A 115,343-nucleotide genomic window follows, 5' to 3' on the forward strand; every position below is an offset into this window, starting at 1 on the left:
GAGGCCATTCGTCAGGTGCTGGAGCCTTTGCCGGCCAATTGTCCGGCCATCATGATTACCCAACATATGCCAGCCGGTTTCACACGCTCGTTCGTGAACCGTCTGGATGGTCTGTGTTCCATGCAGGTGCACGAGGCCGAAGATGGTCAGCGCGTGTTGCCCGGCCATGTGTATCTGGCTCCCGGTGGCGTGGCGCACATGAAGCTGGCCCGCTCGGGTGCCAACTATGTGGTCAAGCTGGTGGACAGTGAACCTGTCAACCGCCACCGGCCCTCGGTTGATGTGCTGTTTCACTCTGCCGCCGAGCTGGCCGGACGCAATGCCGTGGGTGTCATTCTGACCGGCATGGGCAAGGACGGCGCGCAAGGTTTGCTGGCCATGAAACAGGCCGGTGCCATGACTTTTGCCCAGGACGAAGCCACCAGCGTGGTCTTTGGCATGCCGCGTGAAGCCCTGCAAATTGGCGCGGCGGACATCGCCTTGCCCCTGGGGCAGATCAGCGAACGAATTCTGGCCAGTGTGGGGGCCTTTGGGCACCGTGTATAAACGGTCCTGAACGCACTGGCATGCTACTCATTTGGAGAATGTAAATGGTACAAAAAAATATAAAAATTCTCGTCGTCGATGACTTTCCCACCATGCGCCGGATCATCAAGAACCTGCTCAAGGATCTGGGATACGAGAATGTAGACGAAGCAGAAGATGGTCAGATGGGCCTGGAAAAACTACGCAACGGCAATTTCGAGTTTGTGGTCTCTGACTGGAATATGCCGAATCTGGATGGGCTGGAAATGCTCAAGCAGATTCGTGCCGATGCCAACCTGTCCTCTTTGCCGGTGCTGATGGTGACCGCCGAAGCCAAGAAAGAGAACATTATTGCCGCCGCCCAGGCGGGCGCCAATGGCTACGTCGTCAAACCCTTTACCGCCGCAACTCTGGAAGAGAAGCTGAACAAGATCTTCGAGAAAATGGCCGGTTAATACGGAGTACGTCATGGATCCACAGCAAACCCCGAATCATCCCGACCCCCAAAGCGTACCGGTTGATCTGGTCTACCGCATCGCCAATCTGACCCGCCTGCTGCGGGAAAGCATGCGCGAACTGGGTCTGGATCAGGCCATTAAAGATGCCGCGCACGCGATTCCGGATGCCCGTGATCGTCTGCACTATGTGGCTCGCATGACTGAGCAGGCCGCCAACCGGGTACTGAACGCAGCCGAGCAGGTGCGTCCTTTGCAGGAGTCCTTGCAAGAGGACGCCCAGGCCCTGGATGCCGAATGGGAGCAGTGGTTTGAACAGCCTCTGGACCAGGACCAGGCCCGCGAACTGGTCAAGCGTACCCGCGGCTTCTTGCGCGATGTGCCCGTCAAGGCCCAGCAGACGCAGGACAATCTGCTGGAAATCATCATGGCCCAGGACTTTCAGGATCTGACCGGGCAGGTGATCACGCGCATGCTGGGTGTGGTTGGCACCATCGAGACCGAACTGGTCCAGGTGCTGGTCGATAATGTCCCCACAGAAAAACGCGAAGAAACTCAAAGCCTTATCAACGGCCCAGTGGTCTCGCCGGTAGCCTCGGAAGTGGTCACCAGCCAGGACCAGGTAGACGACTTGCTGGCGAATCTGGGCTTTTAAGCCCCGCCCAAATTCGATCATCGCGTTCGCTTCAGAAAGGCGCTGCACCTTGCAGCGCCTTTTTGCTTGTGGGGAACAGCCTGCTTTTATCGGGCTTTCTCCGCGCTATCAGAGCCGCGGTGCTCTTTTAGAATGACCCCGCGGCCTGCAGTGCGAACGCGACATTCGTGCTGGGCGCGTGATTCATTCTTTCAATTCCTGCGTCTTGGCAGTCCATGGCAGAAGACAGCGATCTCGAAAAAACAGAACCGGCCTCACCCCGGCGCCTGGAAAAGGCGCGGGAAGAAGGGCAGGTGGCGCGTTCCAGAGAGCTGACGACATTCCTGATGCTGCTGGCCGGGATTGGCGGAATCTGGGCCGGTGCCAGCTATTTGTACGAGACTTTTGGCGGCATTGTGCGTCGCAGCGTCTGGTTTGATCCGCGCGTAGCGCACGATCCCAGCGCCATGGTGGTACAGGCGGCCGGTCTGGCAGGCGAAGCATTAAAAGGTCTGGCACCGCTGTTCCTGCTGCTGGTTGTGGTCGCGATCTTTGCCTCGATCGCGCTGGGCGGCATGAGCTTTAGCGGCAAGGCCTTGCAGCCCAAGTTCGAGCGCATGAATCCGGCCAAGGGCATCAAGCGCATGTTTTCCATGCAGACCGTGATCGAGCTGATCAAGACCCTGGCCAAAGCCGGTCTGGTGGGTTCGGTGGCGGTGTATGTGATCTGGACCGAGCGCGAGCAGATGACGGCCCTGATGTATGTGCATCCCACGGCGGCTATAGCCACGGGGATGACACTGATTATCAAGTGCTGTGCCCTGATCGCCGCCAGCTTGCTGGTGATTGTCTTGATTGATGCGCCCTGGCAGTTGTGGAGCTTTTACAAGAAGCTGCGCATGTCGCGCCAGGATGTGAAAGAAGAACATAAGGAAAGCGAGGGTGATCCGCATGTGAAAGGGCGCATTCGGCAGCAGCAACGGTCCATGGCCCGTTCGCGCATGATGTCCCAGGTGCCGGGGGCCGATGTGGTGGTTACCAACCCTACGCATTATGCGGTGGCCTTGAAGTATCAGGACGGCAAGGGCGGTGCCCCCCGTGTGGTTGCCAAAGGCACGGGGCTGATTGCTGCCAAGATTCGCGGTCTGGCCGCCGAGCACAAGGTGGCCATGCTGGAGGCGCCAGCGCTGGCACGGGCCTTGTACTTCAACGTGGAGCTGGAGCGCGAGATTCCTGTGGACTTGTACTCGGCCGTGGCCGAAGTGCTGGCCTGGGTTTATCAGCTTCGTAACTGGAACAAGGGGCAGGGCGAGCGCCCGATCATGCCCACCCGATTGAAAGTGCCGACAGGCATGGATGAAGGTCCACTGCGTTCGCGCAAACATTAAAAGCAATGAACAATTTTTTTGCCTTACTGAAACAAAACGGTGGTCAACACGCCCGGCTTTTAGCTGGTCCGGTGCTGATCCTCATGGTGATGGCCATGATGATTCTGCCCTTGCCACCGTTTCTGCTGGACCTGCTGTTTACCTTTAACATCGCCCTGGCCGTCATGATTCTGCTGGTGGCCATGTTCACCAAAAAGCCGCTGGACTTTGCCGCTTTCCCGGCAGTGCTGCTGTTTGCGACCTTGTTGCGCCTGGCTTTGAACGTGGCCTCGACGCGAGTGGTACTGATGAACGGCCACAAAGGCCCGGACGCTGCCGGTCAGGTGATTGAGGCTTTTGGTCACTTTCTGGTGGGCGGTAACTTTGCCGTTGGTCTGATCGTGTTCGTGATTCTGGTCATCATCAACTTTGTGGTGATTACCAAGGGTGCGGGTCGTATTGCGGAAGTGGGGGCACGCTTTACCCTGGACGCCTTGCCGGGCAAGCAGATGGCGATTGACGCCGACTTGAACGCCGGCCTGATTGGCGAAGACGATGCCCGTCGTCGCCGTACCGAGGTTTCGCAGGAAGCCGAGTTCTACGGCTCCATGGACGGTGCCAGCAAGTTCGTGCGCGGGGACGCGGTGGCGGGCTTGTTGATCATGGTCATCAACGTGATTGGTGGTCTGATTATTGGTGTCCTGCAGCATGACTTGTCTTTCTCGGAAGCCGGTCGCGTTTACACCTTGTTGACCATTGGTGACGGCCTGGTCGCCCAGATTCCAGCCCTGATCATTTCTACTGCCGCCGGTGTGGTGGTGTCGCGTGTGGCGACGGATGAAGACGTGGGCCAGCAAATGGTCAGCCAGCTTTTCCGTAATCCCATGGTGCTGTACATCACCGCCGGTATTCTGGGTTTGATGGGTTTGATTCCCGGCATGCCCAATCTGGTGTTCCTGCTGCTGGCCGCGATATTGGGTGCTGGAGCCTGGATGATGCAAAAGCATCAGCTCGAACAGCAGCAGCAAGCCAGCGAACCTAATGATGAAGTGCTGGCCGCAGCCGATTCTGCCGCCAGTGAAGCCAGCTGGAATGATGTGTCCATGGTGGACCCGCTGGGTCTGGAAGTGGGTTATCGCCTGATCTCTTTGGTGGACCATGCGCAAAACGGCGAGCTGCTGCATCGTATCCGCAGCTTGCGTAAAAAGTTCGCACAGGAAGTGGGCTTTTTGCCGCCTGTGGTTCATATTCGGGACAATCTGGAGCTCAAGCCCAACGACTATCGCATCCTGTTGGCCGGGGTGGAAATTGGCCGGGGTACCGCCACGCCAGGGCAGTGGCTGGCCATTGATCCCGGTGGCGTCACCATGAAGCTGCCCGGCACACCTACTACGGACCCAGCCTTTGGCCTGCCCGCCGTCTGGGTGGATGTCAGCATGCGCGAGCAGGCCCAGATTGCGGGCTACACCGTGGTGGATGCCAGCACGGTAATTGCCACGCATATCAACCACTTGCTGCATCGCCACGGGGCCGATTTGCTGGGCCGTCAGGAGGTGCAGCAATTGCTGGATCACGTGGGCCGCGAAGCGCCCAAGCTGGTCGAAGATTTTGTACCGCAAACCTTGTCCCTCAGCCTCTTGCTCAAGGTCTTGCGTGGTCTGTTGGCTGAAGATGTGCCGATTCGCGATATGCGCAGCATTGTGGAAACGCTGGCTGAACATGCGCCGCGCATTCTGGCTCCCGGTGCGGTTCAGCCCGGCCAGGAGGCAGGCGAATTGCTTGCGGTTCTGCGCGTGGCCTTGGGGCGCGCTATTGTGCAGCAGTGGTTCCCTGGCGAGGGCGAGTTGCGTGTGATTGGTCTGGATGCCCGTCTGGAGCGGGTCATGACGCAGGCGCTGACCAGCAGTGGTGCACTGGAACCAGGTCTGGCCGAGTCGGTACTGACTGATGCCATGCGTGCGGCCCAGTTCCAGGAGGAACATGGGGATCTGCCCGTGCTGGTTGTGCCGCCTGTTTTGCGGGCCACCTTGTCGCGTTTCTTGCGTCACCACATCCCACAACTGGGTGTCTTGTCCAACGCTGAAATTCCTGAAGAACGCATCCTTCGGGTCACCACCATTATTGGTCAGTCTGAATGAATATAAGTCGCTTTTTTGGTAGTACCAGCCGGGAGGCCATGCGTCAGGTGCGCATCGCTTTGGGCCCCGATGCCTTGATTGTGTCCAACCGCCGTGTCAATGGCGGCGTTGAGATTCTGGCTACCGACTCCAGCTCGGTACCGGGTGGCGCTACCGAACGTGCGCCCATGCCCAGCAGTGCACCGCATCAAGCCGCGGGGATACGTCAGCAGGAAATGGCGCCACCGCCCGCTGCCGACAATGTGATGGGTGCGATTGGGGCATTGCGTGGTGCCCTGGAAGGCCGCATGGACGATCTGGTCTGGAGTCACCAGATGCGGCGCTCGCCTGTAGCGGTAAATCTGTTTCAGAGTCTTTTATCGCAAGGCTTCAGTACTGCCTTGTTGCGTGCCATGCTCAAGCGCCTGCCTGAAGAGCTGGGCGCGCGGGCGGCCTTGCAATGGGTGCGGACCGAGCTGGAAACCCATTTGCCGGTACTGCGTTCCGAGGACTCCTTGTGGCAGCCCGGCTTGGCCTTGGCTCTGGTGGGCCCCACGGGTGTGGGCAAGACCACCACGCTGGCCAAACTGGCTGCGCGTGCTGTGCGCCGTTTTGGTCCCGATAAGGTCGTTTTGCTGACGACTGACACCTATCGGATCGGTGCGCACGAGCAACTGAAAATTTATGGCGACCTGATGCGGGTAGCCGTGCATATTGTTCAGGACGTGGCGCAACTGCGTAGCGTGATGCTGGGTGTGCGGCCCGATCAGGTGATCCTGATCGATAATATGGGCATCAGTCAGCGCGACCGTTATGTGCGAGAACAAGCTGCATTGCTGGCCAGTGCCGGACGCCGGGTGCAACGCTTGCTGGTCCTGAACGCCGCCAGCCAGGGCGATACCTTGGATGAGGTCGCCCGCAGCTACACGCAAGATGGTGGCACACCGCTAAGCGGTTGCATCATCTCCAAAGTGGACGAGGCGATCAAGCTGGGTGGGCCGCTGGATACGGCCATTCGCTTCAAGCTGCCTATTCATTACGTGTCCAACGGCCAGAAAGTGCCCGAAGATTTGCGTTTCATGAGTGCCGCCGAACTGGTCGACTCTGCTTTGCAGGTGCGCGAGAACCAGCGCCCCTTGTATGCGCCCAGTTCCGGCGATCTGGCTGCCTTGCTGGAAAGCGGTGGACAGTCCGCCCAGGAGCAACAGGCTGAAGAAGAACGCCGTGCGCGTGTCTTGCCGCGTCTGTTGTCGGCTGCCTCTGCGGGTGGCCCTATCGCCCTGGAGCAGGCCCGTCGTGCAGCCGCCGATCTGGATGAACGTCTGGCCTGCGCGGAAGCCTACGATTTCTGGCGCGATCTGCATGCTCACAATGCCCCTGTTCAGGATGGGGCGGCGGCACAGCGTGCCGAAGGCCTGATGCGTGCCGCGTGTCAGGAAGTCAGTGAGGGCAATGTGTCCCGCTTGCTGGTGATCCATGCCGATCATCAGCTTGCCGGTAGCCAGGAGCAATGCTCGTTCAGTTTCCTGTTCAGTCCTAAAGGTCAGGCCTTGAGCGTGCCGTATTATCAACGCCAAACGCCCTCCCAATGGTCGGATGTACGGGGCGTGCGCAGCATGGAACGGCCGGGCCCGACACAGGCACTGAACCAGGCCATGCAGGTCTTGAATGCCCAGGCCCAACCGGTAAACTTGCTGCATATTTTTGAAGGTGGTTCGCCCACCATGTGGCGTCAATGGGCCGATATGGAAGCCGACTGGCTGGCCCTGATTCCGGGTGCGACTTCCTTGTGGCACAAGGACGGCAAGACCACGCCTAATGCCCTTGGCAAACAGCTGGCATTCCACGCGATTCCCGATCTGGCAGCACGCTTGCATCTGGAAACGTTGGGCCGCGCCAAGCAGGGTGAAATCGCCCTGTGGTACGCCGTCGAGCCGGTGCAGTTGCGACAACGCAATGCCGAGCCTGTGCATCTGGACCTGATCATCCTGCGCACCGTGCGTCGTCACGACGGCAAAGTGTTGAAAACCCGTTTTGCCTTGATGCACCAACGCGCAGGCTCCGAGGCCATCGCCCCGGTCAGTCTGGCCTGCTACATGATGCTGCGTAGCGAAGTGCAGGAAATGGCGCGCTTGCTAAGCACTGTGCGTGGCATTTTGCCTACCAGCAATTCCGAGTTTGAAGAAGAACTCAACTTGCTGGCCGCCGCCCAATTGACGCTGGCCGCCTGGGATTTGCTGCAGGCACCGGACAATCTGGGTGTGCGACAACTCAGCGCACGCTTGCTGGGCAAACCGGGGCTGAAGTCCAGCCACGCGGTTGATGCGCTGGTGAAGATGCTGGTGTTGAAGGAAGCGATGAGCTAAATCCAGCAAGATTGAAAAAGCCTGCCGTGTGGCAGGCTTTTTTATGTCTGTCAGAGCGCAGCTTTGGCTTGGCTCTAAGCCTTCAAGCTCAAGGAAGACTGCGTATTCCGTGTTTTGCCGGACGCGTCGTAAAAGGTATTGCGACCCGTGAAGGCTTCCAGGGCGTCCAGGTTTTGCTGGGTGTCGACCAAAAAGGTATCCACCAAAATGCGGTTGTTGTCGCTGGCGTTGCGCACCTTCTCGCTCAGCTCGATCAACTGTTCTAGTTCTTCTTCCAGTTCGTCTTCTTCAGCCGCGTAGCGCAGGCCCTGGATGTTGTTTTCCAGTTCACGTGCTTGCAGGAGCTGGGCGCGAGCCTGGTCCTGTTGCTCGATACGTTCAACCAGCTGATATTTGCGCAGGGTGATCTGGGCCAGTTCTTGTGGCTCGAAGCTGCGCAGCAGCAGGGTGTTTTCTTCTGCCAGTAGCTGCTCGAAGTCCAGCAGGGTTTGGCGTTGATCGGCAAGACAGGTTTGCAAAGACATGGCCGTTTCAGGTGAGTTACTTGAGAAGATCGCGCACAGAGGCAATCAGGGAGTCGGCGATCCGACTGGTGTCAATTTTGAGCTCGCCGGCTGCAATGGCCTCGCGCAAGGCCTCGACTTTTTTCATGTCGACATCGGCACTGCTGTCTTGCAGGGAATTGAGCTGGCGGGCTGCAGCGCTGAAGTCCACTTCGTTGGTGCTGCTGCTGTTGTTGTACGCGTGGCGCGCACGAGGGGATGCCGTGCTGCGCTCTGCGGCAGACGTTTCAGCAAGGGGTGTCTTGAGGGAGGAGGGGCTGATCTTCACGTGTTTCTCCGTGCGGCCTGTTCTTTGCGTTGATCTTGTAACGGCGCTCTGGACGCAAACTTTAGCATGCTCATCCGATTTAGTTTAGAGAACGACCTGAACCGTGGATGCATCCAGTACCGTGGCTGAAATCACTTGCCCCGAACTGGCCTTGATCTGAATCTGGGTGCCTGGTGAGCCGCTTTGCAGCGCCTGGCCCTCGCCGGTCGCTACAAAACCCATACCGCGCGCAATGGTGCGCACCATCTGGCCGCGTGTTACCGACTGCGGGTCGCGTAGAGCCGAAGCCCGTATCGCATTGCCCAAAGGAATACGCTGGCTGGCGACATACCCGATGATCTGGTTGGGATCAATGACCACGCCATTGGCCAGAGCCAGCAAATCCCCCTCGCGCTCAAGCAGATCGTCCTGATTGATGGTCTCGCCCGGATTGATGCGGCGGTTGGTGACGTAATAGTGTCCCTGAATAGACAAGGTGGCGCTGATGGAGGTGCTCCAGCTTTGTGGGCTCAGGCAGCGCACGCCAACACTCATGCGCGATCGCAGGCGTTGACCGCTGGGCAGAAATATCTGGTTCTGGGTGCAGGCAGGCATGGCGTTCAGGCGCGCGCTGTCCAGGGTGATCGTGGCGATACCGGGATACATCTGCGCCAGCTTGAGCAGATAGTCCTGCGCCTGGTCCTGCATGGCTTGCACGCTCAGCGCCTGAACGCTCTCTTGAGCGCGCACGTTCGCTGTTGCACCCAGGGCGAACAGGCATACGCAGATCAGGAGTCTATATAAGGTCATGACTGAATTTTACGGACTCAGTCGCCAGGTCAAGAGCTGAACTGGCCGATAAATTGCGTTTTGTTCCCTGATTTGTGAAGCAGTGCCTCTGGCTACCATTCTGTTATGGCGGTGAAAAGGCGTGCGCGCGTTCACCTGGATCTCAAACTTGAACACAGAATATTGGCTTGACTCCATGATTGATCGCATCGGTGAGCACCTGAAGTTTTACCAGACGGCCCTGGCTGTGCGCCAGGAGCGCCAGGAGGTGCTGGCCTCCAATATTGCCAATGCCGACACGCCTAACTACAAGGCCAGGGATATGGACTTTACGGCCACCTTGAAGGCCGCTTTAGGGGGGCAGGGCCAGATGGCATTGCCCAATACCAGTTTGTCCTTGACCTCGGCCCGTCATATTCCCGCCCAGGCAACCCGTCCGCCCAGCACGGACGAGTTGCTCTATCGCGTTCCTGTACAACCTTCTCTGGACGGCAACACGGTCGAGATGGATGTGGAGCGCATGCAATTTGCCGATAACACCTTGCACTATCAAAGCACGATCAACCTGGCTTCCCAGCGCTTGAAAGGCTTGATGGCGGCCTTGCAACAGTAATAGCGAGTCTTCATGTCCAGTTTCAGTATTTTCCAGATTGCCGGTTCTGCTCTGACGGCACAATCGCAGCGCTTGAACGTGTCGGCCAGCAACCTGGCTAACGCCGATAGCGTGGTTGGACCCGATGGCCAGCCCTACAAGGCCCGCCAAGTGGTGTTTCAAATGACTCCTCTGGGCAACAGCCCCGTGGGTGGCGTGCAAGTGGTGGGCGTGCAGGAAAGTGATGCGCCCGGCCGTTTGCAATATGACCCCGGCAATCCCTACGCTGACGAACAAGGCTATGTGACTCTGCCCAATGTGGATGTGGTGGCCGAGACCGTCAATATGCTGGCCGCGTCGCGCTCTTATCAGGCCAATGTGGAAGTGGTGAACACCTCCAAGAACCTGATGTTGCGCACCTTGACCATTGGCCAGTAAGCCGGTTTACGGAAGATAGAACATGAGCACAGTCAATAACGATCGCACCGCCCTGGACCCCACTGCAGGGACCATGGCTGGTGTGGATGCCCGCAACAAAAGCGCCATGGCGGAAACGGAAGACCGCTTTCTGACCATGCTGATTACGCAGCTGCGTAATCAGGACCCGCTCAACCCCATGGATAACGCCCAGGTCACGACCCAGATGGCGCAAATGTCCACGGTGGCGGGGATTCAGCAATTGAATAACACCTTGCTGGCTGTGGCCGGGCAAATGGACGTCAGCCAGTCCATGCAGGCCGCCAATCTGATCGGCAAGCAAGTGCTGGTGCCGGGCTCGAAAGTGTCTCTGGGGACCAGCCAGGATGGCGAAAAAGTGGCCATGCCCTACGGCATTGATCTGGTCAGCGGAGCGACTTCGACCGTGGTTCAGATCAAGGACAGCAGCGGCAAAGTGGTTCGTGAATACGATCTGGGCGCCAAAGACGCGGGCGTGTACTCGCTGGAGTGGGACGGCCTGGATAACGATGGTTCACCGCTGGCCGACGGTTCGTACACCGTCAGTGTCTTGGCCAGTAATGACGGCACGGCCGTCACAGCCAGCCCATTGACGCATGGCAAGGTCGATAGCGTGGCTTACACCTCCAGCGGTTTGATGCTGGACCTTGGCCTGGCGGGTTCGTTCTCCCTGCTGGATATACGCAAAATCATGTAAGCGCCGCTTGCCCCAACAGCGGGCTGGGCCAACACGACATTAAAAGGAAAGTTCATGAGCTTCGGACAAGGATTGAGTGGCTTGAACGCCGCCTCCCAAAACCTGGATTCTATTGGTAATAACATCGCCAACTCGGGCACGGTGGGCTACAAGGCCTCGACCGTGCAGTTTGCGGACGTGTATGCCAACTCGCGCATCGGTCTGGGTGTGCAGGTATCGCGGGTCAGCCAGCGTTTCTCGGTAGGTAACGTCAGCAACTCGGGTAACCAGTTCGACATGGCGATTGACGGTGCAAACGGTTTGTTCCGCCTGGAGCAAAGTAACGGCGCTGTCCTGTTCTCGCGCAATGGCCAGTTCTATCCGGACAAGGCGGGCTATCTGGTTAACGCCCAAGGTCATTACCTGACCGGTTACGGCCCAGGTGGTAGCCAGCTGGAGCGCTTGCAAGTGCCTTCGGCCAACGTGCCTCCCAAAGCCACGACAGCCCTGGATTTCAAGCCCAACCTGCCCGGCGGTGCCGAAGCAATTCCAACGACCAAAACACAGCAAAAAGTGGATGCCAACGGTGATCTGGTATTCAAGCCCAAACTGGATGCCAACGGTAATCCTGAAATGACTCCCAAGCTGGACGGTAATGGTGATCCCGTTCTGGATGGCAGCGGTAACCCCGTCATGGAGCCCGTGATGGAACCAGACATGGAAACCGTTGCGGTTAATGTGTTTGATCCCAAAGACCCCACCACTTACAGCAACGCATTCAGCTACTCCGTCTACGATTCACTGGGTAACAGCCACGAGGTTTCCCAATACTTCGTCAAGCGCCCCGCCAATGCGGCCGGTGAGAGTGTGTGGGACGTGTATTACATGGAAGGCAGCACGCCCTTGTCGCCTGCCAGCGCGACCCTGACCTTTAACGGTTCAGGCGTGATGACCAGCCCCAATCCGGCTACCGTCAATCTGACACTGGCCAATCCCGGTGGCAATGCGTCGCCAGCGGATGATCTGGTGTTTGATGTGCGTTACACCGGCACCACCCAGTTCGGTGGCGAGTTTGCCAAGGGCAAGCCTTACCAGGATGGTTACGCCACGGGTGAGTACGCTGGCATGAGCATCGACAAGGACGGCACCATGGTGGCTTCCTACACCAACGGTGTAACGCAGCGTCTGGGTTCCCTTGTTCTGGCTGATTTCAGCAACCTGCAAGGTCTGAGCCCTGTAGGTGGTAATGCCTGGGCTGAAACCGGCGCATCGGGCCAGCCTATCCTGGGTCGCCCCGGCGAGAACGGCTTGGCCACGATCAAGGGTCAGGCGGTGGAAGATTCCAACGTGGATATGGGTCAGGAACTGGTCAATATGATTATTGCCCAGCGTACCTACCAGGCGAATGCCCAGACCATCAAGACGCAGGATCAGGTTCTGCAAACCCTGGTCAACCTGCGTTAAGAGCTGTCATGGATCGCCTGATTTACACCGCCATGAATGGCGCCCAGCGCACGCTGGAGCAACAAGACGTCATTACCAACAACCTGGCCAACGTGAACACGTCCGGTTTTCGCCAGCAGTTGGCGTATTACCGTTCCGTGCCCGTCACAAGCGATGTGGGTTCGCAAACCCGCGTAGGCACGGCCACAGTGACGCCTGGCAGCCGTTTTCAACCTGGCGCCATGGCCGAGACCGGCAATGCGCTGGATGTGGCCATTGCGGGCGAGGGCTGGTTTGCCGTCCGTGCGCTGGATGGTCAGGAAGCCTATACGCGGGCAGGCGATCTGGTGGTCAATGCCCAGAACCAGCTGGTGACACAAGGTGGCTTGCCCGTGCTCAGCGCCGATGGGCAGGTCATTGAAATCCCGGATCGCGGATCGATCACGTTCTCCAGCGACGGTCAGTTGACCGCGCTGGGTGCGGGTGACAACCCACGCGATATCCAGGTGATGGGGCAATTGAAGATGGTCAATCCCCCTTCTGCTGATTTGTTGCGGGGGCAGGATGGTTTGTTTCGCATGAGCAATGGCGCGCCGGCCCCGGTTGATCCGTCGGTACGCATGGTTTCGGGCTTTATCGAGAAAAGCAATGTGAACCCGGCTGAAGCGATGGTGGCCATGATTGCCAATGCGCGCCGCTTTGAAACCCAGATGAAGGTCATCCAGGACGCCAGCGCACGCGAAGATCGGGCCAACTCCCTACTTTCTTTTAATGGCTAAGCCGCGCTGATTGCGCAGGCGCTAGCTGCAAGGATTACACACACATGATTCGCTCTCTGTGGATTGCCAAGACCGGTCTGGAAGCCCAGCAGACCAATATGGACGTTATCTCCAATAACTTGGCCAACGTGAATACCACTGGCTTCAAACGTACCCGTGCGGTGTTTGAGGACTTGATGTACCAAACCATTCGTCAGCCTGGCGCTCAAGTCGGTGCTGCCAACCAGTTGCCTACCGGCTTGCAGGTTGGCACCGGTGTGCGCACCGTAGCCACCGAGCGTATTCATACCCAAGGTGACATGAAGCACACGGGCCACAATATGGATATCGCGATTCAGGGTAGCGGTTTCCTGCAGGTGGAAATGCCCGACGGCACGTTTGCCTACACACGTGACGGTAGCTTGCAGCGCGACCAGAATGGTCAGTTGGTGACTGCTGGCGGTTATCCCATTCAGCCCCCCATCAATATTCCTGATAACGCGCTGGAACTGACGATTGGCCGTGATGGCACCGTGTCGGTCACTCAGCCTGGTGCCGCCGGTACGAGTGTGGAAGTGGGCCAATTGCAATTGAGCACCTTCGTGAATCCGGCCGGTCTGCAAAGTATGGGCGAGAACTTGTACATCGAAACCGATGCCTCGGGTGCCGCCAACTTCCTGCAACCTGGCATGGACGGTGCTGGTCTGGTCATGCACAAGTACAACGAAACCTCCAACGTCAATGTGGCCGAGGAACTGGTCAATATGATCAGCACCCAGCGCGCCTACGAAATCAACAGCAAGGCCGTTTCCACGGCTGACCAGATGCTGGCTCGCCTGACACAGCTGTAAATCTAAAGAGATCGTGACAATGTTCCAAGCTCTGATGAGCCGTCTTGCCTTGTGTGCGCTTGTAGCCCTGTCCGGTTGTGCGCTGGTGCCCCCTGAAGATGTGGTAACCGGCCCCCTGACGGCCGCCCCGCCACCGGCGGTGCCTGCCGCCGTGGTGGCCAATGGCTCTATCTACCAGCCCTCGGCTTACGGTAACTATCCGCTGTTTGAAGACAGACGACCACGTAATGTGGGCGACATTGTCACGATCATGATCCAGGAGCGGACCAACGCGGCCAAGAATGTCTCGACCAATACGGATCGGACCGGAAGCGGTGGTCTGGACTTTACCGGCGTTCCAGCTTTCCTGCCTAACGAAGTGGGTAGCAAGCAGAACTTTGAAGTCAGTGGCTCGAACAAGGCTCAGGGCAAGGGTTCCAGCCGTGCCGACAATACTTTTAGCGGCACCTTGACGACCACCGTGGTCGGCGTTTTGCCTAACGGCAATTTGCAGGTGGCCGGTGAGAAGCAGATCGCCATTAACCGTGGCAGCGAGCACATCCGCTTTTCTGGTGTGGTGGACCCACGCTCCATTACTGGCAGCAATACGGTGTCTTCCACCCAGGTGGCTGATGCCCGTATCGAGTTTCGTAGCAAAGGGGTTATGGACGAAGTCCAGACCATGGGTTGGCTACAGCGTTTTTTCCTGAATATTTCTCCGTTCTGAGCCTTTTGCTTGCTATGGCGTTTTCCATGAGTCGTACTCGTTTTTCTTCTTGTCGCCATGTGCTGCAAGCCGCCATGTTGGCGGCGGGCCTGTTGCTGGCTCCGGTCAGCCAGGCCGAGCGTATCAAGGATCTGGCATCCATTCAGGGCGTGCGAGACAACCCGCTGATCGGCTACGGTCTGGTCGTGGGTCTGGATGGCAGCGGTGACCAGGTGCGTCAGGCTCCCTTCACTCAGCAAAGCTTGACCAATATGCTGTCCCAGTTGGGGGTGACCATTCCCCAGGGCAGCAATATGCAGCTCAAGAACGTGGCGGCTGTCATGGTGACGGCTCGTCTGCCAGCCTTTGCCCGTCCTGGTCAGGCCGTGGATGTGGTCGTGTCCTCCATGGGTAATGCCAAGAGTTTGCGTGGCGGGACCTTGTTGATGACGCCCTTGAAAGGTGCGAACGGTCAGGTCTATGCCATTGCCCAAGGCAACTTGCTGGTTGGTGGGGCAGGGGCCGAAGCAGGTGGTTCCAGCGTACAGGTCAACCAGCTCAATGGCGGCACCATTCCAGGCGGCGCAACGGTCGAGCAAAGCGTACCCACGACTTACGCTCGGGATGGCGTGATCAATCTGGAAATGAATTCCTCGGATTTCGGTACAGCCCAGAACGTGGTGGCGGCCTTGAACAAGCAGTTCGGCCCTTCAACTGCAACAGCGCTGGATGGTCGCTTGATTCAGGTGCGCGGTCCCTTGGATCCCCAGGCTCAAACCGCCTTTATTTCGCATGTTGAAAACCTGCAAGTGAATCTGCCACCGGCACGTGCCCGCGTGGTGATCAATGCTCGTACGGGTTCGGTGGTCATGAACCGCACGGTCACGATTGATGAAGCCGCCATTGCCTACGGCAATCTGTCCGTGGTCATCAGCCGTCAACCGCAGGTCAGCCAGCCGGATACTCCTTTTGGTGGTGGTCAGACCGTAGTGGCTGACAGCACCCAGATTGAAATGCGCAGTGATAGCGGCTCCCTGCAACGCGTAAAGACCAGTGCCAATCTGGCCGATGTGGTGCGCGCTTTGAACGCTTTGGGTGCCACCCCTCAAGACTTGTTGTCCATCTTGCAGAACCTGAAAAGCGCGGGCGCTTTGCGGGCCGATTTGGAGATCATCTAATGACGGTGCAGTACTTCCCACGTCCGGGCACGGGAACGCAGGTTTCGATGTTTGACCCCCAGCAACTGGCCCAACTGCGTCGGCAAGCCGGGCAGGACGGTCAGAATCAGGCCACCCAGCTGCAAGTGGCGCGTCAGTTCGAGTCCCTGTTCATTCAAAATATTTTGAAGCAGGCACGGGCTGCCAATCCCGAAGGCGGCCTGTTTGATACGCAGTCGGTGCGCATGGCGCAAAGTCTGGGTGATGAGCAATTGGCCATGCAGTTGGCTGACCCCGGCATTGGTTTGGCCAAAGCCTTGCAGGCCCAGATGAGCGGGCAGAACAGCGAGCCATTTGGTGTCGCGTCCTATGATCCGGAAGCGGCCCCTTCGCGTCGGGCGGATTTGCGTTCGCGCATGCCTAATGACCGTTCCATTGATGCAGCATCGATTGCCGAGCTGATCGACAAGCTCAGCAATAACAGTACGGTGCAGCGTGTGTACTCGTCGATTCAGGGCGCGCCCAATCATATTCGCCAGTTTGTGGACCGCATGAACACGGCCGCCAAATTGGCTGCCGAGGACAGTGGCGTTCCGGCCCAACTGATCTTGAGCCAGGCGGCGCTGGAGTCGGGCTGGGGCAAGCGTGAAATCATGCACGCAGATGGCTCCACCAGCCATAACCTGTTTGGTATCAAGGCTACGCCGTCCTGGAAGGGCAAAACGGTGGACGTCATGACGACGGAGTATCAGAACGGCGTGGCGCGCAAAATGACGCAGACCTTCCGTGCTTATGACTCCTATGCCGAGTCGTTTGCGGACTACGCGCGCCTGATCGGTAATAACAAACGCTATGAAGGCGTAAAACAAGCGGCTTCGCCTCAAGAAGCGGCGCAACGCATTCAGGAAGCGGGCTACGCCACCGACCCCTCCTACGCCAAAAAGCTGATCTCCATCATGGCCTACTTTGATGGCGGCAAGTCTTAATTATTGATACAGGTCTAAATATTGCACCAAGGTGGTCGTTAAAAAGCAGCATGTTCATTTTTCGCCTTGGACACTACGGGCCGGGCAGGACAGAAAGGATTTGATATGAATCTCGCCAACCTTGGTATTACCGGCTTGTTTGCCGCTCAAAAGCGCATGCAGGTGACGGGCCACAATATTAATAATATCGATACCGCTGGCTATAACCGCCAATCGGTCCTGGTTGAGACGGCTGGCTCGGTAGGAAGCGGCAATGGCTATTACGGCCGTGGCGTGCAGGTGGTTACCGTTCAGCGCTCCTACGACAACTTTCTGTATCAGCAGTTGGTGCGCTCGCAAACTACCGGTGCGGCTCTGGTTAGCTACGGTACGGAAATTGCCCAGCTGGACAATCTGTTCTCGGACCGCACGGTCGGCGTCAGTCCCGCCTTGCAAAACTTTTTCAATGGTCTGGAAGCCGTGGCATCGCAACCTGCGGATCCTTCGGCTCGCCAGGAACTGCTGGGCCGTGCAGAAAGCCTGGCTACCCAGATTCGTGACGCGACATCCTACATGAACCGCGTCAACGAGAACATCAATACCCAGGTGGGTACCACCGTTACCCAGATCAACAGCTATCTGGAACGGATTGATAACGTCAACAAACAGATCGTGGCTGCCAAAGGCACCACGCCCGGTCACGAACCCAATGATTTGCTGGACCAGCGCGAACAACTGGTGTCCGAGCTGGGGCAACTGATTGATGTGCGTACCGTCGAGCAGGATGGACGGATGAGCATCACCACCGCTGGCGGCCAGATGCTGCTGGGTGGCGAAAGTATTTACCCCTTGCACGCCGTGCGTTCGGCTGAAAACCCTGAGCGTATGGTGGTCGGCTTTACCTCCGCACTGAATGTGGACGGCAAGATGGTGGTGTCCGAGTTCCGCGAGGGCACCATTAAAGGCGGCACCTTGGGGGGCTTGTTGCAGTTCCGTCAGGAAAGCCTGGAGCCGGCTATCAATGCGCTGGGGCGCTTGGCTGTGGGTCTGGCTCACACGGTGAACGATATTCACCGTCAAGGTGTGGACCTGAAGGGTGAGGCGGGCAAAGACATGTTCAGCGTCAGCGGCCCGAAAGTGATTGCCAATGGCAATAACCCGGTCAGCAGCGGTGTGCCTGGTGTGTCTTTCTACAAAGACCCTGTTGATCCGGCTGATCCCAGCAAGGGCTACACCCAGCCAGTCGACAAGCTGACGGGCGACAACTACCGCATCGAGCGCGTGGATGGTCGTTTCCAGCTGCGTAACTTGAGCAGCAACGACGTTACCCCCTTGAACGGTCCGGACAAGAACGGTGGCATTACCCGGGTGGATGGTCTGGAAATTGATGTCTCTGGCTTGAAGACCCAATCTCAGGATGGCGACTCCTGGTTGCTGCAGCCCACCGTCAATGCAGGCAGCAGCTTGCAGGTGGAGATCAAGCGTCCACAGGATATTGCTGCAGCCGACAAAGACACCGGTTCGGCTAACGGTGCCATCGCCCAGAAACTGGCGGACTTGCGCAATAGCAAGGTGCTGGCCGACGGCTCCTTGAGCCTGAACGATTCTTTTGGTCAGATCGTGAACCGTATTGCGGTGCAAACGCAGCAAAACGGCACGGCGGCCAAGGCCCAGTTAAAGCTGATCGAGCAAAACTATGCCGCTCAGCAAACCTTGTCCGGCGTGAACAAGGACGAGGAATACATCATGCTCCAGCGTTATCAGGAGCAGTATCAGGCCGCTGCCCGTCTGATTGACGTCAGCTCCCAGATGTTTGACACCCTTTTAGGCCTGCGTAGTTGAGTACGGCTCTTTAGTCTTGAAATTGGAACCTTGCTATGCGTATCAGTTCTTCTCTTTTCTTTCAGACGGGCCTGACTTCGATCAACAAGCAGCAGTCCGATCTGATGCGGGTTTTTCAGCAAATGGGCTCGCAAAAGCGCATGATCACCCCATCGGATGATCCGCTGGCCTCGGCCCAGACCATTAATCTGGCCCAGTCCCAGGCCATGGACAAGCGTTACGGTGAAAACCGTGAAGTGGCCATGCGTGCCCTGGGTGAGGAAGAAAACCTGCTCAATGCCGTCAACCTGCAGTTGCAAGGCGTGCAGACCCGTCTGGTGGAAGCCTCTACCGGCACCATGTCCGACGCGGATCGCAGCACCTTGGCCACGGTGGTGGAAAGTGCGCTGGATACTCTGTTTGGCTTTGCCAATACCAAGGATGGTTCGGGGCAATACCTGTTCTCCGGTGCCAAGGGCACGACACAGGCCTTCGAGCGTACGGGCAATACCTTCAGCTACACGGGCGACACCAACAGCCGCAATATTCAGGTTGAGCAGACTCGTCAAATGGATTCGGCCGATCATGGCCGCACCATTTTCGAGCGCGCCAATCCCGGCTCGACCGCCTATTTCACCCAGGCCAATGCCAATACGGGCTCGGCTGTAGTCAGTGCGCCTAATGGCAACTCCTCGCTGGCCGGTGCTGAAGACCATTACACCATCCGCTTTACTTCGGAAACCGAGTACGACATCGAAGTGAATGGCGCGGTTGTCAGCCAGGGCGTACTGGACGAAAACGAGCGTCAACGCATTAATTTGCCCGGTGGAGTCAGCGTCCAGATCGAAGGCAAGCCTGCCGTCGGTGACAGTTTCGAGGTCAGCTCGGTAGACAGCACCAGCTCGGCAGACATGAACATGTTCAACACCTTGCAATCGGTGGTTGAGGCCCTGCGTAAACCTGTCAGTGGCGATCCCGCTGGGCAGGCAGAGTTCCGCAACGCGATGAACTCGGCCATGCAACGTATCGGGGAAAACTTCGATAACGTGCAGACCGTGATTTCCTCGGTGGGTACGCGCATGAACGAGATTGATGCCTTGAGCGCCAACGGCGCGGCTCGTGCTTTGAACTACACCAATGAACTCTCGCGTCTGGAGGATCTGAATATTTTTCAGGCTTCCACCGATCTGGAGTTGCGCAAGGCTGCGCTGGAAATGTCGGCCATGGCGTTCCAGACGATTCAGAGCATGAGCTTGTTCAATATGAATCGCTAAGCCTGCGTTCCTTTTTTGGGTGGTTTTTCCTTAAACCGGCAGTCAAGCACCACGTGCGGGAATCTTCTATGCTTTTTAAGAATTTGAGTCTAAAGGTCGGCATGACCTTTTGTATTGCTGCTCTGATGGCATTGACAGTGGCCATGGCAGGTTGGGCGCTGTATTACTTTCATGGCCTGCTGGCCCTGGGTTCGGGCGACAAAGTCTTGCGTACCCTGCAAGAGCAGCAGAGCACGTTCAATATCGTCCTGACCGTTGTGCTGGTGCTGGCCGTGCTGCTGGGCCTGGCCGCGATCAGCTACTTCTTCCGCCGTGTGGTGCGTCCCTTGGGCGACTTTGCGGCGTACTTTGATGCAATTGCCAAAGGCGATCTGACTCAACGTATTCGCGTGCTGACCGCCAATGAAATCGGTGATCTGTTCGAGTCGCTGGGCCGCATGCAGGAATCCCTGGTCAAGACCACCACGACGGTACGTCTGGGCCTGGAAGAGATCCATGCCGGTGCGCAGGAAATTGCCCAGGGCAATACCAATATCAGCAGCCGTACCGAAGAGCAGGCCGCTTCCTTGCAGCAGACCGCTGCCAGCATGGAGCAGTTGGCCGGCACTGTTCGCCAGAACGCGGACAACGCCCAGCAAGCCAACCAGTTGGCCGCCACTGCATCGGATGTGGCTCATCGTGGTGGTAGTGCCGTCAATGAAGTGGTTGCAACCATGCAAGGCATTTCGGCCAGCTCCAACAAGATTTCCGACATTGTGGGCGTGATCGACAGCATTGCGTTCCAGACCAATATTCTGGCTTTGAACGCGGCTGTGGAAGCCGCTCGCGCAGGGGAACAGGGCAAGGGTTTTGCGGTGGTGGCCGCTGAGGTGCGAGCCCTGGCTCAGCGCAGTGCCCAGGCCGCGCGTGAAATTACCGCCTTGATCGAAGACTCGGTGCGCAAAGTGACGGAAGGTTCCTCGCAAGTGGAACGTGCCGGCGCCACCATGCAGGAAATTGTGGATTCCGTGCGTCGCGTGACCGACATCATGGGTGAGATTACCGCTGCCACGATTGAACAGTCCTCCGGGATTGATCAGGTGAATCGCGCAGTCTCGCAAATGGATGAAACAACGCAGTACAACGCCCGTCTGGTGGAGCAGGCCGCTCTGGCATCCTCTGGCCTGAGCGAGCAGGTGACCAAGGTCAACCAGGCCATCGCGTTCTTCCGTTCGCCCGGTACGGAAGTCATTGACGTCAGCGCGCGCCGTGTGGCCAACCGCCGCAGTGCGGCCGCTGCCTCCTCTGAAACAGAACACCGTCGCAGCTCCGCCTTGAATGGCAGTGCCGCGGCCACCAAAGCCAGCCCCGCCACCAAAGGCTTGTCGGCGCCTGCCAAGGCTGCACCGGCCGCCAAGGCTACCGCTGCCCAGGACGATAGCCAGCGCCTGCTGCGCCCGGACCTGAGCAAAAGCAGCAGCGCTGCTTCGGATGATGATTGGGAGGAGTTTTAATGTCTCGCACCCGACTGAGTACCTGGGTCGGGCTGGGACGTAAGACGCTGATAGGCTTGTGCTTGCTTACCCTGGCTGCGTGTGCCACCCAGGGTTCCTCCTTCAAGGCCTCGGGGTTGAATGATCTGATCCTGGGCCAAAGTACTCGTGCCGATGCCGAGCTGTCCTTGCAAGGTCGTCCTCATCAGGTCTACCGACAGCTCGATGGCAGTGAAATGGCCGTGTGGTTCCAGGGCACAACCCTGGCAACGGATGCGGTCTATTTTCGACAGGAACTGTGGCTTCAATTTGATGCCCAGGGGCGTTTCCAGCAAGTGGTCAAACGCAGTCATATTCCTTCCATGTATCGCGAGCAAGCGCGTAGTACCACGACAGGCTCGGTCACGATTGAGCACCCTGGCACGGACATGATCACCATCTTGCCGGTCAGCCACTAGAGTTTTCTTTGGATTTAGCAAATGCTGGGTATTGAAAGCAGTCTTCCGTCCGCGTCCCGCGCTTCTAAACGTCGTTCCTCAAAATCATTTCGCCCCAGTCTGAAGTCCGCTTCGGGCCTGAAGATCAGCACCATGCTGATGATCTGCATGGGCTTGTTCATGGTCCTGATTGTGGCCGTGGGCGGCCTGGCGGCTTACTACCTGCAGCAAAGCGGCGATGCGCTGCGTACCATCAATCGTCAGGCAGATCGTTCCGTACAGATTCTGCAGCTCAATAACAATATGATGGAAGCGCGCCTTAGCTTGATGAGCGCAGCGCGCTTTTATCAGGAAGCTGGCATCGATAACGACGCCAATATGCTGCAAAGTGCAGACAATCTGGTGATTATGGCCAACCAGAAGCTGGATGAGGTACGCAAGGCCTTTGCGGATATCCGTGCCAATATGCCTACCGAACCGGAGCTGCGCCGACTGGCCATGGGTTTGGTGGCTTCCTACCAGGCGTATCTGGACGATGGCATTGAGCCTATGGTTCAGGCCCTGGAGACACGCGATTACAGCACTTTTTACTTCGTCAGCGAAGGTTTTGGTGTGCTGCGTGCGGCCACTTTCCAGTTCCGTATTGAAGAGTTGAGCAAGTTCTACAACGATCAGACGGATTTGCTGCTGGAACAAGCTCAATTGCAAACCCGCGTTGCCAATAGCGCGATTGGTTTGGGCTTGCTGATTGGCTTGGCCATTATTGTGGCGCTGCGCCTGGTGCTGGGTCGTACCGCTTTGGCTCCCCTGCGTGAAGCCGGTGTGCATTTTGACCATATTGCCAATGGCGATCTGACCAAGAAGATTACCTATCGTTCGGCCAATGAAGTCGGTGTTTTGTATGATGCCATGCGCCGCATGCAGCAAAGCTTGCAAGGCATTGTGCTGACTGTTCGCCAAGGTGTGGACGAAATTGCTTCAGGTTCCTCGCAGATTTTTGCAGGCAATACCGACTTGAGTTCCCGTACCGAACAACAAGCCGCCGCCTTGCAGGAAACGGCGGCCAGTCTGGAAGAATTGGCCAGCACGGTGCGCCAGAACGCAGACAATGCTCATCAGGCAGACCAGCTGGCTCATAACGCCGCCAAGGTTGCTCGCCAGGGTGGGGAGTCGGTCGGTGCCGTGGTCAATACCATGAACCAGATCTCTGCGCGTTCCGGCCAAGTGGCAGACATCGTTAACGTGATTGACGGTATTGCTTTCCAAACCAATATTCTGGCTTTGAACGCCGCCGTGGAAGCCGCCCGTGCCGGTGAGCAGGGCAAGGGCTTTGCGGTGGTAGCGGGCGAAGTACGCAGCCTGGCGCAGCGCAGCGCGCAAGCGGCCAAGGAAATCAAGGGCCTGATTGAAGCCTCGCAAAATGAAGTCCAGACCGGTACACAGCAAGTGGCCAGCGCGGGCGACATTATTCAGGAAGTGGTGCGCGCGGTAAATAGCGTGACCACCTTGATGAGCGAGATTTCCTCGGCCTCTCAAGAGCAAACGGCGGGTATCGAACAGATCAATACTGCCGTGGCACAAATGGATGCTGTGGTGCAGCAAAATGCCTCGCTGGTGGAAGAGGCGGCTGCGGCAGCAGGCTCTTTGCAGTCTCAATCCGAGACCCTGGCCGAGGCGGTTTCCCAATTCAAGGTTCAGGAAGGCGATGTCATCGATATGGCCGAGCGCGACTACGATCGTTTGCGTTAAGCGCTTTGAGGGGAAAAAAAGGCGCATGCCTATAGTTGAAATCCCCTAGAAAAACAGGGTCCGCGAGGGACATGCTGCATGGCACAATAATTCTTTGCCTATAGCCAGCAGAGACGCCCATGTCCTTCGCGATTCCCGGTGAATCCGTGGCCAAGACGGCGGTGCGCCAAAAGGCGCCCGGCATCTTGGCCTGGTTGATTGCTTACCCGCCTTTCGATCAGATGCAGGCGCAGCACTGCGATTACCTGATCGAGCATAGCGAGCTACGGTTTTTTTCAGCCGGACAGGTGCTGTTGGAAGAAGGCGCGCGTGTTGATCAGCTCTACCTTGTTCGCCAAGGTCAGATATCCAGCCAGGAACACGGTGAAACTCACGAGTATGTGGAAGGGGATCTTCTGCCCGTGCGTGAACTGGTTTCGGGTCAGGCCCTGGACAGTGATTACCTGGTGCAGGAAGACTGCTTTACCTTGTGCGTGGCTGGTGAAGCCGTTGCCCATCTGCTGACCATCAGCGAACCTTTTCGGGATTACTGCTTGCGTGGTGCCAGCAGCCTGCTGGCCTCGGTCTGGCGCAGTGCCCAGAAAAGTGCCAGCGCCGACCTGGGTGCCAGCTACACGCTGGACATGAGTCTGCAAGCCCTGACAGAACGCGGTTTGCTCAGCTGTTTGCCGGATTGTCCGGTCGAGCAGGCGGTCAAGGACATGCACGAGCGTCAGGTCAGCAGCATGGTGGTGGTCAATCCGGACCAGCATTTGTTGGGCATCTTCACCTTGCGAGACTTGCGCCGTTTGGTAGCTGGTGGTCAATACGATCCGACCCAGGCCATGTCTCAAGTCATGACACCGGACCCGGTCTGGCTGGCTCCCCAATCCTCGGCCTTTGATGCGGCTTTGCTGATGGTAGAGCATCAGATCGGCCATATCTGCCTGGTTCAAGACCATAAAGTCGTGGGCATGGTGTCCGAGCGCGATGTGTTCTCCTTGCAGCGCGTGGATCTGGTGCATTTGTCGCGTGCCTTGCGCTGTGCCCAGGACGTGTCCGTGCTGGTACGTCTGCAGTCTGATATTGGTCGGCTGGTGGACGCCATGCTGGCTCACGGTGCGCGTTCTGAACAGCTGACTGCGGTGATTACGCGTTTGAATGATCACACGGTTCAGCGCACGATTGAATTGAGCTTGCCCGGCTCCGGGCTGGATGGCATCGAGTTCTGCTGGCTGGCTTTTGGTAGTCAGGCCCGTGGCGAGCAAACCCGTCATACCGATCAGGACAATGGCATTTTATTTGCCGCCCATTCGCCCGAACAGGCCCAAGCCCATCGCGCCTTGCTCCTGCCTTTTGCGCGTCGGGTGAACGAGGCCCTGGACCGCTGCGGGATGGCCTGGTGCACTGGCAATATCATGGCCAGCAATCCTGACCTCTGCCTGTCTGAAGCCGAATGGCTGCATCGTTTCCAGATCATGATTGAACGGCCTGCGCCCGAGCAATTGCTGGAGTCCACGATTTACTTTGACTGCCGCGCCATCTGGGGCCAGAGCAGTATGCTGCAACGCATGCAGCGCCGGGTACTGGGCATGGTGAACGATAACCCTGTGTTCCAGCGCATGCTGGCTCAAAGTACCTGTCAGACCCGTATTCCCAGCGGTAAAAAGCGCAGTCGTCTGGAAGCGCTGATGGGGCAGGGCGATGACAAGCTGGACATCAAGAAACAGGCCTTGGCACCGATGGTGGATGTGCTGCGGGTGCTGGCCCTGGCGCATGGTTGCGAACTGGCCTCGTCCATGGACAGGCTGGCCGTGCTGACTCAGCGCGGTGTCTTCACAGACGAGGAGTCGGAGGGCCTGTGCGAGGCCTACCGCTATTTGCAATTGCTGCGCTTGCAACATCATCAAACCCAGTTGCAGCAGGGGCAGGAGCCCAACAATCTGGTGCGTTTGAGTACTTTAGGTGCACTGGATGCACGTGTCTTGCGTGAAGCCTTGTCGCAAGTGCGCCGTGCCCAACGTATTCTGGCTTTCCGGTATCGCTTATGAAACTGCTTTCCTGGCTACCTTGGCGTAAATCCTCTTTTGCCGCACGCAGTCCCTCCTTGTCCTGGAGTGGGGTGGACGAACTGGCTTTGGACGAAGCGGCCTTTACGGTGCTGGATCTGGAAACCAGTGGTCTGGAGCCCAAGCGCCACCATATCGTTCAGATGGGTGCGGTCCGCCTGGAAAACGGTTCGATTGCCTTGGGCAATATCTGGTCCGGTCTGGTTCGGTCCCAGGGTGAGCGCAGTCATGAAAGTCTGCTGATTCATGAGATTAGCCCGCAACAACAGGAAGAAGGCGAGCCACTACCCCAGTTGATGCGGGACTTTGCCCGCTATTCCGAAAACACGGTATGGGTCGCCTGGGATGCCGACTTTGATCTGGCGTTTCTGGATCGTGCCTGGCCGAAGGCGGGCCTGGAACAGGCCCGGCCTTTGGCTCTGGATTTGGCTGAACTGGCTGCCTGTGTATTGCCCGACTGGCGTGGACGTCGTCTGGGCCTGGACGATTGCCTGAAATATTGTGGCCTGCCGGTAAGTGACCGCCATGATGCCTTGGGAGATGCCCTGGTCAGTGCACAGTTGATGCAATTACTGATTGGGCGCGCCAAGCAAAAAGGCATCCTGACCATAGGCCAGGCTCGGCGCTTGATGCAATCGCACAAGCAGCGGCAGGCGCACGCGTTTTAAGAGCCTGCCAGCCCCAGCGCGACCCGCATCATGGCTTCGTAGCCGGAGTTGAATAGCTGGGTCAGAAAGGGCGTAGTCTGAGGAATGACCACGGTCAGCAAGGTCAGGCCGATTGTCAGCGTAATTGGGAAACCCACAGCAAAAATCGTCAATTGCTGGGCGGTACGGTTCAAGATCCCAAAGGCCAGGTTAATGGTCAGCAGCACGATAATCAGCGGCAAGGCCAGCAACATGCCCGACACCCACAATTCGCTGCTCCAATCGAGCAAGGCACCCCAGCCATTGATGTTCAGGTCCGCGCCGATGGGCAGCACATGGAAGGTGCGCACCAGCACACCCAGCAAGAGCAGGTGGCCGTTCAGGGCCAGAAAGGTCAGCACCGCAATCACGTTCAGCAGCCGCGACAGCACGGCGGTATTCGCGCCGGTAGCGGGGTCAAAGAATGAGGCAAAAGACAGGCCCATTTGCAGGCCGATAAACTCGCCCGCTGTCTGTACCGCTGCAAACACGATGCGCATGGTCAAACCTAGCGCGACACCGATGAACACTTGCTGCGCGGCAATCAGCAGGGCCTCGTAAGAGGCTGTGGGCAGATCGGGTAGGGGCGGTAGCGAGGGCGCGACAATCAGGGTCAGGATAAAGCCCAGGCCTATTTTGGCCCGCTTGGGGATGGCGGATTCGCTAAAAAAGGGAACGGTAGCCAGGGTGGCCAGAATACGGATGAAGGGCCACAGAAAGGCGTTGAGCCAGGCATAGAGCTGGGCGGAGTTCAGGTCGAGCACGGCACGCCTAGGGCCTGTTCAGTGGGCAAGGCATGGCACTTTGCCCGTCACGGATTTGCGTACTCACGGAAGGCTCCTTGTCGCGCTGGCCGGTCTTAGTTGACCAGCCCGGGAATGCCACGCAACAGGCCCTGCATGTAGTCGACCATATTGTTGATCAACCAGGGGCCCAGCAGCACCACCGTAATGCCCATGGCCAGCAGCTTGGGGATGAAAGACAGCGTCATCTCGTTGATCTGGGTGGCTGCCTGGAAAATACTGATGCCCAGACCGACCACCAGCACCACGATCAACATGGGACCGGCCATGGACAGGGCCAGTTTCAGGGCGGTATAGGTCATGGACATGACGGTTTCGGGAGTCATGACAGTCCTTTATTGGTAGAAGCTGCGAGCCAGGGAACCCAGCAGCAGATGCCAGCCATCGGCCAGCACAAACAGCATGAGCTTGAAGGGCAGCGAGATGGTCACGGGTGGGACCATCATCATCCCCAGGGACATCAGGACGCTGGCAATCACCAGGTCAATGATCAGAAAGGGGATAAAAATCGTAAAGCCGATCTGGAAGGCGGTTTTCAGCTCGCTGGTTACAAAAGCCGGAACCAGTACGCGCAAGGGGACATCTTCGGGGGATTCCAGTTCTGCCACGCCCGCCATATCGCCAAACAGCTTCAAGTCTGCTTCGCGGGTCTGGTGCAGCATGAAGGTTTTCAGGGGCTGGGCGCCTTGCTCCAGCGCGGTTTCAAAGCTGATCTTGTTTTCCGACAAGGGCTTGTAGGCGTCCTGATACACCTGATCAAACACCGGTGACATCACAAAGAAAGTCAGAAACAGGGCCAGGCCCACCAGCACGGTGTTGGGCGGCGCCGTACCTGTCCCCATGGCATTGCGCAGCAGCCCCAGCACAATGATGACGCGGGTAAAGCCGGTCATCATCAGCAAGGCCGCAGGCAGGAAGGACATCATGGTCAGCATGGCCAGCGTCTGGATGCTGAGTGACCAGGTTTGCGAGCCGTTCGGGCCTGCTGTGCTGGTAATGGCCGGAACAGCCTGGGCCCAGGCCTCGGAAGGCAGGAGCAGGCTGATCAGGGCCAGAAGCAGCATCAGGCTGATGCGCTGGGCGGGAGAGAGGAGTGCGGTCATGATGCGGTCAGCGGGGCGCACGGTGCTGGTCCAGATGGGCCTGGAAGTCCGGCTCGGAGCCAGCGGGCGTTGTGGTGTGCAGCAGGCTGATCTGCTGAGGGGTGATGCCAATCAGAATTTCGCGGTCATCAATCTGGACCAAGGCCACGCTGCTGCGCGGCCCCAGGCGGTGATTGTCCAGAATCTTGATGCGTTGCTGGTTTTTGTTTTTCAGCAGCCCGCCTCGGCGGGCAACCCAGGCTGCCGCCAGAATCAGGCCTACAACCAGCAGCAGGCTGAGCATGATTCTGACGAGCTGGGCTTGTTCCATGTTCTAGCGGCGGCCGTTCAGGCGTTGGATACGATCCGATGGAGTCACGATGTCGGTGACGCGAATACCGTATTTATCGTCCACCACGACCACTTCGCCTTGGGCGATCAGGTAGCCGTTCACGTAAATATCCAGCGGTTCGCCCGCCAGACCGTCCAGCTCCACCACGGAGCCCTGGCCCAGTTGCAGAATATTCTTGATGGTCAGACGTGTGCGACCCAGCTCCACCGACAGCTGGACCGGGATGTCCATAATCATGTCGATATCGGTGGTGGCGTTCGCTTCGGCGTGCTCCATGGGCGGGAACAGATTGCTGGCCGGGCTGGGTTCGTGCACAGGCGTGGCTGCGCTTTGCTCGGCCAGTGCCGAGGCCCAGTCATCCTCCAGGGGCTGTTCCAGTCCTTGGGCTTGGGTGCTGCTTTGGCTGCCAGCCTGTTGCTCAGCCATCGCGGCTGCCCAGTCGTCCTCGGGCGCAGACCGGTCGTTAGGGTTGTGAGGGTCGCTCATAGGGACTTACCTTTAGTCAAATCGCTGTCGTTGGTGGCCAAGATGTTTTCTACCCGCAATGAGTAGCGGCCACCGGAGGTGCCGTAGCGGCATTCCAGAACCGGCACGCCATCCACGTGGGCTTCAATAAGAGTGGGGATTTCAATCGGCAAGACATCATTGGCCTTTAACTGGGTCAGCTCGGCAATGGTCATGTCTATATTGACGAAGTTGGCAATTAGTTCAACTTCGGCGCTGCGCACTTGTCGTGACAATTGCTGGGTCCAGCGCTGGTCAATATCGTTGGTGCCTTTGTCCTGCAAGGGGCGGGTCAGCAGATCGCGCAGCGGCTCGATCATGGAGTAGGGCAGGCAGATATTCAGATTGCCACCCTGGGCACCAAATTCAATATTGAAAGAGGTCACCACCACGATGTCATTGCTGCTGCTGATGCTGGCAAACTTGGTATGCATCTCCGAGCGCATGTACTCCGCTTCCAGCGGGTAGATGGACTCCCAGGCACCGCAGTAGCTCTCCAGCGTCAGGGTCAGCAAACGCTGGATGATGCGCTGCTCGGTCGTGGTGAAATCCCGGCCTTCGACGCGGGTGTTGTAGCGGCCATGGCCACCAAACAGGCTGTCGATAATCAGAAAGACCAGGTTCGGGTCGAAGGTAAACAGCGATACGCCCCGCAAGGGCTTTAAGGCAACCATGTTCAGGTTGCTGGGCACGGGCAGGTTGCGCTCGAAATCCGAGTACTTCTGAATACGAATGGAACCGACGGTGATGTCTGCGTTGCGGCGCATGAAGCTGAGCATGGTCGAGCGCAAACGACGGGCAAAGCGCTCGTTGATCAGCTCCAGGGTCTGCATGCGGTGACGCACTACCCGGTCTGGCGAGGTCAGGTCATAGGCCCGTACGCCAGTCAGGTTTTCGTTCAAGGGCTTGGTGTCAGCGCCTTCGCCGGTAACACCGGCCAGCAGTGCATCGACTTCGTCTTGGGATAGGAAGCTCTGATACGACATTTATTGGATGACAAAGGCGGTGAACAGGACATCATTGATGTTCGGTACAGCGGTGTTGGGCGCGTAGGGCTCTTTCAGGCCGGCGCTCAGCTGTGCAACCAGGGCTTGACGCCCTTCGGAGGTCTGGATGTAGGTGGGGCGCTGTTCAGCCAGAATCTTGAGCACGCGATCACGCACCATGGGCATGTACTCCACCAGCATGGAGCGCGAACCATCGTCCTGGACACGCAGGGTGATGCCTACGTACAAGATGCGCGAGCGGCCATTCTCGTTCAGGGTGACGGTAAAGGGGTCCAGCGGCGCAAAAATGGGTTTGGCATTGACCTTGACCACCGGCGGTTCATCCGGGGCAGGGGCCGCTTCAACCGATTGGCCTTTTTCCGCCCAGGCTAACCAGGCAGGCGTGCTGCTTTGTTGCAGGGAGTAGTACAGCGTTGCGCCCACGCTAGCGGCGATAATAAACAGAACCAGCAGACCGGTTTTCATCAGGCGTGCAAGTTTGGTGGGTGCTTTTCGGGCCATGTGATGTGAGCGATGTATTTTCTAGCGTATTACAAACAGACAAACGCATGTCGGGCCTGAGCCTGACTGCATGCCTGAGCTATTGTGCCGGAGGTCAGACAGGACAGGCCCGGCGAATAGACGCTGCTTTTCGAGCTTAATCATGCTTTTTGCCGGGCTGTCTGTGGGACTGTGAATCAGGCGAAGGTATCAACCAGCGCGTCGGGGTTCAGCGAGCGGGTGGCGCTGCTGTTCACCAAGGGGCTGCTTTCGTCAGCGGAAGCCACGCCGTTCAGGCTGAAGGCGGGTTGATCGCCTTGATTGCCCTTGGCGGCCAGTTGCTCGTGAAAGGCCTGGTGCGAGGCGTGCTGGTCGCCTACGTCAGCCTGTCCCAAGGTCAGCCCGTTTTCTGCAAACTGCTGTTGCAGCTGCTGCAAGGATTGTTCCAGGGCGTGGCGGACTTGAGCATGGGGCGAGGTGATCATGGCGTGGGCCATGCCATCCTGCATTTGCAAGGTAATGCGCAAGGGGCCCAGTTCGGGTGGGTCCAGACGAATGTCGGCGCTTTGAACGCCGCCTTGAGCCTGTTGGGCCAAGGTAATCATTTGACGACCCATGGCCGCCCCCCATTCGGGGGACTGGACCGGCGTGGCAATGGCCAGCGTCAGGGGGCTGGGCAAGGCGGCCGGGCTGTTGGCCTGGACTGCGCTGGGTGCGGCGCCAAGTTGCGCTAGCAGGGAAGCATCCAGAGCGGGCAGGTTCAGATTCACGCCGGCACGGGCATCGTCAGCAATTTGTCGACCAAAGTTAGCCAAGGAAGCCGACGCTTCATCCATCAAACGTGTCTGGGATGAGGGCACATTAGCGGCGATGCCAGTGCCTGGCGGGTTGTTGTTCAGCACTTGTGCTGTGTTCACCGCTGGTTTGCGAGCAGTGGTGGCAGCCAGCGGATTGCTGGTTTCAACGGCTTTAGGCAAGACCAGTTCGGCGCTCAGATCAAGCTCGGCTTCTGCTTCAACAGCGTTCAATGGCGCGGTCTGAGCTTGACGGCTACTTGGCTCGGCGGCCAGATTCTGGCGTGTGTTGATGGCGCTCAGTGGCAGTTTGCTATCGGTTTGGGCACTTTTGGGGTCGACCTTGCTGCTCTTGATGGCCTGTACTTGCGAAAGAATCGACAAGGCCATGGCAGGCAGGCCGCTATCGGCCGGGGCATCAGTGTCAAGTTCCAGATCGCTCTGATCGGCAATCAGCAGGGCCGGGTCTTTGATCAAGGGGTCCAGCTCGCTGGCACCAGCCTGTTCGGCCACGGCGTCAGCCAGCTTGGGGCTGTCGGCGGGAACCTGGGTTTTGGTGCTGTCCTGCTTGGCGGCTGCCGGTGTCTTGCCAGCCCCTTTGTGTTGCACCTGCTGCTGTTGGGTTTGCAGATGCTGGGCAAAGCCTTCGTCTTTGGGCGCATGCGCAGCCGCAGGCCCGGCCGTGTTGGTGACGGGGGCCGAGGGTGCGGCAGGGGCCGCAGGTAAAACCGAAAGAGTGGGCGAAGTCATGGCGGCGCTTGTTTAATAGGCGGTCTGGCTACGGGTAAAGAGACGAGCAGCGATTTCATCGCTGTTACGTTGTTCCATTCTTTGTTGCTGGACTTGCTGGGTCTGGAGACGGCGGTCGATCAAGGTTTCATACGCTTTCAGGCGCTGCTGATGGCCATACCAGACCTGGCGTCCCTGTTCCATTTTCTCTTCCAGCGCTTGGATGACACTATTTTGCTGGGAAATGGCCTGGTCCAATGTCACGATAAAGCGCCGGAAATTGTGGTAGTTCGCCATGGTTACCCCAGTTTGGCCCACATCCAGCAGGCGCTGGGCGTAGTCCTGGCGATAGGTCTGCAACATTTCCAGCTGCGACTGGGCCGCATCGCGTTCTGTTCGCAGCTCCTGCAGATGGCGGGCCGCTTCGTCCACATTGTTCTGACTGAGATCGACCAGCGTATGTAAAGAAGCGTTGGCTTTCATGGCTATTGCTCGCTATTGAGAACGGCGTTCAATTCATCGAAGGCGCGTGGCACGTCCACACGTTGCTGCATGCCCTGGCGCAGATAGGCCTCCAGCCAGGGGAAACGATCAATGGCCTGATCAATGGCAGGATCATTGCCACGGGTATAGGCGCCCACGGCAATCAGGTCGCGGTTGCGTTGATAGCTGGAGAGCAGGCCCTTGAAGCGGTGCACCATCTTGATCTGTTCTGGCTCCACAATGCTGGGCATGACCCGCGAGATGGACGCTTCGATATCAATGGCCGGGTAATGGCCGGTTTCCGCCAGACTGCGCGACAGCACAATGTGGCCGTCCAGAATCGCTCGGGCCGAGTCGGCAATCGGGTCTTGCTGGTCGTCGCCCTCGGTCAGCACGGTGTAGAACGCGGTGATCGAGCCGCAACGGCCTTGTGCATTGGGTTCGCCATTGCCGGCGCGCTCCACCAGGGCCGGTAGCTTGGCAAAAACGGAAGGAGGGTAGCCCTTGGTGGCAGGCGGCTCGCCAATTGCCAAGGCGATTTCGCGCTGAGCCATGGCATAACGCGTCAGCGAATCCATGATCAGCAAGACGTTCTTGCCTTCATCACGGAAAAACTCGGCCAGACGGGTGGCGTACACTGCGCCTTGTAGACGCAGCAAGGGCGAGACATCAGCCGGAGCAGCGACAACAACCGAGCGTTGCAGGCCCTCTTCGCCCAGGTTGTGCTCAATAAATTCTTTAACTTCCCGGCCCCGTTCACCGATCAGGCCCACGACAATGATGTCGGCCTGGGTGTAGCGGGCCATCATGCCCAGCAGCACACTTTTACCCACACCGGAACCGGCAAACAGGCCCATGCGCTGACCACGGCCTACGGTCAGCAAACCGTTGATGGCACGTACTCCTACGTCCAGAACCGTGTCGATGGGACTGCGCTTCAGTGGGTTGGGTGTGGTGTGGCTGAGCGAGACGCACGCTTGCGCGTCGATCGGGCCCAAACCGTCCAGTGGATTGCCGCTGCCATCGACCACGCGACCCAGCAGGCCGGGGCCGACCGGAACATGGCGCGAACGCGCCTGGGCGGGCAGGCTGTCCGGTTGATCGGAGTCGGGCAGCGGAACCGGCGGCTGCAATTGAGCTTCAACTGGTACAACACGTGCACCGGGAGGCAGGCCGGAAATTTCGCTCAAGGGCATCAAATACAAGGATCTGCCTTCAAAACCTACAACCTCGGCTTCGGCCCAGATGTTTTGCGCGGCAGACAGCTCCACTTTGCAAGCGGCCCCTACCGCCAGCTTCAAGCCTGTAGCTTCCAGCACCAAACCCGTGGCGCGGACCACGCGGCCGCTGCGCAAGCTGGGCTCAATGGCCTGGACCCGTTGCTGTGCCGACAGCATCTGGGCGCGCCAGCGTTCGGGGGAGGAGGCCAAAAGGGGAGTTGCCATCAGGGCTCCGATGAGACGGGCAAGCCCAGGCTGGCCAGGGCGCGTTTCCAGCGGGTGGCAAAGGTGGCGTCAATATCGCCGTAACTGGAGCGCACACGACATTCACCGCGTTGCAGCTGGGGGTCTTCTTGCAGACGCCAGGCGCGGGGCTCGCCTTGTTCAATCAGAAACTCACGCACCAGGCTGATGTCGTCCGGGTGCAAGCTCAGTTCCAGGGCGCTGGTATCGCCTGGATCACTACGCAGTACTTCGGCAACCAGATCGCGGATGCGGCTGGGTTCGGCCTTGATGGTGCTTTGCAATACATGCTCGGCAATACGTGTCGCCAGCTGAATCAGGGATTGGCCCATTTCCTGATCCATCAGTTCAATGGACTGGGCGCAGTTCTGGTTCAGGGCGACAAATTCCTTGATGTACTGGTCAATCTGTTCTTGTGCCTTGGCCATTCCAGCCGCCATTCCGGCTTCATAGCCCTGGGCATGACCACTTTCCTGGCCTGCTGCCAGACCAGCAGCGTGGCCTTGGTTGTAACCGGCCTGATAGCCCTGGGTATGGCCTTCTTCCTGCGCCTGGCTGCGCTGGTTTTCCAGATCGCGCTGCAGTTCTTCCGGGGTAGGAGGGACGAACTCGGGCTCTTCCGGTTCCGGGGCGACGACAGGATCATCCAGCCCCTGCATTTGCCAGCGGCTCCAGCTTTCCTGAAGTTCCGAGTAGGCCGAGGCTTTACGGTGGCTGGACATTTACAGGCTCCCGCGCAGGCGGTTCGTGCCTGGGCACAAGCGAATAACGGCTTGGACGGGCAGGAGCTGCCCAAACGAGGCCGTCTTAGACATATTCGTCCCCACTCAGGCCACCCAGCGTAATCTGACCGGCTTCGGCCAGGCGACGGGCCACCTGCACAATGGCTTTTTGTTCCTGTTCCACCTTGGACATGCGGATCGGGCCTTGGGCGTCGATGTCTTCGCGCAGCATCTCGGCAGCACGGTTGGACATATTGCGGAAGAACTTGTCGCGCAACTCTTCGGGCGCGCCTTTCAGGGCAATCGTCAATGCAGAGGTCTCGATTTCCTTGAGCAGCAGCTGAATGGCAATGTCTTCCACATCGGCCAGGTTCTCGAACACGAACATCTCGTCCACGATGCGCTGGGTCAGGTCGGCGTCCATGCCGCGCAGACTGGTCAGGACGGACTCTTCCAGGCTGGCGTTCATGTAGTTCAGCATCTCGGCTGCCGTGCGTGGACCACCCATCTTGCTGCGTTTGGCACCCTGGCCCGATAGCATGCCGTTCAACACTTCGGTCAGCTCGTTCAGGGCCGTGGGCTGCACGCCGCCAAAAGTAGCAATACGCAGGACCACATCATCGCGCAAACGATCCGGAATGTAGCCCAGAATGTCGGCAGCGCGATCACGCTCCAGATGCACCAGAATGGTGGCGATAATTTGGGGGTGTTCGTCGGCAATCAGCTCGGCCACGCTGGAGGCATCCAGCCAGTTCAGGGCATCAATACCGCTGCTGGAGCCTTCGCTGTTTTCCAGCAAGTCTTCGATCAGGCCAGCGGCTCGGTCCGAGCCCAGCGCCTTGTTCAGGACGGAGCGGATATAGGCGTTGGAGTCCAGTGCCACCGCCATGAACTGGTCGGCCTCCTGGCGAAAGCTCTCCAGAGCCTCGTCCATATCGGCACGGGTCAGTTGCTTCAGGGACGCCATGGCGGTACTGAGCTGCTGCACCTCACGAGGCGAGAGGTGGCGAAACACCTCGGCGGCGGCATCTTCCCCCAAGGACATCATCAAAATCGCACTGCGTTCGATGGAATCGTCCGGTTTAGCCGTTTTCATTTTTTTCATCTTTGTTCAACCAGGAGCGCAACACCATAGCCACGGCACGTGGGTCATCGTGAGCCATCGTGCGGGCGGTGTTCAGATTCTCTTCGTAGCGGCTCATTTCGGCGGCACGTTGTTCAGCAGCCTGTTCGCGAGCAGATTCTTCTTTCTGGCGCTCGACGCGGGCGTCAGCCACCGCCTTGGCCTGGATCAGGCCCTGGATGATGGGGTTGATGACGATGCGCCATGCCATGAACAGAATGAATGCAAAGACCAGATACTTGACCAGTTCCATAGCGAGCTCGCGGTACTCCGGATTTTTCCAGAAGGGGGTATCAATATCGCCTTGCTCGTTGAACTGTCCGTTCACCACGCTCAGGCTATCGCCTCGATCAGCCGAGTAACCCACGGCTTGTTTGACCAGATCGCGGATCTTGTCCAGTTCTTCCTGCTCCAGCGGCTGTTGCTCCTTGTCCGTATTGCGGTAGTTCACCACCACGGCCACCGACAGGCGGCTGAGCTGACCCAAAGGACCTTTGACATGGCTGATGGTGCGATCCACTTCGTAGTTCACGGTGGAGTCATTACGCGCATTGCCGGTGTTTTGCAGCAAGCGGGCCTGTTCGGCCAGGGACACCAGTGAAGGGTCTGTACCGGCCGCTGCAGCGTTCGTGGCATTGGCGGTTTGTGCGGCGGCATTGGCTGGCTCAGTTGCCGGGGCGGCAGGTGTCTGGGGCTGATTCGGTGCAGCAGGCGGGTTCACCAGATTGGCGGTGGCATTGTTGGGAGCCTGATTGCTCAAGGCACCGGGCACGCCCTGGGGCTGCTGCGGGTTGCGCTGCAAGGAAGAACTGGTCTGCTGGCTGCGTACTGCGGCCTGACCGGGTTGCTGATTGGGCTTGTAGACCTCGGACGTCTGCTCGCGGCGCGAGAAGTCCACCTCCGCCGTCACCTGGGCGCGGACGTTGCCAGCACCGACCAAGGGGTTCAGCAAGGTCAGGATGCGCTGGACGGCTCGGTATTCAATATCGTTTACAAAATTGCGCTGCTGATTATCAGCACCCATCTCGCCAGTGGGCGCGGTCAGCAAGCGGCCATTCTGGTCAATGATGGACACCTTGTCGGCATGCAGATTGGGCACGCTGGAGGAGATCAGCCAGCTGATGGCGGAAACCTGGCCTTCGCTCAGGTCGCGGCCCGGATACAGCGACAGCACTACCGAAGCGGTCGGAGACTGGCGGTCACGTACAAACAAGGTTTCACGCGGCATGGCCAGGTGAACGCGCGCTTCCTTGACGGCATGCACGGCCTTGATGGAATTGGCCAGCTCGCCCTCCAGAGCGCGCTGATAGGTGACTTGCTCGGTGAACTGGCTGGCGCCAAAGCGACTTTGATCCAGCAGCTCGAAACCGGCATTGCCACTGCGCGGCAAGCCTTGCGAGGCCATTTGCATGCGCACATCATGCACACGATCTTGCGGCACCAGAATGGCGGTACCGTTGCTGTTGAACTGGTAGGGCACGTTCATCTGGCCCAGGGCCGAGACAATCGCACCGCCATCGCGGTCGTCCAGATTGGAGAACAGTACCTGGTAGGTAGGGCCGCGGCTCCACAGCAAGAGGGCGACAATCAGAGCAATCAGTGCGGCACCCAGCCCGATCAGCGCTACCTTGGGCAAGGCGCGCAGTGTGTCGTAGCCAGGAAGTTTGTTCAGCAACTGTGCTGTCTGACTCATGGGTGAGGCAGAGGCAGGGTTCTGCATGGAATCAGGGGAGTTCAAATCAGGACGTGCTCAGGCAGCATTAAGGAAAGGGCGGCGGGCATGAAAGAATCAGGCGCTTATACCGGCATACTGGCAATTTCTTGGTAGGCGGCCACTAAGCGGTTGCGTACCTGGACGGTGGCCTGAAAGCCAACGCTGGCTTTTTGCAGGTCAATCATCACGTCGTTCAAGGAAATTCCGGGCTCGCCCATTTCAAAGGCCTGAGCCTGGGCATTGGCCTCGTTCTGTGCCTGGGAAACCCGGTTCAAAGAGCGGGCCAGCTCGGCGGCAAAACCACCGGGAGCGGCGCTGCTGGCCGAGGAGGACACAGAACTGGAAGCCCCGGCCGCTTGCGCAACTGCGCGCATCTGGGCCAAAAGGTTTTCAATGCTGGAGAGATTGGAAATCGACATATTCGCTTGCCAGAAAGTCAGGATGGGCCACGCGCACAGGTGCGGGCAGCTTGCCGTGCTTAATGTAACGTTTAGAACGCGAGGCTAAGCAGGGTATCTAAGCCCAAAAACAGGGGCTTTTCAGCCCTTATAAATAGCAGGCTCAAGTTTTTGGGGCGTCGTGCAAAGCCTGCAAGGCTTGTGTGGCCTGGGGATGGCCTTGTTCCAGGGCGTAGAGCCAGGCCAGCAATTCAGCCACGGCTTGATAGAGCTGAGGGGGGATATGACGGTCCAGATCCACCTGCATCAGCAGGCCGACCAGTTCGGGGGACTCGTGTACGTACAGACCGTGCTCGCGGGCGGTCTCGACAATTTTTTCGGCCAAGGTGCCGTAGCCTTTGGCAACGACACGCGGGGCTCCGTCTTTGGGCTCGTAGCGCAAGGCCAGGGCCTGCGGGCGATGGGAGGGGGAATCATGACTCATCGGGCAGGTCCTGCGGCAGGGTCGGGTCGGCTTCAATCTGCAATTGGCTCAGGATCAGGCCCTGGTCTTGCAGACGTTCGCGCAAGGGCAGGCTGTTTTCGTCCAGATAAGGGGCGGATTGATCGGCCTGAATATGGACCAGCAATTGCTGGTTCAGGAGGTTGAGCCGTAGGGTGATCGGCCCCAACGTGGGCAGGTCCAGTTGCAGGGTGCTGGACCAGTGTTCGGTTTCGTCCTCTGACTGGGCCTGGTGACGTTGCACGCTCCAGTTCATGTCGGCCTCCGGCCAGGCCTGACCTTGCCATTGCAGGTTCTGATGGGCCAGCGTATCCAGTTGCTGACGCACCAGCAGGCTATTGGCCGGGTCCTGGGCGCTGGCCTGAGTCTGAGGATTCTGGCTCGTGCTGGTATGTGTTTCGGCAGCGGGGCGATTCAGGTTTTGCGGCTCTTGCTGTAATTCGCCAACGCTGCGTTGCCCAAAGTGCAGATCACTAAGATGAGACTCGTAGAATAGCCCGCTTTGTTGCAAGGCCTGGGGCAAAGCCTGGCTGAAATGCTGGGCCAGAGCAGCCGTGCTGCCTGTAGGCAGGGGGCTTGGGGTTGCGGCGCCGGTGGTCGTAGTGCCCGTGCTGGGCGTGCCTGCGGCAGTGCCTGTTCCCACAGCACTGCTGCCTGTTGTCATTGCATTGGCAGAGCCCGCGTTTGCGCTGCCCGTTGCTGTGCTACCGGGCAAGGGCAGCCGCTGCTGAGCCACGGTGGCGATTGTGCTGGCGGTACTCTGTGCTGTGTTTGCGCGTCCCGCCGTCTGGGTATCACTGCCGGGGCGCGTGGGTTCCTTGCCGTCTGCCTGCATCGTGGGGCGGCCAGGTAACAAGGCCTGTCGTCCCTGGATCGCAGGGGCACGATCCGGAAAGCGCTCCAGCAAGGACAGGATCAATTGGGCAGTGCGCCCCAGGGTTGTGGGGGCCGAGCTCGTGGTGGCCGTATTGGGGCCACGTGCATTCAGAGCCGGGTCGGTCGAGGTTTGACCGCTTTGTGTGCGGATATTCCGGCTATCGCGACCCTGGGTGTGGGCGCGGGCTTGATCTACGCTCTGGCGTTGATCACGAGCCGTTTGGTTTTCGGCGCGCTCGGGGCGTTGGCTGCCCGGTGTCTGGCTGATGGCGTCCGGCCGGGCGCCCGTGGCGATATTGCTTTGCTGTCCAGTGCTGATACCCAGAACGGCATCGAGCCGTTGAATAAGCAGCGTCCCCAAAGGGGAGGGGCCGCCTATGCTCATGGATGAACGCTAGGGCTGTAATACGCTTGCAACACGGTTTGCTGGCGCTTCATATTGCCCAGCAGTGCACCCAGACGCCCCAGTTCGGGGGTGGCCAGATGGCGGATCTGGGCGTCGTCTTCCAGAATTTGGGTCAGCAACTGACGGCGTGCCTGTTTTTCAGTAATAGACAGGTCTTCCATGTTCTTGAGCTTTTCCACGGCGAGTTGATAGTGTTCGGATTGTTCAAACACATCCTCCCAGCGAGCCGTTTGGGCAAGCTCCAGCATGTGACGGGTGATGTTGGCGATAATTTGATATTGATCGACGATCGGGTTAGAGGTATCGCTCATGTTCGTACCAGGCGCTAAAGGCGCAAAGGAGGTTGGAGGTGCAGGTCAGGAACAGAACCTGTCCCGCGAGCCCCGGAGTCAAGCTGGCTGCTTGGCACGTTGGGTATCAACATTGCTGCGCCAGGCATCGGCAATATCGGTCAGCAAACGCTCGGCCAGCGTCAGCTTTTCCGCGTCATTGCGAAGGTTGGCCAGCATCAGATTGTGCAAAATCAGGTCATAGGTAGCGACCAGATTGCGGGCCAGCTCTCCGCCCTTTTCGGTATCGACCGCCATTTTCAGGCCGCTATCGACAATATCAATAGCTTTCGATAATGACTGCCCCCGCCCGGCAATATTGCCCTGTTCCATATGCAAGCGCGCTTGCAGCATGGCGGTGCGAGCACCGTTAAATAACAGGGTAATCAGATGTTCGGGGCTCGCGCTCAGGACCTCGGTTTCCAGACCTACTTGAGCGTAGGCGCGAACCGATTGTTGGCCAAAGCGACGGGAAGGGGCAGGATAGCTCATAGGGGTTTATTTATTGCTGTTCATATTGCCCAGCATGGACAGTTGCTGGCTTAGGTAATTGCTGGTGCCTTGCATGCGGTTGATCATGACGTCCAGTTGGACAAACTGCTTGCGATAGGCTTCCATCTTGTTCTCGATGCGCTGGTCAGCGGCTTCGAACTGATCTTGCAGTTTTTTGCCGACTTTCTCAGCGCCTTCCTGGGCATTATCAATACGGCCACCCTTCTTGATAAATTCCTCTGCTGCGGCCTCAACGCGACCGGCAACGCTGTGTTCGCCCACAAACATGTTCTTGACGTCGACCATATTGGTCTTCAAGACTTCGTTCAGTTTTTTCTCGTCCAGCTGCAGATCACCTGTCTTGGGATCGATATTGATGCCCAGACCTACCATGGAGCGGATCTCGCCTTCGCTGGGAACGTGCCCCAGGGTGGCGTCACGCATGGCATTTTGAGCCTCACGTGCCATGGAGTCGCCCGTCAGGGCGGCGCCTTTTTTCAGCTCGACGTTATAGGCTGTCAAGGAACGAATCGACTTGTTGAACTTGTTGTACGCCTCGACATAGTCCTTGATTGCCTTGGCGGCCACGCTGTCGTCTTTGGCAACTTCTACATTGACCGGGTCACCGCCAGCCTTGTTCAGCGTGATCTCCAGACCCTCAATAGTGTCTTTGAGGGTGTTGCTCTGGCTTGTGATGGCAATGCCGTTCACTGTCAACTTGGCGTTGAGTGCCTTGGTTTGCTCAAAGCCGCTGGCAGCCGGGTCGGCAGCATCAAAGGTAAGTACCTCGGCCAGTTCATCATTGCCACTGACGCTGATGGAGCTGATCGACGCTGCTTCACCCGTTGCACCGGCTGACAGTTGCAGGCGGTATGGCTCGTCCGGATCGCCAGTGTTGATAATGGTCGCTTTCATGCCCAACTCAGTGTCGGCATTGATCGCGTTCATCACGCCTTGCAAGGACGTGTCCTTGCCTTTCATGTTCAGGACGTGTTCTGTGCCATTGGCCAGGCGAACGGTAATTTCCCCGCCTTCGCCCATGGCCTCATCACGCGAGCTTTGAGAGGCCGCCGTCAAGGTCTGGCGGGTAGCCAGATTATCAACCTTGATCACGTACTGACCGGGCGCTGCTTTGGAATTGCCGGTCACCTTGATGTTTTCGCTATTAGCGGTGACTTTGACCGCGCCAAACGAGTCTTCCGAGTTCAGGGCCTTGGCGGCGGTTTGCAGCTCTGCCAGACTGCTTTTGAGCTGACCGTAGGCCGAGATCTTGTTGGTATTGGCCACCTGGCGGTTCTGGATGACAGCAAGACTCTTCTTTTCCGTCTTGCGCAAATCTTCCAGCAGCTCGTCCAGCTTCAGACCTGAGCCCACGCCAATTGAAGAAATAGCCATATCAAATACTCCTGTAGTGTCCTATTTTGTCGCGAATGTGTCGCGCGCAAAGCCCATGTCAATGGGAAGTTTCGATGCCAGTTTGGTTTTTAAACCTTTACGCTGACCGCGTTGCCCTGCAATTGCACGATCATCTTGGCAATCTGGATCACCGCGTCAGATGGGACGGTGCGCAGAACCTCGCCGGTCGAGTTGTCCACAATCGAGACCACCAGACGCTGGGCCTCGTCGTCCATATTGAAGCGAATGCCGGTGGACCAGGCCTGCAAGGAGTTGTTGATCTGGTCCAGGGTGTCGTCCAGCGTGTTGACCATGCCGGGCACGGGTTCGCGTTTGTCGGGCCAGCGTTGCTGCAACTGGGTATCGGTACTGCTTTCCTTGATGGGGGTCACCGTGGTGGCCGCCGAAGGCGTAGGGGTGCCGGGATTTTGCTCCACTGGGGAGGCTAGGGGCACCAAGGCCGTCGTTTGAGATGAAACTGAGTTGATCATGACATCACTCCAGAAGGGGCTTGGTGGCAGGCCTGCTCAATGGGGGGGGCTTGGCACCTATAACGATCCAATTCTTTAGGAGATATTTTGGTTTTTGGCCGCGTCAGACCCGTTTAAAGCCTGAATAAGATGGCGAAAGACTGTTTGATTTGGGGACTGTCGGGCAGGGCGGGCAGGCAAAATAGCTCAATCTTTATTGTCCGGATTCTTGCCTGTCCATGCCTCGTTCAGAAGACGTCCTGGTTGAGCAGTACGCCCCATTGGTGCGCCGCCAAGCGCTCCAGCTTGTGTCGCGCCTGCCTCCCAGCGTTGAACTGGATGATCTGATGCAGGCGGGCATGATGGGCCTGCTGGACGCCGTGCGTCGTTACCAGGTGGTGGCCGAGGCCCAGTTTGACACCTACGCGGTCACCCGAATTCGTGGCGCCATGCTGGATGAGTTGCGCAGCCAGGATTGGCTGCCGCGTAGTGTGCGCAGCAAAGCGCGCCAGATCGAAGTGGCCGTCAGTACCTTGCGTCAGGAACTGCTGCGCGAGCCCACCGAGCCGGAAATCGCTGAAGCCTTGTCCATGAGCATGGACGATTACTACGAACTGCTGGATGAGGCGGTCGGCGTGCAGGTGATTCATTACGAAGACCTGAAACGTCATGCCGATCCTTCCGCTGATGCGCTGGAGTTTCTGGAAGACAGCACGCGCGAGCAGGCGTACTTCGATAATCCCTTGAACCTGCTGACTTCCCAGGGGCTTCGGCAAGCCTTGATTACCGCCATCGACCAACTGCCTGAACGTGAGAAGTTGCTGTTCGCCTTGCAGTTTGAGCAAGATTTGAATCAGAAAGAAATTGCTCTGGTGCTGGGTGTGACAGAAGGGCGCGTATCCCAACTGCGTAGCCAGGCCGTGGCCCGTATCCGCGCCAGTCTTGCCAAAGACCAATGGGATGCCATTTCCGATAGCGCGGAATTTCAGGTTCTTTTGTAGCTTTTTGAGCTCGCGGTTTATCTTCTCTGGGCTGAGTTCACTCGGCCTATGTTTGTGGAATATTCTTTAGGAAGTAAAAAGCCAGCCCTAGGGCTGGCTTTTTTATTGCAGAGGATGCTGCTTACTTCTTGCGCTGCAAAATCCAGAACTCCCGGTAGTTAATGCCGTCATCGCACAGGCTGCCTTTGCGAATGACGGTAAATCCGGCACTGGCCATGGTGGTGGCTTTGGCCTCGAAATCCACTTCCGTACGTGTGGTCTCGCGTGTGCCCTGACTTTCCAGCAGGACCAGGCCGCCGGGTTTGCAGAAGTTGAACAGCTTGGTGCCGAATTCTGACAAAGGCACGCCAATCCAGTGATGCACCGCGCAGGCAATGACCAGGTCAAAGCGCTGTTTGGATTTGAAGTCATCAAAGGGCTGGCTGCTCAGTTCAATGTGCTTGTGCCCCAAATGTTCTGCCACCGCCTTGCCAACGTCAATGCAGCTTTGGCTGATATCAAATCCCAAGCCATGGGAGAGATGTGGAGCCAGGCCCATCAGCAAGAAGCCATGGTTGCAGCCAATATCCAGGGCGCTGGCATTGGCGGGCAGCAGTTCTTGCAGGCCGTAGGTTTCAAGTCGCTGCATGGCCGGTCGTGAGCCCGCCAGTTTTAGCGGCTCAAAGCCTTGATAGGGCAGGCCGAAGTCGCCGAAGGCGTACTGCAGATTATCTTGCTTGTAACCTGCCCAGATTTGCTCGATTTTCTGGTGCAGGGCGGCAATGCTCTGCAGATCTGCCTGCGTGCTTTCGGGCAGGCGCGCATTGAGCTTGCGGTAGGCGTGGACGGTGTAGGGCGAATAGCGGTAGGTCGCGCAGGCTTGCCACAGGTGCTCGCAGCTTTCATTGATCTGGCCTGCTTCGTACAGGCTATCGGCCTTGGCAATCAAGGGGCGGGCCAGTTCGGGACCCTGGCTGTTCTGCGCCAGAAGCAAGGCTTGTTCGTGCTCTTGCCAAGCCTGCTCCCATTGCTGGCTGTGCGCGAGCAAGCGGCCACGGGTGGCATGGTGCTGTATCTGCTCCGCTGTTGTCATGTGTGGCTTGGCAGACTGGCTGCGGGACAGGGCCTCGTTCAGTTCTGCCGTGTCGGGCTTGACCTGTGCAGCCAGTGTGTCCCACCACTGAGCCTGAACGTCTTGTTGATCCGGGTAGCGAGCATACAGCGCGCGGGCGAGGTCTGTGGCCTCCCACCACATGCCGGCGCGATTCATGATGTCTATATAGGTTTGGCGCAGGATCAGTTCGTCTGGAGCTTTGGAGATGGCTTCCTGAATCGTCACAATGGCTGAACGATGATGCCCTGACCAGGACAGGCATTCGGCGTACAGACTCTGAACGAGTGGGTCGGCTGGATATTGCTCGATCCACTTGCGTGTCTGATGGCGGGGGACAGGCAAGTCACTAGTGTGCAGCATTTGACGGATATGCTGAATTTCGCGCAGATCCGGCCCATTACGTTTGAGCTCAAAGTAGCCTCGGGCTTTCAGGTAGCCTTCGGCTAGTGTCGGGTCGATTTGCAGCAGTAGCTCGTAACTGAAATCATGGATGTCGTGCACCGTATCCAGCAGGAAAGCCTGCTTGAGGATTTGTGTGGGGCTCAATTGGGCCTGGCGTTGATAGCTGGGGACCAGCAAGGCAGAGGCTCGGCGCAGTTGGTTGCCGGCAGGTTGCACAGCCAGATCCTGGCGTGCGGGCATGTGTTGTTCGAACTGCTCATCGATCAGACGCAAAAGACGGAAACCATGTTGCTCGGCCCATTGCAGCAAGGCGGCCAGATCCGTTTGTCCCTCTTGTGTTGTGACCAGGGCGACGCTGACCTGGATCAGCAAGGCATTGGCAAGGCGCTCAGTGCCATGTTCCAGGATCTTGGCATGGTCGTAGACGCCGTCCAGGATCAGATAGTCCAGCCAGTCCAATCCCTCAATGGCGTCCAGCGCATAGGTGGTGACGGGCAACTGAGCCAGCGTCATGGTTTTTTGGGCCAGATAGGCCGGGCCTTGTTGCTTGGCGACAGGAGGCAGGGTGCTGTTATAGGCCGCGTCCAGCGCCAAATGCAAGGTGCCGGGCTGACCATCTCCCAGCAGCGCCTGGGAAATGTAATGCAGGGATGGCTTGCTCAGTGCTTGCGCCAATGGGGCAAGTTCGCCGGAGGGATCGAAGCTGAGCAAGGTGCAGGCACCAGACTCGACCAGGTCCTGCGCCTTTTGCTGACGCAGCAGATACGAGGTGTTGTCCGCTACGGTGATCACCTGTGACAGCTGCCAGCTGAAGTCGGCTTCTGCCGGGCTGTTGTCGGGCTTGGTGTTGCGGACCTTCAGTTGGGCGGGCAAGTCGGCCATGTTGGCCTGCTGCTCCTGGGCCAGTTCCTGACAGGTGGACTGATAGCGCTGAACCATAGGTGCCAATTGTTCGCGGAAGCGCTCGCCAAAGCCGATGAAGCGGTCGGTCATGGGCATGGCAACGTCAAAGGAGCTGATCGGGCCAATCTCGGCAGCCATGCTGGCGTTGGCTGCAACGGCATCTGTATAGGACTGCTGGCGCTCCAGGCCCAGCTGCTCAAACAGATTGTCCATGACAGTCTGGGGATCACGGACCAGGGCTTCATAATCAACCAGAAAGACGGGGTTGGGCAGGACCTGTGCCCAATGCGCCATCATGTGCTCGTAAAGTGCGATATGTTCGCCCAGGGTTGGCAGGTCGTAGCTGTAGTGGTTGCCCTCGAAGGATTTGTATTGCTGGCAGTACACCGTGGCACCCAGATCCAGCAGGCCGCGTACACAAAAAACAATAGGGGCTTTGGGTAACCACAGGCCGATAAAACCCAGGTTCCACAAGTCTGAGGGCAGGGTGGAGATGCTGACCTCTTCTTCATTTCCCAAGCTGCTCAGGTAGGTGTGCGCATCGTGCTGAATAGAACTGGGAGTCTGAGCGGTCAGATAGTTTTCAAGATTGTTTTGAAAGCGGGCCAGGACGTTTTGTCTATATTGGTCCAGTTGCAGGCTCTCGCCTGTCAGGCGCACCTTGGCGGCACTGCGGAACAGGGATTCGACCAGGCTTTTTCCTGAGCGGGAAAAGCCCGTGATGAAAATCTGTGGGGCGGACTGCACGCCAAACGGGGACAGAGCGTTGAACAGCTCCGCCGTAAAGTTCACTCGCAGCCCGTTAACTTGAGGGATCAAGCTTTTGTGAGGGCTGGCAAATGCCCCTTTTATGAGATTATTCGCTTTTTGATAATACGCGAATGCCTTGTCGGTCTCTTGCGCATCCAGCCAGATCTTGCCCAGGGTGGCCAGTACATTGGCACGGTCATTAATGGGCTGCTCTGCATCGTTCGTAAACGCTTCCAGGGCTTGCAGAATGCCGGGTTCGGGCGCCAGTTGAGTGAAAGGGGCCAGCTTGACATAGAGCAGCGCATCCAAGGGAGCGACGGCGTGCTTGAGAGCTTCCAGATAGGCATCGCGGGCCTGTGCCAGCAGCTCCTTATCTTTATAGATATCCCCTTGCAAAGCCCAGGCGCCTGCGTAGTCGGGGCGCACCTGAAGAACCTGACTGGACAAGTGCAAGGCCTCATCCAGTTGGCCCTCTTTGCGCAAACACATGGCCAGGCTCAATGTCAGGCTTTCATTGTTCTGTGGCTCCAGCGCCAGTGCCTGGCGATAAAGCCCAATTGCTTCTGGGAAACGCTCCAGGCCTCGCAGCGCATCGCCATGCCAGACCAGCAAGCGAAAATCGTCACCGTGTTTTTGGCGCAGTTTGATCAGCAGGGGCTCGACCTGGTCCCATTGATTGCGATCAAGCAGATTCAGGATGGTTTGTGCCGTCTGGGGAGAAATACCGCTTGCGGAGCGGTGCTGCTTGGGGCGCGTCATGGGGCTGAGTTCCTGCGGGATAAAAAGGCTCATTACATCAAAAAAAAACGCTCCCTTATCCGTGGATAAAGGAGCGTAATACCTGCTTGATCAAGCAGGACTAGCCAAGGCTAGACTATCGAGCGGCTTAGCGCAGCAGCGACAGAACAGTTTGTGGAACCTGGTTGGCTTGAGCCAGAACCGAGGTGCCAGCCTGTTGCAGGATCTGAGCACGAGTCATGTTGGAGACTTCGACTGCGTAGTCGGCGTCTTCAATACGCGAACGCGAAGCGGACAGGTTGGTCACCGTGTTGTTCAGGTTGGCGATGGTGGACTCGAAACGGTTTTGCACCGCACCCAGGTCGGAACGCAGGTTGTCCACGTCCTGGATAGCCTTGTCGATGGCTGCCAGTGGGGTGACTTTGGCCAGAACAGCTTCGTCGGTGATGGCGTCGCCGTTAACAGCGGCAGTCACGGTGTTGGTTGCAGCGTCACCGGTAACGGTGGCAGCGTAAGCTTTGCCGTCTTTAACGATGTAGTGGGTATCAGCACCAGCGGTACCGCCGGCAGTTGGCTGACCCTTGATGGTCATCAAGGAGCCGCCGCCAGTGACGGTTACGGCAGTTTTGGAGTCGCCCATTTGAGCTGGAGTGGCAGCGGTGCCAGTACCCGTAGCAGCAGCCAGTTCGAACGAAGATGCGTCGAATTTCTTGGCCAGGCTGGCCACGTCCAGACCGTCCAGGTCCAGGGTGCCGGAATCGATCTGCTTCAGGTTAACCGAGATGGTTTCACCGTCGTTAGCGCCAACTTGAATGGCCAAGGACTGGTCTTTGGCCAGAACTTTCACGCCGTTGAACTGAGTTTGCTCGGAAACGCGGTTGATTTCGGCCAGACGCTGGTTGATTTCAGCCTGGATCGAATCCAAGTCGGTTTCGGAGTTGGTGCCGGTGGTCGCTTGCACGCTCAGAGTACGGATGCGCTGCAAGTTGTTGTTGATTTCGTTCAGCGAACCTTCGGTTGTCTGAGCGATAGAGATACCGTCGTTGGCGTTGCGGGCAGCTTGGGTCAGACCGTTCACGTTGGCGGTGAAGCGGTTGGCAATAGCCTGGCCGGCGGCGTCGTCTTTGGCGCTGTTGATGCGCAGGCCGGAGGACAGACGCTCAATGGCTTGACCCAGTGCGCCTTGCGATTTGCTCAGATTGCCTTGGGCAACGAGGGAAAGCGAGTTCGTATTGATAACAGACATGGTAACTCCCAATGTTGAGTAGAACGGCGAAACGGTTTCGCCCTTTGCCCAGGAAAGCGTTGGCGTTCTGCTAGGCCCCAGGGGGCTGATCGCGCATTCGACACACTGCGTTCTTCCTGTACAGCACCATTAACGGATGGGGCAAAAAACTCTTTAGGGGCCTGTTGAGAAAATTTTCTCTACTTTGTCTTGAAGCCTTGAATTACGCGGCTTCAAACATGACGACCCAGTGTGCCCAGCGGCCTGTTTGCTTTCGTTTTCCGACTCTGAATTCTGATTTTTCCATTTCGCTGCCTGGAAATGGAACAGATTGCGCTGTGCCGCAGCAGACAATCCAGAGGTCTTGTTTGAATTGCGTAGTCAAAAAAAGCAGCGGGGCCATCTATTGACGGCCCCGCATTGCAAAAACTTAAGAAAAAACTGGCTTGGGCGGAATCAAATAGCGAACCCGCCCTTGCGCTTACACGGCAATAGGCTTGCCATCCGCACGTTGGATGACGACGGTCGAAGAGCGCGGGCGTACCGTGTTCATGCTGACTACCGTGGCGTCATGGGTGTCGTAGGCCGGCCAGTTCACGGGGTGCTGAATGTTCAGGAACAGACTGGTGTGGTCCGGCGTCATGGAAAAGCCCGTAATTTCGGCTTCGTTCGGGCCTACAAAGAAGCGACGCAGATCGGACTGGTTGCTGGCGTTGATGGCCGGGCCGGTGCCCGAGCTGTCCGCCAAGGCACCTGGAATCACGGCCAGCATCTGGTCGTTGGTGGCGCGCGCAACATTGTTCTTGCGTCCGCCGTCGATGCCGTTGTCGGTCTGAATCCACAGAATGCCGCGGCTGTCGAAGCCCAGGCCGTCGGGGCTGGCCAACTGGTTCAGGTCGGTCAGGCCGGAGCGGTTGGTATCTGCGTCCGCACCCGAGTCCGAGCCGAATACGAAGATATCCCACTTGAACTTGTTCGAACCGGGTTCGTCGTGCCAGCGGATGATGTGACCGTTGACGTTGTTCAGGCGCGGGTTCGCGGGGTTGGTGCCAGTGGACGCGTTGCGGCTGGTGTTATTGGTCAGCGTCAGGTAGATGTCGCCATTGCTGGGGTGGGTGGCCGTCCACTCGGGGCGATCCATCGGGGTGGCACCGACAAAGTCAGCGGCGCCACGGGTATTGATCAGGATTTCTTCCAAGGTTTTGAACTTGTCAGCCAAGGTGCCGCCATCCTTGCCTTTGGTAGAGCCCGTCAGTGCCAGCCATTCGCCCGAACCGTCTTCGTTGAAGCGGGCGACATACAAGGTGCCTTTGTCCAGATACTTGGCGCCCACGGCCAGGCGATCCGTGCGCTGGGCGTCTTTCGGGTCCCAGTTGGCTTCGGACACGAAGCGGTACACGTATTCAAAGCGCGAATCGTCGCCACTATAGAAAGCCAGGGGTTTGCCGGCTTCGGGCTTGCTGTAGGCACAGCCTTCGTGAGCGAAGCGACCCATGGACGTGCGTTTGGTGGCAATGCTGCTGGGGTCGTAAGGGTCGATCTCGACCAGGTAACCAAAACCGTTGACTTCGTTGCGCCAGTCCTCGGTGGCGCTGGCGCCTGTTTCGGTCACGTTAAAGCGGGCGAATTCGCCCAGGACTTCCGAAGGATCCTTGGCAGCCGTTTCCCACTGGTAGCGGCCAACGGGGCCAGCCGATACGCCCACACGCTGCTGGTGAGGCGGGCGGATACCGGTGTTGACAAAGCAGGCTGCCCAGTTCTCTTCAGCGGTGATGTAGGTGCCCCAGGGCGTGGTGCCGTTACCGCAGTTATTGTTGGTGCCGCGCACTTGCGTGCCGTTGGGCGAGAAGGGGGTCTTGACCCAGTCCGTGCCACCCACAGGGCCAGCCAGTTTCATGGCCGTGGCCGAGGTGAAGCGGCGGTTGTAGCGCGAGTTCTGAACGATGTCCCAGCGGCCATTGGTGCGACGAATATGGATGATGGCCACGCCGTGGGCGTTGATTTCCTTGCGTACTTCTTCTGCCGGGCGCTTGCCATTGACCAGGGTCGGCCCATTGGGGTGCAGGGCTTTTTCATCAATGTATTCGTGGTTGACGGCCAGCAAGCCCTCGGTAGAGCTTCCTTCCAGAGGGAAGAAGTGCATGCCGTCATGGTGCATGCCCATGGAGTTGAGCAAGTCGTTGGAGCTGTTATTGCCGTTCTTGTCCCAGGGCAGGGCATTGTCATTGATTGGCGTACCCCACGGGGCCAGTACATGGGCAATGTAGCCGGGAGGTACGACACAGCCGTCGGTCATGGAGGTGGGCAGGGATTCAAAACCCAGTTTGACGCTTGCTGGTGGTTCCGGATCAGGGCCGGGACCGGGGTTCGGGCTCTCGCCGCCGTTATCAGTGGAATTGCCTCCTGTGCTGCTGCTATCGCAACCAGCCAGCCCAAAGCTGCTCATGGTGGCCAAGGCGGCTGCCAGGCCACCGCGCATCACGGCGCGGCGAGTCATGCTTCGTTCCAGGATTTCACTAAAAGGGGTGTTCTGACTAGCGTTACGAACAGTCTTGTCGGAGATATGTTTGCTCATAGTGATAAATAGCGCCAAGGCTGAGTTGTGGGGGTAGCGCTCATGCTAGTGGCCCAAGGTGAAAGGACTATGACAACAAGCTGAATAACCGGGATGGTGGTTTTTTGGCGGCTTACCCGTATCTGGTGAGGCTCGTTGGCAAGCGGGCAGGGTCAGGCGTCGTTTTCGCGATGCAGGTTTGGACGCCGGATCAGGCCGGAATTGGACTTTTGTTTTAATTAAAAAAATCAGTGCCTTGGCTATTTGGCCAATAACAATTTTGTTTTATGTACAGAGTCGTACATTTTTTATATTTTTTGCCGTAACCCTGTTTGCTTATTTATCTATCTATTTAGAACACAAGGACTAAAGCGACCTTGAGTTCTTTTTGGTGTTCAGCAATCTTTAAGGTTCAAAGCTCGTTTTTTCCCTTGTGTACGCCCTATGAATGGGCATTTCCCACAGGCTTTGATGCTTCCTATTTGTTGTACTATGTTTCTTTTTTTTCTTCGGGAACTCAATGAAGCAAGGGGTTTTACTGCGCAGTGGCCGTGCCGATGCTTTCATGGCTTTAGGTGAGGGCGGCCGACCGGTATTTCGCTCCGCTTTACAGTTGCGAGAAGCCTTGCGCCGTCGGGCAGGCAACTTTGCCGACCATCTGGCAATTCCGCAAAGCAATGAAACGGGTTCCACGCTGGATTGGTACAGCCCGGTCTCCGGTCAGGTCGTGCCCTGGACTGCAGCCACCGAGCAAGAACGCGAAGAAGGCTTGAAGCAATTAAGTGCTTTTCAGGCCCGGCTGAACGAGATGGCCCCAACGATGGATGCCCAAGAGCAAGAGGCTTTGGGCGACAAGGCTCTGTTTTCCAGCTTGCTGCGCCGCGTGCTTTATTTCCCGGACGACAACTTTGTTTATCTGGTCAACGGCAAGCCCGTGTTGACCTTCTGGGGATTTCTGCACCATGGTGCGGATCAGAACCAGGACCCCTTATTGCCGTTGAGGCCCACGCCTAAGCCCGCAGCCGTGGTGGCCCCGCCGGTAGTGCCGCCTGTCGAGCCTGTGGTAGCCCCTGTTGTGGCCCCGGTGGCCGCCAGTTGGTGGTCCCGTTGGTGGTGGCGTTTGCTGGCTTTGCTCTTGTTGCTGGCCTTGCTCTTGTTTGGTTTGCGCTGGTGCACCACGCCGGTCGTGCCTGACACACCGTTGGGTTCTTTCACCTCCAGCGTAGGGAGCTATTTACCCGAGAAAGTCCGTAATTGGCTGGGCTGGTCCTTGCCCAAACTGGATGCTGGCGCCTTGCTACCGAATGGTCGTGTGGATGCGACAGGCCTTGCTCCCACGGGCACCGTTCCAGTGGTTCCAGGCGCTACAGGTGCTGGCACTGCTCCCGGTGTTGAAGCACCAGGGGTTGCTGCTCCGGGGGCGGATGCTCCTGCCGCGCCGGGTGCTCCGGATGCGGGGCAAGCTCCCGATACCACGCCGCCTGCACCGCCAGCCGAGCCCGGCACGGACGCCAATCCTCAGCCGCCTGAATTGCCTCAAGACCCGGCAAGCCCGCCTGCTGATCCTGCCGCGCCCCCAACACCGGATGCCAACCCAGCTGCTCCGGCCACGCCTGCTGCCCCTGCCGGTTCCTTGGTGGTGCCGCCTGATGCCTTGCAGTCCGGCAAGATGGATTTCCTGAATGGCCAATGGGCCGCCCGCATGGGTGTGCAAGACAGCCAAACCGGCAAACCCGTGCAACTGCAATATCAGTTGAAAGACGGGGCAGGCAATGTGCAGATCAAGCGGGGTGACGGTGTTCAGTGCGAAGCCCCCGTGTCGGCTTCGTCTGAGCAGGGTCGCTTGATTTTGAATGCCAATTCCGCCGCAAAGTGCACGGACAATGCCGCTTACGATATGCCCAAGATTGTGTGCGACCCCGGTGCGGCAGGTGCTGCCGCCCAATGCGCGGGCATGTACGGCTCCAATGCCTTTCCTTTGATCTTGCAGCAATCCGAATGATGAGTGCTTGAATCTTATGTTGCCTGAATTACTCAAACACGATGGCTTGGTTACCTTGATTGAAAACACCGGAGTCCAGTTCATGGACTTTGGTTTTGACATCAATGCTCCCACTGTGGGCAGCAAGAAGCTGGGCACCTTGAACCATTCTTTCTTCAGCACGAACGGCCAGAACTGGCGCTTTCTGTTTGAAGGCTTGCAGTTTGGTCAGGAGCAAACCCTGTTCCATCAGCCCGAAGGCGAGGTTGGGGTGTACCAGGGCGGTGGCCGCAATGATCAGGAATGCGATGTCTCCCTGAGCCGTACCCTGGACCTGTTCGATGGCCTGTGGCTGCCTGTGCCCTATGTGCGCTTTGTGGCGCCGCATCGCTTTGACCATGGCCCGGCCAGTTGGAGTCGCCTGCGCGTGGTGCGCCTGGAAACGCCTGATCGCGACGGCAATACGCACCGAATTACGCTTGCCTGCGATACCAGCGTGGTGGACCTGACCGAGGGCGCGGCTTACCTGGCCCCCTTGCGTGAAGATATCAATGCCGGGGCCTTGTTCCGCATTGCCTGCGACAGCGCCCATATGGACTGGTTCCTGAACCGTGACTGGGTGCAGGAATGGTTGCTGGAAGTCTATAAAGACAACGTCAATAAAACGCGCAACATCGATTTTGGTGAAGATGTCAGCGCCTTGCACTCGGCACAGCTGCATTTCCTGAATTTGCTCAGCCTGTTCGCCCCACCGCATGAGTGCGTGGATGGCCGCTCCGAGGCCTGGGTGCGTCTGCCGGACATCAAGGTGCTGGCCGCTAACTGGCAAAGTGAGCAGGTCATTCCTGTGGATCTGGTGCTGGACGTGGGGAATTCGCGCACTTGCGGGATTCTGATTGAAAACCACGGTCAGGACGATTCCGGCTTGCGGCAGAACTATGTGCTGCAACTGCGGGACTTGTCTCATCCGCATCAGGTGTACAGCAAGCCTTTTGAAAGTCGCGTGGAGTTTGCGCAGACGGATTTTGGCAAGAACCACTTGTCCCTGAAAAGCGGACGTCCCACCGCCTTTTCCTGGCCCACTTTGGTGCGTGTCGGGGATGAGGCCGCACGTCTGGCTGCCCGCCGTCGCGGCACCGAGGGCACGACCGGGCTGTCCAGCCCCAAGCGTTACTTGTGGGACGAAAACGAATACAAGCACGGCTGGCGGTTCAGCCAGCAGTACGACCGCTCCGATGCAGAACCGCGTGCCCTGGCGGCACCGTTCTCCCTGCATATCGACGAGCGTGGCGAAGCCCTGTACACCCTGGACGAAGACGATCGTCTGCCTGTGTTCGAGCCTTTCTATTCGCGCAGCTCGGTCATGACCTTCATGCTGACCGAGGTGCTGGCTCAGGCGCTGTTGCAAATCAACAGCCCGGCCCAACGGGTACGCCAAGGTCACTCCAACAAACCACGTCGCTTGAGCAATATCGTTCTGACCGTACCGCCCGGCATGCCGCTGGTAGAGCGCAGCCTGCTGGCCGAGCGTTTGCGCCAGGCCATTGGTTTGCTGTGGACCAGCATGGACTGGTATCAAGGCGAAGAAGACCCTTATGGTCTGGAGCCTTCCGAGTCGGGCCGCATGCCGGAGAACCTGCTTGTGCCTCTGCCCGAGTTCCGGGTGGAGTGGGACGAAGCCACCAGCTCTCAACTGGTCTACCTGTTTACCGAAATTACTCAGAACTTTGCAGGCCATGCTGACGAGTTCTTTGACGCGGTTGCCGCTCCCTACAAGGAAGATCGGGAAACCCTGACGCTGGGCATTATTGATATTGGTGGCGGTACCACCGATATCGTGATCAGCGACTACACCTTGCGTCGCCCGGCAGGGGCGGGCGGTGGCAGCAATCTGACCATCTCGCCCAAGCAGCGTTTCCGCGACAGTTTCCGCGTGGCTGGGGATGACATCTTGCTGGACGTCATTCAGCGTTATGTGCTGCCTGCTTTTGAAGACGCCTTGAGCCATGCCGGTGTGCAAGACACGGATGTGTTCTTGTCGCGACTGTGCGGCAATGAAAAGGCCGATGCTGATAAAGCCGTTTTGCGTCAGCAACTGGCCCTGCAGGTTTTTGTACCACTGGGCCTGGAGTTCCTGAAACGCTACGAAGCCTACGATCCGCATGAAGACCCGCGCGCCGTCCAGTCCTTGCCGTGGGGCGAACTGCTGGAGTTCGAGCACTTGCAGGGCGATCAGGCCAATGCACCGCTGTCCCATGCCTCGGCAGGTTCGGCGGATGCTTTGCCACGAGTCTCCAGCAAGGTCGTTCAGTACGTTCTGGACGAGCTGCACAAACATGCCGGTCAACGCGTCGACCTGGAGTTGGCCAAGGTTGAACAGCCTTTTGATCTGGCTCATTTGCATCAAGGTCTGGTCAGCGGTTCCTTGAATATCAACGACCCCTTGCGCGCCTTCAGTGAGGTGCTGAACTACTACGATTGCGACATTGTGCTGATGGCCGGACGTCCTTCGCGTCTGCCGGGTGTCCAGGCCTATATGCGCTCGCAAATGCCGGTATCGCCAGCGCGTCTGCTGCCTTTGCACAATTACCGCACGGGTAGCTGGTATCCCTTCCATACCAATGGTCGGATCGACGATCCCAAGAGCACGGCCTCGGTAGGCGCCATGTTGTGCCTGCTTTGCTACAACATGAATATCGACCAGTTCAATTTCAAAGTATCGAATCTGCGCCCGCGTTCTACCCTGCGTCACATCGGGATTATTGACTCCAACAATCAGATCAAGGATCAGGACATCGTCTACAAGGACGTGCTCCAGATGGACCCCGATACCCGCGAGGAAATGGTGACGCTGGAGAGCGTCAGCAGCGAAGACTCGGACGGTTATCACCTCTTGATGCAGGGCAGTTACCTGCGCCTGGGTTACCGACAGCTGGATGTGGAGCGCTGGCCCGCTTCGCCCTTGTACTACCTGCACTTGAACGAAAAGGTGCGTCGTCAGATGGCCGATGCGCCCGACGACGATGGCCAACTGCCATCCATGGAAGTGACCTTGATGGTGGATAAGGCTTCCCAAGGTGGGCAAGGCCGTCGTTTGATCAGCGATCGACTGAAGATCAAGAACTCGGCACCCCGAGACTTCAAATTGAGTGGCGTGTCCAAAGGGGCCGTCCGTATCCAGCTCAACACCATGCTGGAAGCAGGCCTGGGTGATTCTCCATATTGGCTCGATAGCGGGAGCGTAGTGCTCAAATGATGGACATGACGACCTTACAGCAGGATTTGTGCCAGGACTGGCAGAACGTATATCAAGGTGCCGGAGAGGCGATTGACTGGGTGATGCAGGCGCGCGCTTCGTCGCAACGCCTGAACGCACAGGCCGATAGCCTGGTGCTGGAACTGCGCCGTGCCCGCAATACCGCCCGCAGTCTGGGTGTGGTCTCGGGCCGCCCCATGACGATTGGTTTTTTTGGTCTGTCGCAGGCGGGCAAGTCTTATCTGATTTCCAGCCTTGCTGCGGGTGGCAATGGCCGTCTGGAAACCAATTACGGCGGTGAAACCATCGACTTTCTGCGCCACGTGAACCCGCCAGGGGGCGGTAAGGAGGCTACGGGTCTGGTAACGCGCTTTAGTCGCAATGCCACCGCAGGCCCTGATGCCTATCCCGTCGAACTGCAGATTTTCTCTGAAGTCGATATGGTGAAAATCCTGGTCAACAGTTATTTCAATGACTTTGACAAGGAACAGATCGGCTACACCTTTGCCGCAGACCGCATCAAGGCCCTGATCGAATCGCTAAAGAGCCGTGCCGGTGCCAATGATGCTGGTTTGAGCGCCGATGACGCCGTGTCCTTGTGGGACTACGTGCGCAGCAGCTTTGGCAATACCACTCGCTTGCTGGACAGTACGTACTGGCCGGAGGTCATCAATCTGGCCCCTGCCTTGCGTCTGGAAGACCGGGCACAGCTGTTCTCCATCTTGTGGGGCGAGCAGACTGAGCTGAGCGAGCTTTATATCGGCCTGGCCAAAGTGCTGCAGGCTCTGGGTCACCCCAGCAAGGTTTACGCACCACTGACAGCGCTGATCCGTCGCGAAGGCGATGGCTTTGTGCAGCAAGACAGCATCATGAACGTGGATGTGCTCGAATCGCTGGGCAGCCCCACGGAGAAAAGCCTGAGCGTCTTGCCCGTGCGTGAACAGGATGGCCAGCCCGTCGTTGCCGCCCAAGCGGTGGAAGTGCCTTTGGCTCATCTGGCGGCGTTGACGGTGGAGCTGACTTTCCCCCTGATTGGTGAAACCCAAGGCGGCGGCGTGGACAAGGTCGATCTGCTGGATTTCCCCGGTTACCGTGGTCGCCTGAATATTCGCTCCGTGCAGGACGCCGGTGCGGCGTCGGAAAGCAGTGGCGGCAACCCCGCCTCGCAACTGATTCTGCGTGGCAAGGTGGCTTATCTGTTTGAGCGCTATACCGATCAGCAGGAAATGAACGGTCTGGTCATGTGTACCGCTTCGGACAAGCAAAGCGATGTGAAAGATGTAGAGCCCGTGCTGACACGCTGGGTCCATCGCACTCAGGGTGCCACGCCGCAGGAACGCCAGAACCGTAAAGTGGGTCTGATGTGGGCCATCACCATGTTCGACAAGCGTATCGGTGCCTCCCTGATTCAGGACGACGCCCAGGTACGTGACAGCTGGGACGGTCTGATGAAGATGAGCTTCAAAGAGCGTTTCGGCCACTGCGAATGGTTGCAGCAATGGCGTCCGGATCAGCCCTTCTCCAACACCTTCCTGGTGCGCAAGCCCGGCATGCCCACACCCTTTATTGATCTGGACACCGAAAGCCGGGAGCTATCCATTACGGCATCCGTGGCCGACAAAATGGATCGCATGCGTGGCAGCTTTATTGAAAATCCGCTACTGGCGCAGCAATTAAGCGATCCGGCCGAAGCCTGGGATGCCATGCTGGCCTTGAATGATGGCGGCATGCAGCGTTTGCGTGCGTATGTGGCTCAAATCGGTGGTCTGGACTTCAAGCTGATGCGCTTGCAGGAACAGTTCCGCAGCTTGCATGACAGCCTGGTCAAGAAGTCCCTGCATTCCTGGTACAGCCAGGACGGCGATCAGCAATCGGTGGTCAAGGAAGCCCTGGCCAAACAGTTCCGGGAGGAGCTGCCTGCTTACCGCGCCATTGTGGGCGAGCTGCTGGCTGCGCTGCACCTGCCGCAAGATACCTTGCGGGATCTGTTCCTGAGCCTGGGTTCCAGCAAGTCCGAGCCGGACGAGCCGGGCGTTCTGACCCAGGAGCAGCCCTTCGAGCAGCAGTACGCCGATCTGGTGTACCGCAGCTGGGTCAGCCAACTGCGCGAGTTGCCTGCCAGTCGTACCAATCAAAACGTGCTGCGTATGCCGGTGGACTTGCTCTCCAGCCTGGTTGAAGAGCTGATTGTGGCCTCGGACCGTTGGGCCTTGCGTGACAAATTGCTGGCTGTGTTGACCAAGCGCCGCCAAAGCGGTGTGCGTCGTGAGCGTCTGGCCGATCGCCAGGTTTGCAATGTGGCCATGACGATCAGCGAGTTTGTGACCTGGTTCTACCTGAAAGGCGGCAGCGACGACTTCTTCAAAAGCCCCAAAGCCTTTGCCCAGGATGGCATGCCGGTCCTGCCGGCAGAGCCCCAGGATCACGGCGCAATTTTCTTTGAACAATGGTTGGCCGCTTTGGCCCATACCACTTTGCATAACGCCGGTTATGAAGGTGGCCGCGAACTGAGTCTGGAACAGAATCAGGCTTTGGGACGCATTCTGGAACGATTTACTGATAAGAGCGTGGCATGAAATTAAGATTTAGTTTGCAGGCTTTGGAGCCCGCGGTCCCTGGCCGCGCTCGTCTGTATGTGCGGGATCTGGATGAAGAGCTGGACCTGGGCGAATACTCGATCGCCATTCAGCGCAGTCAGAACAGCTATTACTTGCACTCGGCCCAAAGCTGGGATGCGTCCTTGCGCTGGTTGCCGCAACAAGGCTGGACCGAGCATGAAGAAGGAATTGCCGTTCTGCTGAACGCTGACATTGTGGATTCGCTGCTGGCCAATGCCAGTGATGCGTATCAAATCACTCTGGCCGATAGCACTGGCGAAGAGCTGGGTCGCAGCCCGCTGAAGCTGGACAAGGCGATCTTGCCTTCCACGGCCGGTGGCAATGCCCAGGCCATGGAATTGACCATGCCGGCAGCTGCTGCGCCCGAGCCTCCCGCTCCGGAGCCAGTTGTTGAAACACCGCCCGTGGTTGAGGTGGTGGAACCTGTGCCCGAGCCCGAGCCGGTCAAGGTAGAAGCACCTGCTCCCAAAAAGGAGACGGTTGCTCCTGTCGCGCCTCCCGCCAAAAAAGGTGGCATGGCCAAATGGATCGTCTTGCTTGTTCTTTTGTTGATTCTGGCAGGCGCTGCAGGCTACTGGTTCTACAGCCAATCCGCCAAGGGCGACAGCCCGGCCGTGCCCGATGCTCCAGAGTCCAGGCCTGCAGTGGTGGAAACAGACAATTGCACCATGGACAAGTTGGCAGACCGTCCCGGCCTGCAATTTGTGCAAGAGTGCGTCAAGGAGAGCAAAACCTCCGAGCAATGGCTGGCCGTAATCGAAGAAGCCAAAAAGGCGGAACAGTGTGACGTGGCCCAGCGTTTGTACGTGAACAAGGCACAGTCCGGTGATGTGAAAATTGCCATGGCTTACGCCCGTGAGTACGACCCCAAAGATCACCAGGCCAACACCTGCTTTAGCAAGCCCAATCCTGCTACCGCTGCATATTGGTATGAAACCGTCTTGCTGTCCGAGCCTGATAACGCGCAAGCCAAGGCCCGCTTCCAGGAGTTGAGTCAATGATGATGCGTCCCCTTGTTCGATTCAGTTTGCTTGGTGCTCTCCTGTTGGGCGCAAGCCAGGCACAGGCCGCGGCTCCCTTGCTGCAAGAGGGCAAGAAGACGCTGTATCAACGTGTTCTGACCACACCTTCCTGCCGCCTGTTCTCTTCGGAAACGGATCAGCAGGGCAAGCCGGTTCCTGCGTTCAGCCGCTTTTACATTTATCAGCGTACCGAGCAGGGCGGGGCAGAGCGCGTGCAAGTTGGCCCGGATAGCCAGGGAAAGACCGTAGGTTGGCTGGACAAGGCCTGCACGGTGGACTGGAAAATGCAGTTGACCCTGGCCTTCACCAATCCGGCCAACCGCGATCGCATGCTGTTTTTCAAGGATCGCGCCTTGCTGGAAAAAGTGCTGGACACGCCAGACCCGGCCACTTTGGTGGCCCCTATGCGCCAGGCTTTGCGTAAGGACTCGCAAACAGAGGGCGTATTGGCGCAAGAGCCCGAGTACTTTGTGGATGTGCAGGAACAGTTCTACCTCTTGCCCGTTTTGAGTGGCGAAGAGGTCATGACTGAAAACGGCTTCCGTACTCGTTTGCTGAATGTGGCGTCTGTCACCAAGCACACCGCAGATCAGAAAGAGCCGGAAGCCGCTAAACAAGAATCTGAGCAAACCCAGGATCAGGACGCCGCCCAACGCACGTCCCAGATCAAGGGCTTTAGTGCGGCCGTGGTCTTTGTAATTGACTCCACCATTTCCATGGACCCCTACATTGATCGCACCCGCGAGGCCGTGCGCAAGGTCTATAGCAAGGTGGAAGAGCAGGGCTTGTCCGATCAGGTCAAGTTTGGTCTGATCGCGTTTCGCTCCAATATGGAAGCCGCGCCAGGGATCGAGTATTTGACGCATGTGTATGCGGACCCCAATACCGTAACCAGTAGCGAGGACTTCTTGTCCAAAGTGTCGGACTTGAAGCAGGCCAAGGTATCCACCGTTGCCTATGACGAAGATGCCTACGCGGGCGTGCTGGAAGCGCTGGACAAGGTGAACTGGAACAATTTCGGCGCACGTTATGTGGTGCTGATTACCGATGCCGGGGCGCTGGAAGGCAATAACAAGTACTCTTCGACCGGACTGGACGCACCGCAACTGCGTATTGAAGCGGCCAAGCCCGGTGTGGCGATTTACACCCTGCATTTGAAGACACCATCGGGCAAGAACAACCATGCCAAGGCCGAAGACCAGTACCGAGAGCTGTCCACTTACGGTGGCACACAGACCTCGCTGTACTACCCGGTTAATGCCGGTGACGTGAACCAGTTCGGCAAGATGGTCGATAATCTGGCGACCGCGCTGACCGAGCAGGTCAAAGTGGCTTACCAGGGAGGGGATGCGATTGGCAGTGCGGCGCGTGCCCAGGAGACCGGCGACACCACCACCGACCAGATGCTGACCGACGCCGAGCTGATCGGCCATGCCATGCGCCTGGCGTATTTGGGCAAAACCACGGGCACCACCGCGCCTGAAGTGTTCCATGCCTGGATCAGCGACCGGGACCTGGTGCGCCAGAACATCCCGACAACCGACGTCCGTGTCTTGTTGACCAAAGCCCAACTAAGTGACTTGAGCGATGTGGTCAAACAGATTCTGGATGCGGCTAATGAAGGCATGATCTCGCCCACTGATATGTTCAACCGCCTACGTTCCGTAGCAGCGGCGATGGGGGCGGACCCCAGCACCCTGAAACAGGAAAAGGGCACCAAGCTGGCCGAACTGGGCCTGATGAGCGAGTACCTGGAAGATCTGCCTTACCAAAGCGCGGTGCTGACTTTGGATGAAGATACCTGGACCAGCTGGGATGCCTTGAGCCAGGAGAAATTCATTCGCGATCTGAGCACCAAGCTGCGCCACTACGAGCGCTATAACGCCGATGCGGATCGCTGGGTGTCCTTGGCTGAAGGCGCGGATGCACGTGATGACGTTTATCCCGTGCCTTTGGAGATGATGCCCTGACATGCTCCGCATTCAGCAGCTAGAGGTCTCCCGGGGGCAAGGCTCCCACGCTTTTCGTGTGCAACTGCCCGAGCTTGCTCTGGACGCAGGGCAGATTGTGGCCGTAACCGGCGTCAGCGGTTGCGGCAAAAGCACCTTGCTGGAAACCCTGGGGCTGCTCCTGCGGCCCGCTCAGGCCCAGGTTTTCACCTTGGGTCAAGAGGCCAGGGATATCAAGGCCTTGTATGCCAGCGGGCGCGAGTCTGAATTGGCCCAATGGCGGGCCAGGAACCTGGGCTTTGTGCTGCAGAACGGCGGCTTGCTGCCGTACCTTTCGGTTTGGGAAAACATGGTTTTGCCGCGCCGCTTGCTGGGCTTGCCGATCAAGGCGGACCATCTGGATGCGGCCATTGCTACCCTGAAACTGGAGCGGCTACTGAATCTGTACCCTTCAGCCTTGTCGATTGGGGAACGACAGCGGGTGGCCTTTTCTCGCGCTATTGCACATGCTCCCGGTCTGGTGCTGGCCGATGAACCTACTGCCGCTCTGGACCCTGAAACGGCTCATAATGTGTTCCAGCTGTTTTTCAGTCTGGCCAAGGAGCTGAACTTGGCGGTCTTGCTGGTCTCTCACGATTGGGACAGCTTGAGCCAGTTCGCTATTCCACGCTTGCAAGCCAAGCTGGAACCGGGCTTGAGCATTTTTGTTCCCGAGGTTGCCGCCCCATGTTTGTAAACGTCTTTCGTCTGGCCTGGGCCGACTTGCGTTTTGACTGGCGCATCTCGTTTTGCATGGTTGCAGCCATGGTGGCCGTAGTGGCCCCTTTGCTGCTGCTTTTTGGCCTGAAGCACGGTGTGGTCACCCAGTTGCAGGAGGAGTTGCTGCAAGATCCGCGCAATCTGGAAGTGAAGATGTTGAGTAGCGGCAGCTTTGACCAAGCCTGGCTGAACACGCTGCGTGAAATGCCCGGCGTGGGCTATGCCATTGGCATGACGCGCTCCTTGAATACCCAGGCAGATCTGCGCCTGGACCGACGCCGCTTTCTGGAAAATGTAGAAGTACTGGCCAGCGCACAGGGCGATCCCTTGTTGCAAACTCAGGCCCGTGACTTGTCTCCCAATGAAATCATCCTGACTCAGGAAGCCGCCCGTCGCTTGAATTGGACAGCGGGCGAGTCCGTGTATTTGCGCCTGAGCCGCCGTTTGGATGGACAGCTGGAGCAGGGCAATAAAGCCATGACAGTGGTGGATGTGCTGGCGGAACACCGCTATTCGCGTCCCGCCGTGTTCGTGGCCCCTGAAACCTTGCTGGCTCTGGAATACGCCCGCGATGGTTTTCAAATCCCCGACTTTTCCCTGCTGACTGGCAAGCCTTTGGCTGCCGATATGCCCGTGCTCTACGCCCGCGCCCGTGTCTATGCCAGCACGATTGATCAGGTTGGCGAGGTGGCACACGGACTGGAGCAGCAAGGCATTCCGGTCGCCAGCCGTTACGCCGATATTGAAAACGTGCGTGCTATCAACCGGGTACTTAGCCTGATCTTTGGTGTGATTGCCCTGACCGCCATCGTGGGCTGCGCCGCCTCCTTGGGTGGGGCCTTTTTGGCGAATGTGGATCGCAAGCGCAAAGATCTGGCAGTCCTGCGTTTGCTGGGTATTGATAGCGGTGGCGTCATCCGCTACGTGCTGATTCAGGCCATTTTGCTAAGCCTGATCGCCTATGCCTTGGGACTGGGCCTGTATGGCCTGGGCAGCACCTTATTCAATCAACTACTGGTGGGAGATGGCCTGCAGACGGACTTCGTGTGTCGCATTACCGTAGCCCATGCCCTGTACGCCTTATTGATGGTGGCAGGGTTGGCGTGTGTGGTGGCGGCGATCGGAGCCTGGCGGGCCGTTCGTGTTCAACCTGCGGAGAGTTTGCGTGAAATTTAAACCTTTGTTCAGTGCAGCCAGCTTGCTGCTGGGTTTCAGCGCTGTGGCGCAGGCAGCGCCCTGGGACGAGAAGTACTACAACCCCAAGCCAGCCGAAGGGGATGTGGTTCTGCCCATGCCTTGCGAAGGCGCCATGGTATTTCGTCGCGTGGCCGTGCCCGTGGCTGGACCTTTAGACGATATGCGAGTGGTGGTAGGACAGGAAGCCGAGGAATGGGGCTATATCGAACACAAGCGCCCCGAGTTCATTGCAGGCAGCTTTACCGATAGCAAGGCGGGTTCGTCGCGCTACTACTTGATGGCCAAGTACGAACTGAACAAGTTGCAGTACCAGGCCTTGACCGAGGCCACTTGCCCTACGCCCAAGAACAACTTGGTGGTGCCGCAGACCGACATCAGCTGGATGGATGCGGTGCATTTCTCCGATCTGTACAACCAGTGGTTGCGCGAGAACGCCGCCGACAAGCTGCCCAAAGAGGATGGTTTGGCCGGTTTTGTACGTCTGCCTACCGAAATTGAATGGGAATATGCCGCCCGCGGCGGCTCAGCCCTGTCCTCGGCCGAGTTCCGTGATGTGCGTTACCCCATGCCTGAAGGCATGAATGACTACGAGTGGTATGCCGGTGCCCAGTCCTCCAATGGAGCGGTTCAGTTGATGGGACGGCTCAAGCCCAACCCGCTGGGCCTGCATGACATGCTGGGCAATGTAGACGAGATCATTCTGGAGTCTTTCCGCCTGAACAAGCTGGATCGTCAGCACGGACAGGCCGGTGGCTTTGTGGTGCGTGGCGGCAATTTCCTGTCCAAGCCCGAAGCACTGCGTTCTTCGGCTCGTAAAGAGCTGGCGTACTACGGACCTAAAGGACCAACAAAAGCCAAAACAACCGGCATGCGTCTGGCCCTGGTGTCGATTGCCTTGACCTCACGCGAGCGTGTGCAAGCCATCGAAAAGAGCTGGCAAGCCCTGGGCACCGAGCAAGGCACGGTGAACCCGAATGAGCCAGCAGAAGAGTCCGCGGTGCAGCGCCTGGGCTCCTTGGCCAGTACGCTGGAGGACGACAAGCTCAAAGCCCAGTTGAAGCAGTTGGAAGGGGATTTGCGGGCGGCCAATCTGCGTCAGGAAGAGATGCGTGACCAAGCCATTCGCGCCAACCTGGAGCTGGGCTCGTTTCTGTGCACCAAGCTGAAAGACGATGTGCTCTTCGTAGAATTGCTGCACCGAAATTACGATGCCTTGTGTGAAGCCGATACGGACGACAAGCAATGTGCCAGCCGCAAGGTGAAGTTGGACGAACAGGAAGACCGTGTTGCCAAATTGGCCCGCTATTATGCGAGCAATTTGATTGACGCCTCGTCCTTGTATGGCCTGAATTTGCTGGAAAAACAGGTGCCGGTAGAGCGCCAGATGATGGAACAAAACAAGAGCCTCAGTGCCTTGAAACCCTACCTGGAAGTGCATTGGAAAAATCAGAAGGATTATCTGAAAACAGATGCCATTGATATCAATGCCTGGAAAAACAGTTGTAAATCCGTGCCCAACTCGTAAAACACGAGTCAATAAAAATAGACGTACTTCAAATGGAAGAGGAAGTTATGCAACACGTGCGCCGTTTTACCCCTAGAACTTTGCTGGGCAGCCTGATGCTGGGCGTGGCCTTGCTCTCGGGTTGTGCCAGTACTGGCAGTAGTTTGCTGGGCGGTACCCAGGCCGATGACCGTCTGACCAGTGGTCAGGATGCGAAATTCTTTAGCCGCTCGGGCTTTCAGGCGTGTGCTGGTGCTGCGGCAGTGGGTGTGCTGGCTTGCATGTTGTCCAACTCCAGCAATAAAGCGGCTTGCGCGATTATTGCGGGTGTGGCCGCTTGCGGTGTCGCCATGGGGACCAACTACTATCTGGACCAGCGTCGCACGGAATACGCCAATACCTCGGATCGTCTGGCCGCCATGCAGCGCGACGTAGAAGCCGATACGGCCAATATCATTGAGCGTACCAATACGGCTCAACAAGTGATTGCTGACGACAAGCGGCAGATTGCTGAAATCGAAAAGCACATGAAAGAAAAAACGATGGAGAAAAAACAGGCCGAGAAGCAGTTGGCCCGTATCGATAAAAATATCGAAGTGCTCAATCGTGATCTGAAAAACATGAACGAAAAGGTCAGCCTGTACCGCGACGTGGCCGATGCTGAACGCAAGGACGGGGGCAAGAAGTCCGAAGTCCAGCGTCTGGATCGTCAAATTGACCAGATGAATGTGAAAGTGGCCGTGCTGCAGAAAGAAGTAGACGACCTGTATTCCATGCGTTCCGCCGTTACTTTGGGTTAAGGATTATGCGAGTATTTCTGCGTTGGACCCCATTGGCAGCCAGCCTTTTGCTGGCCGGTTGTGCCACCACCATGAGCGAATGCGATCCTTCTGATCAGGACGCCGGCTTTTTTACCAAAATCAGTTGCGACACCTCGGGTGCGTATCGTCAGCATATTGATGCGCGCGAACAAAGCCTGCTGAGCGCTCAGGAAGCCAATGCGCTGTTTCATCAGGTTTACAAGGATATTCAGACCCAGCAAAGCCTGAGCAAGGCCAGTCTGGCCCAGCAGCGTCAGGCCCAAACGGCCCTGAACCGTTCGATGGGGCAGCTGGTTCGCAGTTTGCAGGCCAGCAAAGGCAAGGAAGCCGGTTTGCAAAACCAGCTCAAGGACCTGGATAAAGGCCTGAAAGACGTGAACCGCTCTACCGAAGACAATAGTCCGGCCGCGATCGCCCAAAAGCAGCAGCAATTGCAGAAGCTGCAAAAAGACGTCAGTCGCCTGCAGTCCAGTTTGGGATACGACGAGTAAAAGCCTATGCAGCGCGTCATTCTTGATTCGGTTGGACCATCCTCGGCGTATCAGCAGCATCAGCATGCGCTCAATGTACTGAAACGCCAGGACGAACCCTTAACGCATCTGTTTTCCACCTATCAGGCTGATGGTTCCGAGACCACCGCCTGGTGGACGGGCATGCAGGGCCAGGCCGTGCCCAAAAGTAGCTTGTCTGCGGCACAGCAACAGGCTCTGGATGCGCGTTACCAGCAATCGCTGGACCGGATCGAGGTCCTGAGCCGCCAGCTGCAAGAGCAGGGGGCGACGCAGGACGCGCAAGCGCTGCAAGCTTTGCTGAAAGACGTGTCGGCCAAAGGCGCGGTTTACAGCGTAGGCGGCAAGCCTTTGCTGCTCATGAGCGAGAACCCGGCGCTGTCGCCCGAGCCCTTGTTCGAGTCCTATCAGAAGCGGGTGGCACCACCACCGCCTGTGTCTTCTGCGGTGCCTGCGGCAGCAGCCGTGGGGGCAGGGGCTGCGGCGACGACTGTGGCCACCTCCAAAGGTCGTCCGTGGCTGTGGTTCTTGTTGGCTGCTTTGCTGGCTTTGTTGCTGGCGCTGTTCTTGTCCTGGTGGTTCAAGTGGCCCCCAGGCTGGTGGGATAAAGATGTGGTTCCGGTAGAGCCACCCGCTGTGGTCAAACCCGATCCCGTAGTGGAAGAGCCTGTTGTGCCTCCTGCTCCACCGCCAGAAGAGCCGGTGACGCCTGTTCCTGAACCGGAACCCGAACCAGTCAAAATAGAGCCTGCGCCCGAGCCCGTGGTGGAAGAGCCGCCTGCGCCGCCTCCTGCACCGGAGCCACCGCCCAAGCCCGAGCCACCACCCAAACCTAAGCCTGAACCCAAACCGGGTCCCAAGGTGTCGTCTGATCCTAACTTTGTGTGTGCTCAGGACGAAAAGGGGGAGGTACTCAAGCCCGAGGTCTATATCATTTTTGATTCCTCCATGTCCATGTTGCTAAGCGTCAATGCCAAGATTCAGGACGAGGAGTGGTTCTTCAGCCAGGATCTGGACGATATGGGCTCCTGGAGTGATTACGCTACCCAACGTGCTCGAACCTTGTTTCAGGGCACCTCGCGTATCGATGCGGCACGCAGTGCTTTCTCCAGCATGGTGGACAGTTTGCCGGCCGGGCAGGATCTGCACTTGGTGACCTTTGCGCAGCAGTGTGCAGCACCCAATTACCAGGGCCGCTTTACGACCGCACAGCGTGGACGCTTGAAGAGCTTGATCCAGAATATCGAGGCCAAGGACAGTACCAACCTGGTGCAGTCCCTGAATCTGGCGGCCAGCCGGGTCGATGGGGTGAACCGGGATGCCTTGATCGTCTTGTTTGTGGATGGCAATGACGGTTGCGATCAGGATATTTGTGCCGTGTCGCGCAGCATTGCGCGTGCCAAGCCACGTTTGCGTATCAATGTGGTGGATATCACCGGCCAGGGCTTGTCGGCCTGCGCAGCAACAGCAACCGGCGGGGTCACACTGGCTCCCAAGCAGTCTGGTCAGATTGCCAAAGCCCTGCGTGATGCCACAACGGACTTTGTGAAGCGCGCCGAGCAAGCCTGCAAGTAAACACATAGCTTGTTGATGTGCCGTGATCAGCCTGGGTTCGCCCAGGCTGATTCGTTTCTGGACAGGCAGAAAAAGACAGGGTCACAATAAGGGCCTGGTGACTATGTGTGAACCTGCCAAGAGGGCTGAGGTCTGGCTCTGTCCGTGTTGACCGTCAGTGATGCCTAGCTTGTGATGAGATTTCTGTGGCAGAACGGGAGGTCTGAGGCCTGGAATTGTTTTCCCCGAGACTTGGCTCCGCACTATTCAATACCGCTTTTGCGCTGAACTACGCATAGACTGTGGAAATGTCTACATCGTCCTCTCGCCCTGAATCGCCCGAACGCCGCCTGCGTCGCATGAAGCGCAGCGCATTGGCTTTGCTGGCGCTGACTATCTGCCTGTTCCTGCTAAGCCACGCCATGATGCGGCAGGGCGAGGCGGCGCCCATTGCCGGATTTTGGCCCTGGCTGCGTGCCTTTAGCGAGGCCGCCACCGTCGGTGCGTTGGCAGACTGGTTTGCCGTCGTGGCCTTGTTCCGCCACCCGCTGGGCCTGCCGTTTCCACATACTGCGATTATTCCCAACAAGAAAAACAGCCTGGGTGAAAGCCTGGGCGTCTTTGTACGCGACCACTTTCTGGATTCCGCCATGCTGCTGGAAAAGCTGCGCAGCCTGGACCCGGCAGCGCGTTTGGGGCAGTGGCTGTCGCAACCTGAACAAAGTGAACGTGTCAGCCGTGCCTTGCAAACCGCCATGGGCGAGGCTCTTCGCTTGCTGGACGAGCGCAGCGTTAAACAAGCACTGACCGATGGCGTACGTGGTTACTTGATGCGGGTGGACATGGCCGGTTCCAGCTCCCAGATTCTGGGCTTGTTGACGCGCAATGCCCGACACCAGCGCCTGCTGGACGAAGTCTTGCAGCAATTGGGTGGCTATTTGTCCAACGAGGCAGTCAAACAGCGTGTGGCTGATGTATTGGTGCGCTACGCTCAGCGGGAGTGGCCCAAGCTGCTGGCCATGGTCGGGGTAGTGACCTCGGTAGACGAGTTGTCGGGCAAGATGGCCGACCGTCTGGCGCGGGCTCTGGTGGATGAAGTGCAAACCATTTTGAGCGAGCCCGAGCACCCCTTGCGCAAGGATTACGAGCAATGGGTACACGACTATATCCAGCGCCTGGGTCAGGACCCGGACTTGATGGAGCAGGTAGAGGCGATCAAGCAGCGCTTTTTGCACCATAAAGATGTGGGTGAGTACATTGATGGCGTCTGGACGGACGTCATGCGTGTTGTACGCAATGATCTGGCCAAAGAGGATTCGTCTGTGGCGGCCCATCTGCGTCAGGTGGCGCAGGATTTGGGGACACGCTTGAATACGGATGCGATGCTGCGTGAAACCTTGAATGAACACATGCTGTCCGCAGCAGCGGGCCTGGCCGAGCAACTACGTGAAGGGGCCAAAGACCATATCTCGCGCACCGTGCGTCAATGGGATGACAGGCAACTGGTGCGCGAGCTGGAACTGACCGTAGGCACGGATCTGCAATACATACGCTTTAATGGCACGGTGGTGGGCGGTTTGGTTGGCGTAGGCCTGCACGCGATTCTGTTACTGGGTTTGGTCTAAAAAGAGCCTGCCAGATCAGCGTCCTGTCAGCGCCTTGGCCGTGCTTGGAAAACAGGGCAGAGCATTTCTGACCCGAGTGGGCTGAATCCGCAGCCTTATCGAGGCAGGAGTAGGAGGGGGCGGGGCAGCGAGACGCTCAGCGCTTTGCCCCCACGGCTTTCTTATCAGGCAACTTTCAGCAAGGGAACTGGCTCCTGGGTGGCATTCGGGTCGGGGGCGTAGGTAGAACGGCCAGTCGACCCCGTATTCAGAAGCTGGATGGACAGTTTCAGCTCTTGTGCCTGACGGCTGAGCTCATGCACTGTCACTCCCAAATTTCGAGCCAGATCGGCGTTGTCATTGGTATCGCTGTCCATGGTGGAGACAGCGTCGTTAATCTGCGCCAAACCGCTGGCTTGCTCATTGGAGGCCGTGGAGATTTCGCTGATCAGATGCGTCACATCGGAGACGGACTGCATGATTTCATCCATGGTAGAACCGGCCCGTTTGGCATGGTGGGCGCCGGTTGCCATGCGCTTCAAGGAGTCTTCCACCAGGTTCTTGATTTCCCCGGCGGCCTGCGCACTTTTCTGCGCCAGACTGCGTACTTCACCGGCCACGACCGCAAACCCTTTGCCGGCCTCGCCCGCACGGGCGGATTCCACGGCGGCGTTCAGTGCCAGAATATTCGTCTGAAACGCCAGCCCTTCAATAATCGACACAATATCGCCAATGCGCTCGGAGCTATTGTGGATGTCCTGCATGGTGCTGACCATGTCCTGCACCACTTCGCCCCCACGCCTTGCGGTAGACAGGCTTTGGTCGGCCAGCTGATTGGCCAGCCTGGCATTGTCCGCGGTCTGCTGCACATTCATGGTCAACTGCTCCATATTCGCGGCCGTGCGCTGCAAGGAGCCCGATTGGGCGGCGGTACGGTGGGATAGTTGGCGGTTGCCGTCCTCAATTTGTGTGGACACATCCAGCGAGGCCTGTATGCCCTGATGCACATCGCGGGCAAGGCTCAGCAGGCTCTTGCGCATCATGTCCATATAGAAATACAGCTGTGCAATTTCCTGGCTACGGGTGTGTTGCGGGTTCAGGTCGATCAGCAGATTGCCCGTCGCAATTTGTTGAGCAATATGGGTGGCACTGTGCAGGGGCTGCATCATGCGCTGGGTCACGATCCAGCCGTAGGCCAAGGTGGCCAGACTGAGCACCCCCAGCGAGGCCAGCCCGGCGGTCAGATAGGTGCCGGATGCGCCACTGCCCAATAGCAAACCGACGCTCAAGGTCACCAGGCTGCCCGTCAGAATCCCGAAGCGTAGCAAGCTGGCGCGCAGGCTGCGGTTCAAGGGTTGGAGCAGGGTATTCAGGGCAGAGCGCCAGCCTCTGGCTTGCAACTGACCTTCATGTAGACGAAAGCCGCGTAACCCTTGCTGCTGGATGGAGTGGTACAAATATTCTGCTTCCTTGATCTCTTTGGGCTGGGCGCGTACCCGTACCGAGGCATAGCCATTGACGCGGCCATTCTCTATTAAAGGAATGACGCGGGCTTTCACCCAGTAAAAGCTGCCGTCTTTGCGGCGGTTCTTGATCAGCCCCGACCAGGATCGTTGTTGCTTGAGGGTCTGCCATAAATCCTGAAAAATCACGGCCGGCATGTGGGGGTGACGCACGATATTGTGGGGCGCCCCGATCAGCTCATCATGGCTGTAGCCGCTAACCTCGATAAAGACCGGATTGGCGTAGATGATGCGCCCCTTCAGGTCTGTTTTGGAGATTAAATAGGTTTTCTCGGGTACCTGTGTTTCATGAGACGTAATGGCTTGGTTTTCACGCATGATCTGGCCCTGTTAAAGACGTAGGCGGAAAAGGACAGATCATTATGTTGCATATTGACTCAATTTTGTTACCTGGTATTTGTATTAGAGTCTAAATGTGTCAAGGTAATGACAAGCAAAATCCAGGGTTTCAGAGCAAGGTTGCCGTAGTCTACTTCCTTGATTTTATTATTAATTATTATTTTCAAGTATTCCGGGTATCAAAACCGATCCCGGAATTATTGTTTTGTCTAGTTGTCAGTTTTATCAGGATCAGCAGAGCCGCTGCCGATCCTGATTTTATGGTTTAGCGGCGAATCGCTTCCAGGCGGGCATTCGCTGTTTTGGCACTTTGAGCCTGAAAGGGCTGCGTGTTCTGGTAGGACAGTACCTGCATGGTGGGAGCCTTGCTCAACTGAGCCAAAGCAGGAGCACTTTGGTTGGAATCGACAGAGCCGGTATTCAAGGCCTTGATGGCATCGGCCAGCTCGGAGGCTTCGGAGGCCAGGTCGCTCATGGTGTTGCCCAGATCCTGTACCAGGGCGGCATTCTGCTGGGTGACCCCATCCATCTTGGCCATCGCTTCGTTGATCTGATCCAGACCGCTGGCCTGCTCGATCGACGCGGTGGAGATCTCGCCAATAATATCCGTGACACGTTTTACCGAGTCCACGACCTCGCCCATGGTGGCGCCTGCGCGGGCGGCCTGTTCGGCACCCACGGCCATACGGCTTACCGAGGCATCAATCAGGTTCTTGATCTCGCCAGCAGCTTGGGAACTCTTCTGGGCCAGACTGCGCACTTCACCGGCCACCACCGCAAAGCCACGGCCAGCCTCACCGGCACGGGCCGATTCCACCGCCGCGTTCAGCGCCAGAATATTGGTCTGGAAGGCAATGCCTTCAATGACGGTGACGATATCGCCAATGCGGCGCGAGCTGTCGTGAATGCCTTGCATGGTCTGCACCACTTCATTGACCACTTCGCCGCCACGCTGAGCAATCTGCATACTTGCATCGGCCAACTGGCTGGCCTGATTGGCGTTATCGGCGTTCTGACGCACGGTTACCGTCAGCTCTTCCATGCTGGCGGCGGTTTCCTGCAAGGACGCGGCCTGATCTTCGGTGCGCGATGCCAGATTGGTATTGTTGACTTCCAGAATGCGGGCCGTATGGATAGAGGCATCAATTCCGGTGCGGGCATCACTGGCAATTCCCACCAGACTCTTGCGCATCAAATCCAGACAGAAGTAGAGCTGGCCAATTTCCGAATTGCTTTCGCTGGAGTTGATGTCAATATCCAGCTGCAAGTTGCCGGTGGCAATCTGCTGGGCGATCAGGGAGGCCTGGTCCAGAGGGCGGATTACACGCTGGGCAATCAGCCAGCCGTAACCCATCATCACGGCACTGGCCAGGCACAAACCACCTGTCAGCCACAAACCCGAGCCTTGAGGTACGCCACCTGTCAGGGCGAAGTACAGGGCGGTGCCGGTCGTGGCCAAAGCCAGGGCGCCCATACGGAACAGGCTGGCACGCAAGGAATTGCTGAAAGGGCGGCGCAACTGACTCAAGGCCTTGCGCCAGCCGGTAGGCACAGCACGGCCTTCATGCAGGCGCACACCTTTGGCGCGGCCTTCATTAATGGCGGCGTACAGGCTTTCGGCCTCGTCGATCTGTTCCTGGCTGGGTTTTACGCGCACCGAAGCATAGCCAGCGACGGTGCCATTTTCGTAAATAGGCACCGCCATGGCGTACACCCAGTAAAAACCACCGTCTTTGCGGCGATTCTTTACCACGCCCATCCAGGGGCGTTTATTTTGCAAGGTGTCCCAGAAGTCCTGGAAGGCCTCGGGCGGCATGTCGGGGTGACGGACCAGGTTATGGGCCTTGCCAACCAGCTCCTCACGGGTGAAGCCACTGATCGCAATAAAGGCTGCGTTCGCGTAGGTGATCCGACCTTTCAGGTCGGTCTTTGAAATAAGGTACTGATCGGCCCGGACGCGAACCTCGTCCTGGGTAATGGGGAAATTCTTACGCATTCATCATCCTGGAGGAGAACAACAAAGGGGACGCGGGGGGCCGTCAAGCCCGCATGGGCCATGCAAAAACGGGGCATAGGCTTCTGTCTGTCCGTGATCGACCTGAATTGTCAGAAACCTTCTATTTTTGCGAATGGCGGAGCAGAACAAAGCGTGAAACTGTTGTCTGATCCGGCCTCTGACTGAGCGCTTGCTTGTCATTTATGGCAAACACATACAGTTCGAACGCTTAACGACAGGCAACTGAATTTCTTTAGGCTTAGATGTTCATGGGTCATAATTTGATCATCTGAAAATAAGGTACCCACTGTATTTTCGGGTAGCGCCCCTGCCGCCCGCCGGAGCAGGGCGGGCCTCGCTTATAATCCGCCAGATGCGCGCTGGCGCGATTCAGAAGGAGAATATGTGATCGATACGCAGGAACCTGTAGTCAGTGCTGAACTGGTAGCTGTTTTAGTAGCTGTCAGCGACGGCGAGCCCCGTGTCTTGACCACGGACGCCGGCCAAGCCTTGCCCGCCGGGCCGTTTCAGCACACGCACCGTTCTTTGCAAACGGGGCTGCGCGATTGGGTGGAAACCCAAACCCATCACCCGGTGGGGTATGTGGAGCAGCTGTATACCTTTGCAGACAGGGATCGTTTTGACGCGCAGGGCACGCGTATTGTGTCGGTCAGCTATGTCGGGCTGACGCGTGAAGTGGGCCAGCCGGATGTGGCCCAGGTGATCTGGCAGGACTGCTACCGTTACTTCCCGTGGGAAGACCGACGCGATGGTGCACCGGACATTATTCAGAAAACCATTGTGCCTGCCTTGCTGGACTGGTGCGAGCAGGACGAATCCTTGCGGGCCTTGCGCCGCCAGCGCGTCAATTACAGCTTTGGCCTGGAAGGGGCGATCTGGAACGAGGACTTTGTTTTGCAGCGTTACGAGCTGCTGTATGAAGCGGGCTTGTTGCCCGAGTCCTGCCGCCGTCGCCAGCGTGAACAGCAAGAGCTGGGCAAGCATTACGAGCTGGGCCTGGGCATGCGTCACGATCATCGCCGTATTCTGGCCACAGGTCTGGCGCGTCTACGCGCCAAAATCAAATACCGTCCTGTTGTGTTTGAACTGATGCCGCCAGAATTCACCTTGCTGCAGTTGCAGCAGGCCGTGGAAGCCCTGGCAGGGCGGGGACTGCATAAGCAGAACTTTCGCCGTTTGATTGAACAGCAAGCCCTGGTGGAAGAAACCGGCGCCATGAGTGTGGGTGGTTCAGGCCGACCCGCCAAATTGTTTCGCTTTCGTGGAGACGTTTTGTTTGAACGGGCCATCTCGGGCAGTAAATTGCCGCTGGCGAAACAAGCGCGTTAAAAAGCGGGCCTATGGCTTGACAGTGCTTATGCTCAGGAATAGCATAAATGCACCGTGCCATTAGGCCTTATTTTTAGCGATTTAAATACTCATAATGAGCATAATTAATGCCCCCGAGCCGACAGCGCAAGCTGCAGAGACACGAGCTCACCGTATTCCTTCCTTGCCCGACGTCATCCTGGAACCCTTGGTGCGCGCCACCTTGCAAGAAGACTTGGGTCGCGCTGGTGATCTGACGACGGACTCCATCGTTCCCGCAGCAACGCGCACGCAAATGCGCCTGGTGGCCCGCGAGGATGGTGTGTTGGCTGGCCTGGATCTGGCTCGTCTGGCCTTTACCTTGCTGGACCCTACGTTGCGCTTTGAGGCTCAACTGCAAGATGGCGATGTCCTGACTCCGGGGGCGCAGATTGCGGTCATTAGCGGCTCGGCCCGTTCCATGCTGACGGCAGAGCGCTGCGCCTTGAATTTCCTGGGGCATTTAAGTGGCGTGGCATCGGCTACTGCCTCCATTGCCCGCGCGATTGCGCCTTACGGCACTAAAGTCACTTGCACCCGTAAAACCATGCCTGGTCTGCGCGCTGTGCAGAAATACGCAGTTCGAGTCGGGGGCGGCAGCAACCATCGCTTTGGTCTGGATGACGCGGTACTGATTAAAGACAACCACATTGCCGTTGCCGGGGGCGTCAAAGCCGCCGTGGAAGCAGCCCGTGCTTATATTGGTCATCTGGTTTGCATTGAGGTGGAAGTCGATACCCTGGAGCAACTGGACGAAGTGCTGGAACTGGGTGTGGATAGTATTCTTCTGGACAATATGGACACCGCAACCTTGACCGAGGCCGTGGCCCGCGTCGCAGGCCGAGCCAAAACAGAAGCCTCTGGTCGTATCACTCCGGAAACAGCCGTAGAAATAGCCCGTTGCGGTGTAGACCGAATCGCAGTGGGCTGGATTACGCACAGTGCCCGTGTGCTGGATATTGGTCTGGACGCTTGAGTAGAGAAACGTGTTAGCTGTCATGGCGGGTTTTCAGGTGGGGAAGCGGGCGGCAGCAGCCACCTTGCTGGGAATGGTGGCGCTAGGCTTGGGTAATCCAGCGGCGCAGGCAAGGGAGGTGGCAGCCGAGCAGGCTGTGAAATATCCCCTCAAGCCGATTACCGTGATCGTCACCTTTCCGCCTGGCGGCGGGACCGACTTGCTGGCCCGCAAACTGGGCCCCAGGCTGGAAAGAGCGCTGGGCCAACCCGTTATTATCGACAACCGACCTGGTGCCAGCGGCAATATTGGTGCGCGGGCGGTAGCTTATGCCCGCGCTGACGGCTACACCTTGCTGATGGCCAATAGCTCTTTTGCCATCAATCCTGGCGTATTTCGTAACCTGGGCTTCAAACCCAAAGAAGACTTTGCGCCGATTGCGAATATAGGATTTGTGCCCTCCGTGATCGTGACTGGACACGGCTCGGATATTCAGAATCTGGAACAAGTTCTGGAGCAGCAGTCCGAACCGGTCTTGGCTTATGCGTCCTGCGGAAATGGCACTCCTCAGCATCTGGCCGGAGAGATGCTCTATGACTTGCGAGGCACGGCCTTGCTGCATATCCCGTATCGCGGCTGCGGCCCCGCTTTGAACGATGTGGTCGCGGGCCAGGTGCCTTTAGGCATTGTGACCTTGTCCAGCGCGGCTACCTTGATCGAGTCCGGACACTTGCGCGCCTTGGCCGTCACCTCTGCCCAACGCAGCCCCGTTCTGCCTAAAGTGCCAACCGTGGCTGAAGTCAGTCATAGTGATTTCGAGCTGGACCAATGGCACGGCCTGTTGGCTCCGTCTCACACGCCTGAACACATTATCAATACGCTGAACCGCGTCGTGCAAAAAGCCCTGACGGACCCGGCCATGCAATCGCAATTGCTGGCATTGGGTTATACGCCGCAAGAAGGCAATGAATCAGCACAAGCCAGTGGCTTCAAGGCCATGATCTGGAACGACATCGACCGATTTGGGGCTTTGGCCTACAAGATTGGTTTGCAGGTGGATTAGGGCGGGTAGGGCCCTGCTTTGCGGACTCGTTGACTCCTGGAACGCAAGCGACGGGTTTTCCTCTGATGGTGTTCCGGCACCCGCAGGCATCAGATCATGCGGCAATATGCCCAGTTTCTATATGAATCTTATTGGCCCCTCAGACAGTTTGAGGCCCAGGCAGCTGTTTGGGCTTACCTGGGTCAATATCTATAGAGAGACGAGGGGCAGATAGCTGAGCTTGTGTCTGTCTGACAGTCGGTCAGTCGATTGTGAACTCACAGATAAACCCAGCTTCTATTTAGAAGAAGCTGTCTTCACTGGGCGCCTCAGGAACTGGCTGAGTCGCAAACCAGTGTTTTTCCAGCAGCAGGGTATGCGTTAAACCATCCTTGCTGCAGTTGGAATCGATCTCGATCTGGCCGCGCTGGCTGCCATCCGCATTGAAATTGTCGGCCTCTACCTCGGCAGCAGCAATGTAAGCCTGCAGGTTCAGATCAGGCTGACCACGATCCAGAACAAACTGACGAATCGCTTCAGTGCCTAACTCATTAAGGGTGTAGGTGTAGTTCATGGTGTGCTCCTGATTATTGACCTGGATAATACGGGACCATCTGCCTGAATCCTAGCACGCTCAGGGCCGATGTCGGATAGCAAAGCGTTACGGGTTTTCGCGGAAGAAAACGAAACACGCTTGTGGTGATCTGAGGTCAAAAAAAGCAGCTATGCGCGAATCTGCACATAGCTGCTTATATAGAGCTTGTCTCCTAAACTTGCTTAGAAGCTGCCAAAAATCGTACCCAGCGTAATCACGGTGATCAGCGCAAAGATAGGAGCAGCCATTGTCACCATGGCGATATTGCCATAGGACTGACGGTGGTTCAGCTTGCAGATGGACAGCAAGGTAATGATCGCGCCGCAATGGGGCAGGGTATCCAGACCACCCGCTGCCATCACCGCCACACGGTGCAGCAGTTCAGGGCTGATGCCAGCTTGCTGGGCCATCGCCAAATAATCCGAACCCAACGTCTGCAAGGCAATACTCAAACCACCTGAAGACGAGCCTGTAATCCCGGCCAATGTCGTCATGGCGACTGCTTCCGAGATCAGTGGATTGCCAGGAGCCACGTTCAACACAAAGTCCCGAATAATCGCAAAGCCTGCCAGGCTGGCAATTACCGCGCCGTAACCAACTTCAGAGGCGGTATTGAACAAAGGCAGCATGAAACCAAACACGCCTTTGTTGATGCTTTCACGCAGACTCTTCCAGTGACCCAAGCGGCTGATGATCAACACCAGGTTCGCGGTAATCAAGGCAATAATCAGTGCCCACAGACCCGTAATCTTGGCGGGATCAACCTGAGGGAAACGCTCGGCCATGAACTCGAAGTTCGTGCCGGGGAAAATCCCATAAGTGAACAAGGCATTGACGCCAATCACCAGAATCAGCGGCAAGATGGCCAGGAAGATAGGCATGGGTTTCTGACCATGCGTGCTGTGATCGTCGCTGGCATCGAAATGATCCTGACCGTGATCGCCATAGGTTTCACCCTTGGCTGCTGCTTTGCGCGCACGCGACTGCAGCCACCACAAGCCGCCCAAAGCCATGATCAAACCACCAATAATCCCCAGCCCAGGTGCAGCAAACACGTTAGTGCCGTAGTAAGGAATAGGAATCGCGTTCTGAATGGCAGGCGTGCCAGGCAGAGCAGTCATGGTGAAGGTAAAGGAACCCAGTGCAATTGCCGCAGGAATCAGACGCTTGGGGATACCCGCTGCGCGAAACAGATCCTTGGCAATCGGATAAATGGCAAAGGCCACCACGAACAAGGACACACCACCATAAGTCAGTACGCCGCACACCATCACAATGGTGGCAATAGCATGACGATGCCCCAGCTTGCGCGTAATCCACTGAGCAATCGCCTGAGCCGCTCCGGAGTCCGCCATCAACTGACCAAACAAGGCACCTAACAAGAAGATGGGCAAGAACTGAAGCACATAGCCGCTAAGTGCGCTCATGAAGGTGGAAGTGTAGATGGGCAACAAAAACCCGGAGTCCCCCGAGAGCAGCACAGCCAGAGCGGCCATCAAGGGAGCCAGCAACAGAACCGTCACCCCCCGATAAGCGAAGAACATCAGCAGCAAAAGCGAGACAACAATAGCAAGCGTACTGGCCATAAACAAAGTTCCTGTGGAAAGTCCGGATCACGGACGTCAGTCAATTAACAAGGACGGATCAAACGCCAAGCAGGCAGTGTAGCAATAGGGGATGACAAACAGGCTTGATAGGGCGCAAGGGGGAGGAGTAGCAGGGAATGGCTAGCGTGTTTACTTTTTGTATCATTTGATTGGGTGGCCGGAACCGGCATTGAAGAAGGGAAGCTCAATGAATACAAGGGCTTAGCGTTTTCATAGGAGAGAATCGTCAAAAAGATGAAAAAAGATCGAGATAAGTGCTTGCTAAAAGACGAAACCTTGCTATAATTTCTTCTTCGGCGCATTAGCTCAGCAGGTTAGAGCGACGGAATCATAATCCGCAGGTCCCCTGTTCGAATCAGGGATGCGCCACCAGAATACCCCTGTTAAATCAGGACAAAAAAGCCACCCAATCGGGTGGCTTTTTTGTTGTTTGCTGTGACCTAAACGTGGCGTGATTGCGTACTGTGCCAGATGATCAGCGTCCAAGTGGGCGTACTTCTTTACCATGTCCAGCGTCTCCCAGTCGCCACGCTTCTTCAATACAAAGAGCAGGGTACCGTTGTGAACATGCCAGCTCGCCCAGATATGGCGCAGATTGTGAAAGCGGACGTTCCGCAATCCAACTTCCTTCCTTGTTGCCGTGAATGCCCTGCGGTCAACCTGCTCAATTCTTGAGCCCGTTCAAACCCGAGAAAAGACTAGGCTTGCATGGGTTCCTCCCCGGCGCTGGACCACTTTCCAGCATGTGCCCATTTAGCGGAGCTGCTCTGGCGCTGCTGCAGTTCGGGCGGCGTTAAGGCAGGGGGCCCAGGCAGAGCAGAAACAAACAAAGGTGGATGTGGCCGCAGCGGAGGTAGGATGTGATGCAGCTCAAACGATTGAGCGCCTGGATGATGAGGCTGCGCGTGGTCGCGCTCGTCAGCGGATTCGGGGCTCTGAGAGGCGATAGCTACTGTGCCACCGCCCAGCGCCCGTTCCAGTGGCGTTTGGATGTTGAGATAGAGGCTACGCCGATCAGAGTGCTGCGTTAAAGAGCGTCAGTGTTGGCGCCTAGCATTAGGGAAACCAAGTATGGAGGAAATTGAGTAGTTTTTTTAATCTTAAAAATATACCGCAGTATATTTTTAAGATTAAAGGAGTTGGCTATGAGCACGACGAGTTTACGGATGCTGCTAGGTGTTCTCTTGATGTGCTTAATCCCGCTAACGGCAGGGGCGGGCTCTATCAATCTAGTTTTGCCGTTTCCGCCAGCTGGCGCTGTAGACCAATTGGCTCGGGATCTGGAGAAACCTTTGGCCCGTTATCTGGGTGAACCTGTTGTTGTATTAAATAAACCGGGAGCGGGTGGCATGGTCGCTATCAGAGCTACGTTGACGCAACGGGCTGGCGAGCAGAGTTTTCTTATGGCCCACACCGGCCTGCTATCTTTGAACCCCTTTTTATTTCGCAGTGTTGACCAGCGGATGGCTGCGAAGCAGTTGAGGCCGGTCACGCTTTTGGCGCAAGCGCCCTTACTACTACTGGTGCGTGCCGATAGCGGTCTAACTTCCTTAGAAGACTTACGTGCTGTTGGGAAGCAACGTCGCTTGCGCTATGGATCAGCAGGCATCGGTACAGTGGCTCACCTTGCAGGTGCCCAGTTCGCTCACGATCTTGGCGTCGAGGCGGATCATATTCCCTATCGTGGTGCTATCCAGGCTTTGACAGACCTTGTTGGAGGAGAAGTGGATTTCATGTTCGAGCTACTGGTGGGTAGTTCCCCCTTGCTGAGCGATGGGCGGCTACGGGCTTTGGCTGTAGCCGCCGATTCACGCTTAGCTCAGGTGGAGCAGGTGCCGACATTAGCTGAACTGGGCCAGCCTTTAGTGTTCTCTAGTTGGTTTGGCGTGGTCGCGCCCCGTAATGCGTCAGAGCAAGATATTGCCGCGATGCAAGCTGCACTTGCTCTGGCGATGGAGGGCGACGGCATGCGCAGTCAGCTGGCTGGCAAAGGCATGGTGGTGGATTTGCGGGCGGGGTTGGATTTTGAGAATTTTATCCAAGCACAGTCACAGTTTTACGGCCCCATGATACAGCGCTTGGGTATACAGCTGGATTAGCTTCCACACTTAAACAGAGAGCGAGACAATGAAAACTCCATATTTTTTGAGCATGCTTGCCTTGGCGAGCGTGATGCCGGGAGGGCACGTTCAAGCGCAGTATCCTGAGCGACCTATTACTATGGTTGTGCCGTTTGCTCCTGGTGGTGGCTCGGATACCCTGTCACGTCTGGTGGCCCAAAAGGTTGCAGAGCAGCAAGGGGCATCTCTCGTGGTGGAAAACCGGCCCGGTGGCAACACGACTATCGGTGCGCGATACGTTGCACGCGCGAAGCCGGATGGCTATACCGTTCTGACGGCGATCGACGCCACTATGCTCTTTAACCCTGTTCTGTACAAAGAGCTGTCCTATGAGCCAAGTGGGGACTTTGATCCAGTAGCCATGGCTACCTATATGCCGTTGGTGTTAAGTGTGGCACCTGATTCCAGCATTCAGACAGTGGAGCAGTGGATCGAGAGCCTTAAGAAAGGGCAGACAGACTATGCCATGTATGCGCATGGGGCTATGCCGGGCCGCATTGCCATGGAAATCATAACGCGCTCGGCTGGCATCACGCTTACGCCAGTGCCGTTTAATGGCAGTACTCCGGCGCTACAGGCAGTTCTGGGCGGCCACGTGCCTGTGTTGATTGATGCGTTGGCACCATCGCTGCCTCATCTTAAAGCTGATAAGTTGCGCCCTTTAATAGTCACGACTCAGGCGCGTACGCCGATTCTGCCTAACGTCCCCGCTGCTGGAGAGGCGGGATTTTCGGGCGTGGATTTGGCTAGCTGGACTGGGTTTTTTGTCCCGGCAGGCACTGATCCCGCCAAGCGACAGTGGCTGGAGGATGCCTTTGTGCAGGCATTGTCTGATCCGGATTTAGTGTCCAAGTTACGCCAGCTGGGTATGGACGTCACTATTAAGCGTGGGGCAGAGTTTCAACAACAGATCGATCGGGATGGTGTTAGATATAAGCAGGTCATTACCGATGCTGGTTTAGCGGGCACTTTGTAAAAGGGTACCGGATGACGAATTTTATTTTTATCTTGGCGGATGATCTGGGGCACGCGGATTTAGGCTGCTACGGAGGGCTGCCTGACACCAGTCCTAACTTGGATCGCCTGGCTCAAGAGGGTGTGCGTTTCACGAGAGCCTATGCTAATTCGCCGGTGTGCTCGCCGACACGATTTGCATTGATGACGGGTCGTTACCAATATCGTTTGCATGGCGGAGCCCACGAGCCTTTAACACCGCTTTTTAAGGGGGATAAGGTAGCTGGACTGCCGCCGGAGCATCCTACTTTGCCGTCATTGTTGCGCGACCATGGCTACAAGACTGCTCTCATCGGTAAATGGCATCTGGGCTATCCGCCGTATTTCGGACCTTTAAAAAGTGGTTACCAAGAACATTGGGGAATTCTCTCTGGGGGGGCCGATTACTTGCGTCACACCGACAACAAAGGTGAGGGAGCATTATTTGGCAATGGCGAACCTATCCAGGCCGAAGGGTATCTGACCGATCTGTTTAGCGAGCAAGCTGTGAAATTTGTACGTGAGCGTGGTCGTGATGGGATACCGTTTTTGCTGAGTCTGCACTACACGGCCCCGCATTGGCCTTGGCAGACACGTGATATGCAACATAATTCAGAATATCGCTTTCCGACATCGCTGAGTGATCTTGAAAGTGGTTCTATCCATGTTTACCAACAGATGATTCGCGAAATGGATGAGGGGATAGGCACGTTGATGCAGGAGTTGCGTGAACAGGGTCTGCTTGATAACACGGTAGTGGTTTTTACTAGTGACAATGGTGGCGAACGCTACTCGAACAACTGGCCACTGGTTGGTGGGAAAATGGATCTAACCGAAGGCGGTATTCGGGTTCCCCTTATTGTGCACTGGCCAAGAGAGGTGGGCTCGTGGGAGTGTGCGGTGCCGTGTATGACTATGGATTTGACGGCGACGATCTGGGATATCGCTGGGGTTCAGCCGCCCGGGGCCTTTGCACCTGATGGGGTGTCGCTCGCCTCGTTGTTGCGTGGGGGCCAGGGCCCGGACATTCAGCGCCCCCTCTATTGGCGGATGAAGCACAGGGGACAGCGAGCTTTGATTGAAGGTGATTGGAAGTATTTGAAGGTGGACGAGCTAGAATATTTGTTTAACCTGGCATTGGACGAGAGAGAGCGTGCAAATTTATCGCGTCTCGATCCGGAACGTTTAAAGGCTATGCGTGATCGCTATTTGAATTGGGAGCGTAGCATGCCACCGATTCCGCTGAATGCGCGTGCGGACCTAGTCTACGGTTTAACTGATATGCCTGCGCGCTGAAGCCTTTTAGTGGAAGAGGATCATCGCTACATATTGGCTATCGATTGCTGGCATTGTCTTTTTGTGTTTTACCTAGCAGTGGTAGGTGTTGTTGCGAGCGCAAAAAAGCCCGCTCTATGGCGGGCCTCTTTATCTGTGCTGTGATCCATCAAGATAAAGAAAACAGCCCACAGCAATGTGGGCTTTTTTTGTCGTCTGGCTTGGAGCGAGAGTCTGTTTTGGGCAGGGACTGTCTTGTTCGCGCGATGGCTTGGCAGAAAGAAACGTGATTGATGTCAGTGCAGGCCGACGATTTGGTCTGAATGGGCCAATAGCTATCTACGCAGAATGAGCAGCCCAATCCTCCCTGCTAAAAGGAGCGCTACATGCGCTCCTTTTAGGTTTCTAATGACTTGAGAGGCTTCCCCCAAGACTGGTGTGAGCCTGAGTGCTGCGTTCCGGCGGCTGGCTTGCTTAATTAACAGTTCAGGGCAGGGTCGCTACTTCCGGAATGCACTTGCCGATTTCGATGGCCTGCAAATCATCGGCGCTGGTCCGCCTTTTTAGCTCAGGAGGTGCTGCAGCGATCGACGCCTGCTCGTCCTTCTGCATCAACGGGCAATACGCCGACATATAGTCAATTTCCAGGTTAAGGCGTTCGAGCAAAAAGTCTACAAATACCCTTACCTTCGGAGACTGTCCGTGACCTCTTGGAAATACGGCATTCAATGTGTATTCGCCACCGCTCCAGCCTGCCAGGACTCGCTTGACTAGTCCGTGCTCGACATATGATTTGACCATCACATCCGCACCGATGATCAGACCCTCTCCACATAAAAGAGCGCCTTTCCAGGCCGCCGGATCATTGGCAACCAGAATAGGATTGATGGGAAACGCACGTTTTCCAGTGCCGTCGTCCAGTGTCCATTGATAGTCATTGCCATTGCGGTTCTTGCTCATCGCGATAGTGCGGTGATGCCAAAGCTCATCAGGATGTGAGGGCTCGCCGTATCGAGTGATATACGCATTGCCCGCAAATACCTGTGTGGTCAGGACCCCCAGCTTGCGTGCGACCAGGGTGGAGTCGGGTAGATCGCCAATGCGCAGGGCCAGATCAATCTCATTGTCGATCAGATCGACCTGCTCGTTATTTAGCAGCATTTCAACGCGCACTTCAGGGTAGCGCATATGGAACTCGCCTAATAACGGAGCGATTTTGTCGATACCGATGGAGTAGGGGGCAGAAAACCGTAGCCAACCTCGCGGCCCGGCCTGCAACTGGCCGACGGCGCTTTCAGCTTCGTTCAGTTCGCGTGCAATGCGTTGCGCATATTCCACGTAAACGTTGCCCGCCTCTGTCAAACCCAGACGGCGTGTAGTGCGATGCAATAACTGCACGCCCAGCCTGGCTTCAAGCTCCTGCACTTTACGGCTGACCGTTGTTTTGGGCAGGCGCAGGGCCTTGGCAGCTCCGATAAAACTGCCGTGCTCGACTACCTTGCCGAAGATAAGTGTGTCATTCAGATCGTGAGACATGGGAATTGCATCCGAGCAAAACGCCTATATTAGCCCACCTGAAGGACAATCTTTCCCTTAATTCATGACTAATCAATTCAGTTGTTCACTTGTAGAGTATCAACCTGGATGCAGGGAAGTGCCCGAATGAGTTGCCCGTCATTGTTCAAGAGGCTGTAAACGCCACGGGAAGAGTTCACTTAAGCCTGCTGAAAAACTTTTCATCATTAAAAATATATTCAGGTTTAACAGTGGGTTATATGAAAGCAGAACATCGTATCCGGCAGGTGGGGGCCGGGCCATTTATCGTGCAATCCGGAGCTTGGCTACCCGTTCCCCAATTCTCCTATCGCTACCTGGCTGAGGCTCAATGTCCCACTGCTGGGAGAAACTATCCCAGCAGTGGGGCAATCGAAAACGGGATAATCCTGCCGCTGACTCCTGGTAGATCTACGCCTGCGCCACTGCCACCGATTCGTCGCCTTATTCCTTCTGCTTTAAACAGGATGTCGCCTTGATGTCTCATCACACTCGCTCCATTAATTTCGTTACACGGTCTCGTCGATGGCTTGCTCCTGCCTCCCTGGTCTTGTCGGCTGTTTTGCTGACGGCTTGTTATAGCCAGGCAGCATCTGATCAAGCCATGCCTGCTCCGTCTGTCAGCATCATGTCGGTAGCGGCTCAACCGATTCAGCCATGGGAGGGATTCACCGGCAGGGTGGCAGCAGTTGACTCTGTGGAACTGCGCGCGCGCGTCAGTGGCTACATTGATCATGTCGCTTTCACGGAAGGGCAAACTGTCAGCAAAGGGGATCTTCTGTTTGTGATTGATGCACGGCCATATCGTGCGGCCTTGGATCAGGCTCAGGCAGAACTGGCGCGTGCACGCAGTAATGCGCAGTTTGCGGTGACGCAGCAACGGCGGGCTAAAGTGCTGGTGCAGTCCAAGGCGATTTCTCGTGAAGAGTTCGATAGCCGCAATGCGTCGGCCTCACAGGCCTTGGCGGCTGTCCGTGCTGCTGAGGCCACGGTGGCGGCGGCGTCGCTGGATTTGCAATATACCGAAGTGCGTTCGCCAATCACAGGCCGTGCCAGCCGTGCTTTCCTTACGACGGGTAATCTGGCCCAAGCCAACCAGACGGTTTTGACGACGGTAGTGTCTCAGGATCCTGTGCATGTGCTGTTTGACGTGGACGAGAGTACATGGCTGCGCTATGCACGCCAAGCTCGGGACGGGCAACGCAGCACGACACAAAGCCCTGTTCAAGTTGGGCTGGCCTCGGATGAGATGTATCCGCATGCGGGCTATGTGGACTTTATTGATAACCATGTTGACCCCGCTACGGGCACCTTGCGGGCCAGAGCTGTGTTGCCTAACCCGGATGGCGTACTGACCCCTGGCCTGTTTGCTCGTGTGCAGTTAGGGGGTAGCCAAGCGTACACAGCCATGCTGGTCGATGAGAAGGCGGTACTGACGGATCAAGACCGTAAGTATGTGTTGATCGTAGATCAGGACAACCGTGTTCAGCGGCGTGATATTGCGCTGGGGCCCATTGTTCAGGGACTGCGCGTGATCAAGAAGGGGTTGGCTGAAGGCGACCGAGTTGTTGTCAGCGGTCATCAAAAAGTTCCCATGCCCGGCATGGCGGTGTCGCCGACTTTGGTTGATTCGCCTGCTGTGGCCCAGCTTCTCGGCACGCCCGTGCCGCAAGCCGCCTCCGCACTCGCGGTGATGCCTGGCTGATTCACGTTCTCTTATGAGGTCGGCACATCGTTCGATGGCTGCCGATGCACAGGACATTTTCATGAATTTTTCAAAATTTTTCATCGATAGGCCGATTTTTGCGGCTGTCATGTCGATCGTGATATTTATCGGAGGGCTCATTGCGATTCCCTCCCTGCCAATCAGTGAGTATCCGGAAGTCGTGCCACCGGCCGTGATGGTGCGCACTGTCTATCCTGGCGCCAATCCCAAGGTGATTGCGGAAACAGTCGCGACGCCTTTGGAGGAAGCTATTAACGGCGTGGAAAACATGATGTACATGAAGTCGGTGGCAGGTTCGGACGGTGTATTGCAAATGACCGTTACCTTCGAACCCGGCACAGACCCGGATGATGCCGCTGTCAAGGTGCAGAACCGGGTTGCCCAGGCTCAGGCACGTTTGCCCGAGGATGTACGCCGGCAAGGGGTGACGGTTCAAAAGCAGTCGCCCGTATTTTTGATGGTGGTTCATTTGACCGCCGAAGACGATCGTTATGACACCTTGTACTTGCGTAACTACATGCGCCTGCATGTTAAGGACGCAATGGCGCGCATACCGGGGGTGGGGGATGCTCAGCAGTTTGGCGGGGGCGACTATGCCATGCGTATCTGGTTGGACCCGGACAAAGTGGCTGCGCGTGGTTTGACGGCCAGCGATGTTCTGCGTGCCGTACGTGAACAGAATATTCAGGTGTCGGCTGGTCAGCTAGGTGCCGAACCTATGCCAAATCCCAGTGATTTCTTATTGCCGATCAATGCCAAAGGCCGTTTAGAAAGCGTGGAGGAGTTTCGCGATATTGTGTTGAAGAGCGGTGCGGCTGGCGAGATTGTGCGACTGGCGGATGTAGCCCGGATTGAGTTGGCGGCGGGCGATTACACCTTGCGAGCACGTTTGGATGGCAAGAGCGCGTCAGCCATTGGTATTTTTCAGGCCCCGGGCGCTAATGCCCTGGAAATTCGCGATGCAGTTGTAGCCAAAATGGAAGATATCCGCCAGAAGTTGCCGCCGGGCATTGAGATCCAGTCCATTTATGACACCACGGTCTTTGTGCGTGATTCCATCAAATCCGTAATCACTACCTTGCTGGAGGCCGTGCTATTGGTGATTTTGGTTGTGATCCTGTTCTTGCAGACCTGGCGTGCCTCCATCATTCCTTTGCTGGCGGTTCCGGTGTCTATCATCGGCACGTTTGCGGTGCTGCATGTATTGGGATTTTCAATCAATACCCTGACGCTGTTCGGTTTGGTCCTGGCGATCGGTATTGTGGTGGACGACGCCATTGTGGTGGTGGAAAACGTTGAGCGCCATATCGAGAATGGCGAACCTCCCTTGCAGGCTGCCCATCTGGCAATGCGGGAAGTTTCAGGTCCGATTATCGCCATCACACTGGTGTTGTGCGCCGTATTCATTCCTATGGCTTTTCTGGATGGAGTCATTGGCGAGTTCTATAAGCAGTTTGCTGTGGCCATTGCTATTTCTGTGGCGATTTCGGGCTTGAACTCCTTGACCTTGTCTCCCGCGTTGGCGGCGCGATTACTCAAGCCGCATGACGCTCCCAAAGATGCCCTGACCCGTGGTATCGATCGGGCTTTTGGCTGGTTGTTTGTTCCTTTTAACCGCATGTTTCAGCGTAGCGCTGAGCGCTATCAAAGCAGCATTGGCCGTGTATTGGGCCGTCGTGGTGTAGTGATGGTGGTGTATGTGGGTTTGTTGGCTGCAACGGGCTTGATGTTCAATCTCGTGCCGTCTGGTTTTATCCCCGTTCAAGACAAGCAATACTTGATTGCGGGCGTCAAGATGCCCGAGGGGGCGTCTATTGAACGCACCGATGTGGTCCTCAAGCGTATGACTGAGATCGCCATGAAGGTTGATGGTGTGTCCAACGAAATCGCATTTCCAGGCCTGAATCCATTGCAGTTCACCAATACGCCTAATAATGGTGTGGTGTTCTATGTGTTGGAGCCATTTTCCGAGCGTAGTCGCAGCGCAGAGGATATTTCTGCAGAGCTGAATCAAAAGTTTGCTGAGATTCAAGAAGGTCTGGCTTTTGCTTTTATGCCGCCTCCTATTCAAGGTTTGGGTAATGGGTCTGGCTGGTCCCTGTTTATTCAGGATCGAGAGCAACTGGGCTACGGATCGTTGCAGCAGGCGGTTCAGGCTTTCCAGGGGGCTGTGGTCCAGACGCCGGGAATGGCTTATCCCATCAGCAGCTATCAGGCGAATGTCCCTCAATTGGATGCGGTGGTCGATCGTATTAAGGCCAAGGCGCAAGGCGTACCGTTGACCGAGCTGTTTGATACTTTGCAAACGTATTTGGGCTCGTCTTACGTCAATGACTTCAATATGTTTGGCCGAACCTGGCAAGTAATCGCCCAGGCTGATGGCGCTTTTCGTGCCAGTACTGAAGATATTAGTCGCTTGCGCACTCGCAATGATCAGGGCGAGATGGTCCCGATTGGCTCGCTATTGCAGGTTCAAAGTACGTATGGCCCCGATCCGGTTATTCGCTTTAATGGCTATCCTGCGGCTGATTTGTTGGGCGATGCGGATCCGCGTGTCTTGTCGTCAGGTCAGGCGATGGCGTATGTCGAGCAGTTGGCAAGTCAGGTCCTGCCAGCAGGCATGGGGATTGGGTGGAGTGACCTGAGTTATCAGCAGGCCAACCAAAGTGGTGCTGCCATGATCGTGTTTCCTATGGCGGTCTTGTTGGTTTTTCTGGTTCTGGCCGCTTTGTACGAGAGCTGGACATTGCCCTTGGCGGTCATTCTGATTGTGCCGATGTGCCTGTTGGCGGCTTTGTTTGGCGTGTGGTTAACGAACGGCGATAACAACGTATTTGTTCAGGTCGGACTGGTTGTATTGATGGGTCTGGCCTGTAAAAACGCGATTTTGATTATCGAGTTCGCTCGTGAGTTGGAGCAGGAAGGCTTGGATATTGTGCATGCTGCCTTGCAGGCTTGCCGTCTGCGTCTGCGTCCTATTGTGATGACGTCCATTGCGTTCTGTGCTGGTGTGGCGCCATTGATGGTGTCCTCGGGAGCCGGCAGCGAGGTGCGCGCAGCCACGGGTATTACCGTATTTGCAGGCATGGTTGGAGTGACGGCATTTGGCCTGTTCCTGACTCCTGCCTTTTATGTCGCACTGCGTAAGCTTGCCAGCCGTTCATCGGTGCAGCGCGCTCAGGCTCCTATACAGGTATCTCATGATTAAACTTATCTTTGCGACTGCTTTTTTTCCCACAAGTCGCGCCAGACGTGTGCTCCGTTCTTTATCGTTCCGACGACTGTGGCGCGTGACTGCCTCAACTCTTGCTACGCTGTACCTGGCTGCCTGCGCAGTGGGTCCTGACCACCAGCAACCGGATACGACGATCCCGGATGAGTTTGGAACGACTTTGTCCGATAAGCAGGATGTGCCGCTGTCACAGAGTGCGGATCAAGTCATGGTCGAGGGCTTGGGCGATCCCACATTGGCCGGGCTGGTGCAGGATGCCTTACGCACCAATTACGATTTGCGTGCGGCTCTGGCTGGACTGGACCGTGCGCAGGCCTTGTTACGCAATACGCGGCTGGAGGCTTTGCCCAGTGTGACGGCACAGGGGGAGGCAGGGCATCACCGTAGCAGTGTCGATCAAATGCCCGGTGTCAGCGCTTCGGGCCGGGACAATCAGAATTGGCAGGCCAGTCTTGTTGCTGGCTGGGAACTGGATGTATTTGGTCGTGTCCGTCGCCTGATTGAAGCCGGTCAGGCGGATACCTTCGCAAGTACTGCGGATTTGCGTGCCTTGCAGGTGCTGATTGTGAGCGAAGTCATGCAGAGTTATACGCAATTGCGGGGTACGCAGGCCAGGCTGCTGGTGGCACAAGCCAATCTGCTTAATCAGCAAAATACGTTGTCCTTGGTTCAACAGCGGCTGGATGCTGGTACCGGCACGGAGTTTGACACCGCGCGTTTGCGTGCGCAGGCAGAAACCACTGCATCGCGTATTCCGGCTTTGCAAGCTCAGGCTGCAGTGCAGATGCATCGTCTAGCCGTTCTGACGGGCCGTCAGCCCTTGGCCTTGGTCAAGCAGTTGACTCCGTTCCAGGGGATGCCTGTACCAGCGCGTCTGGATGCAGGCTCACCGGGGGAACTGTTGCGTCGTCGTCCTGATATTGCCGCTGCCGAGGCGCGCTTGCATGCAGCAACGGCACGGATTGGCGTTGCGACAGCCGATTTGTTCCCACGCTTTACATTGGGTGGCTTGATAGGGAGTCATGCCATTGATAGCAGCCAGCTGTTCTCCAGAGAGAGTGAGACGCGCCTGGTGGTACTGGGCATCGATTGGTCTTTCTTGGATGTGGGCCGTGTGCAGTCACGCATCGCGGCCGCTGATGCCGATGCGCAAGCGGCCTTGGCGCGGTACCGCCAAACCGTATTGCTGGCCCTGGAGGAAACCGAGAATGCCTTGGTCCTGCATGCACGTACTCGTATTGAGGACGCCCATCTGGAGCGTGCTGCTGCTGATAGCGAACTGGCTGCGCGCATTGCCCGTACTCGTTTTGAGGCTGGGGCTGCCGGTTTGTTGGAGGTGTTGGATGCAGAGCGCACGCAACTGCTTGCCCAGGATGCCTTGGCTGAGGCGCGTACCCGTACCATGCTCAGTGCGGTTGCCTTGTATAAGGCGCTGGCAGGCGGGTGGCCCTCTTCCTTGCCTGAACGGGAGGCTCTAGCGGCCCGTTCGAATTAATGGCTTTAAGCCTTTATCTTGTTACCCACCACTCCTGTCAGACAAGGGTGGTGGGGGCGCTTTAGTGGAATAGGGGCATGGTTTATGCGGTAGTTGGTGCAGGTGCCCAAATGCTGTGTTTACAGACTTCATAAATTCGCGCACTAACAATAAGCGAAATCGTTCTTTTGCCTGCCGCCTTGCTTTGTCTATCCTGATTTCTCGACCTAACGGCTTATCGGGCCGCAAAAATAATCGAGGAATGCTCCATGTCGTTGACGAGAACTCTGCAGTATCTGGGCCTGGCATTGGCGGCCAGCGTCGTATCTTTGACAGCTCAGGCCACCAGTCTGACGGTCGCCTATCAAACCATTCCTACTCCGTCGAACGTGCCTCAGGCAGACGGTGTTTATGAAAAAGAAACTGGCGCCAAGATCGACTGGCGCAAGTTTGATGGTGGGGCAGAGGTCATCAATGCTGTCGCTTCGGGTGATGTGCAAATTGCCTATTTAGGTTCCAGCCCCCTGGCCGCTGCGGCCAGTCGTAAATTACCTATTGAGACCTTTCTGATTGCGGCCGAACTGGGTACCAGCGAAGAGCTGGTTGTGCGTAATGCTTCGGACATTGCGTCTCCACAAGATTTGGTTGGCAAGACGATTGCCACGCCTTTTGTGTCGACCAGTCATTACAGTCTGCTGGCTGCGCTCAAGCATTGGAAAATTGATCCCAAGCAGGTCAATATCATCAATCTGACGCCGGCCAATATCGTAGCGGCCTGGGCTCGTGGTGATATTGATGGTGCCTACACGTGGGACCCGGCCTTGAGCAAGGCCAAGGAAAGCGGCAAGGTGCTGATCAGTTCTGGGGAGCTGGCCAAGTTGGGTGCTCCGACTTTCGATGTGTGGTTGGTGCGCAAGGATTTTGCGGAAAAACATCCGGATATTGTGTCTGCTTTTGCTCGTGTCACCTTGGCTGCGTACGAGAGCTATACGCATGATCCTGCTGCCTGGGTTGCCAATGCTGACAACATCAACAAGCTGTCTCGCCTGACTGGCGCGACGCCTCAAGAAATCCCCAATGTGCTGGCTGGCAGCGGCTTTTTATCTGCGGCTGATCAGATCAAGACCTTAGGTCAGCCCACTGCCAAGGCCTTGGCCGATACCTCTGCTTTTTTGAAAGAGCAGGGTCGTATCGACGAGGTTTTGCCTGATTACGCCGGTTACACCACCGGCAAATATGTCGAGGCGGCTGCCTCGTCGGCCAAGTAATTCTGATGGCGCAGTTAACACTGAATCGCGTCAGCGCACGTTATCCCGGTGCCGATCATTTGGCGCTGCGAGATGTGTCGCTGCAATTGGGGCCGGGGCAGTTGGTGGTGGTGCTGGGGCCTTCGGGCAGTGGCAAGACTACCTTGTTGAACCTGATCGCGGGCTTTACCTTGCCCAGCGCTGGGACGATTACGCTTGACGGCGAACCTGTGCGCGGCCCTGGGGCTGATCGCGGTGTGGTGTTCCAGGACGATGCCTTGCTGCCTTGGCAGACGGTTCTGGAAAATGTGGCTTTTGGTTTGACGCTGCGGGGTGACTCCAAGGAGCAGCGGCAGGCGGTAGCTCGTCATCAATTGGCCTTGGTGGGGCTTGAGGGCTTGGAGCAGCGCCGTATCTGGCAATTGTCTGGAGGTCAGAAGCAGCGGGTAGACATTGCACGTGCTTTGGCGTCGGACCCGCGTGTGCTCTTGCTGGATGAGCCTTTTGGGGCGCTGGATGCCTTTACCCGAGAGCAGGCGCAGACGCTTTTGTTGAATGTCTGGCAGCGTAGCGCCAAGCCTGTTTTTCTGATTACTCACGATATTGAGGAAGCTGTGTTTCTGGCTACCGATCTGATTATTTTGGGCGGTACGCCTGGGCATGTGGTGGAGCGTCTGACGCTGGATTTTGGGCGGCGTTACACCGATGGGCAGCCGGTACGTCAGGTGAAGTCCTCGCCGGAGTTCATTGCGGCGCGAGAGCGTGTGCTGGAGCATGTGTTCTCGGCGCATCCCGTTACCGCCTCATCCTGAGTTTAGGAGACTGTTCATGAAATCCTCTGTCGCTGGCGAGGTTCTGCAACCGCGCGATATTGCTGGTTTGTCGGGCGCTTCGTCTTTAAGCGTAGGTAGCGATTCCAAGCCTCATCAATCAACGTCCACTAAGCCTCGGCAAACGTCTATTGCCGTGATCAGTTTGCTTACCCTGAGTGGAGTGCTGTTCTTGTGGTGGGCCGTTACTGAGTGGGGCTATGTGGACCCGCTGTTTCTACCATCACCCCAGGCTGTGCTGAGCCGTGTTTTTCGTCTGTTCACTGTGGGCTATATGGATGCCACGGTGCAGCAGCATTTGGTGGCCAGTTTGTGGCGGATCAGCTTGGCATTGTTTGCGGCTGTCTTGTTCGCGATTCCTACGGGTATCGCGATTGGTCGTAATCGCATTGCCCAAGGCATTCTGGATCCTTTGATTGAATTCTATCGTCCGATTCCGCCGCTGGCGTATTTGCCGCTGATCGTGATCTGGTTTGGGATTGGTGAGCTATCAAAAGTACTGCTGATTTATCTGGCGATTTTTGCGCCGATCACGATAGCGACAGCTGGCGGAGTGCGTAATGTGGATCCGGTGAAACTGCGTGCGGCTCAATCTCTGGGGGCGACGCGTGCTCAGTTGCTGCGTTACATCATTATCCCCAGTGCCTTGCCTGATATTTTGACGGGCTTGCGCATCGGTTTGGGAGTGGGGTGGTCAACCCTTGTGGCTTCGGAGCTGGTTGCTGCCACGCGTGGTTTGGGATTCATGGTTCAATCAGCAGGGCAGTTTCTGGCAACTGACGTGGTGATGGCGGGGATTCTGCTTATCGCCTTGGTGGCGTTTGCGCTTGAAATCGGTTTGCGTCGATTGCAGGCCAAGCTTGTTCCTTGGTACGGGCAAGCGCGTTAGCAGCTGGGGCTGTGATTGTTAGCCTGGAGTTTTTGGTGCAGAGGTTCAGAGTTGATGTTGTGCGGTGTGAGTAGGTCGGCTCCCGTTCGAGCCGACCTGGACTTCCAGGCACCGTAGCATTGCGTCAAGACATGATTACTGCTTTGCTGGTTTATGCCTCAGCTGCTGGATTGAACTCATGGATCCCATAAGGCCCTTGATTAGTGTGCGCACAGCGGCCTTAGTGTGAATACAGCCAGTCTGCTCAGCTCTTGGCAGTTCACACTGACCGAGTCAGCCCACCATCCACCTTGATGTTCTGTCCCGTAATGTAGCCAGCCCCATCCGACAACAAAAACGCAATTGTCGCGGCAATTTCCTCGGCTTTTCCATAACGTCCCATAGGCACACTTTCTCGACGTTCTTCGGTCGCCGGCAGGCTATCAATCCAGCCAGGCAGCACGTTGTTCATGCGTACATTCTTGGCTGCATAGCTGTCCGCAAAAATCTTGGTGAAGCTGGCCAGCCCGGCGCGGAATACCGCCGAAGTGGGGAACATCTCCGCAGGCTCAAACGCCCAGGCTGTAGAAATATTCACAATAGCCCCACCACCTTGCGCGGCCATGATGGGCGCTACCAGTCGTGCTGGACGCACGGCATTCAGAAAGTAGACATCCATGCCCTTATGCCAGTCTTCGTCGCTGATCTCCAGAACCGGGCCGCGTGGACCGTGTCCGGCGGAGCTGACCAGGGCGTCGATACGCCCCCAGCGCTGCATGGCCAGGTCAACCAGGCGCTGTAAATCTTCGTTAGATTGATTCGAGCCAGTCAGGCCCACCCCGCCCAGTTCTTTAGCCAGTGCCTCGCCCTTGCCGGACGAGGACAGGATGGCGACGCGATAACCATCTTGAGCCAGCCTGCGCGCCGCAGCGGCGCCCATGCCCGAGCCGCCTGCGCTAATAAGTGCTACTTTTTCTACAGTCATGAGAGCCTCCGTGTGCTGAGATTAATACTATTATTTCAGCTGTAAATGGAAAAATCATGCGATAAATAAACCTTCCAGGATGTAGAAAAACTACTGTCAGAACAATGATGAAATCTCGCCGTTCATTGCCTCCGCTCAATGCCTTGCGTGCTTTTGAAGTGTCTGGCCGTCGTTTGAGTTTCCGTGCCGCTGCTGATGAGCTGGGCGTGACTCAAGGTGCGGTCGCCCAGCAAGTCCGGGCTTTGGAAGAGCATCTGGGGCTGGCGCTGTTTCAGCGTCATCCGCGTGGTTTGCAGCTGACTTTAGCGGGCGCGGCCTATTTGGCCGAGGTGACTCGTGCTTTTGACACTTTGGCTGATGCAACAGGGCGCTTGTTGGTGCGCCCCGATACAGTCACGATCAGCGTCACGCCCACGGTGGCGGCCAAATTGCTGATTCCCCGCCTGGGGGATTTGCAAGCGGTCTTGCCCGATGTGGAGCTGCGTACCGTGGCAACCGAGGCCTTGTCGGATTTTGAGCGCGATCAGGTTGATATTGCCGTGCGCCTGACTCGCCCGCCTTTTGCGGCGGATTTGGAGGCCCAACTGCTGTTTCGTCAGGATCTGGTGGCCGTGGCCAGTCCTCGTTTGATAGGGAACATGACGCTTCCATTGTCGATTGAGCAACTGCGTGCTTTGCCTTTATTGCATGATGCTCACGATCATTGGGCTACGTTTTTGAAAGGCAGTGGCAGATTGCCGGGCCCGGTGTTCAACCAGACAACGCTGGCATTGGATGCAGCCATGGCGGGTCAAGGTGTGGCTTTGGCGTGCAGGGCTTTTGTAGCAACAGATCTGGCCGCTGGGCGTTTGGTGCAGGTGGCGCAAGCAGGAACTTTGGGGGCGGATTTCTATCTGGTACGCAAGCGATCAGCCCCGGTCAGACAGTCGGTGGAGGCAGTATGGGATTGGTGTTTGAAGAGATTGTTAATTCTGTAGCCTGATGCGCAGCTTGTTTGCCCTTTTTAAGGGGGCTGACGTTGCTATGAATGAGGTACGGCTTGGCCGCAAGCCCATTGCCATGGTTGATGTGAATCTTGCGTTTTTGGTCTTCCTGATGCAAAGGGCTAAACTGGCCGCACTTCTGGTGCAGCAGCACCCAGCTTTTTACAGGAAAAAAATATGAGCACACCGCTTCCCTGTCCTCAGTGCACCTTGGAAAATACCTACCATGACACGGAGCAATGGGTATGTGCCGATTGCGGCTATGAATGGCAAGACGCGGACCCGGCTGCCGAATCAGATACCGATGACGATGAGCTGATCGTTAAAGACAGCAACGGTAACTTGCTGGCCGCGGGTGACGATGTGATTTTGATCCGCGACTTGAAGGTTAAAGGCTCCAGCACCTTGAAGAAAGGTGCCAAGGCCAAAGGCATACGTCTGGTTCGTGGCGACCACGAAGTCGATTGCAAGATTGATGGCATCAGCTACTTGTTGAAGGCCATGTATTTGAAGAAAGCCTAAGTACCCAAACTTGTTTTTTTTGCAGGCGCAGCGTATAGACACGCTGCGCTTTTTTTATGTCTGCAGACAGAATAAGGCATCCAGGCGACAGCAACTATCAGCTAGCGTATTGGTGGCAGGTAGTAGCAAACAAGGCGCTGGACGTGTATATAATAATGAGAATGATTATTAATTAGATATTAACCTGATTGTCTCTATGTCCAAGCTGACGGCGGCGTTCCTGACCCATTACCCGGATTTGATCCGCTATCTGCGCAGGCGTACTCACTGCTCTGAACTGGCGCAAGATTGCGCGCATGACACCTGGCTGCGTTTGCTGGAGAAGGGCAAGCAGGTCACGGCAGACAACCACCGGGCTTATGTGTTCAGAGTGGCTGCCAATATTGTGGCGGACTGGTATCGGCGTCAAGCACGTGAGCAGGCTGCTTTCGATGGCTACGCCTTGAGTGTCGCCCATCACCATGCCCCGGATACGTATGAGGAAGTGCTGGCCAAGGAAACCTTGCAGCGTCTGGAGCAAGCCTTGATGGCCCAGTCCCAGCGCAGTGTGCGGATTTTCATGATGCATCGCTGTGAAGAGATGAGCTACGCGCAGATCGCCCAGAAGTTGTCAGTGTCCGAGAGCACGATTGAGAAACACATGATGCGCATTTTGTTGGTGGCGCACCAAGTCTTTAATTCCGCAGTATGAACGCGCAGTCAGATTCGGCCTGGAGCCGTGTAGACGAAGACGCCGCCCGCTGGGTGGTGCGCAAAGAAGGCACCAAGCTGGAGCCGGACGCCCTGGCTCAGTTTGATGCCTGGTACGAAGCCGATCCGTTGCATGCTCAAACCTACGATGCCTTGGCAGCCAGTTGGCGGAGGCTGGATCAGGTTTCGGTGTTGCCTATCGCCCGTAAAAAGAGAAAGTCACGCGTCAAAACCCTGGCCAGTGCCTGTGTCTTGATGGGTGCGTCTTTTTACGCCTGGCAGATGTTTGAGCTGCAAGGCTCGATCCGCAGCGGGGTGGAGATCACTCAGTTGAGTTTGCCTGATGGTTCGGTGGCGATTCTGGACGCACAGACTCGTGTGCGTCTGAATTTTGAAAATGGCCAACGACAAGTCAGCGTGGAGTCGGGGCGTGCCTTCTTCCAGGTGGTGCCTGCTTCGCCCCAGACAGGTCCGTTCACCGTGCAGGCCGGTCCGGCACAAGCGACGGCTTTGGGAACGCGCTACGAGGTCAGCCTTAAAGATCAGATCAGCGCTGTGGCGGTATACGAACATACCGTGCAGGTGCAGTGCCAGTCTTGCGAGAGCTCGCAGCCAGTAATCTTGCAGCCGGGAGACAGTGCCACGGTAGCGGGCGGGCAACTGCGGGCGCAGTTGGCTCAGCCTGCAACGTCCACGCATGCGGAAGCGGCGCCTGCCTGGGTGAACGGCTTGCTGAGCTTTGATGATGTCAGTTTGAAAGAAGTTGCCCGTCAGTTGGGGGAATACACCCATCGAGTGATCTGGATTGGCAGCGAGCAGACGGGCTCAATGCGAGTGTCCGGTGTGGTGCAAGCGGTTCGCCCAGCCGCTGCCCTGAACTTGCTGACCCTGGGCCAAGGCTTGCAAATCAAGGAGTTACCAGGGCTTATAGTTATTTACTAATGATAACTATTATCAATTAAAAAATACGATGGCAATCAGGGGTGAGGGGAGAGGGGTAGCACAGCGTCCTGAGGGTAGTTGTTTACATAGGATGCTCAATCATGAAGTGCGCTTTGCAGGACACGCCGTCTCTTTTTGCCTTGCGCAGGCAAGCTCGCCCCGGCGTGACAACCAAGTCTCTTTCTTCTTCCCAAGGCTCGCGCTTCAAGCAGGGGCAACTGGCTTTCTTGATGGCCAGTGTTTTGTTCGTGATGCAGCCCATGCCGGCACACGCTGCCGGGCCTATTGTGCTGGATATGGCCTCTCAGCCTTTGGCTGATGCACTTTTGCAAATTGGCCGTCTGGCCCAGGTGGAGATCGCGTTTTCACCGGGGCAGGTTCGGGAAAAGCGAGCCGTAGCCTTGCAAGGCGAACTGACGGTTGAGCAGGCCTTGGATACCTTACTGGCCCCTTGGGGACTGGCGGCCAGAGCCCAGGGCGATCAGCGCTACACGATTGTGACGGCTCCCGTTGCCAAAGGCTTGTCCGTGCTGGAGCCGGTTCGTGTACAAGGCCAGCGTGTTGGTGAACGCAACTATACCCGCGAGGAACTGGATCAACGTGCTGCAGGTAACCGTGATCTGTCCAGCCTTCTGGCCGATAACCCGGCCGTGCGTCAGAACGAGGCCGCAAAAACCAGTGCCAACCGTGGTTCTCTGGCGCTGGAAGATATCAGCTTCTATGGCGCCAGTCCGTTCCAGAATCAGTTCCAGATTGATGGCATCAGCTCCACCAATCAGATTGATCCTGCCAGCCGCAATTTGAATTTGCAGGTGGGCAATGTGCCCGCCTACTCCCAGGCCTACAACCTGGACACGAATATGCTGGAAAGCGTGACGGTGCTCGATAGCAGCATTCCCGTGGAATACGGCCGCTTCACTGGGGGTGTGGTCGATGCCAAGGTGCGTGATCCCAAGGGCAATAACAGCTTCCGTGCGGACTTCAGCTACAACTCCTCCGGGCTGACCTCGCAGACTGTACCTGAAGAGCAAAAGAAAAAGTTCGGGGCGGGCGAGCCGGGTTTCACCCCTGCCTGGACCAAGCGTTTTTCATCCGCCATGCTGGATGTGGGCATTACGGACAATACTGCGGCTTTGATTAATGTGTCCCGGCGTGAGTCCAGCATTGATCGCACCATGCGCGTACTGCACGAAAAGGAGTTCACCGATGTGAATACCAACTCTAAAGACCGTGTCGATAATGTGTTCGCCAAAATCCATACCCGTTGGAGTGCCAGCACGGATTCCGCCCTGACTTTCAAGTACGCGGATCGACGCGAGGATCTGGTCGATTCCGGCATGATGGCCAATCGTGTTCAGTGGCAGCATCAACAAAAAGCCTATGGTCTGGGTTTCGACCTGAACCATGACTTTGGCTGGGGGCAGGGGCGGGTGCAGCTGGGTTACGACCAGATGAACAGCTACCGTAATTCCGACGGCACGGAATATATGGTCAATACGGTGTTTCTGCCCAATGGCCGCCCCGACTACACCTATATCAGCGGTGGTTTCGGGCAGGAGTCTACCGAGCAACGCAATCTGACCATGAAGACCCGACTGGAGTTCAAGCCGTTTCAGACCGGGGCAATCGAACATACGCCCTACGTAGGTTTTGAGCTGGCCCATACCAAGGGAGAATTTGTCCGAGATCGGGATGCCTACGGGGGGCAGAAACGCCATTACAGCGATGGGCAGCCCAGCAAGGTTCAGGTCTTGAATTATTACCGCGCTGGAGAGGTGGGCGTCAGCTATACCAATGCGTCCGTTTATGTATCGGACCGCATGTCCTGGCAGCGTCTGGCCCTGACAACGGGCTTGCGCATGGATAAGGACAATTACTTTGGCAATATCAATCTGGCTCCGCGCACCTTGCTGGAATGGGATGTGCTGGGGACGGGTGAAACCCGTTTGTCGGGTGGCTGGTCGCGCTATTACGGCATGGATATTCTTGGAATTGCCATGCGCGAGCGCAAGAGCCAACTGCATACCTTGCTGGTGACGGGAGGCAATCCGGTAGACCGTCCTTCGCACACGGCCTACAAGCTGGATGGCCTGAAAACCCCGTATGACGATGAGTGGGCCTTGCGCTTGCAGCAACAGCTGACAAACAAAGTGGCAGCCGAACTGGCCTATGTGCGCCGCTATGGCCGTCAACAAGTCTCTATCGAAGGGCTGGCGAAGACAGGCTACACCTACACCAATAATGGCAAGTCCAAAACCGATGCCGTTACCTTGAGTTTGATGAACACGGCCCCTTGGACCTTGGGCGAGAGCTTGTGGACGGGGCGTGTGGATGTGACCTATCAGCACAGTAAGCGTAATAACAAGCTGGCCGACGGTTATGACGGTGAAGCCGAGGCACAGGAGGAGAACATCTATTACAACGGCGACCTGATACGCCGTGGTGATCGTCCAGTGGGGGACTACAACCTGCCTTGGCGAGTCAGCGCTGGCGTAACCGGCATGTGGGCGCGTTATGGTTTGCAGATGAACAACCGGATCAATTGGAACAGCGCCCGCATGGATGTGCACTATGTGGGTCTGAATCGGGGCGATGGCTTGGAGAAGTACGAGTCCGGTCGGGTCGGTTCTTATTGGACCTGGGATATGCGTCTGGATTGGGAACCGGCCATGCTTAAAGGTCTGGGCCTGGGGCTGGATGTGCTGAACGTGCTGGACAAGCAAGCACCCGTGGTGGTTTCGACACCAACCTCGGTGCTGAACCCGAACCTATATCGCACAGGACGAGAGCTGTGGCTGCGCGCTTCCTATCGGTATTAAAAGGGGGACAAGCTGGCGCAAGTTTGCTGATGGCGGCACTGGCAACCGTGCTGTCAGGGGCAGCCTGCGCGGCGGGGGGAGTGGAGACAGGAGCGGACCAGAAGCTTGGCTCAGGTTTAGCTTCTGCTCCTGTGGTCACTACGGGGCTTTCCGCGTCGGAGACAACAGAGCAATCCTGTGGAGCTAAGGACATGCTTGAGGCCAGGTGTCTACGCGCCCTCTATAAAAATGTCCCCGCTCAATGGCCAGCGCCCACCATTGATCCGGGGCAGTCCTGGCAAGAATGGGGGCCTGTGCCTGGGCCGGGCTCCAGCGCCCAGTCCGAGGCGGCAGAGGATGCCAAGAACAGGCAGATCGTCTCCTTGGGGGCACGATTGTTTTTTGACAAGCAGCTGTCCCGTAAAAAGCAGATCTCCTGTGCGTCCTGTCATCAGCCCGACAAGTCCTTTACCGATGGCAAGGTATCAGCGGTAGGGGAGGATGGTTTGATGGGAAAACGCCGTACTCCACCCTTGTTTGCTGCGCCTTTTGCTGACGCTCTGTTCTGGGATGGCCGTGCGCGAACCTTGCAGGAGCAAGTTGTCGGCCCCATAGAAAACCCGGTAGAAATGAACCATGCCTTGAGTGACTTGATCCCACGTTTGCAGGACTCGGAAGACTATAGACAGGCATTTCAACAGGCCTTTGGCGCATCCTCATCCAATCCCATCGACGCCGAGCGATTGGCCCGTGCCTTGGCCGCCTATGTCGTTACCATTCGCCCGGCAGCAACGCGCTTTGATGAATTTATCGCCGGGAATACGGCTGCCTTGAATGATCAGGAACTGATCGGCCTGCACTTGTTTCGTACCAAGGCGCGCTGCATGAATTGCCATAACGGTCCCATGCTGACAGACAACGGTTTTCACAATATCGGTCTGTCTTTTTATGGGCGTCGCTTGCAGGATCTGGGACGATTTGAATGGACCCGAGACCCTGCGGATCTGGGGCTGTTCCGAACACCCAGCCTGCGCAATGTGGCCAAGGCAGGTCCCTGGATGCATAACGGTTTGTTCCCCAGCCTGGATGGCTTGTTGCGTATGTATGACGTGGCAATGGGGCCGGACCCTAAAGAAACCGGCCTTTTGGTGCCGCGTAAATCGGAACGGATACAGGTCTTGAACTTGAGCGATGAGGAACTTCAGGCTTTGCTGGCCTTTCTGCAGGTCCTGTAGCGATCAAAGCGATTCAGACTTGATTGCGGGGCGCATAAAAAAGCGATAGTGGCGGACCACTATCGCTTTTAAGCTCACTGGAGGAGGGCGTTTTATTTCAGGCAGGCTTTGATTTTCTCCAGATCCGGGCCATCAATCGGACGTCCCAGATTGAAGGGCATGGAGGTTTCGCGCCAGTCCTTGTAGTCGTGCAGATACTCCATCTGGCTGGCGTATACCTTGGCCGCATCAGGGTTGCTGCAGGCCATGGAAATCATCACCTCGTTGGTGACTTGCTGAATAGTCTTCAGGCTTTCATCGTCCATGCGGTGGATTTCCACGCCGGCTTTCTGAAACGTACGCAGACCTTCCGTCGCTTTTTTCTCTGTAAAAGCAATGGACCACATCATGGTGGCGTCGGCGGCAATTTGCAGTTTTTCCTTGGCCGAATCACTGAGTGCATCCCAGGCGGTTTTATTGATCATGACGCCAAACACGGAAGCGGACTGGTGCCAACCCGGCGTTGTCCAGTGCTTGGTGACCTGATGGAGACCGGCAGAAACGTCCACGTTCGGAGTGGAGAACTCGGCTCCCTCGATCACGCCGCGCTCAAGCGATTGATACAGTTCCTGGCCAGCCATGGACACCTGCGTACCACCAATTTTTTCAAGCACCTTGCCTTGTTCGAGGCCAGAGAGGCGCAGACGCTTGCCCTTGATTTCTTCCAGATTGCGAATCGGTACATTGGTATGGAAGCCGGATTCGTTATTGGTGATGGCGTAGGGGAGGTACACCATGCCGTACTTGCCGTAGATCTCGTTATAAAGCTCGGCGCCACCCCATTCCTTGATCCAGTTTGCGTAATCAACCGCGTTGAACAGGCTGGAGTGTGTCCCTAAAGGGGAGAAAGCCGGGTTGCGGCCTGCCCAATAGCCTGGCCAGTCGGCTCCGGCTTGTATGGTGCCGGACTCCACCGCGCTGAAGACCTCGCCGGTTGGAACCAGTGCGCCGCCTTCAAAGAATTCGATCTTCAACTCATCACCGACCAGCTTGTTAGCCAGCTCTACCCATTTCTTGTCCAGTTCGACCAGCTCGATCGAAGCAGGCCAGGTACTGGTCATGGTCCATTTCTGTGCCGCCTGGCTCAGGCTGGTCATGCCCAGCAGGGCAAAACCCGTCAAGGCGAAGAGTGCCTTCTTTGTCAGCTTCATGGTGTCTCCTTGTTTTATTTAAGTTCCGTACAGGACGGTAGGTAGCCAAGTGGCCAGGCCAGGGAAAATGGCCAGCAAGATGCACATCAAAATAATCAGGCCAATGAATGGAATGACCCCGGTAATGATCTCCATGGTTTTGACGGATTTGGGCGTAATGGCCCGCAAATAAAACAGTGCATAACCAAAGGGAGGGGTCAGGAAAGAGGTCTGCAAAACAACGGCGACCAGAATCACAAACCACAGCAGGCTGATGCCCATCTCTTGCACAATGGGCAACAGAATCGGGAAGGAAAGCAGGACAATACCGGTCCAGTCCAGAAAGCAGCCCAGCACAAAAATAATCAGCAGCATCACCACGATAAGTAGCCAGGGTTCCATATCCAGGCCACGCATCAGATCCTGTGCGGCACCCAGACCACCGGTGATATTAAAGACGCCGGTAAAGGCGGTGGCACCCACCACGATAAATAAAATCATGGAGGAAGTACGGCCCGTTTCGTAAAGCGCATTCAGGAAAATGGACCATTTGAATTTGCCTCGGAAAATAACGATCAGCAGGGACAGCAATACCCCAATGGCCGAGGCTTCCGTGGCCGTTGCAATACCAGCCAGCATGGAGCCCAGAATGCCCAGAATCAAAAAGATAGGAGGCACGGCTTCCACCAGCAGCATGCGGATCAGGGCGGGCTTGGAGATCTTTTCATCAGGCTCCACCGAGGGGGCACGTTCCGGGTGACGCCAGGCTACGAACACCACCCAGACGGCATACAGCAGGCCCAGCAGGACACCCGGTATCAATGCGCCGGCGAACAATTCACCGATGGACAGGGGAGAGTAGCTGGCCATCAGGATCAACATGATGGACGGTGGAATCAGAATGCCCAGACAGCCGGAGGCCGCAATAACACCGGTGGTCAGCTTGGGGCAGTAGCCGTAGCGCAGCATGGGGCGCAAGGCCATCATGCCGGTAACGGTAATGGAGGCGCCAATAATGCCGGTGGTGGCCGCCAGAAGGATGGAGATGAACACCACGGCCAGTGCCAGCCCGCCACGAACGCGGGACATGAGCAGGCGCAAGGCTTCGAACATCTTGTCAGTCACTTCCGAGTCGGACAGAAAGCGCGCCATCAGGATGAATAAAGGAATGGCGATCAGGGTGTAGTTGTCCAGAACATCGCCGTAAATGCGGTTGACGACAATGCCCAGAACCATGGGTTTTCCCGCGACCAGCGCACCGATAACGGCTGTGCTGCCCAGAACAAAGGCCAAGGGATGGCCCATGAATAGCCCAAGCAGGAGCAGGCCACCCATGACAAGTGCAATCAGTTCAGGCGTCATGGTGAGCGGCTTCCTTCTGGGTCAACAAACGAATAACTTCAGCAATGCCCTGGAGAAGCAAAAGCGCGGCGGCCAGGACCATGGACATCTTCAAGGGGTAGACGGGCAACTGTACTGCGCCGTACGTGGTTTCGCCTTGCGCCAGCGAGCGCATGGCGAAGTCGTAGCTGCGTGTCAGAAATACCCAGGCAAAAGGGAAGAAGAAAATCAGATAACCCGCAATCTCGGTCCATTTGCGAACGGTGGGGGAAAAGCGGTTGATCAGCAAATCTACCCGGACATGGGCCTGGTGTTTAAGTGCGTAGGCACCCAGCATCAGAAAGTAGAACCCGTATAGCTGCTTGGTGACGTCAAAAGTCCAGCGAGTGGGCTGATTCATCACATAGCGCATGAACACTTCGTAAATAATAATGGCGGAGAAAATGATGGCAATAAAGGAAATGAGCTTTCCTATCCATTCATTGATTGAGTCGATTAGACGCAAAACCATGCTTGTCCCTTTTGTACGTTTTTATTGGCCACACACCGGGTTTAGTCTATGAGTAAGCTCTAAAGCGCCACAACTTGGGTTTACCCTTACGTAAACTTGAGTTTAATAATTAAGGGTAATAAGGCGTAAATAAGGGTGATTTTCTTGGGAAATCGTGCTGGGCCTGAAGGTGAAAGCCAGACTTTCGGGGCGACAATGAGCATGAAAAAAGCCACCCGTTTGGGTGGCTTTTTGCAATCGGGCTCCAGCCTCGCTCCAGTTCTGCTGCCCAAGGACAGCGAGTTGGAGTGTTGCCAGTGTGTGCCAGCCAGGTTTTGTAGAACGAGGCCAGACCCGACTGCGGCAACACGGTTCTTGGTAGAACCGTGTTGTGCCCATCACAACTTAGCGTACGCTTTGCGCCGCCAGGCCCAGGGCCAGATTCTGCTTCATGCGTTTCTTGTAGAAAGGCAGGCACAGGAACAGGGCCAGGAACCAGAAAGGCGTCGCAATGAGACCGATCAGAGTTTCTTCTTCCTGGCTGAACAAGTACAGCGCAAAGGCAAAGAACGCCAGGGTCAGGTAGCACATGGGAATCGCAAAGGGCATTTTGTAGCTCGATGCAGCATGGGCCTCAGGACGAATGCGACGGTACTTCAGGTAGGTGATCAGAATCACGGCCCAGACAAAGATAAAGCAGATGCTGGCTACCGTTGTCACAATCGTGAACACGCGCATGACGTCGCCTTCTGCATAAAGCAGGAACAGGCTGGACAGCAAGAGGGCGCACGAATAGATCAGACCATTGCGGGGAGTGCCGTTACGCGACAACTGGCTGAAGGCTTCAGGAGCCAGCTTGTTCTTGGACAGACCGTACAACATGCGACCGGTCGAGAACATGCCACTATTGGCCGACGACAGGGCCGAGGTCAGCACTACAAAGTTGATAATGGCTGCTGCGGCACCCACGCCAATCAGCAAGAACATGTTTACAAACGGGCTCTTGTTGGGCGCCACAATGTCCCAGGGGGTGACGGTCATGATGGCGGTCAGGGCCAGCACGTAGAACACAATCACGCGAACGGGAATCTTGTTGATGGCTTTGGGCAGGTTCTTGGCAGGGTCAGCCGTTTCAGCCGAGGCCGTACCCACCAGCTCGATCCCTACGAAGGCAAAGATGGCGATCTGGAAGGCCGCAAAGAAACCATGCAGGCCATTGGGGAACATGCCGCCGCGATCCCACAAGTGGGTCAGGCTGGCTTTTTCGCCGGTTGGGCCGACAAAGCCGGTGAACAGCAGGTAAGCACCCACACCAATCAGGGCCACAATGGCGATGATCTTGACCAGGGCAAACCAGAACTCCAGCTCGCCAAACAATTTGGCCGACAGCAGGTTAAAGATCAGCAAGAAGGCGATACACGCCAGGCCGGGTAACCAGAGCGGAATGTCCGGCCACCAGAACTGGGTATAGCCGGTAATGGCGACAATATCCGCAATACCGATAACCACCCAGCAGAACCAATAGCTCCAGCCCAGAAAGTAACCCATGGTGGGCCCGAGAATATCGGCGGAGAAATCCACAAAAGATTTGTATTCCAGGTTATGCAGGAGCAATTCCCCCATCGCCCGCATAACAAAGAATAAAAAGAACCCAATGATCATGTAGGTAAACAAGACCGAGGGTCCGGCCAGGCTAATGGTGCGGCCTGATCCCATAAATAGCCCTGTACCGATAGCGCCTCCAATTGCTATCAGTTGCAGGTGCCGGTTTTTCAACGAGCGCTGCAGTCCAGATGAATGTTGCTGAGACACACTGTTCTCCTAATTTTTTTTCGTTCAAATGCGTAATTATGACTGTGCTGCGAGAAAACAAAGGGCACAACCCGTCCTCAAGGACGGTTTTCTTGATGCCGATCTAAATAAGCTGAGGAGCGCACAGCAGTCCTCCTTGTTCTGACGACATGAAATGTCAAAACAGACCTGTGTGCGATTAAAAATGGGAATAGGGATGTGGTATGCCAGGCGGCCAGAAAAGGCGCCTGACTATCTGCTCATAAATAGGCTCCGGACGAATAGGTGAACACAGGCCATATGGCCTCTGTACCCCCTCTGTCCGTTTACCTGAGAGCTTATCCATCGGTTCGCGATGGTCCCCTTCGGTGGGCACGGGTGTGCCTCTCTCCAGATGGTCAAAGGTTCAGGATTCTTTTGCCTGAGAGATTCCGGGGTCGTTGCTCCGTCGGCGCTTCATCAAAGTGAAGACTCTCACCTGAACCGTTATTGACGCCGCTATTGTATAGACAGGTAAAAAGCGATGACTACTAGCGTTAACCTGTAGGCTTTTAATGAGAATAGTTCTTGTTTGTTGAGCGGTTTTGTGGCTGCAGAGCCAGCCTCGGGGATAGTGCAGGGGCGTGATGAAAGTAGCGGCGTCGAGTCTGGCCAGATGCCCTTGAAAGGGACCGTGTTTTTTGCATGGAAGCTATGCCGTAAAGCTTTAGCGTTGAAACAGAAATCGGCCGACACCAGCCTACAATATCGGCTGTCTGGCAATTTTTGTACCTCGCAATATGGTCGAATCGATTCTGCAACTTATCGAGCAACACGGTCTGTTGATCGTGTTTTTCAATGTCCTGGTGGAGCAGGCAGGGGCGCCGGTGCCGGCCTATCCGGTGTTGGTGGTAACGGGTGCCTTGCACGAGTCCAGTGGTTACAGCCTGTGGGGCTTGCTGGGTTTTGCCGTGCTGGGCGCGATGATTGCGGATTACGGCTGGTACCTGGCTGGGCGACGCTATGGTGGCAAATTGCTGGCTTTGCTGTGCAAAATTTCACTGTCGCCGGACTCCTGTATTCGGCAGACCGAATCCATTTATATGCGTTGGGGGGCACCGTCCTTGATGGTGGCCAAGTTCATACCCGGCTTTGCTTCCATTGCCAGTGTGTTGGCCGGTACGGTGGGAACGCCCAGAAGAAGCTTCCTGCTTTACGACATCATCGGGGCTACGGTCTGGGCCGGCTCTGCCGTGTTCCTGGGCTCCTTGTTCAGCTCGGCGGTGGATGAGCTGCTGAATGTGCTGATCAGTCTGGGAGTGGTGGGTGGAATCCTGTTGGCACTGGCTTTGGCGGTATTCATTGCCAGAAAGTGGTGGCAGCGCCATCGCTTCATGAAATCCTTGTGCATGGAGCGTGTCAGCGTGCAAGAGTTGCATCAGATGCTGTCCTCGGACACGCCCCCCACGATTGTGGATGTGCGTTCGACCCTGATGCAGGCGCAAGGACGTATTCCGGGGGCGATCAGTCTGGCTTTGGGTGAGGCCACGCTGAATTTGATTACCGACGGGGAAATTATTGTGTATTGCGATTGCCCCAATGAGGTGTCCGCAGCCTTGGTGTCCAAACGCTTGCTGCAAAGTGGCTATAGTCGGGTGCGCCCTTTGGAAGGCGGATTGGAAGCCTGGCGGGCCGCTGGTTTTGATATACAGCGCGACCCTGATCAGCCCGAACCGGCCCTGTAAAGGAAAACGGCAGACATCAAACCATGTCTGCCGTTTTTGCAAGAAGAACGCTTGATATCGCGCTTACCGGCGCACCTGCCGGTAAGCATGAGCCAAAGCGGCGGCCACCGCCAGTCCGCCGATCACACTGATATGGTCCTGCACCAGAGCTTGTTCCAGAAAGGCTTCCAAGCCCTGCATTTCCCAAAACCGATGCGCCAGGGGAATCGTGGACAAAGTAAAGACACTCAGCATCAGCGCTCCCAACCAGGCCAGGCGACTCGCGCTGATAATCAGCCAGCTGCCCAGCAATTGAACTGTGATAGTCAGCACGGCGAATAAAGCCTGGGGCTCCAGTCCGAAGTGGGCCATTTCCTTTTTTGCAGCGCTGAAATCCCAAACCTTATTCACACCGCTCCACCAGAAAATGTAGGTCAGGAGCAGAGTAGCCAGTACAAAATACACTCGTGAACGCAGTAATTCTTGTATGACGTGGTTCATGATGCCTCCTCCTTGGGTGGGGCGTTCAGGGCTTGTGGACAGATGCTTCCAGCGTGGAGCGTGCGACGGCCAGTGTTTGCTGGCTCAAGACCAGTCCACCCATGACCAGTGCCACTCCCACCAGTTGCAGCGTGGTGGGCCAGATGCCCTTGATCAGCGCGTCCAGAATAAAAGCGGTCACAGGCACCAGCAGCATGAAGGGGGCAACGGTGACGGCGCCCAGTTGCTTGATGGCACTGAACCATAGCGCGAAGGGACCAGCCGTCAGTACAGTTGCCAGCAGAAACAGGCCCAGCCAATGCACAGGGATAAGCTGGCTTGGAATGTCCTGCGTCAGCAGCACAACCACACTCAGTTCCACACCGGCAATCAAGAGCTGCCAGCCGGTAAAACCCAGCAAAGGGATAGGTGGCGCACCCCATTTGTTCATCAAGACCCCGCCCGTCGCAATGGACAACATGCTGCCCAAAGCGGCGGCAATGCCGATCAGATCCAGAGTGGCATTGCTGGACAGGACAACCAGCGACACGCCCAGCGCACCCAAGAGAACGGCTCCAATCCGCGTCAGGGCAGGGCGAGCACGCAAAATGCCCCAGGCGATAAAGATGGTGGCCAGTGGTGTCAGCGCCTGGAAGATGGCGGCCACGCCACCGGGCAGACGGGTGGCAGCGATAAAGAACAGACCAAAGAACAGGCCGGTGTTCAGGGTGCCCAGCACGGCCAGGCGCCCCCACCAGGCACGGGGCGGCAGGCTGCGTACCAATGCCAGCAGGACGATGGCGCCTCCCAAAGCCCGGACAGCAGCCAGGAACAAGGGATTAGGTGGCAACCAGGTTGTGGTCAGAATGTAGGTAAAGCCCCAGAGAATAGCGGCGGTGGCCGCAGCCATTTTGGCGTTCATGTTGATGTACTCCCCATCATGAATAGTGTGATGAAGAGACTATATAAGTGCAACGATGGCTTGAATAGATATGAATATGGCCATCAGCGTTCCATAATTAGAACGACTGCTTGGAAGCTGGCTTTGGGTAATTTGCAGCAGGGATTCAGGGGGCGGGCGTATGCAAAATAGTGACGAACTCCTGGCCCAGAAAATCCAGCAGAGCGCGTACCGCAGGCACCAGGCCTCGGCGTGAAGGAAAGACGGCATGTACCACGCCAGAGCGGGGGTTCCAGCCGGGGGCCACATCCACCAGTCTGCCGTCCTGCATGTACGGAGCGATCAGCATGGCCGGCATCTGAACGACGCCAATTCCCTGCAAGGCTGATTGCAGCAAAGTCATGCGGTCGTCGCAGACCAGACGGGGGTGGTAGGGCACTTCCATCAGGGTGTTTTCTGCGGTTTGCAGTTGCCAGGTGGGATTGCGCTGCAGATGCTCGTCGCTCAAGGCGGGCCAGTTCCCTAATTGGTCCAGCTTGGGCAGCCCACCCATGCGTTCGATCAGGGCCGGGCTGGCAACCAGATACTGTGTACTCTCGCCCAGGACTTTCATCACCAGACCGCTGTCTTCCAAAGGAGGGAAGCGGACGCGCAAGGCCACATCAAAGCCTTCGCGAATCACGTCCACGCGGCGGTTGGTGCTTTCCACTTCCAGCTTGACCTGCGGATAGGCCGCCATATAGCGGGCCAGCAATTCATTGACGCCGTAGTCCAGCAAAGCCAGGGGGCAGCTGATGCGTACTGAGCCTTGCGGCTCGCTGCGATGGCGCTCGATGATGTCCTGAGCGGAGTCGGCCTCCACCAGCATGGCTACACAGCGCTGGTAGTACATCTGGCCAATTTCCGTGACGCTGAAATGGCGGCTGGAGCGCTGAATCAGACGCACACCCAGGGATTCTTCCAGAAAGGTGATGCGTCGGCTTAGCTTGGATTTCGGGATGCCCAAAGCCCGTCCGGCCGGTGCAAATCCTCCGTGGTCCACGACCTGTACAAAGTAGTAAAGGTCGTTCAAATCGCGCGTGGATGGGTGTTTGGTGTCGGGCATGTTATTACATGGCCGGTGGAACCGGGCAGCTCATATCGCCTTCTTCGCAGGACAGGTAGGTGTTGAAGTTCTTGATACGGGCCTGGGTCAATTCATTCCGGCATGTGGTGATCAGCATGGAGTGAATGCTGCCGCCCTCGGTGTTGATCGCTGCAAAGTCGCATTCTGCATCCCTGAAGCTGATCCAGGCCCGTTGGGCGTTGCGCAAGGCTTTGAGGGTATCGGCATCATCTTTCAGACGATGGCTGATTTCCTTGTAGAGCTTGTTCAGTTCGGCGTCCGAGTTCTTGTACTCGTTGCTAAAGCACTGGTTCATGGCATTTTGATTGCTCATGCTGTCGCAGTCGGCTGCCTGAACGGAAGAGGCGCTTGCCATCAAGCTCAGTCCTAAAGCGATCAGGCCGGTATTCAATGCTTTTTTCATGGGGTTCTCCGGTTTTGTGGGCGTTGATAAGCGTATGAGGCAGGGTTGAATCGCCAGATGCAGTGCGTACTGCCCATTTGCTCGGGGCAGGGTGTAAATCCTACTACAAAGGGCGGCAAGCCTGATGCTTTGCCGGGTGATAACAGGGTTCCATAAATAGCGTTGAGCCGCATTGTCTTGAACGGGCCATATGCTCGATTCAAGCCAATGCGGCTCAAGGGTCCTGCCAGCAGGAGTTAGCGTAGCTTACTCGTCGTTGGCGTGCAGAAAGCGATACACCAGCGCGCCGATCACCCCACCAATCAAGGGAGCTACCCAGAACAACCACAGCTGCTCCATGGCCCAGGTGCCCTGGAAGAAGGCCACGCCAGTAGAACGCGCAGGGTTCACGGAAGTGTTGGTGATAGGGATGCTGATCAGGTGAATCAAAGTCAGTGCCAGACCAATCGCTACGCCTGCCAGGCCAGCGTGACCACGCTTGTGGGTTGCGCCCATGATGATGAACAGGAAGAAGGCGGTCAGCACAATTTCTGCGATCAGGGCTGCGTTGCGGCTGTAGTTGTCGGGCGAGTGCTCGCCAAAGCCGTTGGAGGCAAAACCTGCCACGGGATCAAAGCCGGTTTTGCCGCTTGCGATCAGGTACAGAACACCGCCGGCCAACAGACCGCCGAGAACCTGGGCAATGATGTAGGGAATGGCATCACGAGCGGGGAAGCGTCCCCCAGCGACCAGGCCCAGCGTGACAGCCGGGTTGATGTGACAACCAGAGATATTGCCGATGGCATAGCACATGGTCAGCAAAGTCAGACCAAAGGCCAGGGCTACCCCGGCAAAACCAATCCCCAGTTCAGGGTAGGCAGCGGCAAAGATCGCACTTCCGCAGCCCCCAAAGACCAGCCAGAAAGTGCCCAGCGTTTCTGCGGTGCATCGTTTTAATAAAGACATGATATTGCCCTGTTAGTCATTTAACACGGCTGGATTCTAGCGATAAGCGGGAAGCGCTAAGTGCTTGAAAGGAAAACAACTGTCAAAAATTTTCCTTTGTTTAGGGTGGTGTTTTTTTATAGTAAATGTGAGAAATATCGGTGGCGTGGCGGCTTGTGTCAGGTGTAGGATTTTGTCTGGTTTATGAAGAATTGTGTTGACGATTCTGACGCTGAATATCACTCCCAAGTCCCCCACATTCACGTGCCTCATTCCCTTGAATCCTTGATCCTGTCTCTTGAAGAGCGCCTGTTTGAGCGTGCCACTCGTCAGGACGTGGTGGCGCTTGGCGCTTTACTGGCCGACGAGTTTGTGGAGTTCGGAGCCAGAGGCGCGGCGTGGGGTAGAGCAGAAGTGCTAGGCGATCTGCCTGAACAGGATTTTGTGCAGCGTCGCCTCAGCAACTTCAAGCTGACCATCCTGTCAGCGGATGTCGTCCTGGCGACTTATGTGTGTGAGGTATCAGGTGATGAAAAGCCGCAGCAGTCCTTGCGTAGCTCCATCTGGAAGCAGAGTCAGGGGCGTTGGCAGATGGTGTTTCATCAAGGAACCCGCGTTGCCCAGGAATAAAAAAGGGCCGGAATTTGAGTGGCCCACCAAAGCTTGAATTGTTGTTCAACACTCGGGGGGGGCGGTTCAATCTTGGCCCTTTCTATTCGGATCGCGCTTACGGCTGTTGCTGGATGAATGCCGCCGTCATGGGGGATACCTGGTGGAAATCAAAAGCCTGATGGTAGATCTCTCCACTCTTGGCTTCCACGGTTAGCCATAGTTGATGTTCTAGTTCGCTATTGGGCGGAATGACGATTTCTACCGCTCGTGTCCAGCGCGTGTTGCTGAAAGCTTGACGGGGCGCAGGCATAGGCTCGGGCTTGCTCACTTGCAGATAGGCGCGGCGTATATGTGGGTCGCAGGCCTGGCAAAAGCGAATCTGAAATGCTTTGCGATGAGCGCCGGTGGGCCCGCTGATGGGGGCTTTGTCATCCGTTTCAGCCAGTGCAAACGACCAGGGGCCAATCTGGCCTTGCTGGGCATGGTTGCCAAATACAGGCTCGGGGCCTTGTTGCGCCAGATAAATCATGAAGGCGGCAGGGATGGCCAAAAGGCCGCTGACAAAAACCAGGCTGCGTGTGGAAAATCGTGATGTTGTTGGTGCCGTTCCAGCGTGAGTTGGCTCTGTACATGTAGCCCCAGCGCTAGTTGAAGCAGCGCTTGAATTTGCCGCCGCCACTCCATTTTTCCCAGCTACAGCGTCACTTGATGTCGATGCAGTGTTGTCCGCTCCAACCGCTTTAGGCGCTGCCTTCGCAACTGGTGCAGGTTTGGCCCGCACAGGTTTTTTTTCCTGCCAAGGCCACCAGGGCAAGTAAAAGGTCAACCCGGCACCGGCCATGGTCAGCCAACCCAGCCAGGCAACGGTGCCTATGCTCCAGCCCCAGCCTTGCCAGCATAGAGCTAAAGCCACAGCCAGCAAGGGCCAGCCGAGCAGACGAAAGATCCGCCTTTCCTTCTCGCTGGGCGTGCGATGCAGCAGGAATTCCCCCTGGCGATCACTGGCCAAAGCCAGGCAGATAAAGCCCGCCAGGCTGATGATAAAAACGGCCAGATTCAGCCACAGACTGGTATTAATCATGGCAGCACTCCTGCTGGCATCAACAGAACGCTCAGCAAGGCGATCAAAGCCGTCGGTAGAACCATGCCCACCCAAGCGCGAGTGGCACTTTTGGTGCTGAACACCCACATGACGGCGATGGTGTACCAGACAAAGCTCAACATATTCGCTGCCAGAACGGCCTGGGCTTTGGGCAGAGGCCAGAGCAAAGTCAGCAACACCGTGGCAGCGGCTGCCAGGGCGTAGCCGCCGACAGTGGCTGCCACAATGCGCGAGAGCACTTGCAGGCGGTAGCGGGAAGTCAGTCCACTCATCCGTTCACTCCCGCAGTTTGCAAGCTGGTTGGGGCGGCTGCTTTTTTAGGCAGGCTGGCAATGTGCCATTTGCGTTTCATTTTGATGGCGATATAGACAAAGATAGCGGCCAGGCCAAACATGGTCAGGTCAAAGCCTGCCAGGCCCCAGTCACCATGGATGACGGTGACACCCAGGTGGCGGTCGGTCGTCAGCAGGTTCAGGACAGGAATCAAGGCGTAGGCGGCGGCTGTCAGGTACAACAGTTCCAGCCAGGCGCGTTTTAATGGTCGCCAGGAGGCATACAGGAAGGACCAGCCCCAGACCAGGAACAGAGCATGAAACTCCCAGGCGGCGCGGTCGGCCATATTCACAGGCAAAAGGCGGTTGGCCCAGAAGTAGGCCGCCAGCCCCAAGGGCAAACCGGCCAGAGTTCCGGCATTCAGGATTTCTA

Annotated in this window: 100 protein-coding genes, 1 tRNA gene, 1 pseudogene and 1 riboswitch (2 of these 103 cut by a window edge); of the genes and pseudogenes, 57 read left to right on the top strand and 45 right to left on the bottom strand. The window is 56.9% G+C overall.

The features are described 5' to 3' along the window. The 6 genes from ACFPDR_RS14205 to flhF form a co-directional block, all read left to right on the top strand. Window positions 1-546, top strand: partial view of a protein-glutamate methylesterase/protein-glutamine glutaminase gene (locus ACFPDR_RS14205; RefSeq protein ID WP_021446831.1) — the 3' portion only. It extends 513 nt beyond the left edge of the window; only the last 546 of its 1,059 coding nucleotides appear in the window; its start codon lies off the left edge, out of view; it ends in the stop codon at window positions 544-546. A gap of 44 nt (window positions 547-590) precedes the next feature. After that, complete coding sequence (cheY, locus tag ACFPDR_RS14210) at window positions 591-980, top strand: chemotaxis response regulator CheY (protein ID WP_009458133.1); 390 nt, start codon at window positions 591-593, stop codon at window positions 978-980. Between the two features lie 13 nt (window positions 981-993). Then, a complete protein-coding gene (gene cheZ, locus ACFPDR_RS14215) occupies window positions 994-1,635 on the top strand; it encodes a protein phosphatase CheZ (RefSeq protein ID WP_021446830.1) in 642 nt (213 codons plus the stop codon). Between the two features lie 215 nt (window positions 1,636-1,850). Beyond that, window positions 1,851-3,002 carry a flagellar biosynthesis protein FlhB gene (gene flhB / locus ACFPDR_RS14220; protein WP_021446829.1) on the top strand — a complete coding sequence of 384 codons (1,152 nt, stop codon included), beginning with the start codon at window positions 1,851-1,853 and terminating at the stop codon, window positions 3,000-3,002. A 5-nt stretch (window positions 3,003-3,007) separates the two neighbouring features. Continuing rightward, a complete protein-coding gene (gene flhA / locus ACFPDR_RS14225; protein ID WP_376911278.1) occupies window positions 3,008-5,119 on the top strand; it encodes a flagellar biosynthesis protein FlhA in 2,112 nt (703 codons plus the stop codon). Next, window positions 5,116-7,464 (top strand): flagellar biosynthesis protein FlhF, encoded by a 2,349-nt coding sequence (flhF, locus tag ACFPDR_RS14230; protein WP_376911280.1) that lies wholly within the window; start codon window positions 5,116-5,118, stop codon window positions 7,462-7,464. Before flhA ends, flhF begins: the two co-directional genes overlap by 4 nt. A 74-nt stretch (window positions 7,465-7,538) precedes the next feature. Here the strand turns inward: flhF and flgN are convergent, their stop codons facing one another. The 3 genes from flgN to flgA form a co-directional block, all read right to left on the bottom strand. Beyond that, window positions 7,539-7,988: a flagellar export chaperone FlgN gene (flgN, locus tag ACFPDR_RS14235; RefSeq protein ID WP_376911281.1), complete on the bottom strand. Its 450-nt coding sequence runs from the start codon at window positions 7,986-7,988 to the stop codon at window positions 7,539-7,541. A gap of 16 nt (window positions 7,989-8,004) precedes the next feature. After that, window positions 8,005-8,295, bottom strand: a complete 291-nt coding sequence (gene flgM / locus ACFPDR_RS14240) for a flagellar biosynthesis anti-sigma factor FlgM (RefSeq protein WP_060186848.1) — start codon at window positions 8,293-8,295, stop codon at window positions 8,005-8,007. A gap of 84 nt (window positions 8,296-8,379) precedes the next feature. Then, window positions 8,380-9,084 carry a flagellar basal body P-ring formation chaperone FlgA gene (gene flgA, locus ACFPDR_RS14245; RefSeq protein ID WP_239055287.1) on the bottom strand — a complete coding sequence of 235 codons (705 nt, stop codon included), beginning with the start codon at window positions 9,082-9,084 and terminating at the stop codon, window positions 8,380-8,382. Between the two features lie 175 nt (window positions 9,085-9,259). On the opposite strand from flgA, the gene flgB reads away from it, so the two are divergent. The 16 genes from flgB (at window position 9,260) to ACFPDR_RS14325 (ending at window position 26,115) form a co-directional block, all read left to right on the top strand. Continuing rightward, entirely contained in the window at window positions 9,260-9,676 is a 417-nt protein-coding gene (gene flgB / locus ACFPDR_RS14250; protein WP_009458122.1) for a flagellar basal body rod protein FlgB, read from the top strand. A gap of 12 nt (window positions 9,677-9,688) precedes the next feature. Continuing rightward, window positions 9,689-10,093, top strand: a complete 405-nt coding sequence (gene flgC, locus ACFPDR_RS14255; protein WP_268380253.1) for a flagellar basal body rod protein FlgC — start codon at window positions 9,689-9,691, stop codon at window positions 10,091-10,093. Window positions 10,094-10,115: 22 nt separating this feature from the next. Next, on the top strand, window positions 10,116-10,808 hold the full coding sequence (locus ACFPDR_RS14260) for a flagellar hook capping FlgD N-terminal domain-containing protein (protein ID WP_035269042.1): 693 nt from the start codon (window positions 10,116-10,118) through the stop codon (window positions 10,806-10,808). 54 nt (window positions 10,809-10,862) lie between these two features. Beyond that, window positions 10,863-12,251 (top strand): flagellar hook protein FlgE, encoded by a 1,389-nt coding sequence (locus ACFPDR_RS14265; protein ID WP_060186850.1) that lies wholly within the window; start codon window positions 10,863-10,865, stop codon window positions 12,249-12,251. Window positions 12,252-12,259: 8 nt separating this feature from the next. Then, window positions 12,260-13,009 (top strand): flagellar basal-body rod protein FlgF, encoded by a 750-nt coding sequence (flgF, locus tag ACFPDR_RS14270; protein WP_035269047.1) that lies wholly within the window; start codon window positions 12,260-12,262, stop codon window positions 13,007-13,009. A 44-nt stretch (window positions 13,010-13,053) separates the two neighbouring features. After that, complete coding sequence (gene flgG, locus ACFPDR_RS14275) at window positions 13,054-13,839, top strand: flagellar basal-body rod protein FlgG (RefSeq protein WP_021446824.1); 786 nt, start codon at window positions 13,054-13,056, stop codon at window positions 13,837-13,839. A gap of 19 nt (window positions 13,840-13,858) precedes the next feature. Beyond that, complete coding sequence (locus tag ACFPDR_RS14280) at window positions 13,859-14,545, top strand: flagellar basal body L-ring protein FlgH (RefSeq protein WP_009458110.1); 687 nt, start codon at window positions 13,859-13,861, stop codon at window positions 14,543-14,545. A 26-nt stretch (window positions 14,546-14,571) separates the two neighbouring features. Then, window positions 14,572-15,702: a flagellar basal body P-ring protein FlgI gene (locus ACFPDR_RS14285; RefSeq protein WP_009458108.1), complete on the top strand. Its 1,131-nt coding sequence runs from the start codon at window positions 14,572-14,574 to the stop codon at window positions 15,700-15,702. After that, a complete protein-coding gene (gene flgJ, locus ACFPDR_RS14290) occupies window positions 15,702-16,667 on the top strand; it encodes a flagellar assembly peptidoglycan hydrolase FlgJ (RefSeq protein WP_376911287.1) in 966 nt (321 codons plus the stop codon). Before ACFPDR_RS14285 ends, flgJ begins: the two co-directional genes overlap by 1 nt. Before the next feature lie 105 nt (window positions 16,668-16,772). Next, window positions 16,773-18,488, top strand: coding sequence for a flagellar hook-associated protein FlgK (flgK, locus tag ACFPDR_RS14295; RefSeq protein ID WP_009458104.1), 1,716 nt, complete (start codon window positions 16,773-16,775; stop codon window positions 18,486-18,488). 35 nt (window positions 18,489-18,523) lie between these two features. Then, a complete protein-coding gene (flgL, locus tag ACFPDR_RS14300; protein ID WP_376911290.1) occupies window positions 18,524-19,741 on the top strand; it encodes a flagellar hook-associated protein FlgL in 1,218 nt (405 codons plus the stop codon). A 68-nt stretch (window positions 19,742-19,809) separates the two neighbouring features. Continuing rightward, window positions 19,810-21,234: a methyl-accepting chemotaxis protein gene (locus tag ACFPDR_RS14305; RefSeq protein WP_376911292.1), complete on the top strand. Its 1,425-nt coding sequence runs from the start codon at window positions 19,810-19,812 to the stop codon at window positions 21,232-21,234. After that, complete coding sequence (locus ACFPDR_RS14310) at window positions 21,234-21,671, top strand: hypothetical protein (RefSeq protein ID WP_035269056.1); 438 nt, start codon at window positions 21,234-21,236, stop codon at window positions 21,669-21,671. The genes ACFPDR_RS14305 and ACFPDR_RS14310 overlap by 1 nt, the downstream gene beginning before the upstream one ends. Window positions 21,672-21,692: 21 nt before the next feature. Then, window positions 21,693-23,399 carry a methyl-accepting chemotaxis protein gene (locus ACFPDR_RS14315; RefSeq protein WP_083053884.1) on the top strand — a complete coding sequence of 569 codons (1,707 nt, stop codon included), beginning with the start codon at window positions 21,693-21,695 and terminating at the stop codon, window positions 23,397-23,399. Between the two features lie 119 nt (window positions 23,400-23,518). Then, a complete protein-coding gene (locus ACFPDR_RS14320; protein WP_137431359.1) occupies window positions 23,519-25,429 on the top strand; it encodes a DUF294 nucleotidyltransferase-like domain-containing protein in 1,911 nt (636 codons plus the stop codon). After that, window positions 25,426-26,115, top strand: a complete 690-nt coding sequence (locus ACFPDR_RS14325; protein WP_026484548.1) for a PolC-type DNA polymerase III — start codon at window positions 25,426-25,428, stop codon at window positions 26,113-26,115. Before ACFPDR_RS14320 ends, ACFPDR_RS14325 begins: the two co-directional genes overlap by 4 nt. Here ACFPDR_RS14325 and fliR read toward each other — a convergent pair. The 20 genes from fliR to ACFPDR_RS14425 form a co-directional block, all read right to left on the bottom strand. Further along, a complete protein-coding gene (gene fliR / locus ACFPDR_RS14330) occupies window positions 26,112-26,897 on the bottom strand; it encodes a flagellar biosynthetic protein FliR (protein ID WP_088452383.1) in 786 nt (261 codons plus the stop codon). The genes ACFPDR_RS14325 and fliR overlap by 4 nt on opposite strands. A gap of 95 nt (window positions 26,898-26,992) precedes the next feature. Next, window positions 26,993-27,262: a flagellar biosynthesis protein FliQ gene (fliQ, locus tag ACFPDR_RS14335; protein ID WP_003804652.1), complete on the bottom strand. Its 270-nt coding sequence runs from the start codon at window positions 27,260-27,262 to the stop codon at window positions 26,993-26,995. 9 nt (window positions 27,263-27,271) lie between these two features. Further along, window positions 27,272-28,039, bottom strand: a complete 768-nt coding sequence (gene fliP / locus ACFPDR_RS14340) for a flagellar type III secretion system pore protein FliP (protein ID WP_376911296.1) — start codon at window positions 28,037-28,039, stop codon at window positions 27,272-27,274. A 7-nt stretch (window positions 28,040-28,046) separates the two neighbouring features. Next, window positions 28,047-28,349 carry a flagellar biosynthetic protein FliO gene (fliO, locus tag ACFPDR_RS14345; RefSeq protein WP_376911297.1) on the bottom strand — a complete coding sequence of 101 codons (303 nt, stop codon included), beginning with the start codon at window positions 28,347-28,349 and terminating at the stop codon, window positions 28,047-28,049. A gap of 3 nt (window positions 28,350-28,352) precedes the next feature. Next, on the bottom strand, window positions 28,353-28,856 hold the full coding sequence (fliN, locus tag ACFPDR_RS14350) for a flagellar motor switch protein FliN (RefSeq protein ID WP_009458083.1): 504 nt from the start codon (window positions 28,854-28,856) through the stop codon (window positions 28,353-28,355). After that, window positions 28,853-29,860 (bottom strand): flagellar motor switch protein FliM, encoded by a 1,008-nt coding sequence (gene fliM, locus ACFPDR_RS14355; RefSeq protein WP_009458081.1) that lies wholly within the window; start codon window positions 29,858-29,860, stop codon window positions 28,853-28,855. The genes fliN and fliM overlap by 4 nt, the downstream gene beginning before the upstream one ends. After that, window positions 29,861-30,346 carry a flagellar basal body-associated FliL family protein gene (locus ACFPDR_RS14360; protein WP_226349333.1) on the bottom strand — a complete coding sequence of 162 codons (486 nt, stop codon included), beginning with the start codon at window positions 30,344-30,346 and terminating at the stop codon, window positions 29,861-29,863. Window positions 30,347-30,558: 212 nt separating this feature from the next. Continuing rightward, window positions 30,559-31,905, bottom strand: coding sequence for a flagellar hook-length control protein FliK (locus ACFPDR_RS14365; protein WP_376911301.1), 1,347 nt, complete (start codon window positions 31,903-31,905; stop codon window positions 30,559-30,561). Window positions 31,906-31,917: 12 nt separating this feature from the next. Beyond that, on the bottom strand, window positions 31,918-32,367 hold the full coding sequence (fliJ, locus tag ACFPDR_RS14370) for a flagellar export protein FliJ (protein WP_376911303.1): 450 nt from the start codon (window positions 32,365-32,367) through the stop codon (window positions 31,918-31,920). Between the two features lie 2 nt (window positions 32,368-32,369). After that, window positions 32,370-33,812 carry a flagellar protein export ATPase FliI gene (fliI, locus tag ACFPDR_RS14375; RefSeq protein ID WP_371477461.1) on the bottom strand — a complete coding sequence of 481 codons (1,443 nt, stop codon included), beginning with the start codon at window positions 33,810-33,812 and terminating at the stop codon, window positions 32,370-32,372. Next, entirely contained in the window at window positions 33,812-34,552 is a 741-nt protein-coding gene (gene fliH, locus ACFPDR_RS14380; RefSeq protein WP_021446819.1) for a flagellar assembly protein FliH, read from the bottom strand. The genes fliI and fliH overlap by 1 nt, the downstream gene beginning before the upstream one ends. Window positions 34,553-34,637: 85 nt before the next feature. Next, the gene (gene fliG / locus ACFPDR_RS14385) at window positions 34,638-35,648 is read right to left on the bottom strand and encodes a flagellar motor switch protein FliG (protein WP_026484542.1); all 1,011 of its coding nucleotides are present in this window, start codon (window positions 35,646-35,648) and stop codon (window positions 34,638-34,640) included. Then, complete coding sequence (gene fliF / locus ACFPDR_RS14390) at window positions 35,635-37,368, bottom strand: flagellar basal-body MS-ring/collar protein FliF (RefSeq protein WP_088453203.1); 1,734 nt, start codon at window positions 37,366-37,368, stop codon at window positions 35,635-35,637. The genes fliG and fliF overlap by 14 nt, the downstream gene beginning before the upstream one ends. 104 nt (window positions 37,369-37,472) lie before the next feature. Further along, on the bottom strand, window positions 37,473-37,808 hold the full coding sequence (gene fliE / locus ACFPDR_RS14395) for a flagellar hook-basal body complex protein FliE (RefSeq protein WP_009458068.1): 336 nt from the start codon (window positions 37,806-37,808) through the stop codon (window positions 37,473-37,475). A 142-nt stretch (window positions 37,809-37,950) separates the two neighbouring features. Next, on the bottom strand, window positions 37,951-38,271 hold the full coding sequence (locus ACFPDR_RS14400; RefSeq protein ID WP_035269091.1) for an EscU/YscU/HrcU family type III secretion system export apparatus switch protein: 321 nt from the start codon (window positions 38,269-38,271) through the stop codon (window positions 37,951-37,953). Next, the gene (locus ACFPDR_RS14405) at window positions 38,261-39,550 is read right to left on the bottom strand and encodes a flagellar hook-length control protein FliK (RefSeq protein ID WP_137431354.1); all 1,290 of its coding nucleotides are present in this window, start codon (window positions 39,548-39,550) and stop codon (window positions 38,261-38,263) included. Before ACFPDR_RS14405 ends, ACFPDR_RS14400 begins: the two co-directional genes overlap by 11 nt. After that, entirely contained in the window at window positions 39,547-39,882 is a 336-nt protein-coding gene (locus ACFPDR_RS14410) for a flagellar protein FliT (protein ID WP_137431353.1), read from the bottom strand. Before ACFPDR_RS14410 ends, ACFPDR_RS14405 begins: the two co-directional genes overlap by 4 nt. 78 nt (window positions 39,883-39,960) lie before the next feature. Then, window positions 39,961-40,392: a flagellar export chaperone FliS gene (fliS, locus tag ACFPDR_RS14415; protein WP_026484537.1), complete on the bottom strand. Its 432-nt coding sequence runs from the start codon at window positions 40,390-40,392 to the stop codon at window positions 39,961-39,963. Window positions 40,393-40,398: 6 nt separating this feature from the next. Next, window positions 40,399-41,787 carry a flagellar filament capping protein FliD gene (gene fliD / locus ACFPDR_RS14420; protein ID WP_247965757.1) on the bottom strand — a complete coding sequence of 463 codons (1,389 nt, stop codon included), beginning with the start codon at window positions 41,785-41,787 and terminating at the stop codon, window positions 40,399-40,401. Window positions 41,788-41,876: 89 nt separating this feature from the next. Further along, entirely contained in the window at window positions 41,877-42,278 is a 402-nt protein-coding gene (locus ACFPDR_RS14425; RefSeq protein WP_170978593.1) for a flagellar protein FlaG, read from the bottom strand. 218 nt (window positions 42,279-42,496) lie between these two features. Between ACFPDR_RS14425 and ACFPDR_RS14430 the strand changes: the two genes are divergently transcribed. Next, on the top strand, window positions 42,497-43,258 hold the full coding sequence (locus ACFPDR_RS14430) for an RNA polymerase sigma factor FliA (protein WP_083053875.1): 762 nt from the start codon (window positions 42,497-42,499) through the stop codon (window positions 43,256-43,258). 121 nt (window positions 43,259-43,379) lie between these two features. Here ACFPDR_RS14430 and ACFPDR_RS14435 read toward each other — a convergent pair whose 3' ends face one another. The 3 genes from ACFPDR_RS14435 to ACFPDR_RS14445 form a co-directional block, all read right to left on the bottom strand. Beyond that, window positions 43,380-47,165: a sulfotransferase gene (locus ACFPDR_RS14435; protein WP_376911308.1), complete on the bottom strand. Its 3,786-nt coding sequence runs from the start codon at window positions 47,163-47,165 to the stop codon at window positions 43,380-43,382. Between the two features lie 127 nt (window positions 47,166-47,292). Continuing rightward, window positions 47,293-48,390: a FliC/FljB family flagellin gene (locus ACFPDR_RS14440; protein WP_137431350.1), complete on the bottom strand. Its 1,098-nt coding sequence runs from the start codon at window positions 48,388-48,390 to the stop codon at window positions 47,293-47,295. Between the two features lie 460 nt (window positions 48,391-48,850). Then, window positions 48,851-50,866 carry a PhoX family protein gene (locus ACFPDR_RS14445; RefSeq protein ID WP_376911310.1) on the bottom strand — a complete coding sequence of 672 codons (2,016 nt, stop codon included), beginning with the start codon at window positions 50,864-50,866 and terminating at the stop codon, window positions 48,851-48,853. Between the two features lie 577 nt (window positions 50,867-51,443). On the opposite strand from ACFPDR_RS14445, the gene ACFPDR_RS14450 reads away from it, so the two are divergent. From ACFPDR_RS14450 to ACFPDR_RS14505, 12 genes are all read left to right on the top strand, one after another. Beyond that, the gene (locus ACFPDR_RS14450) at window positions 51,444-52,925 is read left to right on the top strand and encodes an SrfA family protein (RefSeq protein WP_137431348.1); all 1,482 of its coding nucleotides are present in this window, start codon (window positions 51,444-51,446) and stop codon (window positions 52,923-52,925) included. 16 nt (window positions 52,926-52,941) lie between these two features. After that, window positions 52,942-56,160 (top strand): virulence factor SrfB, encoded by a 3,219-nt coding sequence (locus ACFPDR_RS14455; protein WP_035269121.1) that lies wholly within the window; start codon window positions 52,942-52,944, stop codon window positions 56,158-56,160. 5 nt (window positions 56,161-56,165) lie between these two features. Then, entirely contained in the window at window positions 56,166-58,736 is a 2,571-nt protein-coding gene (locus ACFPDR_RS14460) for a virulence factor SrfC family protein (protein ID WP_170978591.1), read from the top strand. Further along, entirely contained in the window at window positions 58,733-59,779 is a 1,047-nt protein-coding gene (locus ACFPDR_RS14465; protein ID WP_239055317.1) for a hypothetical protein, read from the top strand. The genes ACFPDR_RS14460 and ACFPDR_RS14465 overlap by 4 nt, the downstream gene beginning before the upstream one ends. Then, the gene (locus ACFPDR_RS14470) at window positions 59,776-61,770 is read left to right on the top strand and encodes a vWA domain-containing protein (RefSeq protein WP_203144941.1); all 1,995 of its coding nucleotides are present in this window, start codon (window positions 59,776-59,778) and stop codon (window positions 61,768-61,770) included. The genes ACFPDR_RS14465 and ACFPDR_RS14470 overlap by 4 nt, the downstream gene beginning before the upstream one ends. 1 nt (window position 61,771) lies before the next feature. After that, window positions 61,772-62,485, top strand: coding sequence for an ABC transporter ATP-binding protein (locus ACFPDR_RS14475; RefSeq protein WP_083053868.1), 714 nt, complete (start codon window positions 61,772-61,774; stop codon window positions 62,483-62,485). Continuing rightward, entirely contained in the window at window positions 62,476-63,684 is a 1,209-nt protein-coding gene (locus ACFPDR_RS14480; RefSeq protein ID WP_251196333.1) for an ABC transporter permease, read from the top strand. The genes ACFPDR_RS14475 and ACFPDR_RS14480 overlap by 10 nt, the downstream gene beginning before the upstream one ends. Then, the gene (locus ACFPDR_RS14485; RefSeq protein WP_083053866.1) at window positions 63,674-65,230 is read left to right on the top strand and encodes a formylglycine-generating enzyme family protein; all 1,557 of its coding nucleotides are present in this window, start codon (window positions 63,674-63,676) and stop codon (window positions 65,228-65,230) included. The genes ACFPDR_RS14480 and ACFPDR_RS14485 overlap by 11 nt, the downstream gene beginning before the upstream one ends. Before the next feature lie 47 nt (window positions 65,231-65,277). Continuing rightward, window positions 65,278-66,009 carry a hypothetical protein gene (locus ACFPDR_RS14490; protein ID WP_035269133.1) on the top strand — a complete coding sequence of 244 codons (732 nt, stop codon included), beginning with the start codon at window positions 65,278-65,280 and terminating at the stop codon, window positions 66,007-66,009. A gap of 5 nt (window positions 66,010-66,014) precedes the next feature. Next, window positions 66,015-66,521: a hypothetical protein gene (locus ACFPDR_RS14495; protein WP_035269134.1), complete on the top strand. Its 507-nt coding sequence runs from the start codon at window positions 66,015-66,017 to the stop codon at window positions 66,519-66,521. A gap of 6 nt (window positions 66,522-66,527) precedes the next feature. Then, window positions 66,528-68,114, top strand: a complete 1,587-nt coding sequence (locus tag ACFPDR_RS14500; protein WP_052159240.1) for a vWA domain-containing protein — start codon at window positions 66,528-66,530, stop codon at window positions 68,112-68,114. Window positions 68,115-68,401: 287 nt separating this feature from the next. Then, a complete protein-coding gene (locus ACFPDR_RS14505) occupies window positions 68,402-69,718 on the top strand; it encodes a DUF445 domain-containing protein (protein WP_376911313.1) in 1,317 nt (438 codons plus the stop codon). 164 nt (window positions 69,719-69,882) lie between these two features. On the opposite strand, the gene ACFPDR_RS14510 is transcribed toward ACFPDR_RS14505, so the two are convergent. Together ACFPDR_RS14510 and ACFPDR_RS14515 are read right to left on the bottom strand one after the other, a co-directional pair. Beyond that, window positions 69,883-71,538 carry a methyl-accepting chemotaxis protein gene (locus ACFPDR_RS14510; RefSeq protein WP_376911315.1) on the bottom strand — a complete coding sequence of 552 codons (1,656 nt, stop codon included), beginning with the start codon at window positions 71,536-71,538 and terminating at the stop codon, window positions 69,883-69,885. 286 nt (window positions 71,539-71,824) lie between these two features. After that, entirely contained in the window at window positions 71,825-73,555 is a 1,731-nt protein-coding gene (locus ACFPDR_RS14515) for a methyl-accepting chemotaxis protein (protein ID WP_376911316.1), read from the bottom strand. Window positions 73,556-73,960: 405 nt separating this feature from the next. Here ACFPDR_RS14515 and ACFPDR_RS14520 point away from each other — a divergent pair, with 405 nt between their 5' ends. The 3 genes from ACFPDR_RS14520 (at window position 73,961) to ACFPDR_RS14530 (ending at window position 76,941) form a co-directional block, all read left to right on the top strand. After that, a complete protein-coding gene (locus ACFPDR_RS14520) occupies window positions 73,961-74,905 on the top strand; it encodes an NUDIX hydrolase (protein ID WP_035269142.1) in 945 nt (314 codons plus the stop codon). A gap of 94 nt (window positions 74,906-74,999) precedes the next feature. Continuing rightward, the gene (nadC, locus tag ACFPDR_RS14525; protein WP_088452421.1) at window positions 75,000-75,899 is read left to right on the top strand and encodes a carboxylating nicotinate-nucleotide diphosphorylase; all 900 of its coding nucleotides are present in this window, start codon (window positions 75,000-75,002) and stop codon (window positions 75,897-75,899) included. Between the two features lie 22 nt (window positions 75,900-75,921). Next, a complete protein-coding gene (locus ACFPDR_RS14530; RefSeq protein WP_137431649.1) occupies window positions 75,922-76,941 on the top strand; it encodes a tripartite tricarboxylate transporter substrate binding protein in 1,020 nt (339 codons plus the stop codon). 280 nt (window positions 76,942-77,221) lie between these two features. On the opposite strand, the gene ACFPDR_RS14535 is transcribed toward ACFPDR_RS14530, so the two are convergent. Continuing rightward, complete coding sequence (locus ACFPDR_RS14535) at window positions 77,222-77,494, bottom strand: hypothetical protein (RefSeq protein ID WP_060186879.1); 273 nt, start codon at window positions 77,492-77,494, stop codon at window positions 77,222-77,224. A gap of 203 nt (window positions 77,495-77,697) precedes the next feature. Next, complete coding sequence (locus tag ACFPDR_RS14540) at window positions 77,698-79,101, bottom strand: GntP family permease (RefSeq protein ID WP_115634980.1); 1,404 nt, start codon at window positions 79,099-79,101, stop codon at window positions 77,698-77,700. 316 nt (window positions 79,102-79,417) lie between these two features. Here ACFPDR_RS14540 and ACFPDR_RS14545 point away from each other — a divergent pair. After that, window positions 79,418-79,494: transfer RNA gene (locus ACFPDR_RS14545), tRNA-Met, on the top strand. Between the two features lie 117 nt (window positions 79,495-79,611). On the opposite strand, the pseudogene ACFPDR_RS14550 reads toward ACFPDR_RS14545, so the two are convergent. Beyond that, window positions 79,612-79,791 (bottom strand): annotated as a pseudogene (locus ACFPDR_RS14550) (tyrosine-type recombinase/integrase); the annotation flags it as partial. A gap of 476 nt (window positions 79,792-80,267) precedes the next feature. Here ACFPDR_RS14550 and ACFPDR_RS14555 point away from each other — a divergent pair. Genes ACFPDR_RS14555 through ACFPDR_RS14565 form a run of 3 tightly spaced genes read left to right on the top strand, consistent with a single transcriptional unit; the run spans window position 80,268 to window position 83,531 of the window. Then, window positions 80,268-81,221 carry a Bug family tripartite tricarboxylate transporter substrate binding protein gene (locus ACFPDR_RS14555; RefSeq protein WP_115634982.1) on the top strand — a complete coding sequence of 318 codons (954 nt, stop codon included), beginning with the start codon at window positions 80,268-80,270 and terminating at the stop codon, window positions 81,219-81,221. A gap of 28 nt (window positions 81,222-81,249) precedes the next feature. Beyond that, window positions 81,250-82,218 (top strand): Bug family tripartite tricarboxylate transporter substrate binding protein, encoded by a 969-nt coding sequence (locus ACFPDR_RS14560; protein WP_115633534.1) that lies wholly within the window; start codon window positions 81,250-81,252, stop codon window positions 82,216-82,218. 11 nt (window positions 82,219-82,229) lie between these two features. Continuing rightward, window positions 82,230-83,531: a sulfatase gene (locus ACFPDR_RS14565; RefSeq protein WP_376911319.1), complete on the top strand. Its 1,302-nt coding sequence runs from the start codon at window positions 82,230-82,232 to the stop codon at window positions 83,529-83,531. Between the two features lie 465 nt (window positions 83,532-83,996). Here ACFPDR_RS14565 and ACFPDR_RS14570 read toward each other — a convergent pair whose 3' ends face one another. Next, window positions 83,997-85,046 carry a LysR family transcriptional regulator gene (locus tag ACFPDR_RS14570; protein WP_060186930.1) on the bottom strand — a complete coding sequence of 350 codons (1,050 nt, stop codon included), beginning with the start codon at window positions 85,044-85,046 and terminating at the stop codon, window positions 83,997-83,999. A 496-nt stretch (window positions 85,047-85,542) separates the two neighbouring features. Here ACFPDR_RS14570 and ACFPDR_RS14575 point away from each other — a divergent pair, with 496 nt between their 5' ends. The 6 genes from ACFPDR_RS14575 (at window position 85,543) to tauC (ending at window position 94,462) form a co-directional block, all read left to right on the top strand. Beyond that, window positions 85,543-86,769, top strand: coding sequence for an efflux RND transporter periplasmic adaptor subunit (locus ACFPDR_RS14575; protein WP_060186931.1), 1,227 nt, complete (start codon window positions 85,543-85,545; stop codon window positions 86,767-86,769). Between the two features lie 61 nt (window positions 86,770-86,830). Beyond that, on the top strand, window positions 86,831-89,998 hold the full coding sequence (locus ACFPDR_RS14580; RefSeq protein WP_268380268.1) for an efflux RND transporter permease subunit: 3,168 nt from the start codon (window positions 86,831-86,833) through the stop codon (window positions 89,996-89,998). 82 nt (window positions 89,999-90,080) lie between these two features. Further along, window positions 90,081-91,517, top strand: coding sequence for an efflux transporter outer membrane subunit (locus tag ACFPDR_RS14585; RefSeq protein ID WP_240688271.1), 1,437 nt, complete (start codon window positions 90,081-90,083; stop codon window positions 91,515-91,517). A gap of 248 nt (window positions 91,518-91,765) precedes the next feature. Continuing rightward, window positions 91,766-92,764, top strand: coding sequence for a taurine ABC transporter substrate-binding protein (tauA, locus tag ACFPDR_RS14590; protein ID WP_376911322.1), 999 nt, complete (start codon window positions 91,766-91,768; stop codon window positions 92,762-92,764). Between the two features lie 5 nt (window positions 92,765-92,769). Then, complete coding sequence (gene tauB, locus ACFPDR_RS14595) at window positions 92,770-93,555, top strand: taurine ABC transporter ATP-binding subunit (protein ID WP_376911323.1); 786 nt, start codon at window positions 92,770-92,772, stop codon at window positions 93,553-93,555. 16 nt (window positions 93,556-93,571) lie between these two features. After that, window positions 93,572-94,462, top strand: coding sequence for a taurine ABC transporter permease TauC (tauC, locus tag ACFPDR_RS14600; RefSeq protein ID WP_081055476.1), 891 nt, complete (start codon window positions 93,572-93,574; stop codon window positions 94,460-94,462). 259 nt (window positions 94,463-94,721) lie between these two features. Here the strand turns inward: tauC and ACFPDR_RS14605 are convergent, their stop codons facing one another. Next, window positions 94,722-95,426 carry an SDR family oxidoreductase gene (locus ACFPDR_RS14605; protein WP_060186934.1) on the bottom strand — a complete coding sequence of 235 codons (705 nt, stop codon included), beginning with the start codon at window positions 95,424-95,426 and terminating at the stop codon, window positions 94,722-94,724. Window positions 95,427-95,530: 104 nt separating this feature from the next. Here ACFPDR_RS14605 and ACFPDR_RS14610 point away from each other — a divergent pair, with 104 nt between their 5' ends. From ACFPDR_RS14610 to ACFPDR_RS14640, 7 genes are all read left to right on the top strand, one after another. Beyond that, on the top strand, window positions 95,531-96,403 hold the full coding sequence (locus ACFPDR_RS14610; RefSeq protein ID WP_376911326.1) for a LysR substrate-binding domain-containing protein: 873 nt from the start codon (window positions 95,531-95,533) through the stop codon (window positions 96,401-96,403). Between the two features lie 4 nt (window positions 96,404-96,407). Beyond that, window positions 96,408-96,590, top strand: coding sequence for a hypothetical protein (locus ACFPDR_RS14615; RefSeq protein ID WP_250756971.1), 183 nt, complete (start codon window positions 96,408-96,410; stop codon window positions 96,588-96,590). Then, entirely contained in the window at window positions 96,587-96,931 is a 345-nt protein-coding gene (locus ACFPDR_RS14620) for a zinc ribbon domain-containing protein YjdM (RefSeq protein WP_009458410.1), read from the top strand. Before ACFPDR_RS14615 ends, ACFPDR_RS14620 begins: the two co-directional genes overlap by 4 nt. Before the next feature lie 196 nt (window positions 96,932-97,127). After that, window positions 97,128-97,622, top strand: a complete 495-nt coding sequence (locus ACFPDR_RS14625) for an RNA polymerase sigma factor (protein ID WP_371477420.1) — start codon at window positions 97,128-97,130, stop codon at window positions 97,620-97,622. Further along, window positions 97,619-98,563: a FecR family protein gene (locus ACFPDR_RS14630; protein WP_376911329.1), complete on the top strand. Its 945-nt coding sequence runs from the start codon at window positions 97,619-97,621 to the stop codon at window positions 98,561-98,563. Before ACFPDR_RS14625 ends, ACFPDR_RS14630 begins: the two co-directional genes overlap by 4 nt. A gap of 101 nt (window positions 98,564-98,664) precedes the next feature. After that, window positions 98,665-101,382, top strand: coding sequence for a secretin and TonB N-terminal domain-containing protein (locus ACFPDR_RS14635; RefSeq protein ID WP_376911331.1), 2,718 nt, complete (start codon window positions 98,665-98,667; stop codon window positions 101,380-101,382). 191 nt (window positions 101,383-101,573) lie between these two features. After that, complete coding sequence (locus ACFPDR_RS14640) at window positions 101,574-102,596, top strand: cytochrome-c peroxidase (RefSeq protein WP_376911333.1); 1,023 nt, start codon at window positions 101,574-101,576, stop codon at window positions 102,594-102,596. 92 nt (window positions 102,597-102,688) lie between these two features. On the opposite strand, the gene dctP is transcribed toward ACFPDR_RS14640, so the two are convergent. The 4 genes from dctP to ACFPDR_RS14660 all read right to left on the bottom strand — a co-directional run bounded on the left by dctP (window position 102,689) and on the right by ACFPDR_RS14660 (window position 107,408). Then, the gene (gene dctP / locus ACFPDR_RS14645; RefSeq protein WP_026484510.1) at window positions 102,689-103,786 is read right to left on the bottom strand and encodes a TRAP transporter substrate-binding protein DctP; all 1,098 of its coding nucleotides are present in this window, start codon (window positions 103,784-103,786) and stop codon (window positions 102,689-102,691) included. Window positions 103,787-103,804: 18 nt separating this feature from the next. Beyond that, window positions 103,805-105,127, bottom strand: coding sequence for a TRAP transporter large permease (locus ACFPDR_RS14650; protein ID WP_035269167.1), 1,323 nt, complete (start codon window positions 105,125-105,127; stop codon window positions 103,805-103,807). Further along, entirely contained in the window at window positions 105,117-105,617 is a 501-nt protein-coding gene (locus tag ACFPDR_RS14655) for a TRAP transporter small permease subunit (protein ID WP_009458438.1), read from the bottom strand. The genes ACFPDR_RS14650 and ACFPDR_RS14655 overlap by 11 nt, the downstream gene beginning before the upstream one ends. A gap of 384 nt (window positions 105,618-106,001) precedes the next feature. Further along, entirely contained in the window at window positions 106,002-107,408 is a 1,407-nt protein-coding gene (locus ACFPDR_RS14660; RefSeq protein WP_088452440.1) for an amino acid permease, read from the bottom strand. Window positions 107,409-107,786: 378 nt separating this feature from the next. After that, window positions 107,787-107,876, bottom strand: a riboswitch (glycine riboswitch). A 290-nt stretch (window positions 107,877-108,166) separates the two neighbouring features. Here ACFPDR_RS14660 and ACFPDR_RS14665 point away from each other — a divergent pair. Further along, entirely contained in the window at window positions 108,167-109,111 is a 945-nt protein-coding gene (locus ACFPDR_RS14665) for a rhodanese-like domain-containing protein (RefSeq protein ID WP_376911336.1), read from the top strand. A gap of 63 nt (window positions 109,112-109,174) precedes the next feature. On the opposite strand, the gene ACFPDR_RS14670 is transcribed toward ACFPDR_RS14665, so the two are convergent. The 5 genes from ACFPDR_RS14670 to aqpZ all read right to left on the bottom strand — a co-directional run bounded on the left by ACFPDR_RS14670 (window position 109,175) and on the right by aqpZ (window position 112,945). Next, on the bottom strand, window positions 109,175-109,591 hold the full coding sequence (locus ACFPDR_RS14670; RefSeq protein ID WP_060186949.1) for a DoxX family protein: 417 nt from the start codon (window positions 109,589-109,591) through the stop codon (window positions 109,175-109,177). 25 nt (window positions 109,592-109,616) lie between these two features. Beyond that, window positions 109,617-110,492, bottom strand: a complete 876-nt coding sequence (locus ACFPDR_RS14675; RefSeq protein WP_080747965.1) for a DMT family transporter — start codon at window positions 110,490-110,492, stop codon at window positions 109,617-109,619. A 145-nt stretch (window positions 110,493-110,637) separates the two neighbouring features. Beyond that, entirely contained in the window at window positions 110,638-111,576 is a 939-nt protein-coding gene (locus tag ACFPDR_RS14680; RefSeq protein ID WP_035269174.1) for a LysR substrate-binding domain-containing protein, read from the bottom strand. Window positions 111,577-111,580: 4 nt separating this feature from the next. Further along, window positions 111,581-112,000 (bottom strand): lysozyme inhibitor LprI family protein, encoded by a 420-nt coding sequence (locus ACFPDR_RS14685; RefSeq protein ID WP_081055479.1) that lies wholly within the window; start codon window positions 111,998-112,000, stop codon window positions 111,581-111,583. A 246-nt stretch (window positions 112,001-112,246) separates the two neighbouring features. After that, window positions 112,247-112,945 carry an aquaporin Z gene (gene aqpZ / locus ACFPDR_RS14690; protein WP_060186952.1) on the bottom strand — a complete coding sequence of 233 codons (699 nt, stop codon included), beginning with the start codon at window positions 112,943-112,945 and terminating at the stop codon, window positions 112,247-112,249. A 183-nt stretch (window positions 112,946-113,128) separates the two neighbouring features. On the opposite strand from aqpZ, the gene ACFPDR_RS14695 reads away from it, so the two are divergent. Continuing rightward, entirely contained in the window at window positions 113,129-113,554 is a 426-nt protein-coding gene (locus ACFPDR_RS14695) for a DUF4440 domain-containing protein (protein WP_081055480.1), read from the top strand. Window positions 113,555-113,651: 97 nt separating this feature from the next. Here the strand turns inward: ACFPDR_RS14695 and ACFPDR_RS14700 are convergent, their stop codons facing one another. The 3 genes in view from ACFPDR_RS14700 to ACFPDR_RS14710 are tightly spaced (each overlapping or abutting the next) and all read right to left on the bottom strand, a layout consistent with a single transcriptional unit that may run on beyond the window. Continuing rightward, complete coding sequence (locus ACFPDR_RS14700) at window positions 113,652-114,617, bottom strand: DUF3325 domain-containing protein (RefSeq protein ID WP_060186953.1); 966 nt, start codon at window positions 114,615-114,617, stop codon at window positions 113,652-113,654. Further along, entirely contained in the window at window positions 114,614-114,910 is a 297-nt protein-coding gene (locus ACFPDR_RS14705) for a DUF3649 domain-containing protein (RefSeq protein ID WP_060186954.1), read from the bottom strand. The genes ACFPDR_RS14700 and ACFPDR_RS14705 overlap by 4 nt, the downstream gene beginning before the upstream one ends. Then, a protein-coding gene (locus ACFPDR_RS14710; protein ID WP_230940672.1) for a PepSY-associated TM helix domain-containing protein crosses the window boundary here: on the bottom strand, window positions 114,907-115,343 show its 3' portion. It continues 1,225 nt past the right edge of the window; only the last 437 of its 1,662 coding nucleotides appear in the window; the start codon falls outside the window, past its right edge; it ends in the stop codon at window positions 114,907-114,909. Before ACFPDR_RS14710 ends, ACFPDR_RS14705 begins: the two co-directional genes overlap by 4 nt.

The sequence above is a fragment of the Alcaligenes sp. GCM10023179 genome, assembly GCF_042653705.1.
In the GTDB taxonomy this organism is placed as follows: domain Bacteria; phylum Pseudomonadota; class Gammaproteobacteria; order Burkholderiales; family Burkholderiaceae_B; genus Alcaligenes; species Alcaligenes phenolicus.

Bases quoted from the DNA above. Each gene is read 5' to 3' on its own strand.
- cheY (WP_009458133.1), top strand. From the start codon at position 591: ATGGTACAAAAAAATATAAAAATTCTCGTCGTCGATGACTTTCCCACC.
- cheZ (WP_021446830.1), top strand. From the start codon at position 994: ATGGATCCACAGCAAACCCCGAATCATCCCGACCCCCAAAGCGTACCG.
- flhB (WP_021446829.1), top strand. From the start codon at position 1,851: ATGGCAGAAGACAGCGATCTCGAAAAAACAGAACCGGCCTCACCCCGG.
- flhA (WP_376911278.1), top strand. From the start codon at position 3,008: ATGAACAATTTTTTTGCCTTACTGAAACAAAACGGTGGTCAACACGCC.
- flhF (WP_376911280.1), top strand. From the start codon at position 5,116: ATGAATATAAGTCGCTTTTTTGGTAGTACCAGCCGGGAGGCCATGCGT.
- flgN (WP_376911281.1), bottom strand. From the start codon at position 7,988: ATGTCTTTGCAAACCTGTCTTGCCGATCAACGCCAAACCCTGCTGGAC.
- flgA (WP_239055287.1), bottom strand. From the start codon at position 9,084: ATGACCTTATATAGACTCCTGATCTGCGTATGCCTGTTCGCCCTGGGT.
- flgB (WP_009458122.1), top strand. From the start codon at position 9,260: ATGATTGATCGCATCGGTGAGCACCTGAAGTTTTACCAGACGGCCCTG.
- flgC (WP_268380253.1), top strand. From the start codon at position 9,689: ATGTCCAGTTTCAGTATTTTCCAGATTGCCGGTTCTGCTCTGACGGCA.
- ACFPDR_RS14260 (WP_035269042.1), top strand. From the start codon at position 10,116: ATGAGCACAGTCAATAACGATCGCACCGCCCTGGACCCCACTGCAGGG.
- ACFPDR_RS14265 (WP_060186850.1), top strand. From the start codon at position 10,863: ATGAGCTTCGGACAAGGATTGAGTGGCTTGAACGCCGCCTCCCAAAAC.
- flgF (WP_035269047.1), top strand. From the start codon at position 12,260: ATGGATCGCCTGATTTACACCGCCATGAATGGCGCCCAGCGCACGCTG.
- flgG (WP_021446824.1), top strand. From the start codon at position 13,054: ATGATTCGCTCTCTGTGGATTGCCAAGACCGGTCTGGAAGCCCAGCAG.
- ACFPDR_RS14280 (WP_009458110.1), top strand. From the start codon at position 13,859: ATGTTCCAAGCTCTGATGAGCCGTCTTGCCTTGTGTGCGCTTGTAGCC.
- ACFPDR_RS14285 (WP_009458108.1), top strand. From the start codon at position 14,572: ATGAGTCGTACTCGTTTTTCTTCTTGTCGCCATGTGCTGCAAGCCGCC.
- flgJ (WP_376911287.1), top strand. From the start codon at position 15,702: ATGACGGTGCAGTACTTCCCACGTCCGGGCACGGGAACGCAGGTTTCG.
- flgK (WP_009458104.1), top strand. From the start codon at position 16,773: ATGAATCTCGCCAACCTTGGTATTACCGGCTTGTTTGCCGCTCAAAAG.
- flgL (WP_376911290.1), top strand. From the start codon at position 18,524: ATGCGTATCAGTTCTTCTCTTTTCTTTCAGACGGGCCTGACTTCGATC.
- ACFPDR_RS14305 (WP_376911292.1), top strand. From the start codon at position 19,810: ATGCTTTTTAAGAATTTGAGTCTAAAGGTCGGCATGACCTTTTGTATT.
- ACFPDR_RS14310 (WP_035269056.1), top strand. From the start codon at position 21,234: ATGTCTCGCACCCGACTGAGTACCTGGGTCGGGCTGGGACGTAAGACG.
- ACFPDR_RS14315 (WP_083053884.1), top strand. From the start codon at position 21,693: ATGCTGGGTATTGAAAGCAGTCTTCCGTCCGCGTCCCGCGCTTCTAAA.
- ACFPDR_RS14320 (WP_137431359.1), top strand. From the start codon at position 23,519: ATGTCCTTCGCGATTCCCGGTGAATCCGTGGCCAAGACGGCGGTGCGC.
- ACFPDR_RS14325 (WP_026484548.1), top strand. From the start codon at position 25,426: ATGAAACTGCTTTCCTGGCTACCTTGGCGTAAATCCTCTTTTGCCGCA.
- fliQ (WP_003804652.1), bottom strand. From the start codon at position 27,262: ATGACTCCCGAAACCGTCATGTCCATGACCTATACCGCCCTGAAACTG.
- fliP (WP_376911296.1), bottom strand. From the start codon at position 28,039: ATGACCGCACTCCTCTCTCCCGCCCAGCGCATCAGCCTGATGCTGCTT.
- fliO (WP_376911297.1), bottom strand. From the start codon at position 28,349: ATGGAACAAGCCCAGCTCGTCAGAATCATGCTCAGCCTGCTGCTGGTT.
- fliN (WP_009458083.1), bottom strand. From the start codon at position 28,856: ATGAGCGACCCTCACAACCCTAACGACCGGTCTGCGCCCGAGGACGAC.
- fliM (WP_009458081.1), bottom strand. From the start codon at position 29,860: ATGTCGTATCAGAGCTTCCTATCCCAAGACGAAGTCGATGCACTGCTG.
- ACFPDR_RS14360 (WP_226349333.1), bottom strand. From the start codon at position 30,346: ATGAAAACCGGTCTGCTGGTTCTGTTTATTATCGCCGCTAGCGTGGGC.
- ACFPDR_RS14365 (WP_376911301.1), bottom strand. From the start codon at position 31,905: ATGACTTCGCCCACTCTTTCGGTTTTACCTGCGGCCCCTGCCGCACCC.
- fliJ (WP_376911303.1), bottom strand. From the start codon at position 32,367: ATGAAAGCCAACGCTTCTTTACATACGCTGGTCGATCTCAGTCAGAAC.
- fliI (WP_371477461.1), bottom strand. From the start codon at position 33,812: ATGGCAACTCCCCTTTTGGCCTCCTCCCCCGAACGCTGGCGCGCCCAG.
- fliH (WP_021446819.1), bottom strand. From the start codon at position 34,552: ATGTCCAGCCACCGTAAAGCCTCGGCCTACTCGGAACTTCAGGAAAGC.
- fliG (WP_026484542.1), bottom strand. From the start codon at position 35,648: ATGAAAACGGCTAAACCGGACGATTCCATCGAACGCAGTGCGATTTTG.
- fliF (WP_088453203.1), bottom strand. From the start codon at position 37,368: ATGAGTCAGACAGCACAGTTGCTGAACAAACTTCCTGGCTACGACACA.
- fliE (WP_009458068.1), bottom strand. From the start codon at position 37,808: ATGTCGATTTCCAATCTCTCCAGCATTGAAAACCTTTTGGCCCAGATG.
- ACFPDR_RS14400 (WP_035269091.1), bottom strand. From the start codon at position 38,271: ATGAGTCATGATTCCCCCTCCCATCGCCCGCAGGCCCTGGCCTTGCGC.
- ACFPDR_RS14405 (WP_137431354.1), bottom strand. From the start codon at position 39,550: ATGAGCATAGGCGGCCCCTCCCCTTTGGGGACGCTGCTTATTCAACGG.
- ACFPDR_RS14410 (WP_137431353.1), bottom strand. From the start codon at position 39,882: ATGAGCGATACCTCTAACCCGATCGTCGATCAATATCAAATTATCGCC.
- fliS (WP_026484537.1), bottom strand. From the start codon at position 40,392: ATGAGCTATCCTGCCCCTTCCCGTCGCTTTGGCCAACAATCGGTTCGC.
- fliD (WP_247965757.1), bottom strand. From the start codon at position 41,787: ATGGCTATTTCTTCAATTGGCGTGGGCTCAGGTCTGAAGCTGGACGAG.
- ACFPDR_RS14425 (WP_170978593.1), bottom strand. From the start codon at position 42,278: ATGATCAACTCAGTTTCATCTCAAACGACGGCCTTGGTGCCCCTAGCC.
- ACFPDR_RS14430 (WP_083053875.1), top strand. From the start codon at position 42,497: ATGCCTCGTTCAGAAGACGTCCTGGTTGAGCAGTACGCCCCATTGGTG.
- ACFPDR_RS14435 (WP_376911308.1), bottom strand. From the start codon at position 47,165: ATGACGCGCCCCAAGCAGCACCGCTCCGCAAGCGGTATTTCTCCCCAG.
- ACFPDR_RS14440 (WP_137431350.1), bottom strand. From the start codon at position 48,390: ATGTCTGTTATCAATACGAACTCGCTTTCCCTCGTTGCCCAAGGCAAT.
- ACFPDR_RS14445 (WP_376911310.1), bottom strand. From the start codon at position 50,866: ATGACTCGCCGCGCCGTGATGCGCGGTGGCCTGGCAGCCGCCTTGGCC.
- ACFPDR_RS14450 (WP_137431348.1), top strand. From the start codon at position 51,444: ATGAAGCAAGGGGTTTTACTGCGCAGTGGCCGTGCCGATGCTTTCATG.
- ACFPDR_RS14455 (WP_035269121.1), top strand. From the start codon at position 52,942: ATGTTGCCTGAATTACTCAAACACGATGGCTTGGTTACCTTGATTGAA.
- ACFPDR_RS14460 (WP_170978591.1), top strand. From the start codon at position 56,166: ATGACGACCTTACAGCAGGATTTGTGCCAGGACTGGCAGAACGTATAT.
- ACFPDR_RS14465 (WP_239055317.1), top strand. From the start codon at position 58,733: ATGAAATTAAGATTTAGTTTGCAGGCTTTGGAGCCCGCGGTCCCTGGC.
- ACFPDR_RS14470 (WP_203144941.1), top strand. From the start codon at position 59,776: ATGATGATGCGTCCCCTTGTTCGATTCAGTTTGCTTGGTGCTCTCCTG.
- ACFPDR_RS14475 (WP_083053868.1), top strand. From the start codon at position 61,772: ATGCTCCGCATTCAGCAGCTAGAGGTCTCCCGGGGGCAAGGCTCCCAC.
- ACFPDR_RS14480 (WP_251196333.1), top strand. From the start codon at position 62,476: ATGTTTGTAAACGTCTTTCGTCTGGCCTGGGCCGACTTGCGTTTTGAC.
- ACFPDR_RS14490 (WP_035269133.1), top strand. From the start codon at position 65,278: ATGCAACACGTGCGCCGTTTTACCCCTAGAACTTTGCTGGGCAGCCTG.
- ACFPDR_RS14495 (WP_035269134.1), top strand. From the start codon at position 66,015: ATGCGAGTATTTCTGCGTTGGACCCCATTGGCAGCCAGCCTTTTGCTG.
- ACFPDR_RS14500 (WP_052159240.1), top strand. From the start codon at position 66,528: ATGCAGCGCGTCATTCTTGATTCGGTTGGACCATCCTCGGCGTATCAG.
- ACFPDR_RS14505 (WP_376911313.1), top strand. From the start codon at position 68,402: ATGTCTACATCGTCCTCTCGCCCTGAATCGCCCGAACGCCGCCTGCGT.
- ACFPDR_RS14510 (WP_376911315.1), bottom strand. From the start codon at position 71,538: ATGCGTGAAAACCAAGCCATTACGTCTCATGAAACACAGGTACCCGAG.
- ACFPDR_RS14515 (WP_376911316.1), bottom strand. From the start codon at position 73,555: ATGCGTAAGAATTTCCCCATTACCCAGGACGAGGTTCGCGTCCGGGCC.
- nadC (WP_088452421.1), top strand. From the start codon at position 75,000: ATGAGCATAATTAATGCCCCCGAGCCGACAGCGCAAGCTGCAGAGACA.
- ACFPDR_RS14530 (WP_137431649.1), top strand. From the start codon at position 75,922: ATGGCGGGTTTTCAGGTGGGGAAGCGGGCGGCAGCAGCCACCTTGCTG.
- ACFPDR_RS14535 (WP_060186879.1), bottom strand. From the start codon at position 77,494: ATGAACTACACCTACACCCTTAATGAGTTAGGCACTGAAGCGATTCGT.
- ACFPDR_RS14540 (WP_115634980.1), bottom strand. From the start codon at position 79,101: ATGGCCAGTACGCTTGCTATTGTTGTCTCGCTTTTGCTGCTGATGTTC.
- ACFPDR_RS14555 (WP_115634982.1), top strand. From the start codon at position 80,268: ATGAGCACGACGAGTTTACGGATGCTGCTAGGTGTTCTCTTGATGTGC.
- ACFPDR_RS14560 (WP_115633534.1), top strand. From the start codon at position 81,250: ATGAAAACTCCATATTTTTTGAGCATGCTTGCCTTGGCGAGCGTGATG.
- ACFPDR_RS14565 (WP_376911319.1), top strand. From the start codon at position 82,230: ATGACGAATTTTATTTTTATCTTGGCGGATGATCTGGGGCACGCGGAT.
- ACFPDR_RS14570 (WP_060186930.1), bottom strand. From the start codon at position 85,046: ATGTCTCACGATCTGAATGACACACTTATCTTCGGCAAGGTAGTCGAG.
- ACFPDR_RS14575 (WP_060186931.1), top strand. From the start codon at position 85,543: ATGTCTCATCACACTCGCTCCATTAATTTCGTTACACGGTCTCGTCGA.
- ACFPDR_RS14580 (WP_268380268.1), top strand. From the start codon at position 86,831: ATGAATTTTTCAAAATTTTTCATCGATAGGCCGATTTTTGCGGCTGTC.
- tauA (WP_376911322.1), top strand. From the start codon at position 91,766: ATGTCGTTGACGAGAACTCTGCAGTATCTGGGCCTGGCATTGGCGGCC.
- tauB (WP_376911323.1), top strand. From the start codon at position 92,770: ATGGCGCAGTTAACACTGAATCGCGTCAGCGCACGTTATCCCGGTGCC.
- tauC (WP_081055476.1), top strand. From the start codon at position 93,572: ATGAAATCCTCTGTCGCTGGCGAGGTTCTGCAACCGCGCGATATTGCT.
- ACFPDR_RS14605 (WP_060186934.1), bottom strand. From the start codon at position 95,426: ATGACTGTAGAAAAAGTAGCACTTATTAGCGCAGGCGGCTCGGGCATG.
- ACFPDR_RS14610 (WP_376911326.1), top strand. From the start codon at position 95,531: ATGATGAAATCTCGCCGTTCATTGCCTCCGCTCAATGCCTTGCGTGCT.
- ACFPDR_RS14615 (WP_250756971.1), top strand. From the start codon at position 96,408: ATGCGCAGCTTGTTTGCCCTTTTTAAGGGGGCTGACGTTGCTATGAAT.
- ACFPDR_RS14620 (WP_009458410.1), top strand. From the start codon at position 96,587: ATGAGCACACCGCTTCCCTGTCCTCAGTGCACCTTGGAAAATACCTAC.
- ACFPDR_RS14625 (WP_371477420.1), top strand. From the start codon at position 97,128: ATGTCCAAGCTGACGGCGGCGTTCCTGACCCATTACCCGGATTTGATC.
- ACFPDR_RS14630 (WP_376911329.1), top strand. From the start codon at position 97,619: ATGAACGCGCAGTCAGATTCGGCCTGGAGCCGTGTAGACGAAGACGCC.
- ACFPDR_RS14635 (WP_376911331.1), top strand. From the start codon at position 98,665: ATGAAGTGCGCTTTGCAGGACACGCCGTCTCTTTTTGCCTTGCGCAGG.
- ACFPDR_RS14640 (WP_376911333.1), top strand. From the start codon at position 101,574: ATGCTTGAGGCCAGGTGTCTACGCGCCCTCTATAAAAATGTCCCCGCT.
- dctP (WP_026484510.1), bottom strand. From the start codon at position 103,786: ATGAAGCTGACAAAGAAGGCACTCTTCGCCTTGACGGGTTTTGCCCTG.
- ACFPDR_RS14650 (WP_035269167.1), bottom strand. From the start codon at position 105,127: ATGACGCCTGAACTGATTGCACTTGTCATGGGTGGCCTGCTCCTGCTT.
- ACFPDR_RS14655 (WP_009458438.1), bottom strand. From the start codon at position 105,617: ATGGTTTTGCGTCTAATCGACTCAATCAATGAATGGATAGGAAAGCTC.
- ACFPDR_RS14665 (WP_376911336.1), top strand. From the start codon at position 108,167: ATGGTCGAATCGATTCTGCAACTTATCGAGCAACACGGTCTGTTGATC.
- ACFPDR_RS14670 (WP_060186949.1), bottom strand. From the start codon at position 109,591: ATGAACCACGTCATACAAGAATTACTGCGTTCACGAGTGTATTTTGTA.
- ACFPDR_RS14675 (WP_080747965.1), bottom strand. From the start codon at position 110,492: ATGAACGCCAAAATGGCTGCGGCCACCGCCGCTATTCTCTGGGGCTTT.
- ACFPDR_RS14680 (WP_035269174.1), bottom strand. From the start codon at position 111,576: ATGCCCGACACCAAACACCCATCCACGCGCGATTTGAACGACCTTTAC.
- ACFPDR_RS14685 (WP_081055479.1), bottom strand. From the start codon at position 112,000: ATGAAAAAAGCATTGAATACCGGCCTGATCGCTTTAGGACTGAGCTTG.
- aqpZ (WP_060186952.1), bottom strand. From the start codon at position 112,945: ATGTCTTTATTAAAACGATGCACCGCAGAAACGCTGGGCACTTTCTGG.
- ACFPDR_RS14695 (WP_081055480.1), top strand. From the start codon at position 113,129: ATGAAGAATTGTGTTGACGATTCTGACGCTGAATATCACTCCCAAGTC.
- ACFPDR_RS14700 (WP_060186953.1), bottom strand. From the start codon at position 114,617: ATGATTAATACCAGTCTGTGGCTGAATCTGGCCGTTTTTATCATCAGC.
- ACFPDR_RS14705 (WP_060186954.1), bottom strand. From the start codon at position 114,910: ATGAGTGGACTGACTTCCCGCTACCGCCTGCAAGTGCTCTCGCGCATT.